The sequence below is a fragment of the Thermogutta hypogea genome (assembly GCF_055386265.1).
Window position 1 is genome coordinate 1,326,445 of record NZ_AP042425.1, and the last position, 115,343, is coordinate 1,441,787.

The window sequence follows — 115,343 nt, forward strand, 5'->3', positions numbered from 1 at the left end:
CGGGCCGCGCTCCTCCAGCAGGTGATAGGTGGGCGTGGTACCCAAATTCTTTTGTGCGAACTGCTGAAGAAGCGATTTGTAGTTGTCCTCGATGGCGTTGAAAACAATCGAGCTGATGACGGGACGCATCAGCGGTTCCACGAGCGTTTTGGCGGCCTCCAACCCTCCGTCGATGTAGACTGCACCGATCACCGCCTCCAGCGCCGCCGCAATCACGGACTGCGGCAACCGACTTTGCGTCATCATTCCCTTTCCCAACACTAAGAATTCGTGCAGTCGCAAACTGCGTGCCGCCGTTGCGCAGGTGTGCCGGCTGACGGCAATGGATTTGAGTCGTGTCAGTTCGCCTTCCAGATAATCGGGATAGCTCGAGTACAAGAGGTCACAAACGACCAACCCCAGGACGGCGTCCCCCAGGAATTCCAGGCGTTCGTTAGAGCTTTGTCGACGATCGACGCCGGACGCGTGCGACAGCGCCGTCATCAGCAGTCGAGGGTCGCGAAAATGGTAGCCGATGGCCCGCTGGCACTCTTCCAGTCTCAATTCCAGCGGCTTGAACGGTTCAAATTCCTTTTCGGGTTCCACGGCGGACATGGCCTTTCCATCTCGAAACGGCATGACGCGATGCGGATCGTCCCCTCGGTTTACCGTCCGCCCGCTTGGAAGGCCGGGCCAAGGGCAACAAACCGTCACGGAGACCGATACCGGTGATCGGGTGGCCGGTCGCCATTGGAACACGTCCCGAAAAGAGTCGCCATCGCAACGATCGCTCTTCTCGGGACGAATTCCCGGGATCCCTGGACGGTTCAGACCTTATTATAAAGAATCGGCACTGATTTTATCATTGCTGCGGAAGCCGCGGCCCCGAGGCGTTTGCGACAACCGCGGCCCCGTACTAGAGGGGGCCTTTGCGGCGTGTCCGCCATGCCTCGGTCTTTCGTTGAGCCTGTCGGGGGCTAAGCTCCACCTCGTGCGACGGACAACGGATGGTGGGTCCTTCGTACCGGCGAACGTTCTCGAGAGGCAGGCACAAGGCAAACGGCTGCCCGACGTAGAACTGGATCCCATTCTGGAGGTGGCAGCCTGGAAGCTTGTGGCCCGACAATCAGAGACGTAGAAGAGGGACATTGTGGGAGACCTGGGTTGATTTTTCCTCAATCTCAATTGATTTGGAAAGGCAATGCGACGTAAACTTCAATGGCGGGCGATGGCCGGCACGCTTTAAACTGGCGGATCTCAGGTCCTGCGGAAGTGAGCGAATCCGATATGCCTCCACGGTTTGGGAGCAGTCGGAAATCGTTATCATTCCTATTGTAAGGGTTACCCTGTTCACTTCCGTCGGCGGAACGCCGTGTGATGAAGCGACGGCGTTAACCCCCTTTTGTGCTGCAAAATAGACGCCCACAAAGATCGATTTCTCAACCTCTCCCAGATTGTGGAGGAAGGGTTCCTATGTTGCGAAACCGGACGGTATCGATTGGCAGCTTGTTCGTTCTTGCGTTCTTTCTGGGTAGTATACACCCATCTATAGTTGTAGGCGAGGCGGATCAGGATGCGATTCAGCAGGCGAAAAGCCTTTCTCGGGCTTTTCGAACGGCATCGCAAAAAGTACTGCCCACGGTGGTCAAGGTGCAGACCGCTTCGTCGCCCCAAAAAGCAGAATCCAAACGGGGGGAAAATCGTAACCCGCTCGACGATTTTTTTGGCGGGCCTAACCCCGGGTTTCGCTTTCAGATTCCGCGGCCTGAGATGGGTCTGGGTTCGGGTGTGATCATTGATGCCCAAGGCATCATTTTGACAAATCGCCATGTGATCGAGGAAGCGGACATCATCACGATTCAGTTGTCGGACGGTCGCGAGTATCCGGTCGTGGACAAAAAGACCGATGATAAGACCGATATCGCCGTGCTCAAGATCGAGCCGACCTCGCCCCTTCCGACGGCGATCCTGGGCGATTCGGATCAGTTGGAAATCGGAGATTGGGTCTTGGCGGTAGGAAATCCGTTTGAGCTTGAAGGGACCGTCAGTGCCGGAATCATTAGCGCAAAAGGCCGAACGCTCAACACCATCGGTAGAACACGGCTGATTCAAACCGACGCGGCGATTAACCCTGGCAATTCCGGCGGCGCCCTGGCCAACCTGGACGGCGAAGTGGTCGGGATCAACACGGCCATCTTTTCCCGCAGCGGCCGCAACGAGGGTATCGGTTTTGCCATTCCGATCAACTTGGCCAAATGGATTGCGGACGAATTGCTGAATCACGGCCGAGTGCGACGCGCGTACCTCGGCGTGGCTTTAGAGCAAGTTCTCACACCGTCGGCTGCATACGAGCAGAACGGTAGGCCCAAGGGTGTGGTGGTCCGCCAAATATTCAAGGACACGCCGGCACACCGAGCGGGCCTAAAGCGAAACGACCTCATTACGGCGTTTGACGGCGTTCCGGTCTCCGAAATGTCGGCATTGCAGGAATTGGTGGAGCGTGCCACGATCGATCAGGCTCATCGCATTGCCATTATTCGAGACGGCAAGGCTTTGGATATCGAAGTGAAATTAGAAGAGATGCCGGATGAAGCGACGCTCCAAACGCACCAACCGGTCGAAGAAGAGGACGTTACCGCTCCTCAGCGGCGAAAGGTTTATGACAAATCGCTGGGCCTAATGCTGATGGATTTTGACGCGGAATTGGCGTCCGGGCTGGGAGTTCGCGTCAGCGAAGGTGTGGTGATCGTTCATGCGGACCGCAATAAGCCGGGAGCGGAAGGCGGCCTCCAATCGGGGATGGTGATCGTACGAGCGGGCGGGCAGTCCGTGAGAGATCTCGACGACTTTCAACGAATCTTGGACCAAAACCGGGATGCCGCGGAGTTGTCTCTTGAGGTGGTCAGTCGAGTCGGCCGACAAATTCTGGTTTTAAAGAACCCGAAATAAGCTTGTCGTCGAGCTTTCCTCTATAACGGCAGGGACCGTTCCGCCGTTGACTATCGAAGGCGAGCTGCGAACAATGCCCTTGAGCGGAGTTCGGCTCACAAAGATAGCCGGCTGCGGGAACGGACTTGTCGATCAGCGATCGGATGGCCTTAGGAGCGTTCGGCTGCATGACTTCAGTAGCTCGTCTGGCGATCGGTACGGCGACTGCGGAGGTGGATATCCGCCCGCTTCTCCGTGCTCTCCTCCGCGAACTGACGGCCAGGGACATGCACGTCCAATGTTTCCTGGCGCATGCGGCCTTCACGGGATTTCAAGAGCTTCGATCGTGGTCGGGGGCGGTTCCCAGGCACCTGGATAGTTGGCTCATGTCGCCCCAGCATTGCCGAGATTCCTTCGCCAAGGGAATCCGTGGGGTAGACGTGGCGATGGTTGTGGGTCGCTATCTCTGCTTGTCTCCGCCTTGGAGCAACGCTCGCCGCGGTGACGTTTCCGAAATGGAACAGCGATATACCGATCCTGCTTCCGCAATCGCCGATCCTCCGTTCTGCGGACCGGGCGAGACTCGGCATCGCGGCTGCATCTGCGCGACCCTCGGCGGCGGAACGTTGGAGCCGCTCAGTGAATGGCTGGATCTGACACGGCTGGCGGTCATGGATGCGTCCCAGCTTCAGTCAGGAACGTTCGTTCGTCTCCCGAGGAATGTGGGTGGAGTGTTCCTCGTCAACTTGCCGTATAAACCCAGCGGGCGGGCCGCCGTAGAGGTGGAAGCCCTGTGGGGTGTCCCATTGCTGGGCGCCATGGGCTCACCGGTCGGCCGCTCAACATCGTCTCGCCGCGGAGGGCCTTCCGGGGCGGCCATGACTTTTTGGGATGAACGCCGGTTTTTCGCGATGTTGGATCAAAGCAAGTCCCGCCCGCTCCCCGTGAGCGAGGGAACGATCGAAGACTTTAGAGGCCGCATCACGGTGGCCGTCGCCCGCGATGAGGCTTTCCGTTGCTACTTCGCCGAGACGCTGGATGCATTGGAGCGACGCGGAGCGCGATTGGTCGAGTTTTCTCCGCTGCACGACGAGTCCCTTCCGCGCGGCGTCGATTGCGTCTATCTGGGATGCGGGAATTGCACACCCTACGCGGCGGCTTTGGCGCAAAACCACTGCATCAAGGAGTCGCTGCGGACTCATGTTCGCCGCGGCGGTCGTGTGTATGCCGAGGGAACCGGTGCCGCGTATCTTTGCCGCTGGATGGAAATCAAGCCCGGTTGCATGATCCCGGGCGTGGGGCTGTTACCGGCATCCGGAAGGCGAATGCCGCGGTTCGGCGATCCCTCCGCCCTCGCCTTGCACTTGCGGAGAGCAACGTGGCTGGGGCCGCCCGGCACCGAGGTCCGCGGCTATCGCAATTGGGAGTGGTGGTTCGAACCGGAATCGCTTTCCGCGGGTCTGGTTTCGGAACCCGGTTTTGAATACGACGTGATCGGAGATTCTGCGGTGCTAGGCAGCCTCCTTCACCTGGACTTTGCGGCTCAAGAACATCTCCTTGCCGCTTTCTTCCATTCGCCTCGAAGTTGCACGCATTCTTTCATTGGCCGCTGATCCGGCAAGTCTCGCCGATAGCCTTTCTGTTCAAAAGCGTGCTCGGGGATCGCGGCTCCCAAGAACCGGCGGCCGATATCGGCCTTCTCTGCCCGAGTTTTAGGCCAAGCTCTTGTTTCTCCCCCAAAGAGATCGGAAACTGGATCGCGTCGCCTGTGCGTTTCCGCTCCGGGACCTCGACGAACGGGCGTACATGGGCGCGGGCCGGGCGTCATAGGGCAAGCTTCGGGAATGCCGCATTCTTCCGGCGGAGGACTCCAACCGTGGACGACAACCGGCAAACTCGTCGTGATTTTCTGCGTACCGGCGCCGCAAGCCTAGGAGCCGCGTACGTCGGCGGGGCGATCTCGATTGCGTCGGCCCAAGATGCCGGCGAGAGGCCGCAGCGCGAACCCCGCCTGCGTGTGCTCAACCCCAGAAACCGGCCCGTCGTCTCCTTCATCATCGACGACTCGACGTGCCTGGTGAATCTTGCTCATTTCGCCATGCCGCAATTCGCCGAGGTTTGGCCGAACCGCGCGGACTACCAAAAACCTTGGCGCGAGATGCCCCGGGAAATCCCCGACGCCTTTGTCGCACGATTCATCGACTGGTGCGAGCAGCATGATGTGAAAGGCAAGTACAGCTTGGTGCCGTACCCGGCTTGTGTGGGATGGCTGGACCGCGATCTTCCGGGCTGGGATCGGAAGGAGTTGACGGCGAGTCTCGAGCTGGTGCGAGAGCGTATTACTCCCCGATTCGACATCCATCCCGAGATGGTAACTCATACCTGGGTCATCGATACCAAGACGGGGCGTCCCTACCCCGAGCGGTCCGTGCGTTTCATGGAGAACTGGAACTGGACCGACGGCAAGTCGGCGGACGAGCTGGCCGATTACATGGCGTACGCCTTGCGAATCCTGAAAAACGTCGATTTGGCGTGCGAAGGCATCACTACGCCCGGAGGTTTCGGTAATCGTGTGCTGCCGCAGTTGGCACAGGCCGCGATGGAGGCTTGTCGCGATGTCTTCTCCGCCCAAATCCCACATTATTTTCGTCACGTTTTTACCGATGATCGCAGTGTAGCTCCACGAGTGGAGTATGCCTCGGGAATCGACGGCGATGATCCGCGATGCGTCGTGTCGATCATCGGCTGCACGGATGATCGTTTTGGAGGGTGGGACGGAATGACCCCCGGTGACGCCGACTATTTTATCGCCCCCTCGCTCGACCGCGGCCGGATGATCGAGGTCTTGGAGCGCGGGGAGCCGGCAGTCATGGTTTGCCACTGGCCGGGGATTTACTTCAACGGCCAAGAGTTGGGCTTTCAGGTGCTGCAAGAGGTCGTACGGCGTCTGGAGAGACGTTTCGACACGCTGTTCTGGATGAAACTGAGCGAGTTGGCACGCTATTGGGCTGCAAAGGAACTCACGCGGATCACCTGGGATCAAAAAACCTTGGTATTTCGCGCCCCATTTGCGGCTCCGGACTTCACGATAAGCCTGCCGGACGAAGGCTGCGGGGAGTTGCCGGGCGGATTCCGGAGTATCGCGTTGCAGAGCGACGCCGGGTCCGCTGCGTTTGCGGAAGTATTCCATGCCAACGAACTCCGCGCCGGCACTTTTCTTCGGGAGCGACGAGAGACCTTAGTCTGTTTCGATCTGCCGAAGGGGAATTCACGCCTGGTTTTTGCTGAATCATCGGCCGGTGAATAATGCCACGTGCGTCGTGTTTACCGACGGCGGCAACGAGCAATCACTTTGCATCCATGGGGCTCGTTGCGTCAGTGGGGTTCAGTGGAGATCCCTGACGTGTTTCGCTACTTCCTCTTGACATGCGCAGCGGTGATGTGGATGCCGTGTCTCCCTGCGGCCGATCGCATCAATATCGTCTTCATCCTGATCGACGACATGGGTTTCGGGGATCTCTCCTGCTTTCGTGACCTCGGCGTTGCGAGGCAAGATACGGGCCCCATCGATCACTATCCCGTCACGCCGAATATCGACCGCTTGGCGGTCCAAGGGATCCGGCTCACCCAGTTCTATACGGCCTCTCCAATCTGCTCTCCTTCTCGCGTGGCTGTGACGACGGGAAGCTATCCCGCCAAGAGTCTCATCAATTCCTATCTCGATGACCGTGCGAGCAATCGACGTCACGGCATGCGGGATTGGTTGGATCCCACGGGAAACTGCATTGCCCGCATCTTTCAAGAGTCCGGCTACGCCACCGCCCATTTCGGAAAATGGCATCAAGGAGGCGGACGCGACGTGGGCGACGCTCCGTTACCGACCGCGTATGGATTCGACGAATCCCTGGTTTCCTTCGAGGGGTTGGGAGATCGAATTCTACCGCCCGGCAAACTGTCCGACCTCAGCGAGCGACTCGGCCGAGGGCGTATCATGCGGGTGAACAAGTACGAACAGACGCGCATCTACGTCGACCGTTGCATCGACTTCATGGAACGAAACCGCGATCGAAACTTCTATGTTCACCTGTGGCTGAACGATGTGCACGATCCCCATGAGCCCGAACCCGGCGCGGCTGAAAGATTCGAGGCGATCAGCGATAATCCCTTTGAACGCAAATTCCTTGCCGTGCTGACGGAGATGGATCGCCAAATCGGTCGCCTCGTGGAGCGGATCGATTCCCTGGGGCTGGCCGAGAAAACCTTGATTGTTTTGACCAGCGATAACGGTCCGACGGCTTGGCCTTGGTACTATAAAGCGGGCTGGAATCCGCCGGGAAGTACGGCGGGCTTTCGAGGCCGGAAGTGGAGCCTGTACGAGGGCGGCATCCGCATGCCGCTGATCGCTCGTCAGCCCGGTACCGTGCCCCAAGGATGCGTCAACCGAGAGAGCGTCGTCAGCACCGTGGATTTGTTGCCCACGTTTGCGTCGGCCGCGGGTATTGACCTGAATGGCAAAGTCCAAGAATTGGACGGCGAGAACATGTTGCCGGCGCTGCTGGGCGAAAATACGAGGCGGTCGAAACCGCTGTATTGGGAGTACGGTCGTAGCGAGTTCTATTTGAAGCCGGCGCTGGAACGCGACGCAAGCCCCAACTTGGCCGTGCGTGCCGGGGAATGGAAGTTCCTAGTCAATGCGGACGGCAGTCGTCCCGAACTCTACCGCATCGGTTCGTGTGGCGAGATCGATGAATACGAAAACGTCGCGTCGGAGTTTCCGCAAGTCGCAGAAAGACTGAAGGCGCAATTGCTGGCGTGGCGAAGATCATTGCCGGAGCTTTCCTCCGCTCCCGCCGCGAACACCCCTTCTGGAATGGCAACACCTTGAGCGATGGAGTGGAAGGCCCGGCTTGCTTTCACTCAGTCGGAGCGGCTGCCGCAAGCCACCAAGCGAACCGATCTCACGGCAACCCTGCGGCTGCGGTATAATACACGCGGAATTGGTCCTTAAGGGGGGAAATGTCATGCCGCGGCTATCAGCGAGCTTGGTAACGTTTGCCGTAGTATTCCTTTATACCCTCATTTCCGCCGCGAACTGCCGCACGGCCGTGGGTGACGCCTTCAGTCTGCAAACCAAGGTTCGGCCGACGGCTGAGACGCAGGCTCCGGAGTCTTCGGCGGCAAGATCGCTGTTCACCGGCGATTTGTTGCTCGTGGGCCAACCCGCAACAGGGCAGCCGCGAGAGCGTTTGCGGGACCGCATTCGCGAGCGACTTGAGGAGCGTCGCAAGGCGGCGTCGGAATCAAGCTCCGACTTTGCCCCGGGTTTGCAGGCGTTGCCGAACCCCGGTGGGGGTGCGGTCTATCCGGGGCTCCAACCGCCGGGTGAGCCTCGCCCTCTCCTGGAGAGATTCCGCAGGATGTTGGGAGACATGGGATTGTCACTCGGTTCCGAGGGTCCTCGCGGGCCATCACCCGATTGGGCCTACGGGACGCCGCATGAATTGCACCCGGCTCAACCGGGGCCGATGGTACATCCGAACTTCCCCGCTATGCCGGCGCCGCAACCGGTACAGCCTGCCCCTCCCGGACCCTGGTTGAGATCACCGGACAACGGCAGAGCGGTTTCGACACCGCAAGGCGTCCCTGCCGCTGAAGAGTCTCCACCGGTCCCGCAAGAGTCGCCGACGGCCCCGACGGCGCCGGCTTTACCGCTGCTTGTACCGCCGGACATGCCGGTGCCTTCCGCGCCGTCGACGGAGGCCGGCCCAACGCCCTCTCAGGTACCGATTGACATGCCTGCCGAGGAAAAGCACACCGATGCCTCCGGAGACGATCGAGAATCGGCTCGCTCGAAGGGAGACGCCGCCGAAAATTCGGCCGCGACTTCCGCGGGCACGGGCACCTTCGGTCAATTGCTTGGAGGGGTTTCGCGATTCTTTGGAGGAAATGCCCCCAGCCGCGGTACCGGCCAAGCCGCCCCAGGGGCCGAGTCGGGCCGCTTGGATGCTACCGGGAACCGCTCGTCGCCGAACTCGCCTTCATCAAGCGCTGAGAATGTGCCTTCCGACGCAGCGTCGACTTCCTCCGGCGGTGCTTCCAAGCCAAACTTGGAAGACATTAGAAAGAAGGTTTTGCGGCGTTCCGCCAAGTCCGACTGAAAACGGCCGGTGCTTCCTCTTCTCATCATGGCCGCGCGATGGGAGGAGGAGGGACAAGTTGCGGAGGAGAACCATAACGGCTCAACCGGTGCGCTAGTTTTCTAATCGGAGGCCGCTTCCGTGTTCTGTTGATCCGGTTGCTTAGCGATGGAATACATGAGGCATCATGATCATCGAATGCGTGGACATCTTTTTGATCGATCTCCCCTTGCGTAAGCCTCGCACACTGGAGACGGTCCCGTTTTCCGAAGGTTGGCCCCAATGGACCGGGGTTCGCACGGTGGTGGTCCGATTGCGAACGAACCGCGGGATCGGCTGGGGAGAGGCTGCACCAGGAAATGGACCGCTGATGTCGCCCGAGTGGAGCGACGCGACTTTTTTCTGCCTTCGCGACTGGATGGCTCCCAGGGTCGTGGGGCGCGATATCGCCGATGCTCAGCAATTGCAGGGGCTTTTGGCGCCGATCAAGGGGCATCGTTACGCCCGGGCCGCTCTGGACATCGCCTGGTGGGATTTGCAAGCTCGGCTCAAAGGCCAACCGTTGCATCAACTGCTCCAAGCAAAACAGACCCGTATTCCTTTGGGTATCTGGTTGGATCGTACGGAGTCGCACGAGGGGTTTTTGGAAGAGATTGCCGCGGCCTTCGAAGCGGGGTATTCTCGTGTTGGGTTGAAGTTGCGTCCCGGCTGGGATTTGGCCATGTTGAACGCCGTTCGCCAGGAATTTCCGACGGAAAACATCATGGGCGATTTGGAAGGAGCCTTGGGACTGCACCACATGGACACCCTCTGCCGCCTCGACGATTTCGGGTTGAGGATGGTGGAGCAGCCTTTGCCGCCCGAGGACTTAGTCGGCCACGCGATGCTGCAAGAGACGTTGCGAACACCCATTTGCTTGGATGAATCGATCACCACGCCGGAACTGGCCGACATGGCCTTGGAGCTTCGTAGCGGAAAATACGTCAATATCAACGTGGCACGGGTAGGCGGTTTGACCCCTGCGACGGCCATCTACGATGCCTGCCACGCCGAATGCGTCCCTAATTACCTCGGTATGAATCCTCAAAGCAGCCTAGGGATTCGGGCATCGCTGGCCCTGGCGGGGCGTGCCAATTTTTCGTATCCGGCGGATTATTGGAACCCGTCCGACTTGTTGAGCCAAGATTTGGCGGATCCGGTGCCCCTCGAAAAGGATGAGGCCGGCGGTTCGCTTGTCGCGCACTTGCCGGAAACGGTCGGCCTGGGCGTCGATCCCGATCCTCGGGATTGGGACGGCTTGATTCGAGATTCGGCTCAAGTCGTGCGGCAGTGAGCAGAAGCCTTCTCCGTTCCGCAAGAGAACTGGTCTTAGGCCGATCCTCGACGAAGTGAAAATGGAATCGTGTCAGCGTTTTCAGCGAAAGGGTGGAATCCATGATTCATGTCGTCGCCGAAATTACGACGAAAGCCGGCTGTCGCGATAAGGTCTTGGATCTGTTTCGAGCGGCGGCCGAAAAGGTTCGTCAGGAGCCGGGGTGCATCGAATACGTCGCGGTCGTGGACGTCGAGTCCGGACTGCCGGTTCAACCTCCCATTCGCCCCAACGTCATCACCGTGATTGAAAAATGGGATTCGCTGGAGGCCTTGAACACGCATGCATCGGCCGACGCCTTGCACGAGTTTTTGGAACAGGCCGGGACGCTGATGGAGAGTTTGACCGCACGGGTCATGGAGCCGGCATGAGATCGATTTGCCGCCGCGGGATCGGATCGCAAGAGGGCAGCCGCCTGCCGGATGCGTTTCCAGCCCGGCTCCTTTGTGAAATCACCGGCCGACGGAAATCGAGATGCCGACTAAACATTGCGTCGCTGGGAAAACCTTTGCGACCGCAGAATTCCCTCGACGAGATGATCGATGTCCTCCGACGTATTGTAGAAGTAGAAGCTCGCCCGGGCGCTGGCCGAGACGCCGAAGCGGCGATGCAACGGCATGGCGCAGTGATGACCGGCACGAACCGCGACGCCGAAACGATCCAACAGATGGGCCAAGTCTTGCGCGTGCAAGTCCTTCAGCACGAAGCTGACGATACCGGCCTTGTGGGCAGGCTCGGGCCCCAGGATGCGAACGCCGTCCACGTCCGCCAACGCGGCATGGAGCTTTTCCGTAAGTCGCCGTTCGTGTGAGGCGACGCGACTCAAACCGACCGTCTGCAAGTAATCGACGGCGGCTCGCAAACCGATGGCTCCCACGATCGGCGGCGTACCGGCTTCAAAGCGGGCCGGAATATCCCCGGGAACGAATCCATCCAGCGTTACTTCGTGAATCATGCTTCCGCCGCCGAGAAAGGGAGGCATGGACTCGAGGATGTCTCGCTTGGCATACAGCACGCCCACACCGGTCGGTCCCAACATCTTGTGCCCGCTGAAAACCAGGAAGTCCGCATCCAGACGTTGAACATCCGTCGGATGATGCGGGACGCTTTGGGCTCCGTCCACCAGCACCCTCGCGCCTACGGCATGCGCGGCCGGAATCAACTCATCCAGCGGATTGACGGTTCCCAAGACGTTGGAAACCGCGGTCACCGCCAAGAGCTTGGTCTTCTCGGTGAGCAGATGCGGAAGCGACCGCAAATCCAGCATTCCGTCGTCCGTGAGGGGTATGTGGTGGATGACGGCCCCCGTCCGTTGAGCCAATTGGTACCAGGGGACCATATTCGAATGGTGCTCCATCTCCGTGAGGAGAATCTCGTCGCCTTCCCGGACGTTGGCGTCCCCCCAAGCGCGTGCGACCAGATTGACACCCGCCGTGGCACCGGAGGTGAACACAATTTCCTCGCGTTCGGCGGCGTTCAAGAAATCCTTCAAGCAGTCCCGGGCACCCTCGTACAGCTCCGTCGTTTCATCGGCCAAGGTGTGGATGCCCCGATGGACGTTCGAGTAGTGGTGCTCATAGGTATCCACGATTGCGGCAATCACCTGTCGCGGACGTTGCGTGGTCGCCGCGTTATCCAAATACACGAGCGGAATGCCGTCGCGGAGAACCTTGCGCAGGATCGGGAAGTCGGGCCGAAACAGAGAGGGATCCAATTCTTCGGGGCAAGTGGTGGTTTTCATGACGAAATCGGGCGTAGCGTCCTTTCTCCATGCAGTCGATGAAATTGCGATCTTTGAAGTCACCAGCGCCTTCCGCCGCCGAATGCCGTTTCGGCATCTGCCCCCGCGTCGTCTCAGACATTCGCCTTGCGGATCCGTCAGCCGAGCCGCCTCGGCATTCAAGGCTCTCCCATGGGTCAGGATGCCTTTCGCACTGTCGGGGTTCGCTGCGGTGGGCGGCCCGGCCTGGGACCTCGTCGCCGCCGATAACCTATTGTATCGCCGTTATCGAAAGGCGTCGGCCGGATTTGCCGCGGCGGGGTTTCAAGATTCCCTCGCATCACCGCCGGAAAACGCCGGTTCGGCCGAAACGGCTCTCGCATCAGCACTTGAGGAGAGACGGCTTGACCAGGCGAACGAGGAGGCCGCGCCCCGGTTCGACACTTCTCTCGAACACGATCGTGGTCACTCCACCTTTCGGGCAGTCGAGGTTGCCCCCGCCGATGAGCCAAGCGGCGATTTGAGCCGTGTCGGGTGCGTGGCCGACCAACGCCACCTCTTCAAGTCGCCCGTTCCATTTGCGGATCCACGCCAACACTGCTTCGAAATCGGAATCCGGGCGCAGCGCCTTCAGGATATCGAGCCGCTTTTCGCCCCCGCACGCGTCGCTCAGGATTTCCGCCGTCTGCACGCAACGGACAAGGGGGCTGGTCGCGATACGTTCGCAACGGATCGAGCGGGCGGCCAATTTTGCGGCGAACTTGCGAAATCGTGATTTGCCCTCGGCCGTGAGGGGGCGTAAACCGTCGTCCGGCCAACGATTCGCATCGACCTCTTCCGCCCAAGCATGACGAAAAATGTGAACGGTCAGCATGGTCGAAACCTTTGACTTCAATCCAGGGCTCGCGGCGAACCACCGTCACCGTATTGTTGTAGTTTGCGTCGCAGCGTGACGCGGTGCATGCCTAAAACCTTCGCAGCCGCCAAATACCGACCTCCGCAACGTTGAAGAACAGTTTGCAAGAGCGGGGGCTCCACGGCTTGCAAGAATCGGTCGTACAAGTCACCCTCCGCGGCCTTCTCCTTGAGCATCACCTCTGCCCAACGCCGGATCAACTCTTGCAGCGACCCTGCCGGCGATGCGACATCGGTGGGCTGGGCCAAAAGCGGCGGCGGCAGCATTTCTCGGCGCAAAGCTCCGCCCCTGGCTAGGATCATGGCGTATTCCAAGGCATTGCGAAGCTCTCGTACATTGCCGCGCCACGGGCGCGATTGGAGCTCCTCTAAGAACCCCGGATCCCATGTAGGAGGATCGAGGCCCATCCGTTGCGACAACTGGCGGACGAAATACCGGACCAGCGGCTCAAGATCTTCGCGTCGCTCGCGAAGCGGCGGGATACGAATCTCAAACGTTACCAATCGAAAGTAGAAATCATGGCGGAATTTGCTCTCCGCCGCCAATCGGGCGAGGTCCCGATGAGAGGCCGAAATCAGACGGAAGTCGGATCGCACCGGCCGCGTCCCGCCCACGGGCAGAAACTCCCGGTATTCTAGCGCACGCAGTAATTTGACTTGGAGGAGCAGAGGGATATCAGCCGCCTCGTCGATGAACAGCGTTCCGCCGTGGGCACGCTCCAGCAGTCCGGCGCGGCTTTCTTCGGCTCCGGTGAACGCTCCGCGGACATGCCCGAATAGTTCGCTCTCAGCCAAGGACGGGCTGAGGGATGCCAGGTGCGCGATGATGAACGGACCTTCGCGGCGTCGGCTGAAGCGATGGATGGCCCGGGCCACCAGCTCTTTTCCGGTGCCGCTCTCTCCTTGGAGAAGCACGGCGGCGTCGGTCGGCGCGACCAGCGCGATCTGCCGGAATACCTCTTGCATAGGCGACGAACTGCCGATGATCGGGAACTCGCCTTCCGCTTCCGGCGAATCCGTCGCGACGCGGTCGGCGTTTTCGGCCGGTGGCTGCAATGCCCTTTCGATGACGCGACGCACCACCGCCAAGTCGAAGGGTTTGACGAGGTACTCGAAGGCCCCTTGCCGCATCGCCTGCACGGCGATTTCCAAGTCGCCGTACGCGGTCATGATGGCGATGGGGACTTTGGCGTGGAGCGATCGGATTTCGCGCATGATTTCCAGGCCGTCTCGCCCCGGCAGACGCACATCCAGCAAGATCAAATCAGGAGGCCGTGCGGCGACCGATTTCAAGGCCGCCTCCCCATCCGCGGCGACTTCGGCGGAGTGGCCGAGACGCTCCGTCAGCCGCTGTAGACCCCAGCAGATGTCCGGCTCGTCATCCACGATCAGCAGGTGCGCCATCGCCGCCGGTCCCTTCCATTTCCATCGTCCACTTCAACGGAAATTCGAACGCGAATACCGTTTGATTGTGCCGCCGCTCCCAAAGCAATCTGCCGGCCAATCTTTCAGCGATACGGGCGGCGACCAACAAACCGAGCCCGCATCCGTCGACCTTCGTGGTCACTGCCGTGTGGAAAAGCTTGTCCCTTACGCTTTCCGGAGGACCGGGACCGGAATCGACGACTTCGAGTCGCCCGGACGCCGTGGCATCATCGAGAAGCAGGGTGACGAAAACAACCTTTTCGCCGGGGGCTTCTCGCGAGGCCTCCAGGGCATTCATGAGCAAGTTGGACACGAGCTGGCCCAGCGCGCTGTCGCTTGCCTTCAGTAGCAGTTGCCGCTTCGGGAGATTCAATCGCAAGCTCACCCCGGCGTGGCGAAATGCCGGCCCGCTCAATTCCACCGCTTCCTCGACCGTCCGCACCAGATCCGCGCCGCCGGGGGTATCCGCCGGAAAAGCTTCGAGGGACAGGAATTGTCTTAGCAGGTTCTCCATCAAACGAATCTGACGGAGGACGACCGCCAATTCTTCGGGAATCGAATCGGCCTGGCATTCCGCGATATGCAGTTCCAGAGCCATCCGTGCCGCGGTGGCGTAGTTTCGCAGTTGATGCGCCAGTCCGGAAGCCAATTGCTGAAGGGATCGCCGACGCTCCTCTTCGCGAAGTCGAAGCTCGTAGTTGCGGCGTTCGCGTAGCAATCCGTCCAGGGCCAGGGCCAAGTCGCGCAATTCATCGTGCGTGCGAGGCAAATCGACGCCCAGGGCCGGATCACGAGCCGCCGCGGCGGTTTGGATAGCCAGTCTCTGTAGCGGAAGACTAATCCGACGTGAGAGCCAGATCGCCGCCGAAGCCGATACCAAGGTAGCCGCTACCGCAGCCAGGGAAGCCGGCGGCAGGGCCTGTTGAAACTCCCGCCGCCACGGTACCTCGCGGATCAACACCATCAGCTTGACGGCTCTGTCGGCACTCACGTTAGCCGGCGTCTTGAGGGGCACAACGTTGAACCGGTATCGTCCGTCGGAGAGGACGATTTCAGAGTTCCAAGGCGACGACTGCGGTGTGTTGGTCAAATCCGAAAGGACCTCGCTTTCGGACGGAGAAAACACTCGGGTGGCATCTAGGAGGGCGCCTGCACGGTTTACGGTCACGAACTCGGCATCTGTCAGCGACCGCATTTGCATCAGTACCGGACGGGACAAGGGGAAGGAAGTCGTTTGAATGATCTCCGAAATTCGCTCCAGGGTCGCCGCGCGTTGCAGCCGGACACGATTAGTCCATGCCAGCGTCATCCAAAGTGACGCCGTAAATGAGGCGAGAAACCCAATCGCGGTGAACGCCGCCAGAAAGCGACGGTGAAGAGGACGACGGCGAGACGCATCGGGGGACGAGAGCATTCTGCCGGCCCTAGGACAAATATGGAGCACCGTACAGACGGCAAGGTCGTGCCAGGACTTGATTCTCCATCTCAATTCAACCCTCCAGCCGCCGAAGGAAAAGGGGCGACCGGTGCATACCATTGGGAACTGTGATGTTAATCGAATCGCCGCAATTGTCAATCAGCGCGACATGAGCAACCACTTTTGGGTGGCTCGCAGTCATGATTCGTTCCGGGCTCGACCGATTTCGATGTCGCAAGAGTGACACGTGCCGGTCTTGAGCCAATTCCGGCATGAGGCTAAACTCCCGCTGTGAACTGGGAAAAACGGGAGAAAATGTCGGGTGTACTCCGCCGTTCTGCCGTCTTCCACCTATTGCCACAGGTCAAACGGTTCGGTTTCGTGGGATATTTTGGGGGCTTAGGGGCATCCCCGAAACCTGGCCGCAAATTCACCCGCTGATTCGAGCCTTCTACACAAAATGGAGGGCTTCGGGAAGGTTTTTGGTTGAAGTCGTGCGAGGGCTGTTTACAATGAAAAAGGAGGCTTTCGCCGTCTTGTCCGGAGTCACAAGGAGGTGACGCATGAGGTTGCCGTTGATTTCCGCGGTCGTGTGTGTGGCGGCGTTGGCAGTTGGTGCGGTTTTGGGGGCGGGCACTTATCAGCCGCCTCCCGTGATGGGCCCGACGCGTGGCCCCGTCATGCCCGAGCGTCCAAATCAGGGAATGATCGCTCTGGCATGCCAAGCGGATAAGTACCAACAAATTGTGGTGCTGGACTCGGCAGCGGGAGTGCTTGCCGTTTACCACGTCGATCTGATCTCCGGACGCATCGGGTTGAAGAGCGTACGGAACATTCAGTTCGACATGGGCATGTTGGAATACAACGTCGATCGGCCGTCACCAGGAGAACTGGAATCACTCTTAAAGTCGCCGTGATCGTTCCGGTCTTGGGTCTTCCCGAAGCCGGGGCCTGAAGCGGCGACACGGTTCGGGAGAAGTCGGGAATGGTCCAGAAGTATTACACTACCAAAGAAGCCGCGGACGTCTTGGGCGTTACTCCTGCCGAAGTCAATTCGATGCGAGAGAGGAACGAGCTGCGCGGCTATCGTGACGGCACGGACTGGAAATTCAAGGCCGAAGACATCGAGGAAATGGTGCGGCAGCGGCGTTCCGGAGTGGGCACGCCGCCTTCTTTTTCCGACGATGAGATCGTGCTGGGCATCGACGATCTTTCCCCGGCGGTCGGGAGCAGCGCCTCGGGCACGGTGATCGGCGGCGAAAAAAAGCCCGAATCTCCCGCTGACGAAATTCAACTCGGTGGTAGCGATTTGGATTTGCTAAGTTCCCAAACCTCAACGGAGGGAGGGCCGAGCGGCGGGTCGAGCGTTGTTTCCGCGGGAGCCGGTTTGGACGAGGAACTGTTGCCCTTGGAAGAGGAAGGCACGCCGTCCGCGACGGCGCCGGCAGCCGGTTCCTCGGGCGACTCAGCCGTCAATCTGGCCGGCGGTTTGGACGATGATGAGATCGTCATCGGCGGCAGCGGGAGCGGGAGTGACATCACGCTGGGCGGCGATAGCGGCATTTCTCTCGTGGATGCGAACGACAGCGGCATCTCGCTGGAGGAACCTCTCGAGCTGGCGACTGGTGACGAGTCGCTGGAGTTGAGCGAAGACGATATGTTGATGCTGGACGAGGCGGCGGACACGGAGGCTCCCACCCAGCTCAAGACCGATGAAGATTTCATGCTCACCCCTTTCGAGGAGGTCGAGGAAGGGGAAGAAACGGAGAGCGGTTCCCAGGTCATCGCGCTGGATACCGAGCCGGGGACTGGGTCCTCGCCGGGTATGGCGGGGCTTCTGGGTGAGGCACCGCTGGCGCCTTCCATGACCCCAGCGACGGCGATTCCCGGCGGTCCGTTCGGCGCCCCCACGCCGGGTATCGGTGCCGGACCCGTGGCTCCGGGGCCCGTCTATGCCCCTGCCGCTGCGATGATGGGCGTCGAGGCACCGTGGGGCACGCTGTGGAACGTCCTCATCATCCTGACTGCCGTGCTCCTGCTCCTGTGCGGGATGATGACATTCGACCTGGTCCGAAACATGTGGAGCTGGAACGGCCCATATTCCCTGAACAGTTCCATCATGGATACCATTCTGAGTTTCTTGCCTAAATAGCTCCGAGCATCCCCCGATCGTCACGGCGGGCAGCCGCGTCTCAGCCGTCATGGAAGCCGGCGAGTGCAGGAATGGGTGCGCCCTGCCGCGCTTGCTCCGATGCCAGAAGCCGCAACTTGCTCGCGCGGCCGTGTCCCAACACGGTACAACGGCGTCGTCGGCGTTTTGGTGTCTGGCGTCTTGGTATCCGCGGTCTGCCGGGCACGAGCTAGCCGGTAGGGCTGGCGGTTGTCGCCGGGCGGCTGTTTTCCTCTGGGGCGTGCCGTATAATTCCCAAAATGAAGGCCGTCGCCTGACCGGTGGCTTCTGAAACCGTATCATGCGCCAGACCGGGTGTGAGCGGTCGGATGCTACCCCGGGTGACGTTTCGGAAACTGTCGAACGATCGATTCCGGCGGCTTGCCCACTCGCGGCGCCTGCCGCGACGTACGGACCTTCGAATGCACCATTCCCGCCTTGTATCTCCAAAGTCGGTTCCCTATCGTGTGCTCTCCACCGTCATTCGGTTTCTAGCGTCGTTGCGGTTGGCGGTGGTCACCTTGGTCGCCTTGGTGGTGATTCTGGCCTGGGCGACGTTCATCGAGCAGGCCTACGGTTCCGCGGCGTCGCGTTTCGGGGTGTACCGCACCGGTTGGTTCGCGGGCTTGGCCGTTCTTCTCGGCTTGAACGTCTTTTTCGCGGCCGCCGTCCGCTTTCCCTGGAAACGGTATCAGACGGGATTCGTGATCACCCACGCGGGAATCCTGGTCCTGCTGACGGGTTCCATGCTATCGGCGCTTTACGGCATCGACGCTCAAATGCGGATCTATGAAACCGATCGGCCGCGTGCGGACCTCCTTGGCGGATTGGCCTTCGAGGATTCATTGCACTTCGAGCTTACGCTCCCCGTCCCTGCCTCCGCGAATACGCAAGAGACCGCGGATCGGGTAGCGCGGCTCGTCCGCGTCCCATTCCATAGCGGGCCTTTCAATTGGCGAGATTATCACGCTTTCAGTCTGCGACACCTCTTTTCCGCCGATCCGGGGCGCCTTCCCTGGTTTCCCTGGGGACTTCGGTCCATGGCCAAGGGAATCCTCTATGATCGAGATGGCGTCCGCCTGGAAGTCCTGGACTACTACAGCGATTCCCGGGAGGTGTCCGGGGGTTACTTGTGTATTTACGCGGAGACCAATCGCAGTCCGGAAGGGGGGGCGGCACGGGCGTGGGAACCGGTCGAGCTTGAGATCACGCCGGGCAGACAGCCTGGGGGACAGGCCGTCGTTCCGGTGGGTTCCCGGGCGACGCTGGCGGACGGCACAAGTCTCACGTTTACGGTGGCCGCGACCAACTCCTCCGATGAAGCTCGGGCGTTTCTGGAGTCTCGCCCGCGGGCCGAAGAGTCGTTTCAGGATCAGGTGGTCCTCTTTTGCCGCGGGGTGCGTTATGTCATTCCAACCGCAGATTGGAAAGACGGTTCCAAAATATCCCTAGGAAGCACGGGTTTGACCGTGACCCTGGCACAGCGCGAGGATCGTCTGTTGGCTCTGGAGTTGACGGTCGAAGACGGCGAGGGCAACGCGGAAGAAATGCTGCTGTTCGCCGACCGTCCGGAGTTCAATCGGCAAGCCGGAAGGCTCGGTGTGTTCGGATCCTATTGGGTGGACACGGCCGCCGTCAACCAAGACATCCGTCGTTTGACCGACATCCATCCGCAGGCATTAGCCGGCGGGACGCAAGGCAGGGTAGACCTGTTGCAGTCCGCCGATGGAAAGCTGTACTTCCGCTATTGGAAGGCACCACGCTTCATTACCGCCGGATCGGTTCCTCTGCTCGGTTCGCCGATCAAGTTGGGGGAGGGACGGGACGGATTGAGGCTTGCCGTGCGGACGCTGCTGCCTTACGACCTCGACCGGCCCGAACGCAAGACCGTGGTCCCGCGACCGTTCCGAAAGCGGCGGACCGGCATGGAACAGCCCCGCGCGCTCGTGCGGTTGACCGTCGGATCGCAGACCAAGGATTCGTGGTTGGCGGTGCTACCGCAGGGGGCGACGGAGGCCTTTTCGGCGGATGAGCTGATACGCCTCGCGGAGGGCGACCGATCGGCGAGCTTGATTCTTCGTTACGATGCCGTGGACGTCGGCTTTCGTCTGCGGTTGGCCGAGTTCCAGCGAAAGATGGATCCCGGCACGACGCAGCCGTCCCATTACGCCAGCTTGGTGGATCTCTACGTTCCCACCGACTCGGCCGAACGCTTCGGTAGATACCCGGCGGAGGATCCCAACTCCGAGGAGTTGCGCGATGCAGGGCTGACGTTGGTTCAACGGGGCATCCTGATCACTTTAAACCACCCCGTAAACCTGTCGGACCCCCGCAGCGGTCGCACGTATCGGTTATATCAAGAGGCTTTCAACGGCCCATTCCAGCCGGGTGACCCCATTTATGAGAGGGTGCTGGGCCCGGGATCGGCAAAATCCGAGCTGTATGCCTCGATCCTCACCGTCAACTACGATCCGGGAAGAGGGCTGAAGTACTTCGGTTCGCTTCTGATCGTGGGGGGAATCGTGACCATGTATCGCATGCGGGCGTATTTCTTCAGGCGGCGATCCCGGGAAGAAATGACGTCGGATTCAAAGCCTGAACCTACCGTCGAGAGAGGTGCTCCGCGTGGAGACACGATCCATGTAACGACGGAGACCGGGGGCAAACAGGAGGAGGAGAGATCCGTTGCCGCTCCCCGAGGGTGATTCGACCGTAAGTCGCGTGCGTGTCAGCCTGCATTCGTCCGACGTGCGAAGGTTCCCATGGCGGTCGATACGAATCTCAGGTGGTGGATACCTCCTGGTACGTTTATGAGGATTCGTGTTGCGGATTAGTGATAGCAGGGCTTGGGCAAGAAGGAATATTTCGGATGACTCAGAGGGTAACGCTGTTCGGCAAGGTTCGGATCGCCGCCGTGCTCTTTGCATGCGGGGCATTTTGGGCGTCAGGATTGTCTGTAGTCCGTGCGTCGGAAAGCGCCAAGCTCGATCTTTCCGCGTGGAAGACGATCCCGCTTTGGGAAGATGGACGCATCAAGCCGTTGGACACGTTCGCTCGGCAAATCGTGACCGAGTTGTGCGGACGAGAGTCCCCCACGTTGCCTTCTCCACGAGACGCCGCCGGGCACCCTCGCAAGGATCACCCCTTGTTTCCCGGTGGAGAGCCGCGGCGCTGGACGCCCGAGGAGCTGTTGTTCAGTTGGCTGGTGGAACCGGAGCTTTGGGAGGATGTGGCCTTCCTGGAAGCCTCGCACGAAAAGCTCCGCTCCGATATCCTTGGCGTCGCGATCGTGGACGCGGAAGGACGCCGTTTGAAATTCGTCTCGCCGCGTGAATTGGAGCGGGCGGAACGTTTCCAGCAATACCTCCGCGACTTGAGCAGGCGGCGGCGCGAGTTGCAATCGCGCGGCGAACAATTCCGGCCGCTGGGATTGGATCGCAAAGTCTCGTCGCTCTGGAATGCGTATTCCCGCTTTCGACTCTTGGCTTACCAGCCGCGGCCGGACGCCGTGCCGGAATTCCCGCCGACCGTGCCTTTGCAACATCCGGTAACGGTGCGATTGAATCAATTGATCGAGGATTGGTCGGCCGTCGAGCCGCAGTTGCGTCAATTGGCGGAGGCCGGTGCTTTGGAAGCTGCGGCTCAGGCCGTCCATTCGCATCCCACGCCGAATTTAGTAGCGGCGGTTCGTGAACGGTTTGAGGCATTGGAGTCCGAGTTACGGAATCGGGCGACGTTTTCGACGCTGGATCGGCGACTCGGTGCTTTGAAGAAGCCGCTCCGCGAGTTGGCCTTGACCATGGAGAGTCTCCGCAATCGGGCGTTGAGCACCGAGGCGCCGCCGGGCATGGACTCGTCCCAGTTTGACGGTCTTCGGGGTAATATCCGTTTGTTGTCCGCCCGTCTGCAAACCCTGGCACAAAACGTGGAAGCTTCGCAAGTGATGCTCTACGATGTGGGCGGTGGTCCGCATGTGCTTCCCGCCCCTTTTGTTGCCGCCATTGTTTCTCAGAGTGATTCGGGTGAACCGATCTCTCCTTGGATCAGCTTGCAGGCGGTGCTGTTCGGGGATTGGCGTGAGGCCGACAGCGTTTTGGCGCCGTTCGCGCACTGCTCGAGCGAGTACGGTGCGCTATTGCAAAAAACGCGAGACGCTTTCGAGGACGCCGCTGCGGTGTATCGAGATCGTGACGCACCGCAACGTGAGACGCAGTTGGCTCAGGCCTTGGAGAAGTTGCGTGAAGGATTGCGAGAGCTGGGAACCGCGATCGAGCCGATCCGCCGTACTTTGCCGTTGGATTCCAGTCACCGGGACATCTTGGCGGCGACGGCCTACCCTTCGCGCAATGCGGTTGCCACGGAACTCTTCTATAATCGCTTCAACCCCTTTTTCTGGTCGTGGGTGGTGAATCTCGCGGCCTTTTCGGCGATTTTACTCAGCCTGGGACGGATCCGGGGACCTTTATTTTGGACCGGCGTAGCACTTCTGGTCGTAGCACAGGCGATCACGATTTCCGGTTTCGGCCTGCGAGTCGCGATCACAGGGTGGGCACCCGTCACGAACATGTTCGAGTCGGTGGTTTTCGTCTCCTTAGTGACGGGCGTCCTGGCGATTTGGTTCGTGACGCAACCCATTGTCGGCGACGGATTGCACGAGGCTTGGAGGTGGACTGCATTTCCGGTTCGATTGCCAATGGGCGGGAACGGTTCCGAGAGTCGAGGCACACGGGCTGCTCCGAATTCGGGCCGGCGCATCGTTTCCTGGGTCGTCATTACCCCGCTTCGGGCCGTTTTGTCCGTCGTCCTATTTCTGTTGCTGGCCGTCGTTCCGTATGACGTCGCCAAGAGCCGCGCCGTCTTCGACCTCGTGCCGGAATTCGCGCGGGGTGTGACGTCGCCCTCCCCGGGAGACGTCATCATGATTCTCTTGGGATGGCTGGTCGGCATCTGCATTTTGGCGGCGATCGTCTGGGGCGTGCCGCGGCTGCTTTTGAGCGCCGTGCTCAGTCTCTTCACGATCCCCGCCGGTCTGAACCGAGAGAAGCTCCGATCCGCCATTCGGCACGCCTATGCCCGAAAACCATACGCTCTGGCCGGCGCGGCCTTGGCCTTTTCCGTCGCCATGATCGGTTATTTTACCCCGGTGTGGGATCGCGGCATCAACGCTTTGCAACCGGTCTTGCGCGATCGCATGTGGTTGTTTGCCCACGTATTAACGGTGACGGCGGGGTATGGAGCGGGATTGCTCGCCTGGGGATTGGGTAACTTGGCCCTGGGCTATTACTTGTTCGGCCGATACCGGCAGGTGTCCGACGCTCCCGTGACCGGCAGCGACGGCGTGCATCGTCCAGCCGCCGGGACCGCGGCCGGCATCGCGTCTGTGCAGTCGCCGGAGCCGTGCGTCCATCTGGCCAGCTATATGTACCGAGCGATCCAGGTCGCCGTGGTGTTGTTAACGGCGGGAACGATTCTGGGCGGAGTCTGGGCGGACCGTGCCTGGGGACGATTTTGGGGGTGGGATCCCAAAGAAGTTTGGGCCTTGGTTTCCATCTTGGTTTACTTGGCTTTGCTCCACGGTCGGTATGCCGGCTGGATCGGCAACTTCGGTATGGCGGCCGGATCGGTGATCGGTATGATTTCCGTGGTCTGGGCCTGGTACGGCACGAATTATCTCATGCCCATCGGGTTGCATTCGTACGCAGGCGAGGGCGGCGGCGGCGGACTCTACGTAGCGGCCTTCTTTACGGCCAATCTGCTGGTCGTAGGGGCGGCGCGACTGCGATACATGAAAGAGATCCGCGCCGCCCGGGCGTTGAGCCGGGACATCGAGCCCCAATCCCTTCGCTCGACCAAGCCCCGGCGAGATCGGGAGCCCGTGGCCACGAACGCTTGATGCGCTATTCAGCCCGCGGAAAAAACGCTGCCTTGGGAGCGAAAACGGCCATATAGTGCTGCGTTCCCGGAAGGAACCACACTTCCACGGCGATCCATCCGCCCTGTTCGGCCTCGGTGATGAGCTTGCTGAGTTGCGTCCCGTGATCCTGCCCTCTTACGGCGATCTCGGGATAGGTCTCAATTACGCACACCCGGCCGGTCCGTTTGCACTGTTCGGCCAAAGCCCGCCAATACGCAACACGGCCGTCGGCGGGCAGATGATGGTAGGTCTGCGAGATGAATGCCAGGTCGAGGGAACCTTCCGGTCGGCCCGGGTGATCCGTGGGGCACTGATAAGGCTCGATTTCCGGGCGTCCCTGGAATCTTTGTTTCATTCCATTTACGAGCCCAAGCTGGACCTCAGCGGCAAAAACACGGCCGCTTGGCGCCACCCGTTGCGCTAGCTTGTCGGACCACCAGCCGTCTCCCGCCCCGATATCCACCACGGTGTCTCCCGGCCGCAGGTCCAAACGATCGAGAATCCATTCCGCTTGATTGCGATAACTGTAACCGCCGCCGTCTCGAGAGGCAAAAGCGGCGGCGTCGAGGATTCGAGAGCTAGGGCACTCGGCGGCGATCGCGGCTTCCATCAAAACGCACACGAACACGAACACCGCTGCCGTCTGAATCCGGAATTTCATAGGAGATCCTCCTTCGCCAAAGTGGAATTCGTCCAAGGATGAAGCCGCGAGTCGCATCGCGTGACATCCTTCGATGGAAGTGACAAGCCCAAGGATAACGCCTTCGGGAGCAGGCAAGCAATTCTTTTCAGTCTGTTTCTACCCGAGCTTTCCTGCCGGAATCTGTCGCGACGGGGCATGCCATGACCTATAGTTCTGTGAGGCGGTCCATTCACCGCGCAATCGTGCGCTACAACTTCGTTCCGCTTTTTCAAAGGTAGCAGGGCCATGAAATGCGTTTGGGGGTTCAGGTACGTTCGATCGGTTTCGCAATTTCTCGGCCCCTATCAGGCGGGACGAGCGTTGCGGGGGATCTCGCTTCGGCCGAACACGCTCCCGTCCCTGGTAGCCTTAGCGGCGGTAATGGGGATGGCGGCGATCACGACGGCTGAGCCGGCTAGGGATACACGCGAGGGTCGTCGCTACACAGTAGAAGCCCGCGTGGAGTACGCCAAAAACTCCGGCACGAATATCCAAGCACAACTTTCGCCCGGCGACTTCACCATACCCGAGGGCTTTTACGCATCGGATTTCCGGTACTCCTTCGGAGACGTCAAAACCGGAAAAGAATCAAACCGGATCGGTCCGAGAACAATCTATTCCGTGACGGAAAAGCGGTTTGTTTCGGAAGCCCGCAGCACGCCTGATTTCACACTTAAACCGGGAAAGTATCGCTTTTCGGTGGGCGGGATGCCGGGTGCCGTCGGCACGCTTAGCTATACCTTGCGACGCGGCTTCCCCTCCGGACACGAGGACGATCAACTTGCAGAAAAGGCCGACCGGATCATCGAGGTCACGACCTGGTCTACAACTAAGCCGGAAGAAAAGTACACGGAAGTATACTACATCAAAGGAAAGAAGGTGGTTGGACGTATCAACCAGGAACTCAAGGGCACCCCGGACAATCCTCATTATCACTCAGAGCCGATACAGCTCCGCGGCGAGTTCGTCGGCGTGATTGAAGAAAATGTGATTCGCGGACATTGGAAAGTGACCGGTGGACCGTACCGAGTAACGATTACACATGTAGACGGCCGTTCCTACGGTCGCACGGATTCCTTTCAAAGCAACTACGATGCAGAACTAACGCTCCAGCCCGGCGGCAGCATAAAACTTGTGGTCAACGGCAACGGTGAAACTGTGTGGGAATATGACGATGTAGCTTTGCAAGTCAAAGAATTTAACGTGACGGAAAAGACCTTCCGTCATAGTTGGAGCATTCCTCCGGAAGGTGTGGAATGGGGCATGGAAGGCACATGGAAAGAAACAAGCTCGGCAGGAAAGCAGCCGTGACCCAGCGACCGCGCCGTCCGTCCGACCTGATGCAGCTACCGTCATATTCCGAGGTTTCCGAGGAAACTCGGATGTGTTGAAGGCTCGCCTTCCGATTCGGATGCTTTCGAGCGAGGAGCCTCTTTCTCCAGGAATTCCGCGGCGCTGTCGCGGCAGATGGCCCTTACGGAATCATGGCTCAATTGCGACTCCGTCAATTTGAGCAGCGCCGACTCGAAGTAGAACATCGGGGCGAACGACCCGAAACAAATACGCCGCTCTGGGAGGATCGCGGCCAGTCGTTCCAGCGCGGCCATTCCCTCCAACATTCCCAGGTCTGCATAGACTCGTCCGGCCGAAAATAGCTTTGCCAAATCCGGTGCGGTGGCCGCCCGGTGGCAGTTCAACAACATGATCCGCAGCCCCGAAAAGGCATTCAGCCAACGTGACAAGGGGGCCGCATCGACGGGCTTCACGGTGAGAAGGGGATGCTGCGCGCGAATATCCTCCATCTCCAGCACGATTTGAACTCCGATGTCCGATCGTTCGGCCAGATGTAACAATTGCCCGAATTCCGGCGCATCGAGTCCGTAGCCGTGATAGGCCGGAAAAAGACGGATGATCCGCATACGGAAGTCTTTGAGGCACTTGCGAAAGTCTTCTTGCCAATCCGGCATCGTCGGGTCGACGGTGCCGCACGGTGTGAAGAAATCCCGTCCGTGTCTCTCGCACTCCTCCCATAGTCGGCCGTTGGCCGATGCCATATCCCGGCGGAAAACCGCTTCGAAGCTTCCGGCCCAGGCGGCGGTCACGCCGCGGTTTTTCAAATGGGACGCTAATGCGGCCGGCTCGTCATTCGGTAAGCGGCGAAAGGGCCATTGGAACAGATAAACGTGGGTGTCGATGAGAGGGCAAGGCGATTGCACCGGGAATGCGGAAAAAGCGGCGCCTGCGACGTCGGCTCGCTCCAGCATACCGGTCGCGGCGACACAAGCCAGGAAGTCACGGCGGCGGATATCATGGTCGTTCTTCATCCGTCCAGTCCTTTGGCCTTCAAGATCGGCGCCAGTAAGGCTTGAAGATTCCGCCCCAGGATCAGTCGCCGAGCATCTTCGTCGATCGCCGCGCCGAGCACCTTGCCAACTTGAGTCGCGAAGCTTCGCCCGGGCGCATCGCTGCCGAAAATCACGTGGTCCGCGCCGAGAAGTCGCACCGCTGCCTCCGTGAAGCCCGCCGTGGGATCGCTCCCGCTCAATTCCGCGTAGATGTTCGGCACCGCGCGAAAGGCCCGCAGTCCCAGCTCCCAATTGCCGCCGCCGCTGTGGGCGGCGATGAATGCCGCCTCGGGATGACGCCGCGCCAGGCAGGCCAAGTCTTGGGGCGTCGATTCGCCGGGAAGGTTTCCGGTCGACTTGATATACGTGTGCTGAAGAATCACCGCACGCTGCGCCCGGGCGAACTCCACGATCGGATCGAGAGCCGCATCGCAACAGCGGCGGGCCACCCACAGCTTGACTCCGACCATCGGCCCGTCTTGAAGATGCCGCCGCATTTCATCGAGAGCGACTTGCAGATGATTGGGATTCACATACACGAACCCAAAGACTTGTTTGGGATAACGTTCCACGGCTTGTCGCACTTCGCGATTCGCCTCTCTCAGTTCTTCCGGAGTAGGATCGTATTGCCAGCGAGTTCCCATGAAGATGCAAACATGCGTAATGTTAAGGCGGGCAGCGCACTCCAGCAGCCGCTCGACCCGTTCCTCGGGAGTATTTCCTGGCAATCCGGCCAGATGCGTATGTGCGTCCCAGATGTCCGTGCCGACGGAGCAGACGCTTTGGTTGATACCAAGACCGGCAGGGAAATCGCTCATGCAGCACCGCGTGAACTTTCTACTGAACGAACCGCAAGGGCAAAAAAAGGGGTCATCGCGCCGATGCCCGTCAACGGCTTCGCCTGTAAGAAATTCGGTGATCGGGGCGCAACAGTGGCATTTTGTCGCCAGTATACATTCGCGAATCGACCCAGACATCGGTCATCCCGCTCAACGGACGGCAATTCGCAGACTATGGAATAACCGGCGATCCGGGCGGGACCGCACCCGCGGAAGTGCCTCATGCCTTGTTAGAATCAGTACCACATTCGGCGACTGTCGTCAGTCCGGACAGCGACCGGAACAGCCCATGCCAGCGGCCGTTTTGCGCGACGTCCGTGAAATTGCACTTGCGGGAATTGGGCGGCTTGGATAAATAGTCGTCGGCAAAGGGCTTTTCAGGAGCGGCAACCAATCCGTGCACAGCTCGAACCCGTCCTTGGCCGTGACGGACGACAGAGGGGTGACTCTCATGCGATTTTGCGCTGCGCTCTTTATACCGGCCGCCCTGTTTGCGGCAGGGCTGTCCGGATGCGCGCAAAACCAGTTCGCAGCCTCGCAAAACGCGGCCATGCAACAGCAGCAAGCAGCGTTAAGCCGCCAATTAGAGGAAGCTCAGGCGCGAGCCGTGGCCTTGGATCGCGATAATCAGCAACTGCAAACGATGCTGGCTCAGGCTAACCAGCGGGCCAAGATTTTGGAAAATCAAGTGGCGGTCGTCCAGCGGCAGTTGAGCGACACAACCGCTCAGGTCGCACAATTGCAGAAGGAGAAAGAGGAGGCGGAGCGGCAAGTCAAGACGTTGAATGCTTCGTTGCAGCGATCGGGGAGCGTGAGCATTCAGCCCAACAACAGCTTGAGCCAAGCCCTTCCCGCGGTCAACATTCCGGGAGTTCAGGTTCGTCGAGACGGCGACGTCGTTCGGGTTGAATTGCCGGCGGACCAGCTTTTCGAGCCGGGTGTATTGCAATTCCGGCCGGATGCCATCCCGTTGCTAACCGCGGTAGGAGCGGAGATTGCGCGGACCTATCCCAATCAACTGATCGGGGTGGAAGGCTTCACGGATTCCGGTCCCCTCCGTTCCACCACTTGGAAGAATCATCTTCAAATGTCCGTTTCGTGGGCCGCAGCCGTCCAGGACGCCTTGGTCATGCAGGGCATTTTCCCGGCGGACCAGCTCTTCGTGGTCGGCCACGGTGCGTCCCACCCGGTCATGTCCAACGCGACCGAGGCCGGACGTCAGAAAAATCGGCGTGTGGAATTGGTCATCTACCCCGAGAAGCGGTCGTCTTAAGGCCGATCCGGCAACGGCACTCGCCTTGTGGGAGGTGATTGCTTATCGTGCGCCGCATTGGTTGGAAGGAACGCGGAACCGGAATCGCAAGACGCTCATTGCGTGACCGGCCGCGGACCGTCCGGCCCGGCGCCGTGCATACGGCTTCAGCGGCCCGCTGCGATGGCTAATCCGGAGTGACCGTGCGATTGATCGGTTCTGTTTGGTTCTCGTTCGCAACCAGTCGCAAAACCACCGGACCGTCCGCGTTTGCCACAGCCTGAAAGAACTCTTTGGGGTTACCTACCGGCACGCCTCCCACGTGACTCACCAGGTCTCCTGCCCGCAGACCCGCCTTCCAGGCAGGACTGCCTTCGTCCACTTCCTTGACGGCGACGGCGTTCAATGTAGGCGGGAAAAACCACATGCCGCCATCGCGCTCAGGCCCCATGGCTGAGACATATTCCACGGCCATGCCCCGCCACTTGCGCAGGGGCGCCGTAACCACCTTCTTTCCGCGAACGGGATATTTCGTCAGGGTCACTTCCATCTGTAGGCTTCGCTCGCCGCGAATTACGTCGAGTCGAACTCGCCCATCCGCAGGTTGGCTGCCTACCGCCAGGACCAAGCCGTCTTCGTCGTAGATCGGATTGCCGTCGACCGCCGTGATGACGTCCAGCGGCCGAAGTCCGGCCCGATCGGCCGGCGTTCCCGGGACTACGCGATCAACGCGAGTCCCTTGGGCCCCATTCAATCGCTCCGCCAAGGGCAGCGCATCCGGCTGAAGTCCGAGGAACCCGTATTCCACTTCCTCGCCGCGCTTCAGCCTTTCCAACGCACGGCGGAACGTGGCATCGACGGGATAGGCGTAACCGGCGGCCTTCTCAAAACCGGGAGCAACGGGCAGATCGGTCAATAGGCCAACCATTTCGCCTGAGAGATTGACGAGAGCCCCGCCGCTGGTGTTGAAGCTGAGTTTGGCATCCGTCTGAATCAGCGTGCCGAAGTGGTGGATCGTGGGCTTGCCGGTCGGCTCGGATTCACTGGGAGTGAGCGGCGCCTTGCGATGCAAGTTGGAAACGATTCCCCAACTTGCGCTGACCTGTCCGTCCTTGGCCACGGCATAGGGATTCCCCAGCGCGATAACAAATTGACCTTTGCGGAGGCGTTCGGCGGCACCGAGCCGAATCGGCACCAGATCCGACGCCTCGACTGCCAGCACGGCCAAATCGCTGCGAGGATCGGCCGCCTTGACCACGGCCTTGAAAATGCGGTGGTCGTTGGTGGTTATGTAATATTCACAGTCCTGACCAAGAAAATGGTAAACCGTCACCACCAACCCGGAAGCGTCGATCACCACCCCCGCAGCGTAATCGCCTATCACCGCGGTATCATCGGAGGCTCTGCCGCCCGGACCCGCGCCGAACAATCCAAAGGGATCGGGTCGCGGCTCCAGATTCATGATCTCCCCCGGTTTTGGTCGCTGGACCCGAGCCACGGCAACGACCGAGCGCTCCGCCTCCGCCACAACCTGCACCAGGCTGTTTTCCATCGCCGCAAGGAACTGAAGCGATCCGGGCTCTTTCGAAGGCTCAACAGTTCCCTCTGCGTGAACAGTTCGACCCCCGGCCGCAAGCCCGACGAGGATGCCAAGCAGGACGCAAGAGGCCAATGCCCGCGATCGAGTCAGCCGACCGGGAAATCCTCCTTGTCGGCCGTTCGAAAAGGCTTTCGACATGGACATTTCGCACCTTCTCCGGATCGGCTAGCGAAGCGGTCTTGCTTTCAAATCCGTTATTTCACAACTGCCGCAAACATTCGAAAAAGGACGGGCTTTTACCGGGAATTGGAAATCGGAGGGCCCATGGGGGGCTGCGGCGGGGACGTTCCCCATCCCCCCATGCCTGGCCGACACCCATCAGAATCCATCTTCATCGATCTCGAGAGAGCACTCAAGAACTTTAGTCACGTGCCTTGGTCGGGCGTCGTCGGCAGGACCAAACGGGGGCGGCACCGATGAGGACGTTTCACCGGCGAAGCTGACCACTAACCGATTCACCGGCGTTAAAAGCCCTTCCACTCGCCAACTCATGCGTTGATTCTCAACATTGGATACCACCGGCGATTCGCCGCGGTTCCCGACATCTACTTCGAGCGGGGTACCGTTCAGCATTACGGCCTTGGGCAATTCCGAAAGTCGCAAGCAAAGCCGCACTTGGGTTTGCGGCCCCAAGCCGGTCGGGGCGTGAAATACGCGTTCCCAGGAATTCAATACCCCCTCAGCGGGTTTCCAGGCCGCAGTCAGACGAATACGATGGACTCCCACTCGTCAGCGTCCTTGTGGCAATGGCAAGCCGGCGGCCCGCGGTGATATCGCATGCACTTCCGTATAGACAAGGAATTTTATCGCAAAACATCAGTGGCACGAAGTGCGAAAGCCATCGGAATCAGGACCAAGGCCGAGCGGCCTTCCCCGGGAGGGAGCGGCGACGTCGGCGGAATGGCATGGGATTCACGGATGTTGGGTCCCGACGCCTGACGCCATTTCGCACACCCGTGCCCTGGCGAATCGTGTTGCAACCGGACTGGGCCTTCCCTAATCTTGCCGCGTCCCTCGGTCCGCGGTGTCAGACGCCGCTCCCGGTTTCAAAAACAAGGTGGGCAAGAGAGACGCTCCCAGAATTCCGGCCACGACAGCCAAGGATACCCACGGATCAATCAAATGGCCGTGATGATTCAGGAACGTGACGGCGACGTACTCGGCCACCATCTTCAAACCAATGAAAGCCAGAACCACGGCTAGGCCGTAGTGGAGATAGCGGAATCGCTCCAACACCCCCGCCAGGAGAAAATATAAGGCCCGCAGTCCCAGGATGGCGCCGACGTTGGACGAGTACACGATGAATGGATCGCGTGAGATGCCGAGCACGGCCGGAATGCTATCGACCGCGAAAAGCACATCGGTACTTTCGACCACCAACAGCACCAAAAGCGCCGGAGTGGCGTAGAGAATGCGATCCCGCCGAACGAAAAAACGGTCGTAGCGAACCTCCGGAGTGATCCGCATGATACGGCGGGCGAATCGGAGGATGATGTTTTTCTCCGGGTGAACCTCTTCTCCGGACGCAAAGGCTAACTTGGCACCCGTGTAGCATAAGAACAAGCCGAAGACCGCAATCAGCCACTCGAACGCTCGAATCAATTCGACGCCGGCCAAGATAAACAGACCGCGGGTGACGATGGCGCCCAGGATTCCCCAAAAAAGGATCCGGTGCTGATATCGGAGGTGGATGCCAAAATACCGAAAAATGACGGCGAAAACGAAGAGGTTATCCACGGAGAGGGATTTTTCCACGACGTAGGCGGTCAGGAATTTCACCCCAGCCTCGGATGTTCCGTGCAGGCGGTGGCCCCACCACCAAACGTAGGCGTTGAAAAGCAAGGCCAGACCGATCCAGAAGATCGACCAATACAATGACTCCCGAATCGAGGGAGCATGCTCCTTGCGGTGGAAGACCACTAGGTCCAAGAACAGCCCGACAAGCACCGCCGCGATGAAAAGGCACCAATGCCACCAATGGATATCGAGCAGGTTTTCTACCACGTGAGTCGTTGCTCCGGGCACCGGGGCAATCTGCGGCGCAAGGGCATTTGCAAATCAAATCTCAGGATAGCGTCTGATTGATCGTTTCGACAAGGGGCCTTACCCGGGGCACGCCGGCATGGGAAAGCCGGCATGGGAAATTGGTCAGTGCCGATGCGCTGCCAAGACCTGCAAGACCTCTTGAACGACCCTTTGAACGACGGCTCGCTCCGATTCGGAACCCGGCGCTCCGGCCGAGGAATTTGCTTGCTTAAGCGGCGCGGAGGATTCGAAGCCGTCCTCGGCCAACATGGTCTCCATGGTACGTGCGAGATTGTGGAGCGCACCTAATTGCCGCTCGGACAACGGCTGACGGCTGCGGCCCATGCGGAATCCCCGCGCTGCGGCCCCGATACGGAAGCCTTCGGGAAAGTCGGCCGCATAGAATAAGGCATCGACGTATTGCAGGAGCCGATACTGCCAGCGACGGGCCTCGTCCAAGCGTCCCCCGCGGGTGGCGTCGAACAAGGCTCGCGTTATCTCGGGCACAACTCCCGCTCCGGCATTCGTCCCCCCGTTGCAGCCCAACAAGAGCATGGGAACCAAGACGGTATCCCACCCGGTCAGAAAAGCGAATTCGGGACGCCTCGGCCGGATGGCGGAGATGAGCCGCATCATCTGGGGAAGGTCGCCCGAAGAATCCTTGATCGCCACGATCCGCGGGAACTCTTCCGCCAATCGAACGATGGTCGGGACGTCGATCGGCGATGTCAACATCGGCATGTTGTAGATGGTGACGTCGACCGGCGTGTGAGCAGCAATTTCCGCAAAGTAGGCGTAGATGTTGTCGGGCGACAAACGATAATAGATGGGCGAAACAATGGCAACTGCTCGCACCCCCAGGTTGTGGTAATACTCGCAAGCTCCGAGCGTCTCCCTGACATTGGCCTCGGCGGCACCGGCCAACACAGGAACTCGGCCGGCCGCTTGATCCACGGTGATCTCGATGATGCGACGCCGCTCCTCCGGAGTGAACCGCACGAATTCGCTGGTCGATCCATTGGGGTACAATCCGTGTACCCCTTTGGCAATGAGCCACTCGAGATATCGGCGGAGCTCCGGCTCGTTGATCCGGCCGCGCTCGTCCAACGGTACCATATTGGGAACGAAGATGCCTTCGATGGGGGCTGCGAAATTCATGGGATTCCCCAAATAACCTGATCGAAAAACCAGCTAGATCACTCGACCTGTCACTGGTCGATCAGATCGGATCAACGTGCGGAAAGAAAGGCGGCAGGTACTTCTCTTTGTTAAGATAGGATGATTTAGGGCCCGGGACAAGCTAATCCGTCTCTTGGTCTTTGTAAGATTCATCCAGCGACTTGGTCCAGACCTTCGAGATTGATCCGTGAATCGCTCGAGAAATTGCTGGCTGCCGTGGCTTGCGACGGCTGCGATGGCAGCGTACTTGATCACTTTTTACGCGTTCCCATTGGGTAGCGTGTCGCAGATCCTGGGGCAACCATTTGCTCGTTTCCAGGTATTTGTGTACGCCCTCATCCCGGATGAAATATTCCGCTCCTGGTTGGGCAATGAGGGTAAATGGGGGCTTGGGGATCGCCTTGTACCGCTCGGAGTAGCGGCTGTCATCATTTTGACTTCCTGGGGTTGTGGGGTCGGGATTCTCCGGTTTCTCGGTGTCGCCGCAAGCTGCCGCCGGGTAGAACGATCCGTGATGGCTCTTGCGGTGGGATTGAATCTCTTTTCCACCGGGGTACTGATTCTCGGTGTGCTCAGGCTCGGCTCCAGCACCCCGCCCGTCGCGGGGCTCCTTCTGGCGATGTGGATGCTTTTCCTGGCCAGTGAAGTGCGCATTCGCAAACGAAGCCATCCAGGTCAGGGGGACGCTGAAAGCGGCCGAGAAGTCTACCTTCCTGGCCTGTTGCGACGCCTTTTGGATTCGACCCGGCTTCGCAATTCGGATTCAGGTTCGCAACGCGCGGCTCGCGAGGAAAAAACGAGTGCGGCAAATGACCCTGCCCGCCATCAGGCAGCTCATGTAGGCGCGCTATCAAAGTGCTCTACAACTCCTGCTCTCTGTTTTAGCTCTGCCTGGCTGATCTGGCCTGGTGTCGTCGGCTGCCTCATTCTTTTGCAAGGCGTGTTGCCTCCCACCGATTTCGACGTGCGTGAGTATCACCTTCAGGCCCCGAAGGAATTCTATTTGACGGGTGCCGTCCGGTTCTTGCCCCACAACGTCTATGCCAACATGCCGTTGGGAGTAGAAATGCATGCCCTCGGGGCTATGGCCCTAGTCGGTGACGTTCGCGCCGGTGCTTTGGCGGGAAAAACGGTGACGGCCTTCTTCGGGTTGATTTTGATGGCCGCAGTTTATGCGGTGACGCGGAACGGGGGCGCGCGATCCCATGCTGTGGCCGCTTGCGTCACGGTGGGTTCCACGCCTTGGCTCATCAACGTTTCGGCTGCGGGACTGAATGACATTGCCCTTGCCGTTTACGTGTTCTTGGCCTTCCATGCCTTCACGCGGGCTTGGCCCTCGGACACCCAACGGGAAGATCCGCAGGGCACGCAAGAACCCCAGAAGGAGGCGTTGAGGACCTCGTGCCGACCCGACGTTGGCTGGATCTCTATTGCCGGCTATTTGGCTGGTGCTGCGGCGGCGTGCAAATACACCGGGTTGGTTTATTCCGTAATACCCCTTGCGGTGTTTTTGGCGTGGAGATGTCGGCGGAAGCTTGACAAGCGAGCTGCGACGTTGATGCTCGCCTTTGCACTGGCAGTCGGCGTTGGCGGGGGAGCGTGGTACGCCAAGAACGCGGTATTGTGTGGGAATCCCACTTACCCATTGCTCTATCGCTGGTTTGACGGACAGACGTGGAATGAACAAAAGAGCGATCGCTGGAACCGGGTTCATGCGCCGCCCGACTATTCCCTAACGAGTCTGGCCCAAGACGCGATCTGTCTCACCGTCACCAATGACTGGCTCGGACCGTTGGTGTGGCCGTTCGCGCTGCTGGGGGGCTTCATGGGCGGCCGTCTCGCCGGGCGACGGAAAAGTCTCTGGCTGATGACTGCCTGGCTTGCGGCCGTTTGGTGGCTGATGACGCATCGCATCGACCGTTTTTGGCTGCCCCTGCTCCCGTTTTTGGCGGTCGCCGCCGCCGACGGCCTGCATGCGTTTCCAGGCTCGCGAATCTGGAGGTGGTTCACGTACGCCACTTCTGCCTCGGCTCTTGCGATGACCCTTCTTTTGGGTAGTGCAGGCATCTGTAGCTATAACCGGATGTTGGCGCCGCTCTCAGAGCTTTGGGACGATCCGAACCGCATCGGCGAAGTACACCTGATGCTGAACCGCATGTGGCAGGAGGTGTTTTCGGGAAAACTCCTGACGGTGGGCGACGCCGCCGTCTTCGATTTCACAATGCCTGTGGTTTACGCGACCTGCTTTGATGACCAACCCTGGGAAGAGCTCACGATGGGAAGGTCCCCGCGTGAGATTCACGAAGCCTTACTCCGTGAAGGAATCGGCTGTGTCTTCGTCAATTGGGCTGAAATCGCGCGTTATCGCTCACCCGGCAATTATGGATTCACCGCGCACGTTGAACCCCAGCAGTTTCATGACCTGGTCCGCGCAGGCGTACTCCAGCCCGTTTTGATGCCCGTCCGTAGCCCGGGCCAAGCCTATCTGGTGAAGCCGCCGATCGAGACGGGACCAAGCTCTGAGAGCCCCTAATACGGTCTGGGTTGCACCGGTCCCGCGCCGATTTGCGACGATGAAATACGCTTTGCGCGGCGAACATATCCCCGCCAGGGCTGAAAACCGCTGAAAAATCCACCATAACGAGTGGTGTTTTCTTACTCTTGCGACTTGATATCCGGGTTCGTGTGCGGAAATCTTTTTCTCTTCTCTCCTTTTGCCCCAACTTTCAGGCAAGTTGTTGGCAAAGTTTGCCGATTATTCCGACAGCAACGGCGGCGACGGGTTTGCCGCCTGCGTTCGGTTTGCGTGCCGAACCTGATGCCTCACTCGGTTGAGGGGTACCCTACGCCATGATCCCCGGTCGCAATCTCGACCTGCTTGGTTCCCTACTCCCGTCCCGCGCCCGCTTCGCAGCGATCTTCTCCCTGATCGCGGCCGTGACGCTTGTTGCCTCGGGCTGTCGGACCATGGACTTCTACGACCCGGGACTGGAACAGACGCCGCCCACCGCCGAATTGGAGCCGCCGCGGGAATTGGCCAAGGTCTCCTTGCCCGCCTACCGCCTGGAGCCGCCCGACGTGGTCCAGATCGAGGTCCCCAAGATGGTCCCCCTCCCGCCGTATCGGTTGGAGGTTTACGACGTGCTGCAAGTGGACGTGATCGGGACGCTGTTGGACCAGCCCATCGCGGGCTACTACATGGTGGAGGCCGAGGGGACGATCAATCTGGGGCCGACCTACGGTTCGGTCCGGGTGGCGGGCATGACCGTGGAAGAGGCCCGCTGGGCCATCGACCAACATCTCCGGCAAATTCTCCGGGCCCCCGAAGTCGCCGTCCAATTGGCCCGCGCCAGCGGCTTGCAACCGATCAACGGCGTCTACCTGGTGAGTCCCGACGGGACGATCAACCTCAAGCAATACGGGGCGGTGTACGTGGCGGGGATGACGCTCCCCGAGGCCCGCGAGGCCGTGCGGCGGCACCTCCGGCAATTCCTCGACTCGCCGGAGGTCTCGCTGGAAGTGCTGGCCTACAACAGCAAGGTGTACTACGTGATCACGGAGGGGCCGGGCGAGGACGACAACGTCATCCGGCTGCCCTGCACCGGCAACGAGACGGTCTTGGACGCGGTCGCCCAGGTGGGCGGCGTCTCGCAGGTCTCCAGCAAGAAAATCTGGATCGCGCGGCCGTCGCCGGCGGGGACCGGCTGCGAGCAGGTCCTGCCCGTGGATTGGAACGCCATCACCCGCGGCGGCAACACCGCCACGAACTACCAGGTCTTGCCGGGCGACCGCATCTTCATCGCCCACGACGAGATGATCGCCATGCACGCCTGGATCGACAAGATGGTGGCCCCGGTGGAACGCCTGTTCGGCTTCACCAGCCTGGGCACCTCGACGGTCCGCAGCTTGCAAACCATGGGCCGCGGATACAACCAAAACCGCAGCGGGTTCTAGCAGGGACAGGCCGAGAAGGAGAGACGGGAACAACATAGGCTTTATGCGTGCCGGCCTCCCCCAAAAAAAGATTGCAACTTCTCAGCGGAATCCAGGTTTGATACGCATGATTCGTATAATTCCGTGGGAAGAGACGGTGATTCCGACAGCGTCGGCTTCAACAGCTTGGGGCCAGGCGTCGCGAAAAGCTCTCGCATGAAAGCCGCTGACTTCGGCATATCCTGGAAAGTTACGGACACCCGTCCGAGTTAGGAGTGCGGAACATGAATCGGATCGCGGATAGAACGTCCCTCTCGGTCATTGTAGTGCTTGCGGCCTTTTGTTTCGGCGATGTCTGTGTCGGGCAGGTCCCCGCAACGGCGCCGGGTATCAACAGCGGAATTGGGTCGCAACCCGCATCGACGCGACAATCTTCCGCCATCCCTCTGCCCCCGACGGCGGCGACGGGGGTGGCTGCCGACCAAAGCGATGTTGGGACCGGTTCCGCCCAGCCGGGCGGTGCAAACATGCCGCTTCCACCGACCGGTTACGCACGGAGCGGCTCAGCGACGGGAACATCGGGAGGTTGGGTTAGCGGCCCGGCGGCACTGCAAGGCGGCCCCTTTCCGGCCTACATGACCGGTTACGGAACATCGGGCGGCGGCTACTTCGGCGGAGGAACCGGGGTCGGCTCCGCGGGCCGTCCTTTCTCCAACTACTCATCACCGCAGGCCGTCAGCCCCTACATGAATCTTTTCCGTAGCAATACGAGCTTGGGAACGGCGGGAAACTACTACACTCTTGTTCGCCCGCAGATCGAGCAGCAACGCGTCAATCAGCAGCTCTCTCGGCAAATCGACGAAGTCCGCATGGGATACGGTGGAGCACCGGCCGGTCGCGGGAGGGGCGTCGGCGGTTATTTCATGAACTATTACGGCTTTTTCTCCACGGGACCGCGCTAATCCCGTGCCTTTTTGTCTTGTTCGCCCCGTTGAGTCCTTCGGGCGATTTGCTCGAATGAGTTGACCTACCGACGGCACCGAGGCCGACGTAACTTGGGAAAGGAGTCTTCCATGGATTCGCAGTCACAGCCGAGCCGTCCTGTCTTTGCAGAGGGTTTCAGCGGCGCGAGCTTCGACTTGGAGTTTTCGACGGGCGGCTGGTCCATCGGCATGGAAACCGGCGAGGATGTATCCAAGCAGGGGATTTCCACGCTCTCCCAGCTCGTGCAGCGAATGCAGGCGGCATTGAAACTGTGGATGGAATGGAATCGTGCTTATCAGGAACTTTGCAGCTTGATGTATGCTCACCGCTACGACGTCGGCCGTTTGGAAAGCTTGGCGGACGAGCTGGACCGGCTACGGCAACGAGCTGCGAACATGACGGCGCAACTCCTTTCCCGCGGGAGAGATGGGGGTAACGCGGCGATGTCCTCAACCGCACGCGACATCCGCGAGTACACTTGAAGATCGTGGGCCGCGTAATGGCGGTCGGCCGACCATAAAAGATTGCCGTTCAAGCGATGCGAAGACCTCGCGGCAGGCTGTCACCGAAGGCATCCCTCCGTTCTTCCTCTCGGAGAACACCGCCGGTGGTGACCAATTCGATGAGGTGAGGAGCAGCCTGCATCGTTTCCAATTTCCGCGCCGCCTTCTCACGGAGAGACGCGGGAAGATCACGAAATCGATCGCCGGTAAAGCGCGCCAATTGCATGATGCAAAAAGCCGTCGTATCTCCATCAAGTTCCAGTTCCAGCAACCGTTGCAGCCACTTTCCGGCCGTCTCTTGCGGTAAAACGCAATTCAGCGGCCCATACAAAGATACTCTGGCTCCCAGCCTGCCCAACGTCCAGATCATGGCTTCCCGCATACTCTCCGTCTTTCGGCGGGGCAGCAAATCGAGGATGATCCCTCCCAGCTCGACTTTGTGAGCGACAGGCAACAGCTCCAAAGAGCCGAGTAAACGCCAGATTTCGGAACCCTCGTGCGAGGCCGCGGGAAAATCGGATCCGGTCTTACCGGTGGCGGCCTGCCGCTGGAGCGACCGCGCGGAGGCCAGCAAGGGATCGGCCAGGCTTTGTTGACGTCCGGCCGGCAATCCCCCCGCGATGCGTCTCCACAAAATCCACCATTCGGCACGGCACATCGGAGAGGGATGCAATAATCGTCCTTGAAGTAGACGCCAGGTTTCACCGACGCGCCAGTCGTCAGCGGCGACGCCGTAGCCCGGTCGAAGGCAAAAACCGAGCAAGTTCAACCACCTGGCCTCGTGCGCCGGGCTTTGCCTGCGCCCTTGCTCGCACTCCATCAATCCCGCCCAAAGCCGCCGCAAAAACGGAGCCGGCCATTCGTTTCGGGACACCCCGGTGACCCGGACGAGCTGTTTCACGATTCCTTCGGGCTGCCGGCCCGTCCCGGGGGAGAAGAAGTCTTTTACTGCGGCCAAAGCTGCCTGAGTCGCATCTTCATCCCAAATCCCTTCGTTTTCCGCTCCGCCGCCGTGAGGATCGATTTCCGTTCGCACTGCCGATCGAACATCGAACTCCAGCCGCCAACTGCCGACGCCGTCCAGCCGCCTGCACCACAACTCCAGCGTTCCGATCTCGGTCAACTTGGCGTGCATCTCCACGTTCGCTTCCTTCTCGGAGACGGAGCCCCGCCTACTTGCTTTTAAGACCGTGCGAATCGGAGGCAGTGCGGTCACCTGCTCGGGATGGGCCAAAATGATTCGGCCCACCGGGTCGGTCAGCCGGGTAGCGGAGTAATAGACCGGAAATTCGACCGGTTCGGCGATCCGCAAACGAAAGGGTCGATCGGTCAGCGAAACCTCCTGATTCGACTCGGTTCCTGCGGCAAGCACGCAAATCGCCGCCTCGCACATTGTGGCGTCCATGCCGGGCTGCGACGGTGTATCATCCGTAGCACCGAGGGAAGACATGGAGGATTCCAGAAGTCTCCTCTCTTCGGTCGGCAGATCGATCCCCAGATAGTACGATCGGGCAAGTGCCGCCGTAATTCGGACTCCCTCACCCCGACGGACCATGCCGTAATAGGCCGCGCCTTGGGCGACCGCCAAATCCAAGCGATCGTTTTGCAACAGATTGGGCAGCCACTTTCCCTGCGGCTTGGCATACCATTGCGCCAGTATATTCACCAGTCGTGCGCGAATGGCCTCGGAGAAGAAGACTCCGCCGTTAAAAAGGATATGATCCGGCGCCGTGGGATCGAGGTCATTGCGGGCGGGTGGTTCCGCTGCTAGAACCTCTCGATGAGACTGCAAAAAGAACGCGATCTGGCGACTGACCGCGGGATCGCGCGCATACGGCAGGCCGAACTCCTGAAAACCCGTGCGCTGCCTTTCGGGACGGGCGTCCTTTTCTACATACGGAAAGAATCCGTCGAGAATGACGCGCTCCGCCTCTTGCCGGGAAAGCTCGACCTGCAATGATCCGCCGACGACGCGAGAGCCGCCGCTCGGAATCGAGATCGTCAGCGATTCCGGCGGATGGGAACCCAACAATTCCTCTTTGGCCTTTTGGCAGCGCCGGACGAGGACGGACCATTGCCGAGGTTCCAACGTGACCCGCGGTGCCAACTTGGCCTCCACATGATGTGCCAGAGCTAGGTCGAAATTGTCGCCTCCAAGGATCAAGTGATCTCCCACAGCAATGCGGTGGAATTGGACCGTACCGTCCGCTCCCGCGCGAACGCGGATCAGCGTCAAGTCCGTGGTTCCCCCGCCAATGTCGCAGACGAGGACCTTTTCGCCGGGCTTCACAAACGTCTGCCAATCTTCGGTGTGGCGGTACAACCACGAATAGAAGGCGGCTTGAGGCTCTTCGATCAGCACCACCCGATCCAAACCGGCGGCCGCGGCAGCCTTGATCGTGAGTTGCCGCGCGACTTCGTCGAACGAGGCCGGAATCGTCAAAACGAAATCCTGTTCCGCCAACGGGTAGCCCGGGAAAGCGGCATCCCACGCCTGCCGCACGTGCAACAGATAACGCGAGGAAACCTCGACGGGGGAAAGCCGGGTCGCGTCCGGTGCTCCGTGCCACGGCAAAAGCGGCGCCGTCCGATCGACCCCCGTATGGCACAACCATGACTTGGCCGAGGCGATTAGGCGGCCCGGGACCAGGGCTCCGTGATCCCTTGCGAACAATCCGACGGCATATGGCCGCGGCTCGCTGACGAACGGCAAGCGAAAGGCATCCCTGGGAAACTCACTTTCTGCTGCCTCGTAATGGAACGACGGCAATACCTCCAAGGATTCAACGTGGCCCGGGGAGACGATCTGAGGGATGCGAAACACATGAATACGCCGCGGACTCTCCTCCGTGTCCACGTAACAAACGGCGGAGTTGGTGGTGCCGAGGTCCATGCCCACCACAAAACGCGACGCAACACGCTCGTCATCCATGGGGCGATTCATCCCGAACTTTGCCTTCAAAACTCAGGTATTTCCCCGCGAGATGGTCGGAAAGCCGGCGGCCCGAAAGCACGCCGAAACTTTTCCCTGCCAACGCTGCTTTGCTTTGTTGCGAGGCCCGACAGCGAAGGGCGTGCAGTGGCGACCGGCGTCTCACCAGGCATATCGAGACGATGCCGTCGTAGTCTGTTGGCGAAGGGAGCTTGGTCCCTGCATGAAAGTATGGGCCGATTTCTAGCCCTCGTCAGCTTCACGAACACTGAATTCAAGCTTCCATTTTTTGTCGTTATGGACGCTATTGCACCATAACTCCAACATTCCCAATTCCGTGACCTTGGCGTGAAACCGTACGGGCACGTATTCCCCCTCGCTCCCTTCGTCCGTCGGCAGACATGCCTCCAGGGAGTCCGTTTCTTCCAACTCCTCGGGGGACCAACGATCGAGCACGTCGCCCGGTCGATCGTGCTTCCGGATCGATGACCCGAAGAAGCGGAATTGCACGGGTTCACCGACGATCAATCCCACCTCTTCGGAGGGAACGTCTACCGCGGTACCTTCTTCCATCCCAATGGGGACGACGCACAGCGCGCGCAAGGGTCGGGGAATGCCCGGGACCGTGGGGCCGGAGGTCTCGACACCGACGTAGTAGGCCCGGGCGGTGCCGCCGCGGATCCGCACGCCGCCGTGTTCCTTAGCCCATGCGTAATAGGCCGCACCTTTTGCCACGGCGTGATCCAGATCCTGTTTGCCTGCCAACATCCGAGGTTGAGGAGCGTCCGGAAACCAGGACTGGAGCACTTCGAGGATGCGTTGGCGCAGTCGCGGAGCGCGGAAGACGCCGCCATTCAGCAGGAGCTGTGTCGGCCGGGCGGGGCGACCCTCGTCCGGACCGTGTGATTGCAAGAATGCCGCCAAATGCCGCGTCACGGCGGTATCGGTTTCGTAGGGCAGGCCGATCTCCCTGAAACCGGAAGCCCGCCTCTTCGCGGGCCGGTCGTTGACTTCGCACAACGGGAAGAAACCCTCCAGAAGAGCCGCAGCGACTTCCTCCCGATCGACTTTCACGCTGATCGTGCCGCCGATCAGCTTACTGCCACGACCCAGAATGGTGATCGGAAACTCGGCGGGGCCGTCGTCGGCCAAGAGTGCTTCCTTGGCTTGGCGACATGCATGCCAAAGCGAAACCGACTGCCAAGCGTCGAGGGAGCTCCCTTTTTCGGCGAACATCCGGGCTGCCATGTGCGCGAGCGCCAAGTCCATGTTATCCCCACCGACGAGCAAGTGATTGCCCACCGCCAAGCGGCGGAGCGTCAACTCGCCCGACTCCTCGGCGACTCCCACCAACGTGAAGTCGGTAGTACCACCACCGACATCGCACACGAGAACCTGATCCTCCACTCTAAGAACCTTGCGCCATTTGGCTCCGGTATCCGCCAGCCAAGCGTAGAGCGCCGCCTGCGGTTCTTCCAAGAGAAGGAAATCCGCGGGAAAACCGCTTTCCAGTGCCGCCTCCCGCGTCAACTCGCGCGCGGCCGCATCGAACGATGCCGGCACGGTGAGCACCACGCGCTGCCGGGCGAACGGTGCGTCCGGGTATGCGTGCTGCCAGGCCGCTATCAGGTGTTCCAGGATGCGTCGCGAAGCCTGGACCGGTGAAATCTTTGCGACATCCGCAGGCGCATTCCAGGGGAGAATGGGCTGCCGGCGGTCGACGCGGCTATGACACAGCCAAGACTTGGCCCCGTTTACCGTCCGCTGCGGTACGTCCGCGGCTTGACGCCGGGCATATTCGCCGACAACGCACTTCGGCGACTTATCCCACGGCAGCGCCAGGGCACCGTCGGCCGCCTCATTATCCGAACTCAAATAGACGTAGGACGCCAGGCTCGCCTTTGCTTCCACCGTTCCCGGCGCAACCAATTGCGGAATGGGCAGCACTTCCGGTTGCGGTTCCTCCGTGTCGATGGGCACATAGGCCAACACGCTGTTGGTCGTCCCCAAATCGACTCCGATCACATATTTCGTTCTCATAGGCACTCGAATTGTTTCACGACGTCGGTCGTCTTCGCGGGTTCAATTATCCGCTGCAAGGCGTCCGCCGAACGGCTTCTATCATCAGGCGGCGGTGCGCCCGAGTCCGGCCTGCCGTCGACGTGCGAGAAGCTCAATCTTTGACCTCGACCTCGGCCGGAGCAATGACCTGAGCGGCTTGCGGAGACCCGGTCCACACGGGGAGATTACATTCCGTCGCTCTCCAGCCGTGATGGCGGACGATGCCGCGATACGGTCCCGATCCGCCGACCTCGCCCACCAAACGGTAGATCCCGGAATCGTATCCGGCCGGGAGTTCGATCGTCTGCCCTTCACCTTGATCGACGGCCGGACGAATCGCGAAGATGCGTTCCAATGCCGCGGCGCAGTCGCGGTGTATATCGCGAACGGCAGCGCCGATTTGGGCATCTCCGTATTCCGAGATCGACTCCTTGAGAAAGTCGATCAGTCGGCCTTCCCTTTGAAGCACCTCGAGAAGGATCAGAGCGTCGCTCTTGGCGGCTTTTTCGGGCGGACGCTTGTCCTTGCGGATTTCGGGTTTGTCCGTTTCAACGCCGGCCCCGGGCAGCACATCGGCCGAAGGACGGATCTGCACGACACCGTCGACGGCCTCGCGCACCCGCTCCGACGCCGCTCGATCAAAAAGCACGGCGAAAAAAGCTCGAAAAGCCAATCCAAGCCGCATGGCTTACTCCCTGTTGAGGCTATTTTGGGGCTCCGTTCGCGCGACGGCGGCGATGGAAAAAGCGAAGGCCGATCGCGAACATCGATTCTCGAAGCAGTATCCGGAGGGCAATCGGTCACGGCGAAGGCCGCCGGTGAGCCTTGATCGGCATGTGACGCCGCATTGGTCGGCCCTTCGGTCGGAGCCGGTCATCCCTTATTGTAACGCCTTCGCCCGGCCGAAGAACCGAGTGCCTTCACGCGTGACGCATAGCCCGGAGAAAACGGCTAGCGGCCGGCCGGGAATCGGTCCCGCAATCTCTCCAGGGATTCCAGTAGCTGCGCAATCCGGCTTTCGTCATGCACGGCGGTCAGGCTGAGTCGTAAACAGGCCTCGCCCTGCGGTACGGTAGGCGGGCGGATCGCCGGTACGAAAATACCGGCATCCCAGAGGGCCGCGGACAAATCCACCGCCCTCCGAGCCTCACCGACGATGATGGGAATGATTTGGCTTTGTGAGCGCCCGACGTTCCAACCCTGCTCGCGAAGTGCATTGCGCAGCAACTCGGCCCTTTGCAGCAAGAGTCGCCTTCCGGCCGGTTCGGCTCGGACGATCTCCAGGGCCGTCAAAGCGGCCGCAGATAGCGCAGCGGGAAAGGCGGTGGAAAAGACATACGACCTGGCACGTTGAAACAACCACGAAGTCAGCAACCGGCCGCCGGCCGTAAATCCGCCCACCCCGCCGAGTGCTTTACTCAATGTACCCACGCGAATCGGAACGCGATTTTCCACGCCGCAGACCTCGCAAAGCCCACGTCCCAATTCGCCGAAGACTCCGGTCGCGTGGGCTTCGTCCACCATCAGCATGGCCCCGAAGCGATCCGCGACGTCGGCTAGCTGCGCGAGCGGCGCGAGGTCCCCGTCCATACTGAACACGGTATCGGTCACGATCAAACGGCGGCGGTGGCGATGGGGTTTGGCCAAGAGGGCGGCCAAATGATCCGCGTCGGCGTGATGATAGACCCGCACATCCGCGCGGCTTAAACGGCAACCGTCCCAGATGCTGGCGTGGTTCTTTTCGTCCGTATAGACGGCGTCGCCCGGGCCGACCAGGGCCGCAATCGTTCCGCTGTTGGCCGCATAGCCCGAGGAGAAGACGATCGCGGATTCCGTGCCTTCAAATCGGGCCAGGGCGGACTCCAGGGCATCGTGCAGGGCGGCTCGACCGCAGATCAGCGGGCTGGCTCCCGCACCGAAACCATCCGCGGCCAGGGCGCGGCATACGGCCTCGCTCAAACGCGAATCACCGGCCAACCCCAGATAGTCGTTAGACCCGAAGTTCACGCACGGACGGCCGTCTAGATTGATGACGGGGCCTTGCCGATCTCGCCGGATTCGCGGGTAGCGGAGAAGATCCGAACGGTGCAATTCGGCCAACGATTCCGCAAGCCACGCGAGCGGGTTGCCAGAGGCGTCAGGGGAATTCGTCATCTGCCGGCAGGAAGGGAGAGGAGAATCTCAGCCGGGCGGCCAACCGAAGGGGCGCCCGGCGAGAAGGTGAAAGTGCAAATGTCGGACCTCCTGACCGGCGTCTCGACCGTTGTTCAAGACCAGACGAAAGCCCTTGCTCAAACCCAGGTTTGAAGCGATCCGCCGCACGGCCATGAGCAGCCTGCCCATCACCGCCTCGTCTTCCTCGCTGAGAGACTCGAAATCCGCAATCGGTTTCTTGGGAATGAGCAGGATGTGGACCGGCGCTTGTGGATTGATATCCTTAAAGGCCAAACAATCGGCATCTTCATAGACGATTTCGGCCGGAATCTCGCGGTCGATAATCCGTTCAAAGACCGTCTTGGAAGTCATGCCTTTACCTCGTCCTACGCACCCGGCATTCCGCGGAAGTCTCCGACCTCGCGACGCTGAGGAGGCGACCGGACGGCGACCTCAAGCAGATCGCTCCGTCAAACCGAAATTGGCCAGCACCACCTCGGGGTCAGGCGCCATGCGACGAATTTTCTCGGCGATGGCTGCCCGCTCCGATGCCGTCGCCTTTTCCAATTTGCGTTTCAGAATGGCGTATTTTTCGTGCCGCTTTCGGCGACGCCGCAGCTCCGTCTTTCTTTCACTGATGGGCATGTTCTCTTCCTTTGACCTCAACGAACTTCGGCCTACCTATGACCCGGCACAACCTGTTTCCTTGCCGGCTACCTGCCGGGACCACTCAACGCACGCGACTTCTTTGAAGCCCGCGGCAAGATACATCGTCAGGGAATCTTATCTCAATCATTACCGCTCCCCCGGCGGAGCGTCAATATCTGCTCCCCGGACGAGTAGGTCTGCCGACCGCCGATTGCGAGGGCACGGTCCACGCACCGAGCGTGCAAAAGGACTACGAAGAAGTCCGCCATCGAGCCGTCAGTCAAGCGACGGCGGAGGCACCGTGTTCGGCTTTCCCGGCGGGAGCTTTCCCGTCACTCGGACTTGCCCAGGCCCTTGAGATACTCGCGGTACTGTTCGCTCCATTGCGGCGGCGGTGCCGTCTGCCGCATCGTCCCCAAGCCACGCTGTGAATCTTTGACTCCGCGCCCGCTGCGCAAATCGGTACTTTGAGGACGAAGGCCCAAGCTCTTAAGTACCTCGCGAAATTGTCGGGCGGACGCGGGATCGGTCGCGGAGTTTTCCGCCCTATCGCGAAGCTCGCGCCAGCGTTGCGCGAAACGTTCCATCTCTTCCCGTGTCCAACCCAGCCGCTGAAGAAGCTCCGGATCAGGCGTGTTCTTCGCCAGCTCGTCCTCCAAATAGCGGAGGGCCAGATCCGTTTGCCGACGGGTGAATTCCACGATCGGCTCATCCGCTGCGTCAGGACGCGGTTCGTTTTGAGGCGGGGCGGCATTCCCTTCCCCGGGCAGTCCGCCGCCGCGAGGATTCCCGCTTCCCGGCGAGGTTGGCCCGGCGCCGCGTTCTGAACCGGGGCGACCGGTTCCCGGGACCGCACCGGTGGGGCCGGCATCGCCTTGCCGAGCACCGTTGTTGTCGGCAGCGGGACCGTTCGCCCCGTTTGGACCGCCGGATTCCGGGCCGGTCGGGTCACGCACAGCTTCGCCGCCGTCGGTTGCCGGTGATTGGCTTCCAGGGGCACCATAACCGGTTTGCGGTGAAGATTGCCCCTGGCCTTCCCGCCCACCGCCGGGCAGCGTACCGCTGTTTTCACTCTGCGTTTGGGAGCTGTCCCGCGACGAGGGAGCGGTGGAGGCTTGCGGCTCCGTTGAACGTTCGGAACCGCCTGGTGTTTCCGGGGATCGCGACGCTTGCGGCGGCGTTTCGGCAGGCTGCCCGTTTGGCGGCGCATCGCCTTGCATCTCTCCGCCCGGGGGCGGCGCGGAACCCAAGGCAGCGTCTCGCGGCGTAGCACCTGGCTGTGGATCTCCAGCCGGGCCGGTTGGGCCGGTCGGGTCTTCCTTTGACCCTCGAGGCGTTTGGGAGCTGGAGCCCGAGTTTTGGTTTTCCGTCGGCCCGTTTGAATCGCCCGCCTCGGGGGGTGAACCGCCGTCGCGGCCCGTTCCCGATGGCTTAATCGAATTTGATTCGGGCTTGCGGCCTGAATCGGCTCCGCCGCTTGATGCGGACGACGGCTCGCCGGTCTCGAAACGGTCGGCGTCGCCCGCCGCGTTGTTCGGAGAGGTATCCGGCGAATCCCGCCGGGAAGCACCGTCGGGCGGAAGACCGTCGCCCTGCGTCCCTCCGCGACTTTTTTCGCGCAGATAATTCAGAATCCGCTCAAAAGCCTCACCCGGGTTATTCACTCCGTCGGCCGGCGTAGTCGCTTCCTTGGTACCCTGACCGGAATCAGCCGGCTGATTTCCGGATGGGCTTGCGTTACCCTCGGATTCGCCGGGACGGCTACCACGGCTTGCCTCTGAGACGTCGGCCGCCGCGTTCTCTTGTTTCTCCGCTTCCGCCACAGGCCCCTCTGAGCCACCGGGGCCTTGCGCGGTCCCCGCTCCGCTTCCTTCAGCGCCTTCCTGCATCCCAGCGGAGCTTCCTTGCCCGGTGCTTCCGGTGCTTCCGGTCTCCGTTGGAGAAGGTGTCTGCCCCTGGCCGTTCGCACTTTGAGATGAGGCATTGCCTGCGGCATTGTCCCCGGTCCCGTTGCGGCCACCGGACGACGGCCGGCCGGCCCCGACGGCTTCGCCATCGCTTCCCCCATCACTTGCCATGCCGCCTTGATCTTGCGATTCTGAGCCGTCACCGGCTGACGCATCAGCAGAGCCATCACGAGATTGCGAGTCGTTTTGCCGGGTCTCCGCGTCTTTCCGTCCCTCGGGGGAACCCGGACTCGTCTCGCTCGGCCTGGGTTCGTTAGGAGTGCCGTTATCACTGCTGGTATCACTCGGACTCGATTGCCCCTCTCCTGCGGCGGAGGCGGTCTTACCTGTGTCTTGATTTGGGGTTCGGTCTTGTGAGGCATCGGATGCGGCCGATTCTTCCGCTTGGTTGGGCGTGGGGGATTGCCCTTTCGGCTCTGATCGGTTGTTCTCGCTCATTTGGGAGGTAGCGTCGCTTTGCGGCGAAGCGGCCTGATCCGACGGGCCCTTCGGGGAATTCCCTGCGGCCGAGTCGGGTTCCTTTGATTCCGTGGTTTCGGACGATGCCGCCTCTCCAATGACAAGTTGCAAGCGCCGGCTTTCGCCGCGATTGGCGGTCGGCTCACGGTTGTCTAGAGCCTCCAACCAACAGGAGATTACGTCCCCCGGTTCGAGCTTCAGATCGGCCGGCCGAAGGTCGAAAGATTTGCTTACCGTTTCGGTGCTTCCCGGCTTGGACGGCGGTAGATCAAACAGTACCGACGAATGAATCGACCGGCCGTCTTTTTCCACATAGAACGTCAACCGACGCAAGCCGAAGTCCGGGTCCTGTGCCTTGGCCCGAATGGTGGCGGCCGCGTTTACCGGGATGACCGAACCGTCCGGTGGAGGGTCCTGGTAATCTGCCCATGGAGGTCGATCAGGGATGGTGGCGATACTGAAGCGAACGGGGTCTCGGTTGGTTCGGCCGTCTTGATCCGTACCTCGCAGTGTGTAGGCGGTGAATTCCCCGACATTCGGCTCCTTGCTACTCATTTTAAGCGTGAATCGACCTTGCCAGACGTCGGCCGACTGTTGCATCGGTACGCGCATCCTCCCGTTGTCCAGGTCGATCTCCGCTTGCGTCAGGGGCACGGAACTTTGAGCGAGGACCGTGACCCGCGTGCCCTCGACCGCGCTAACATCCCCCATAGCGAGCTGCGTCTTTTTCTCGAGTCGCGTGTACGGCGGATACTCCAGTTCGACGCTGCGAAGCTCGAGGCGGATAGCCGGAAGTACCCGAATGCGAAACTCACGGGTTTCGGCGTCTCCCGCCTCGATGCGATATGTCGTCTCGTGCTGCATCGCCGGGGACAATTCAGCGGAAAACCGCGATGCGTCGCCGTCATCCGGTTGCAGCGGGACGACCTGATCCAGAAACTGTCCGTCGGCCGTGGAAAAGCGGAGTCGCGGCTCCTCACCGCTCCGCAGCCCGAACACCGTGACCGTGACCACAACCCGTTCCCCAGCCGTAACTTCTGCGTTGCCGGGAGAGACGGCTTCGATCCGCACGCGGGTGGCAGGCGGAATGTCGGCCCAAGGGATCAGCACACGGGCGGTGGAAACCAGAGCGTTCTTAGGAGACAAAACCACGTAAACGCAGAAAGCGGCAATCACTCCGGCGAGAACGGCGGCCCAACGCACTACCTGACCGCGGTCCACGACCTGATCCAAGGGCACGGTTTCGACGGTAACCGCCGCCTTTTGTTCCAGCCCACGAAAAACGTGCTCGGCGAGGGGATCGTGCTTGAAGTCTTGTCGCCGCTCCCGCAATAGCAAGAACGCCATTGCGGCATGTTTAAGGCCGGGAACCGCCTTTTCCAACACGTAGGCGGCAAACAAGGGGTGTATTCGGCGCAACAAATAAGGGCCGACCGCGAGGCTGAGCCATACGGCGGACAGTCCGGCGAAAACAAGCCAAGCGGTCCAACGCACGCTGTCGGGCATTCCCCGGGAAAACAACCACTGATCGCAGGCCGTTAATGCGAGTACAAAGGCCGTCCCCCCGGCAAGCCAAATGAGCAACCGCCAGGACAGCTCGACCCATCCAATCCGGCGACCCACGAAGCGGATGCGTTCCTCAATCCGCCGTTCCAATTCATGCTCGGAGTGAACGGACGAGGTTGCGGATGGAATTGCCGGAGCGATTTCGGAGCCGGCCATGGGCAGCCTCTAACGAGTTTTGCGGCGGTTAAAACGATGGACGGGAATGCAGGAAGCTCCGCGCGACAACACTCCAAAGCGGAAGATAACGCCCGACCGTCCCGGGATTGCGTCGGCACGTCGCCTATTTGCATTATACCCGATCTCCCGAGGCATCCCCGCGAAAGTCGTGCTGTACGATGGAGAGAAGTCCCTCCCTGTAAGTTGGATAACGGCAAGAGAAACCCAGTTCCCGGCAAATTTTGTCGTTCGATACACGCTTGTGCCCCGTGCCACGAGTCACTACATCCCCCGGCCTATTTTCAGAACCGTTTGACCCACCCCTTTGGGTAGGGCATTCGAAATGAGGTCCTCGAAGGCTCAAGAGTCTTGCCAATTCCGAGTAAAAAGCCGCTCGAGCTACGGGATGGCCGTCCGAGACGTTGAACAAGTTGGGGCGGGCGGCCTTTTCGTCCGCGAGCAGTACGGCTGTTACGGCATCGTCCACGTGAATCAAATTGATGACTGAATCGGCACCGCCGGGCAAAGGCAGCTCCCGGCGAAGGTTCTCCAGAAGCGGAATGCGACCGGGACCGTAAATGCCGGCTAGTCGCAAGACGATGCTCCTGGGGCCGGCCGACGACGATCGCAGGAGGTTCTCCGCCTCGAGTAGGGCCTTGGCCGAGGGACGCGAAGGACGCGTCGGGCTGGATTCGGAGGTCCATACTCCGGCCTGATCCCCGTATACGCCCGTGCTGCTTATGAGAACGATGCAGACCGACTCTCCGGCGGCTGTTTGTAACACGTTCCGCAGGCCCGCGACGTACACGTTGAACGGCGAATCATGACTTTTGCGGTCGTAGGCGACACAATAAACCAGCGTATCGACGGAGGGAAGACGGCTCAGGGTTTCGGGCTGAGTGACATCCGCGACGAGCGAGCTGAATCCTTCCGACGCCAAAACAGCAGCGTGCTCCGGTGACCGCGTAACCGCGAATACCGTGTCGCCCCGCGAAAGCCAGGCCCTAGCGAGGCGTTTACCCAAATATCCGGTGCCGATAATCAACCGTGAGGGCACGATTACCTCTCAAGCCGAATCATAATCTGGTTTATTAATCATCACGCAAGGCCGAGCACGGCGTAAAGCCGAAAAGTGGAGTCCCCTTCAGACTAGGCAACCCCTTTACTCAACGAGCCGGCAGACTGCGGAGCGATGTTTGAAAAACGGTTTCCCCAGCCGAGCAGCTCCGGTGGGTCAGTCCATGGTGCCGCTGCGATTGCCGTCATCCAGCCCGGAGGGTTCCCAGCTAACAGCCAGGGCTGGATTTCGCCGAGCAAAGGTCTCGAGATACGCCTGAAGGATGATTTGGGCGGCCACCTTGTCGAGCCTTTTCTTCCGTTGTTTCTTGGTCATCGCAGCCTCGTTCAACCACGTTGCGGCGGTTCGGGAGCTGAATCGTTCATCCATGAACACGACGGGAACCCCCGTGGCGGATTCGAGCCATTGTCCGAACGATCGCGCCGCTTGAGAAGATTCCGACTCCCAGCCGTCGCAGTGGACCGGAAGGCCGACCACGAACAAGACAACCCCCTCCTCATCCCTGAGACGGCGGAAAAAGGCCGCATCCTGGAATTCATCTTTGGGACAGTACACGTCCCACGGCGTGGCGATGGACCGTCCGGCATCGCAGATGGCCAAACCGATACGTCGTTTGCCATAGTCGATCCCGACGAACCGTCCCGTCGGCGGAATGGGGCGCTCTCTCATACGCTTCCACGCATTCTCATTTTTCTCTTGCGAAAGCCCCGCTTGTTTACGGCGCGAACCGGGCGGATTCCCGGACGCTCGCTCCACGCGTCGTCCTATCAGCACGGCACATTTCTACTTAATTCTAGCGGACAATGCGAACCACTGCCGACGGCGGCCGGCGTGCTCGCCGGACGTACGAGTATCGCTTACGGTCGCCGACCCACTCGCTCTGCCGCAGTATCCCGATTTCGTGTCGGCTTAATCCTGGCGGCGGATGGGTTCGATGGGAATACTCCGTCCGCCGTTCGTCGAGGCCGTTCTCGTGAGGACCCACCCACGGCGGCCGAGGCCGTGTTGCTCGTCCCGCCGAAAGTCAGACTTTTGAGCCGCTGACCGGCGCGGTATCATACAACACGTGTGAAACCATGCCGCTTCGCTTCCCGATGGTTTTGAACCCGGCCGATGTGGATGCCCGATTGCGACCGGGTGTTGGAGAGCGACGGCTTTCAGCAAGGTAGGTCGAATTCGCCGCCCCACGCTGAGCCGATTACCTTCCGCGATAGCTTCCCCCTTTGATTTTGCCTTTGAGACGACGCCGTGAACGGCAACCTGCCATCCATTTCTGATAGCAACGAGGTGCCGAAAACCCGGCGACGATGGCCGGCTTGGGGGCGGCACGCTTTGAGCCTGCTCGTCGTCTTGGTGCTGATCTATTTCCTCCGCAACACCCTGCTGGGGGCCTGGGAGCAGTTTCACAGAGTTGAAAGTGATGCCGGCGTTCGGCTCGATTTTCGTTGGGGTTGGTGCCTGGGAGCGGCCGCGATGTATGTCCTGGGCGTTCTTCCCGCCGGTTGGTTCTGGCATCGAGTGTTGCGAGACCTTGGACAGCAAACGACGTTGGGCCGAGCCCTGCGCGCCTATATCATCGGCCACTTGGGTAAGTATGTCCCAGGGAAACTTTGGGTGGTGTTCTTGCGGGTAGGGTTGGTCGCCGGTCCCGAGGTGCAGCCTTCGATGGCCGCCGCGGCGGTGTTCATCGAAACCTTGACGATGATGGCGGTGGGTTCATTTTTGGCCGCCGTCTATCTCGTTTTCGCTTGGCAGGGGCACGGAGAGCTGCTAACAGCGGCCGTGTGTATCGCAGCCGTGGCGGTGTTTTTTACCTTGCCGCCGGTTTTCAAGCCGATCCTGCGAATCGTCGCCCGAAAAACCGCCCGACAAGACGTGCTGCTTGCCGTCGAACGTTTGGGATTCCGAACCTTGTGGCAAGGCTGGATCGGTATGTTTCTCCTTTGGACTTGTTTCGGAATCAGCCTCTGGATGACGCTTCGGGCCCTGGGGCTGGACGGCGTGCCATTCTGGGGGCCTTTGCCTCGCATGGTTGCCACGGCGGCCATGGCGACCGTCTCCGGGTTTGTGATCATTCTCCTGCCGGGAGGCTTGGGCGTTCGAGAGTTCGTTTTGGTGGCATTGCTGGCGCCGTACCTGGCGGATTCCCTCGCCGCGACCGATTTGGCTGGTCGCGGTGAGTTGACGGCCGTCCTCGCGGCCGGCTTGCTGCGCGTGATTTGGCTGCTGGCGGAAGTGGCGGCGGCAGTGGTTTCTTGGTTTTTGGTCCGGTCGGCAAGTCGCTCCCCGAACAGCTCGCGGTCCGGCCATCGATCGCCTTCTGCGGCGGCGTTCGACGAGGACGCCGTGCACCAAGCCGTGCAGGCCGACCTGCCTTGAACGCGCCGTCCGCAGGACCATCGGCCGTCAGGCGGAAACGGCCGGGAAGGGAATACCCATGACCCAGACCCTATCGATCGTGGTGCCGGTATTCAACGAAGCTCTTAGTCTGCGGCAGCTTCATGCCGAGGTGGCGGAGGTCCTCGCTCAGGGCGATTACACGGCTGAAATCATTTTCGTGGACGATGGATCCCGCGACGAAAGCTGGACGGTGATCCGTGAGTTGGCGGCGCAAGATCGGCGCGTCCGCGCGGTGCGATTCCGCCGCAATTTCGGTAAGGCCGCGGCCCTCAGCGCCGGCTTCTCGCTGGCGAGGCACGCGCGCGTTCTGACCATGGATGCGGATCTGCAGGACGATCCGCGGGAAATACCGAACTTTCTGGCCAAAGTGGAGGAAGGCTTCGACGTGGTGAGCGGCTGGAAGAAGATCCGGCACGATCCGTGGCATAAAGTTCTTCCCTCGCGGGTGTTCAACTGGATGGTCAGCGGGGTGACGGGGGTGCGTTTGCACGACCACAATTGCGGCATGAAGTGCTACCGCCGCGAGGTTTTGGAAGAGGTGGTCTTGTACGGCGAACTGCACCGCTTCGTACCCGTCTTGGCGGCCGCTCGCGGATTCAGCGTCGGCGAGCTGGTGATCCACCATCGGCCCCGCCGATTCGGCAAATCCAAGTACGGATTCTCGCGTTTCGTGAAGGGCTTTCTCGATCTGCTGACGGTGCGGTTTTTGACCGGCTTCGGCCAGCGGCCGCAACATGTCTTGGGTACCGTCGGCCTGGCATCCTTCGGCTTGGGAGCCGTGATCCTGATTTTCTTGGCGGCGCTTTGGGTGTGCTCGCGTACCCTCCCCGGCTGGACTCCCGTCACGCTACACGACCGCCCCTTGGTGGTTTACGCCACCGGCCTCCTGTTGCTGGGCGGACAATTGATGAGCATGGGATTTCTCGCGGAGTTATTCTTGGCTTATCATGTCCGGCCCGATCGCACGTACTCCGTCGCCGAGCGGATCGACTCGCAGCCGCCGGTGTAACGAATTGGAATAGGCAACGCTTCTGCCCTCTCGAAATCTTTCGAGCATAGAGGGAGCGACTATCCGACGGCCCAAGCATCGGGAGACCACGACGCATGACCGCCCCAGCACAACCCGGGACATCGCAGGCATTGGATCCCTCGCTCGTCCGTCGCACTTGCTACGCGATTTTGATCACAGCCGCTGCGGGTGTCATGCTCGGCCGCATTCTGGCAGTGACGTCGGTCGACGTCGAGTTGCTGGAACGCCAGAGGTTGCAGGATATTTCCAAGGAGTTGGAAACGCGCCGCTCCGAGTTGGTCGCCCGCGGTCTGGCCGGCGAACGCCTGGCGGCCGAAATGGCGCGAATCGAGAAGGCTTTGCGGGATCGGGCCGTTCTCAGCCGTCCCTTTCTCAGCGCCAATGATCGAAGTCGCTGGTGTACCGTCCGGGCGCTGGTGGAACCGGACATGCGCGTGCCGGGCGCGCCGTATGCCATCGATCGCGTCATCCAGGAGCCGCGCTGGGACACGATTGACATGGTCAAGCATGACGGCCGGTTGTACTCCAGCAAGCCGCCGCTCTTTCCCACGCTTCTGGCCGGGCTTTATTGGGTGATCTTACATACCACCGGCTGGACGTTGCGGGATCAGCCCTACGAGATCGCGCGGGTCGTGCTGATCCTGGTGCACTGGCTCCCCTTGTTAGCTTGCCTGGCCGGGCTTGCTTCGCTCGTGGAACGGTTCGCGCGGAATGATTGGACTCGCATTTTCGTCGTGGCGGCGGGGTGCTTTGGAACCTTTCTGACCACAATGGTGGTGTCGCTCAATAACCACTTGCCGGGGGCGGTCTGTGCCTTCGGCGCCTTGGTCGTCGCCGTACCGATTTTTTGGGACGGCCGCCGTGAAGCCTGGCGGTTTGTCGCCGCGGGATTCCTGTCGGCGTTCGCCGTGACTTTCGAATTGCCGTCGCTCATCCTCTTCGTTGCTTTGCTTGGTTTCTTGGCTTTGACTTCCCTTCGGAAAACCGTTTTGTGCTTCCTGCCCGCCGCGCTTTTGGTCGGTGCCGCCTACTTTTATACCAATTGGTTGGCCCACGGAACGTTGACCATTCCCTACTCTCACCGCGGCGAGGGAGGCGACAATTGGTATGACTACACGTATGAGCGAAGAGGCCGCGTGATCGAGAGCTATTGGCGCAACCCCGTGGGGATCGACAAAGGCGAACCGTCGCTCGCGGCGTATGTCTTCCATTCGCTCGTCGGACATCACGGAGTCTTTTCCCTGACGCCGATCTGGCTGTTGACACTCGGGGGAATCTGGTTCGCCTGCCGTAGCGAAGATCGGCGCTGGCGCACCCTCGCCGCCGGCGTTGCCGCCGCCTCCCTCGTCTGCTTGATCTTCTATTGGACGCGCGATCTCCGCGCCCGCAACTACGGTGGCCTTTCCTGCGGCTTTCGCTGGATGTTTTGGTGGGCCCCGTTTTGGCTGCTATTCATGGCGCCGGCGCTGGATCGTCTGGCCCCGTCGCGATGGGGCCGGGGGATGGCGCTGCTCTGCCTAGCGGTTTCGGCCATGTCGGCGGCCTATCCCACGTGGTCGCCGTGGGTACATCCCTGGTTATTCCGCTGGTTGGAGTACCAAGGCTGGATTTCGTATTGACCGCCGGCCGGATGCCGCGGACAAAAGGCACTCCGGGGCTTCGATGCTCCGTCGGTCGGGGTAGGCTCAAAAACAGGCCTTTTTTTCGGCCGCGGCGGCTCAATTGAGGTCGAAATCTCAAGAAAACGCCGTATTTCGGCCGATTCCTAGGCCGATAAACTGCTTAACCCCCTTGAAATTCGCAAGAATCACGGTCTAATCATTGCATTCAGGCAGCCGTTCTCGCGGGAAATGGCAACCCCGACTCGGACGGACGTTCGTTAGCAACCCTTTCTCGACGTGGCATGGAGGAATCAGGTTTATGGCCAAAGAAGCAGCTCCCAAAAAGCCGTTGACGAAGACGCAGCTTCGCGACGCGATCGCGGCAGCCACCGGTCTTAAGAAGGCTGACGTGGCGGCCGTAATGGACGCCCTGGCGGCGGAAGTCCAGAAATCGCTCGGTCCTCGCGGTCCCGGCGCCTTCGTCCTGCCCGGTCTCTTGAAGATCGTGAAGAAACGAGTGAAGGCCCGGCCGGCTCAAAAGCGTCCTCGGCCCGGCAAGCCCGACGAGATCATCACCATCCCCGCGAAGCCCGCCCACAATACGGTGCGGGTCCGCGTGCTCAAGCCCTTGAAGGCCATGGTGTGATCGCGATCCGGGTGGCGTCATCGTCACCCGCATGTCTCAAATCGACGTTCATGGCCGAGCTTTCGTCGAAAACTCGTGACTCGTACTCCGCTCCTTGCGGGCATGTATGTCGGGGTGCGAGGATGGCTGCCGCGTGAGAATGACGAGTCGTTCACGAAACTCGGCCATGATTTAGGGTTGCAAACCTCGGTGGAATAGGTCGGCGTTCGGTTGCCGCGCGCACCTTTTTTTGCGGTCGCATCGGGGCGCCCAAGTTTGAATCTCTGGGCATCGAGCAGCAACGCACGGCGGCGGCTTTTCCTTCACGCGTCGGAGCGGTTCAGGATTTCGGCAGCCCGAAATTCGCCGTATCGCCCTTGATTCTGTGATGCCTTTTTGGGACACTCCGCTCCGCCGGAGGCGATTCCGGGGCGAACTCCCTTCAGAAATGCCGTCGCAGGCATTCTCTCGTAAGCCTCGGTCCGCATCCGACCGCGCTCAACGATCGGGTTCTCCAATCACCATCGTTCAGAGTGGGATGACAGGATGGCAAGCATTCACGAAGACGGTCGTCCGCGGACGGATGAAACTTCCCTTTATTCCGTCGAGGGACGTCGAGGGGGATCCGCGAATAGAACCGAAAGGTTCCTCGGGTGCGTTTGCGGAAAGCGCATCGTATCCTTGGCACGGCCGTTTGGGGCGATCGGTTTGGTGCTCGCCCTTTGCACCGGTTGCAGTTCGCTGGACCTGCGGGGGCAGCCCGATCCGCCGTCGGAGCTTTCCGAGCTTGCCCAGCGAGTCAGACCGAAGGATCCCAATCTGGAACCGTTCACGTTTAGCAATCGGGCCAGATCGATCGAATCGGACCTAGGAGTTCGATGAGGGGCTGCGGGACGCCGGTTTTGCTGTTTCCCCACCGTGGACCGGGACTTCCGTCTTCCTTCGGCGTGATGCGATGGACGCGTTGCCGCCATCGTCGAAGGCCGGTAGGCTGCCGGTGAAAATCGCCTGTTGAAACGCCCGCCTCTTGTCATCAAATCACCGCAGCATTTGCCGCTATAATAAAGAATCGGCCGGGGACGAGTAGTTCTCTGTCGGCATTCCAAAGTTCTCGCCGCTCCCTAGCCCTTCGGCGCGTTGGAGCCAATCCGGTCCCCGCGGCGAATGCTCAGGCAATTTTCCTCGAGAAAAAAACATGATGATCGACTGCGGCTATCGTTATCTTACACCTTTTCATCCCAAGCGGATCCCGCACTATTTTACCGACGTCTTGGTGATCGGCGCCGGGGTGGCGGGAATGCGAGCCGCATTGGCGGCGGATCCGCGACTGGCGGTGCTCATCGTCTGCAAAGGTGAATTGCAGGCGTCGAACAGTTGGTATGCGCAAGGCGGGGTCGCCGCCGTCTATGATCCCCAAGACAGGGTCGAGGACCATATTCGCGACACGCTGGAGGCGGGCGGGGGATTGTGCGACGAATCCGTCGTCCGGATGGTCGTGGAAGAGGGACCACAACGGATTCGCGAGCTGATCGACTGGGGCGCGCAATTCGACCGCGTGGAGGGACGCATCTCTCTCGGGCGAGAGGGCGGTCACGGAAGAAATCGCATTCTGCATGCCAACGGCGACGCCACCGGCCGCGAGTTGGTACGGACCTTGCACGAACGTATCCGCTGCCGCAGCAATATCGATATTTGGGAAGACACGTTCACAATCGATCTGCTGACCCACGACGGCGAATGTCGGGGGGCCATACTGTGGAACCATCGTCACGGTCGAACCCTGGTCTGGGCGAAGCAGACGATTCTGGCGTCCGGCGGGTGCGGGCAGATCTATCGCGAGACCACCAATCCCGAAGTCGCCACCGGTGACGGCATGGCCATCGCCTGCCGAGCGGGAGCCGAACTGCGCGATATGGAATTCATGCAATTCCACCCCACGGTGCTCTACATTGCCGGCGGTGCTCGACACTTGATTACCGAGGCCATGCGCGGCGAGGGCGCGCGGCTGATCGATCGACACGGCTACCGATTCATGACGGACTACGATCCGCGCGGGGAATTGGCTCCGCGGGATGTGGTGGCGGCCGCCATTGTGGAACAAATGGCGAAGACTCGGCATCCCTGCGTGTACCTTGACTTGAGCCATCTCGACGCACGGCACATTCGAAAGCGATTTCCCGGCATCGCCGCCATCTGCGAAGAGTTCCGCCTGGATATCACCCGGGACCGCATTCCGGTCCGCCCCGGAGCACACTATATGATGGGCGGATTGACCGTGGACTCCGACGGCCGGACCGGAGTTCCGGGTTTGTGGGCCGCGGGCGAAGTGACGGCGTCCGGGCTTCACGGAGCCAACCGACTGGCTTCCAACAGCCTGCTGGAGGCATTGGTTTTCGGTGCCCGCGCCGGGGCCGGGGCTTCCGCGGAGGCCATGGCCCGCGAAGATCGGTTCGACGTTCCTCCCGTGGAAAGCCCGCCGGTCCCCCCCGCTCACGAGCCGTTGGACCTTGTGGACATCCGCAATTCGCTGAAAAGCTTGATGTGGCGTTCGATGGGCGTGCGGCGTGATCCGGAGCAGATGCGCGAGGCTTTGGAGGACATTTCTCGTTGGTGCGGGTATGTCTTGCCGCGCCAGTTCAACCATCCCCAGGGCTGGGAACTGCAAAATATGCTGATTGTCTCGCGGATCATGCTTGTGGCAGCGTTGGCCCGCGAAGAATCACGCGGATGCCATTTCCGCAAGGATTACCCCGAACCGCGAGAAGATTGGCGAAAACATCTCACGTTCCGCTGCCGGACCGGCCTGGAAACGCCCCCCGCGGAGTCTGCGACCGCGGATGCTTGACCGATGGTAGGGGCTGGCAGGGGCCGCAAACCGTTGGAGTGCGATCGCGTGGGCCGGCAGGCTCTCAGCCCCAAGGCCGAGCGCGGACCGGCGCTGGGGCCAAACGGCCGGGGCTAATGGCCGGATGGAATCAACGGCAGGCGGCGCTATTTGCCTCGGACGATTCCCAAGGCCGAAGCCGGTTCGATAATACCCGGCGGCGTCATCGTGCTCCTTTCACGAACTCTTCGATGGCGTCCATGGCCGCGGCCAGATTCTCCATGGAGGTTGCGAACGAGAATCTCACATAGCCGGGGGCGCCGAATGCCGATCCCATGACGGCGGCCACGCCTTTTTGCCCCAAAAGTTCCAAGCACCACCGCGTGTCGTCGTCCACGCGAATGCCGCCGTACGTTTTGCCCAGGTTTTGCGAAATATCGACGAACGCATAAAACGCACCTTCCATTTGGGTGCAGGACAGACCGGGTATTGCCGCAAGACGCGACGCGACGTAGCGCCTTCGCCGGTCGAACTCCTGCCGCATCTTTTCCACGCAATCCTGCGGGCCTTGGATGGCGGCCAGGGCGGCGTACTGGCTGATGCTGCACGGATTCGACGTCTCTTGGCTCTGCAAGTCTCCCATGGCCTTCGCAAAGGCCTTATTGGGAGCGATCGCCCAGCCGATCCGCCATCCGGTCATGGCATACGTCTTGCTAACTCCGTTGACGACCACCGTACGCTCCTGCAAGCCCGGCCGGACCGTGGGAAAGCCGGCATAGGGCTCACCCGTGTACACCAGGCGATCGTAAATTTCGTCTGCGACCACGACCAGGTCCGTGTCCAGAACGACGTCGGCCAGGGCCTGAAGCTCTTCCCGCGAATAGAGCGTCCCTGTCGGATTGGACGGGCTGCAAAGGAGCAAGGCCTTGGACTTGGGCGTGATGGCGGCACGCAAGGCGTCGGCCGTCAGCTTGAACCCGTTGGATTGGGGCGTATTGACGATGACGGGCACTGCCCCGGTAAGCTTGACCAATTCGGCGTAACTCACCCAATAGGGCGCCGGAATGATCATCTCGTCGCCCGGATCCAGCAGGCAGGCAAAGACGTTGTGAATGGAGTGTTTGGCACCGTTGGAGATCACGACGTTTTCCGGAGGGTACTCCAGGCCGTACCGCTCGTGATACTGCTTGACTACAGCCCTTTTCAGCTCCGGAATGCCGCTTGCCACCGTGTAATGCGTGTACCCTTTTCGCATGGCATCGACGGCCGCCTCGCAGATGTGCTCCGGCGTCGCGAAATCAGGCTCTCCCAGACTGAGGTCGTAGATCGTCCGGCCGGCGGCCTTCAATTCCCTGGCCTTCGCCGCCATCGCCAGGGTTGCCGAGGGTTCGAGCGCCTGGATAAGTTGCGAAACGGTGACTGTCATGCGGAAATCCTTGTAGCTCCGGTACGGGCACATCCATGGGGAATGCCTGGAGTGCAATGGTGCGGTATGCGATCGGTCCTCCCCGTCGTTGAACCGCCGCTCCGCGCGACGGATAATTGTTAGATTAAACTGCCGCTTCGTTTGATGGTAGCACCCGCCGCGCTATCATCTGATTTCATCGATGTCTTAGGTTTGATGAGGACGGGATGACACTTTCCAAGAGTCCGGATCGACCGTCGGCGCCGGTCGGATTGTGGTTGGTCGGCGCGCGAGGCGGTGTTGCTGCCTGTTCCATTTTCGGAATGCACCTGTTGCGGCGCAACGTCGTTCCGCCCACCGGTTTGGTGACCGCGCAAACCGAATTCGAAAGGGCGGGACTGATCCCCTTCGATCGCGTGCTCATCGCCGGCCACGAAATCCGCACCGCCCGGCTGGTGGATGAGATTCGCGCCTTTCATCGCACCAATCGCGTCTTCCTACCGGAATGGATCGACTTATTGGAAAACGAACTGGACGAATGCGATGCACGAATTCGTTGGGGAACGCTGAGTGGGGCTTCCACGACAATCGCTGATTTGGCGGCCCCCGACGTACCGCGCGACGCCTCGCCTTGGCAGGCCGTGCAGCGATTGCGACTAGACTTGGCCGCTTTCCGGCAAGAACACGGACTGCGGCACGTCATCGTGATAAACGTGGCTTCCACGGAACCGCCCGTCGATTCAACAGCCTATCCGGCAAGCTGGGAGGAACTGGAAAAGGCCTTGGCCGGCGGTGAACTCTCGCCTCCGCCCAGCACGTTGTATGCCGTCGCGGCATTGGCGGAGGGTTGTTCGTACATCAATTTCACACCGTCGCTCGGGGCTTCGTTGCCCGCCCTTACCGAGCTTGCTGTAATCCGAGGTACGCGACACATGGGCTGCGACGGCAAGACGGGCGAGACACTCATGAAAAGCGTGCTGGCCCCGATGTATCGCGCCCGCAATCTTCAGGTCTTGAGTTGGGTCGGCCACAACATTTTCGGCAACCTCGACGGGCGAGTCTTGGACGATCCCCACCACAAGGCGACCAAGGTGCGTAGCAAAGACCACCTCGTCGGGGACATCCTCGGCTATGCCCCGAAGACGCTGGTTTCCATTGAGTATGTGGAAGACATGGGCGATTGGAAAACGGCCTGGGACCACATCCATTTTTCCGGCTTTCTCGGAACGCCCATGGTGCTGCAATTCATCTGGCAGGGGTGTGACTCTTTGCTCGCCGCGCCTTTGGTGCTGGACCTTTTTCGCCTGACGGAGCGGGCGGGTCGTGCCGGAATATGCGGGACCATGCCTTTTTTGGCCCCCTTCTTCAAAAGCCCCTACGGAGTCTCCGATAACGATTTCTTTCGGCAGCACGGCGCCTTGTTGGATTGGGTCGCATCGCTGCCCGAAGACGCCTGAGTTGCGGGCGGTGCGACGCTTGGCGTCGGGACCGACCGCAGGGACGAGGCAACAAAAAAACGACCGCGTCGGACGCGGTCGTTCCCCCCTCATAGTCTTGCTGAACTGATCGGTTTCGGCTCCAACCCTTACCGACGGCGCACCGATTGTCGCACGGCGAAGACGGCCGGCAGGCCGCTTGACCGTGCCCCATCCCGCGACCCGTGTGGATGAATGCGACGGACCGCGAAGGGGGCGAGGGAATGATTTCGGAACCCGGCCCGTCAAATGATTCCGCCGTGGGTGCGATAGGGCGTCATGTGATCCGGGGCATCGAGCATCCAGGTCCGTTCCCATTCATCGAGAAACAGACGCAATCCCTCCGACGTGAAAATCATTTGCTGGACTCGCCGATTCGGATCGGCGGAGTAGATGGGAATGACGCATCCCACGGCACTGCTCACCAAGAGCGCGAGAACGACGCCGAGCAGCAGCTTTCGCATGACATCCTCCATGACCCTGACTTGGGACCGCCGCTTCTCCGCGACGCCCCGGAACGGCCTTGCTGTCTTCTTTCATGGCGCGTCTTTCGAGGACGCGACCGGTACCCGGCGACCCGGGTGAGCACACTCCCTCCGGGCGCGGCACTTGGGAACTGTATGTGACGATCCACCGATGCGAAAAGAAAAACGATTGCGTCGGCACCGTTTTCATCGCGGGGGAAAGAAGCCTGGAGAGCTTCGCACGTTCGACCGTAGCTTGCTGCGCCGCCTTTGCCGTGCCGGGGCGTTCGGATGGACGTTGCGCCGCTCGCGCGCCCCAAATGAATGGACGCGGAACAGGGCTGTTCTAGCGCCGGCACGACGCGTCATTTGCAGACGCCTCGGGTTCACTCCGCGGCTTTGCGTCGGGGAGGCGACCCGGATTCACTCCGTTGGCTTGCGGCCGCGCGGTAAGCCTGTCGCAATCGCCGAGCCATTTCTTTTCCCGGCTTGAATCGCACCGCGACTTTTTCGGGCACCTGAACCGGAACCCCGGTCACGGGATTCCGGGCTTTTCGGGGTTTTCGGAAATGTACCCGAAACACGCCGAAATTCCGTAATTGAACTTCACGGTCCTCGACCAAGATGTCGATGATCGCGTCCAGCGTCATCTGCACCACCCTCTTTGTGGTGGTCTGCTTCAAATCCAATTTCTTGGAAATTTCCCGCACGATGTCTTTCTTGGTCACGAGTCCGTACTCCGCCGGCAAGAGAAGGTTTGCTGTTGACTTGATCCTGAGCGAACGTTGCAAGTTTATGCGCCACAACACTTAGTGTCAAGGACGCCTTGGTTTCAACATTCGCCGCCGGACAGCCGGCACTTGCCGAGGCGGACCGTCACATACAGCTCCCAGTTGCCAAAGAGCGTGCCTTGTCAAAGTCGATCCGCCCGAATTTACGCTGGCATCCGGACGAATCGCGTTAACAGGCATTTCGCTTAGAACCTGTATCGGCCGAATAACCGGAAAAATTCAACCCGTTTCCGCCCATTCGCCCCCGATTATCAATCAGGTGCAACGTGCCGCAGACTCCCCCCCGATATGGGAAAGGCCGGCCAGGGAAACCGGAGCTGTTCAGATGTCGATTCGGCCGCGCAGCTCTTCGATGGTTTCGTAAGAGAAGACCGGTCCCTTGCCGCAGCCTGGGCAAGTCCGGCAGACATCGTCCCAGTCCTTCGGTCGGCGAAGATTGGAGTTCCAAAAGGGAAACGACTTGCACTGTCGAGGGCGAATCGGGTAGATGCGGCATGACCGGAGCACGGGGTCCAGGAAGATGCAATCGCCGTTGGGGCGTTCAACGAGACTCCTCTCACGGTGCGTTTCCCGGGTGAACCGAGATAGGAACTCCGATGCGTCCATACCGAGGTATTGCGAGATTTGAGCGATTTCATCGTCGTTTACGTAGACGTACCCCGGCTGCCCCGAACAGCAGTAGCCGCATCCGGTGCAGGAGAATCGCAAGCCTTCGGAATACCATTTTTTCCGCGCAGCCATGGTTCACGGCCTCAGACAATTGCAGTCCATGCTGGTGGCTGTGGAAACCGAACATCCGCGTTCCGGAGACCGGTCCGCCCGCACGTCCTCCGTGATCCTGAGACGGCTTCACAAGATGAAGCGACTCACGTCCTCGTCCTTGATGATTTCCCCGAGCCTTGCTTGCACGAAGGCACGGTCGATGGTCACCTTGCCCGTCAGTTTATCGGGAACGTCGTAGCTGATTTCCTCGAGCAGGCGTTCCATGACCGTGTACAGCCGCCTGGCCCCGATGTTTTGCGTGGTCTGGTTGACGTAGAACGCCGACTCCGCCACGGCCTCGATCGCGCCCTCCGCGAAAGTCAGCTCAACTCCCTCCGTCGCAAGCAAGGCCTGGTACTGCTTGATGAGGGAGTTTTTCGGCTCCGTCAAGATGCGGAGGAAGTCCTCCTTGGTCAAGTCGTCCAATTCCACGCGAATCGGGAACCGTCCTTGCAACTCCGGCATCAAGTCGCTGGGTTTGGAGCGATGAAACGCGCCCGCCGCGATGAAGAGGATGTGATCGGTGCGGACTTGGCCGTAGCGGGTTTGGACGGTGGTACCCTCCACGACGGGCAGCAGGTCGCGCTGCACGCCCTCGCGCGAAACATCCGGGCCTTCCGCGCCGTGCGCCGCCGTAATCTTATCGATCTCATCGAGGAACACGATCCCGGCATTCTCGGCCAATTCCACGGCCAAGGAATGCACTTTGTCCTGATCGATCAGCGCCTCGGCCTCTTGGGAGGCGAGGATTTCCTTGGCCTGCGCCACGGTAACTTCGCGCCGTTGGGTGCTGCGCGATGAAAGCAGTTTTCCGAACATGGACTGCAAGTCCAAATCGAATTGCTCTCCCCCCGGTCCGCCGAAGAAGAACGGTGAATGCTTCTTTTCCACTTCGATTTCGACCACGCGGTCATCGAGAACTCCGTCGCGAAGCAGCTTCAGCATTCCGGCGCGAGCCTTCTCCCGACGTTGGCGGGGCGACGCGACATCGCCGTTTTCCGCGTCAGACTCGTCCGAATCGTCCGTTTGTTGCAACAGAATTTGCACCAGCCGCTTTTCCGCCCTGCGTTCGGCCTCCTCGCGGACCTTCTCCAGCTCCTGCGAACGGACCAAGAAAACGGCGTTTTCCACCAACTCGCGAATCATGGATTCCACGTCGCGCCCGACGTAGCCCACCTCGGTGAACTTCGTCGCCTCGACCTTGACGAAGGGGGCTCCGGTCAGTCGGGCCAGGCGACGAGCGATTTCGGTCTTGCCCACGCCGGTTGGCCCGACCATCAGAATGTTTTTGGGTGCCACTTCGCTCCTCATGTCGGGAGGAAGTTGCTGTCGCCGGTAACGATTGCGGATGGCAACCGCCACCGCCCGCTTGGCCGCGGACTGGCCCACGATGTATTTATCCAGCTCCGCAACGATTTGATGCGGCGTCAAGGGCGGCACGGAAGCTCCTCCACCTGAATCTGAGTATTGGTGTAGACGTCGATTTCGGCGGCGATCGTCAACGATTGCCGCACGATCTCCTTGGCGGACAGGGACGTATGGCGAAGCAGCGCCTTGGCTGCCGCCAACGCGTACGGTCCGCCGGAACCGATCCCCAGCACTCCGTCCGAGGGCTGCAACACGTCGCCCGTTCCCGAAATCAAGAGCGTGTGTTCGGCATCCACGGCGATCAACATCGCCTCCAATCGGCGCAACACGCGATCAGTTCGCCATTCCTTGGCCAATTGCACGGCTGCGCGCGGCAAGTTATTGGGATGTTCTTTCAGCTTCGCCTCGAAACGCTCCAAAAGTGAAAAGGCGTCGGCGGTCGCCCCGGCAAAGCCGGTGATGACCTTGCCATCGGCCAAACGACGAACTTTTGCGGCATCGGGCTTCACAATCGTATTGCCGAAGGTGACCTGTCCATCGGCGCCCAGCGCCACGGCGTCCTCAAGGCGAACGGTAAGAACCGTGGTTCTTCTCCATTCCATGGGATGATGCTCCTCGCGTAACCGATGCGTAAGGGCCAATGCACCGGCCTCGCCGGCGTTCGTTTTCGAAAGGGCCTGACCGCTTGTGCGCGCGTTTTTCGGCGGAAAACCCGGCAACGGCGTCACTGTTGCAAGTCGCGCTTGGCATCGGCCTGAATGCGGTCCCAGACTTCTTCCCATAAAGACTGTAGCCGGTCCGCCCGATCGGGGAGCTTTTCGATCAGGTTGTGCGATTCACCGCGATCCTCGCGAAGGTCGTACAGTTCCCACGGTTCATCCCGCGCTGCGACCAGCTTCCAGTCTCCCACGCGGATCGCACGGTTGCCCTCGTGCAACCACCAGAGGTATTCGTGGCTGACCGTACCGTCCCTTTCAAACAAGGGGACCAGGCTCTTGCCGGGCATGGGCGGACGGGCCGCCCCTTCCCATTCGTTCGGCGGTTCGATGCCGGCCAATTCCAGAACCGTGGGGACGACGTCGATGAAGTGGACGGGAGCACGCCGCAATTCACCCGCGGCCGAGATTCCGCGCGGCCAATGCGCGATCAAGGGCGTCGCAATACCACCCTCGTGAACCCAGGTCTTGTGTCGTCGGAAAGGCGTGTTCGATGCGCTCGACCATCCCGGCCCTAAACAAAGAAAGGTCTTGCCGCTACCCGGCGGTGCGTTGGGATCATGGCCGTCGCCACGTACCATGATCTCAGCGCTGGCCCCGTTGTCGGACGCAAAGAGGATCAGCGTATCCTCCCAAGCCCCCATGTCCTGCAATTGTGCCAAGACTCGGCCGATGTTCTGATCCATGCGGTCGACCATGGCCGCGTGAACGGCCATTTTGGCCGCCTGGAATGCCTGCTGCTCCAACGTCAACTCATCCCAGGGAAGGGGCTTGGCGATCTCTCCCGGTCCCAACTTCTCGAAAGCGTCGGGGAAGAAATACGGCGGTCCCACTTGCAATTCCATGGCGGGCGGAGGGTTCGCGACCAGCCCCAATGCCAACAACCGCTGTCCCCGCGCGTCTTGAATGCGATTCCAACCCTGTTTATAGGCATCACGGTACCGGGCGATGACGTCCTCCGGCGCCTGGAGCGGGAAATGGGGTGAGGTGAAACACAAATAGAGGAAAAACGGCCGTTCGGCGTAGTCCCGACGGTGCTCTTGCAGCATTTCCACCGCATGCCGCGCAATCGCATCGGTCACGTAAAAGCCGTCGGTCTCACCCGGCTGCGGCAGCGGTTTCCCGTCCAGGTCGTGCCGCTTGGGCGCAAAAAAACGATCGTGATCGTCCAGTTTGTAGCTATGATCGAAACCGCAAAGCAGAGGCTGCCTGTCGATATGCCATTTGCCGGAATGATAGTTGCGGTAATCCTTGCTTCGCAGCAGCTCCGGCAACAACGCCGCCCACGCCGGGCGAACGCCTTGGCCGCCCGATTTGGGCACCCCGGGAACCGTATCCCGCCGAACCTGCTGAGCATAATATCCCGTCATGATGGCCGCTCGGGACGGCCAACATCGTCCCGAGTTGTAGCACTGCGTGAATCTCAGGCCGTGCTCGGCCAAGCGGTCCAAGTTGGGCGTTTGGATTTCCCCGCCATAGCAGCCCAGATCCGAGTAGCCCATGTCATCGGCGAGAATGACGACCACGTTGGGCGGTCGACTGCTCGCCGCGGCAAACGCCGGCCCGATCGCCAAGACAACCATCATCGCTAGCCCCAACCCGACGACGATGCCGGGCGTCAGGCAAACGCGACGTTGAGGCTTTGGAAGCCGTTGCTCGGTCTTCATGAAGAAAACCTCCTTTTTTGAGACCGGCCGGGAACGCGCCGATTTGTTCAACAAAAAACCGACGGCACTCGCGGCGAAGCTCTCGAACACGGATCATTCCCAGCCGTTTTCATGCGCCGGCGGTCGAAATCGCCTCCAGCGGTCCGGCGGCCACGGACGCGTGACATGACAGCGGGTAGCGTTGAATCAGACGATTCACGTCTTCCAGCGTTACCGCCTCCAGTAATCTAAGCTTTTCCTGCACGCTTTGGTAGGACTGAAAGAGCAGCCACCTCAACCCCAAGCTGAACAAACGATTCCGCGGGCGCTCGCCGGCCAACACCGTTCGCGTGAAGATCTTCCGTTTGGCGCGTTGCAGTTCTTCCTCGGTAATGCCGTCACTCTCCAACCGGCAGATCAAATTCCGCAAGCGCGTCAGATTGTCGGAAAACAATTCCTCGGCGCAGCTCAGTACCAGCGTGAACACGCCGGCATCCTCGTGCTCGGAAAAAACCAGCGAAGCCGATTCGGCCAGCCCGGAATCCACGAACTCCCAAAACAACCGGCTCCCCGAGTCATCTCCGACGACCGCCGCCAGTAGGTGAGCCGCGAACCGGTCCTCACTGTATCCGGACGGTCCTTCCGACAATTGGATCAAGTACTCATGCGTCGCCGACGGCTTGGGAGCAAGATGAAAACCGTAGGCCGGTTCCAGCGGATGCAGCATGCGATCCACATCCCAAGGCTCCCATGCGCCGCAAAAGGCCTCCGCTTGCCGCACCAGGGCGTCGAAGTCGACGCGCCCGGCGGCCGCCAGCACCATGTTGTTGGGCGCGTAGCGCCCCTGGTGGTACGCCCGCATTCGCTCAACACCGATCGCCCCTACGCTCGCTGGGGAACCGAGCACGCTGCGGCCCAGCGGATGGCCGGCGAAGAATTTCGCGCGGCACAAGTCGTCGGCACCGAAAGGCGGCTCATCGAGATACATGTGGATTTCTTCCAAAATGACCTGCTTTTCGCGGTCGAATTCACCCGGCGGAAACACGGGGCGCATCAATTCCGCGAGCAGACGGCAGGCAGCCTCCTGAAACTCCGGCAAGACCGCGGCGAAATACACCGTGGCGTCTTCGCCGGTGAAGGCGTTGTAAGCCGCCCCGATGCGATCAAACGCCAGGTTGACCTCTTCCGCCGTCATCGTCGGGGTGCCCTTAAACGCCATGTGCTCCAAAAAATGGCTGACGCCCGCAAGCTCGGGCGGTTCGTCGCGCGAACCCGCGCGGACGAAAAAGCCGATGCCGAGCGTGTAGGCGTCCGGATAGCACTCGGCGATCAGTTGCAAACCGTTAGGCAGCGTGTGCTTCAAGCACGTCACGCGGCACCTCCAAAGGCTGCGGTCCGACCGTTACGATCGTAAAGGACCGGGGGGGATTCTCTTGCAGGAACCGATTGAGGGCGTCCGTCGTCAAACCGCGAATGCGCCGGTCGATCTCCGTCAAGGAGCGCGTTCGACCCAGCAAATGCCAATCCGTTACCACGGCGGCACTCCGCGCTGCGGTCGATTCCTGATGCATTACCAAGCCGGTTCGATACTGCGACTTGAGGCGATCCAACTCCTCCTCCAGCACGCCGTCCTTCAGGCGAATCAACTCACGGATCAGGACGTTCAGCGTTTCCTGAGCCCGTTCCGCCGTCGTTCCGGAGTAACACAGAACGGCTCCCATTCGGGGACGTACGCGGTGTGACGCATGGATGCTGTAGCAAAGGCCTCTTTTGTCGCGGATTTCCGTGAACAATCGCGCGCTCATTCCACCGCTCAAGATTCCGACCGCGCCGACGGCCTCGAAATACTGCGGGTGATCATAAGCGACGCTGGGGTAAGCCAACGCGATGTGTGTTTGCTGAGAGGGATAATGGATGTGCGCGACCATGGCCGTTTGCGGCTTCTCGGCCACGGGGGGAGCCTCTCGGCTCGGCCAATCGGTGAGTAAATCGCCCACCTGACCGCGAAGCCGGTCCCAATCGAATTTCCCCGCGACTCCCAGGATCGTACCGTTGGGCCGAAAGTGCCGCTCGTAATGGTCGCGCACTTCCGCCCAAGTTATGGCGCGAACATGGTCCGCCTCACCCTCGTTCGGGCGGTTGAAGGGAATGGGGAAAAAACGCCTGCGCAGCTCCCGCCGCGCCAAATCCGCCGGGTCGTCCTCGACGGAAAGAATGTCCTGCAACAGGCCCTGGCGGGCATTCTCCAACTCGTCTTGGGGTAGTCGCGCGCGGCAAAGAACGTCGGCAAAGATTGCCAATGCCTGCGGAAGAACGTCGGCCGCGCAAGCACCGCTGAAGCGGATATGGAACGCGCTGATGGATTCACTCCACTCTACTCCCAGCGATTCCAGTTCGCTGATGAAGCGGCGATTGTCCCGGTCCCCGGCTCCCCGCAGGCACATTTCGCATGTGACCGAGGCCAAGCCGGAACGGTCGTCGGGATCCCAACCGCTGCCGGCGGGCACGGCGATCGTAAACGCCGCCGACTCCACCCAGGGCATCGGCTCACCCAGCAGGATCAATCCGTTCGGATAGCGTTGAACCAAAGTGTTGTGATTAGCGGAAGAAATCACCGAACTCCTTCTCCGGAATGATTCCGAAATGACGGCTTAAGTTGATGCACGGTGACGGATCGCCGCTTTGACGTACCATGGGGCCCGAGGGACCGAACTTTCAGAATACGCCCCGCTTGCGGGTCTGTAAACGGGCGGCAAACCTCGCAACGGGGGCGACGCGCCGATGCTTTCGCGAGACTCGCGATGTGGTCGTCTCGAGACCTTGTTCGTTGTTGCAGGGAGGCTCGCGAAGTCTTAGAATCCTCTTGTTCGATAGCGATCTCAGCGATCTCCTTCACGGACCGCGACCCGGCCGATGCGGGCTTGCGGCTCGCGATTCCACGAATACGATGCGGCCGATGAGTGCCTCTTGCCTTGTTCCCTAATTTGTGAGTGCAAAGAGCAAGCCCCGTTCGGGGTGCGGAGCTGAAGCGATGAGAGCCTCGTTCTTAGCGGTATGCGGACTTCTTCTATCCCTCCCAGTCTTCGCTGCTCTTTTTGGCGGGGCGATCGTGGCGGACCACCCCACCCCCACATCTCCGACGAGAACGGGGGCTTATCCAAGGGTCGACAGACCGGCGGAATCCGTGGACCCGACTCGCGCGGCAATCTTCGCACCCTCGGAGCCCGCGGAGGAAGAAGATCTGCGTCAGGCGGTAGAGGAAGACTGGACCCGTCAAGAGAAATGGCGTGGACGATCCGCCGACAGTCGCGAGGCCTTAGAGGCGGCCATCAAACGGGGGCAAGATTTGATCAACGTGATGCATCATCAGGCTCTTTTGCGGGGGTCCGATTACCGCGCCGTGTTGGAGCAATGGCAGTCCATCTTGGAGACGGTCGATAGGGACGCAAGTCCGGAAAAGCGGCTGGACGAGTATTTCAAGATCCGCTGGTTCCTCCGCCGGGTCGCGTTGGCCAATCCGCTGATTCAGGGCCGCCCTGTGGTGTTCATCAAGACGCGGCGATTCCTCTGCCAAATGCTCCACGAGTACGTCGGCTATTTCTATAATGCCGCGGATCTGACGGGAGAAGGGGTCTTTCTATTGCCCCGTCCCGGCCGATCGCTGGAAACAGTCTTTCTAACGAAAGACAAACTCCCTCGCGGCACCTACCAGACGCTGGCCTTGTCCTACGACGGGAATACAGCCTATTTTGCCTTTGCCCCCATCGCCGAAGGCGACCGAAAACGCCGCCTCGCTCCCGATTGGAGCGTACTGACGGCGGGGCCGATGCCCCCGGAATTCGACTTTTTCGGTCCTGGGCGGACCGTCTTCAAACTCTACGCTTTGGATTTGACTACCGGTTCTTTACGGCAACTTACGGAAGGCGGAGAAGATGATACCAATCCTTGTCCTCTCCCCAACGGCGACCTGATTTTCGTTTCCTCCCGGCGCGGAGGTTTCTGCCGCTGCAACAACCCCTGGGAGCCGATACCCACCTATACTTTGCATCGTTTGTCCGGGAACTCCGGCGAGGTGAGGACCGTCTCTTTCCACGAAACCAACGAATGGCATCCTTCCGTTCTCTGGGATGGGCGGGTCATCTATTCCCGGTGGGACTACGTGGATCGCTCGGCCGCCCATTTTCACGGCCTGTGGACAACCAATCCCGACGGGACCAATCCACGGTCTTTGTTCGGGAATTACACCATGAATATCAGTGCCTGCTATCAACCCCGAGCCGTGCCCGGATCGCACAAGATCGCCTTCATCGCCGGGGCGCACCACGCGGTGGTGGGCGGATCCTTGGTACTTCTCGATCCGAACAAAGTCGAACTCGATCCCGCGACGGGCGAAGACCGTTTCGGCTGCTTGGAGGTACTGACGCCCGAAATCGCCTTTCCCGAGGCCCCGGATCAATGGTCGCCGGGGCATGTCGTCGGTCCCTGGCCGTTGTCGGAGGATTATTACTTGATCGGCTTCGGCTACGAACCGGTCCCCGGCATGGGATCCGGCGTCCGGCGCGAATCGGGCCCCGGCATTTATTACTTCGACCGGTTCGGAAACCTGGAGCTTTTGTATCGCGAGCCGGGTGTGGCTTGCCTCGATCCAATCCCGGTTGCTCCCCGCGCCGTACCCGCCCCACTGGAGGACTCCAAGCAGGAGGAGCTGGGAGATGAGTCCGAATTGATTGTTTACGACGTACGACGCAGTCTCTATCCGCTGCCGCCGGATCGACCGATCAGGGAGCTGAGAGTCTTTCAGCTATTGCCGAAGGCCACCCATCCGGTCAATGATCCACGGATCGGCCACGCCAGCGCGGAGAACGTGCGAGCATATCTCGGGTCCGTGCCGGTCGAGGCGGACGGTTCCGCTTATTTTCGGGTGCCTGCCGAACGCCCCCTCTATTTTCAAATTGTGGACGAACGCGGACACGCCGTGCAGGGGATGCGATCGGCAACGTATCTCCATAAAGGCGAACGGCGCGCGTGCATTGGATGCCATGAGCCTCCCGGCAGTTCCGTGCCGCTTCGGGAATCGCTTGCCGTAAGAAGACCGCCCTCCCGATTGGAACCCGGTCCGGACGGCACCAACCCCTTCAGTTTTGTGCGATTAGTTCAGCCCATCTTGGAACGGCACTGCGCGTCGTGCCACGGCGAGCAGGCGGATCGCAGTTCCATGCCGCCGCTGTTGACGTCCCAAGTTGCCGCCCCGTTTACCGTTGCCTACCAGAACCTTCGTCCCTATCTCCGTTGGTACGAATGGGGCGGATCCAGTATCAGCCAGATCGTCACTCAGCCGGGTCGGATGGGCGCCGACGAGAGCCTCTTGTGGAGCGTCTTCGCCGACGAAAACCACCGCCAAGCAGTTCGCCTCTCGGATTCCGACCGACGCCGCCTCGCCCTCTGGATGGACGCCAATGTACCCTTTTACGGGACCTACGATCGTGAGGGTCAGCAGCGCCAACTGGCGGGTGAGAGCGTACCTCCGCCGTCGCTGCACTAGGCTTGGCTATCAGGCAGGCCAAGCGACCGGACCGGCGAACTCTTAAGCCCAGGCTCCGAGCCCCGCTCAAGCTCCATGTGGAGCGGAGGGCTTTCGAATTCTGAGGCACCGGTACGCGGCCGAAGACCGGCCTTCGCGAGAATGCTAAGAACGAGACCTGCCGCACCCTTGAAAAGCTACTCGAGCCAAGATCTTGTTCGTCGCCGCGATACTCCGAGCCTGATCCGGAAGTGAGTTGACGTTCGCGGATGGGCCGGATTCATCCCGTGGACGACGTTTGCCCAAAGGCCCAAAGGCGGCAAATCCCTCTCTTGAACGCTCATTGCAGAGCAGGTAAGATGAGGTTTTATGCCCGGCATGTGGATTTCGGCCTGGACCGGCGGCCGTCCCACGCGGCGGCATCGCTGTGGTAAACGCCGGAGAGGCTTCCGTCGGCTTAGGGATTTGCGAACGGCAAGGGAATCGCCGCCGTCCATTTGCCCATTGGCCGTCATTGTTGATTTTCCCCGGTAGCTCAGTAGGTAGAGCGAGCGGCTGTTAACCGCTAGGTCCCAGGTTCGAGCCCTGGCCGGGGAGCCTCTTGATTTTCCGCGAAACTGCCCGACCCGCAAGTTGACGCCCGCGCCCCGGATGGAGGGTTCGCGGGCGTTTCGCTTTAATCGCCATTTCTGCAAGGATTTGCGTCGCTTCGCACGCCGGCCGTGGACTCTCGGTTTCGAGAGAGACTATTCGGGGGTCGATGTCAACCCTACAGGGTTGCCATCGCAGCCCGAACCTTCGGCCTCGAACTCTCGGACTCTCTGGTCAACAGGCTGGTCGGGTTAACAGCCCAGCTCGCCCAATGGGGCCGGCCGTTAGTCGTCAGCATCAGGCGATAACCACTTGCGGGCCGTCATTTGCTCCTCGGCGAGGCACCAGTCCCGCAAATCATCCCACAGGGGTCTTCCCCGCTCCTCCCAGAGCCGATAGGCCAATCTCTGCGTGCGATGGAACAGCTCTTACTTGGGAAGCGCCGTAAGCACAACGTACCGGAATGTCCACTCCCCAACCTGAAGCTCTTTCGTCGTCGGTGTGAGCCCTTTTGGGTCAGGTACGTCTGGACGGTTGTACGCCCAAGCCATCACGTCGCGGATCGATGTAAAGCACCCCTGCTGGAGGTACTCCCTCAGCGAAGGCCAATCCACCGCGCAGATCGGGTCTGGCGCACATGTGGGGTCGGGAAAGTCGACGGGTATCGGCAGCGGCCATCGTAGGAGAATCAGGCCAAAGACGGCCGGCCTTCTCTGGAACCGCCATTGAAACCTCCGAGCCAACACGCTCGGATTACTTCGAAAGCTGCTGACGTATTCAAGGACTCGTTTCTTCCATTTCTCCATCTCCTCCATGTCGTGGCTAACATCGGCGGGACCAAACGGAGGCGTCGCGTGCTTGACATCGACGACGAGGACAGTCTGGTCGGCTTCGGAGAACAGGACCAAATCGGGGGTAATCTTCCGACCGTCCGGCAGACGAAAAGAGGACTTAGTCGCCATCTGGAGGGTGTTGGAAACCGCGGCACGGATTTCCCTGGCGATTGATTTCACTTCGGCAGCCTCGACCTCGTTGATCAACTTAGCATAGGCTGCCCTGCCTTGCATGTCCTTGTTGAGCGCTCCAATGTAAATGCGCGGCAGGTCGAGAAGGAGAAGCATTCTGGGCAGATAGAAGAGCTGTCCATCCGGCGAGCTCACGAACGGCTGCTGGGCCAACGTGACATGAGGATGCGTGGGATCGAACGTGAGCACTGCAAGGATCGCTTCAACACTGTCCTCGCGAACTCCCGACAGAATTGCTAGCCAGTGGATCATCTCATTTCGCTGTCGAGCCACAACATGCGGGTCCAACACGAAGCCGCACACGGGCTCATCGTCGCTGGCATCCTCGAGCTTGGTCACAAAAACCGAGTGGACATACAGGGTGGCCAGCACGCGGCGCAGCTCTTCTACCGTGCATCCCTTGAGACTGGTTGCAGCATTGACTTCCGGTAGGCACGTGTTTTCCATCCAAGATACGGCTAGGTCAATCGCCCCGCTCGCACGGATGGTTGCGTCGTCGAAGCGTAAGGGTTGACCGGAGAACCTCGCAGACTCACACCACGTTTCCGCAAGCTTAGCGAGCTGCGCGTCTGGACGAGCGGCGGCGCACCGTTCGTCGTCTGCCTTCTTGGCCTCAATCTGTGTGACAAAGAACCGAGGATTCACATCCCGCTGGGGTAGGAACGTGATCACCTTCTTCCGTTCGTCAACCTCGGCTTTTACTTGACCACGCGAGTAGGCGGAGTAATGGTTCCAAATCGAGTCGTACCGCACCCCCCACCCCAGGAGTTCGTGGGCGTCGCGGGCAAGCACATTCGGGGCAGCCCTAGGAACGACAATACGCGAAGGGCCGCATTCCCTGATCCAGCGCAGACAGTGCGCCAACCCCCGGAGTCCTTCGTTTGCCGTTTGTAGCTTCACATCGTCACTCGGTGCTCGAATCCTGCCCGTCCGAAGATCGCGAAGAATCTGGCCATAGCAACGGAAGAGGGCCTCGATGGCATCATTCTTATTTCGGTAAAGGAGCGCGCATTGCCGATGCTGCTGATCGAGAAGCTCTCGCTCAATTCGGCGAACGATCTCGTCGTCTCTGTCTGCACCCATGCGGATGCTCCTACTTCCCGCCAACGATAATGTTTCACCGACCCAAACACGCGCTCACTCAACGGCAACGAAGTCCATGAGGCGCCGGTACGAAAGTAGTCCTCCTCAGCACATTCTACCGACACCTCAAGCCGCCGTCCGGTAGGTTAACAGCATAGGGCCGCGCGACCGGCCTTTCCGCGAATATTGCCACTCTGGGGCCGTCACCCCCTGGTAACGGCCCCTTCCGGCGTCATCTTCTTCGGGACTGCCACCATGTTCGACTGCGCCCACCGTGCGCGCCTCTCGCCCGAGCGACGACTGAGCGAGATCGCGACCATCCTCGCCGCCGGGCTGCTGCGGCTCGACCAGCGGGCTGCCCGGCCCGCCGGCACACCGCTGCAAGGCCTGAATGTCGCCCTTACGAACGTCGTCGCATGGGACATTCCTGCCGCCGAAAATCCACCGAGAGAGCCGTCCGAGGGACTTGAGCTTTCCGACGAAACCGTGCTCAGTGTGCGTGTCGGTGAGGCAATCCGAGACTCGTACAAGGAGCCGAGAACATGCATCTGAACGTCGAGAAGGAGTTGGCCGCGTTGCGGCGCATGTCGGTGGGCGAGCTGCGCTTGCGCTACGCCGAGGTGTTCGGCGAGGCCACGCGTTGCCGCAACCGCCGGTACCTGGTGCGCAAGATTGCCTGGAAGCTCCAGGCCCTGGCCGAAGGCGACCTGAGCGAGCGCGCTCGCCGCCGGGCGGAGGAATTGGCTCAGGGCACGGAACTTCGGGTCATGCCGCCCAAGGCCCGTCCATCGCCCCAGGTGGGCGAGGTTGCGCCGGCCGGCCCGCCATCCGTCGATCACCGGCTGCCGCCGCCCGGCACCGCCATCCTGCGTCGATACAAAGGCCGGGTGCTTCAGGTCGTGGTCCTGGCGGACGGCTTCGAGTTCGAGGGTCGGCGTTACCCGTCGCTCTCGGCCGTGGCCAAGGCGGTCACCGGCAGCCACATCAACGGCTATCGGTTCTTTCGTTTGGAGGGCAAGGGGTGAGCCGCAGAAAACCCGCAGCCCAGCCGGCAAAGCCGAAAATTCGCTGCGCCGTCTATACCCGCAAGTCCACCGAGGAGGGCCTAGACCAGGAGTTCAACTCGCTGGATGCCCAGCGGGAGGCGGCCGAGGCGTTCGTCCGCAGCCAGGCTGGGGAAGGTTGGACCTTGGTGCCCGACCGCTACGACGACGGCGGCTACTCGGGCGGCAGCATCGACCGGCCGGCCCTGCGGCGTCTCTTGGCCGACATCGAGGCGGGGAGGGTCGATTGCGTGGTCGTGTACAAAGTGGACCGGCTGAGCCGGAGCCTGTTGGACTTCGCCCGCCTGATGGAAACCTTCGAGCGGAAGGGGGTGTCGTTCGTCTCCGTCACGCAGCAGTTCAACACCGGGACGTCGATGGGCCGGCTGATCCTGAACGTGCTTCTGTCGTTCGCCCAGTTCGAGCGGGAGATCATCGGCGAGCGCATCCGCGACAAGATCGCCGCCACGCGGCGGAAGGGGAGATGGACCGGCGGGCGGCCCATCCTCGGCTACGATGTGGACCGCTCCCAGGGTCGTGTCCGCCTGGTGGTCAACGCCCAGGAGGCGGCCCGAGTCCGGGAAATCTTCCGGCTCTACTTGTCGCTCGGCTCCCTCTTGCCGGTGGTGGAAGAACTGGACCGCCGCGGCTGGCGGAACAAGGCGTGGAAGATCCGCCGGGGCGAGGTGAAAGGCGGCCGGCCGTTCGACAAGGGCTCGCTGTACGCGCTGCTCACCAATCCGCTGTACGTCGGCAAGATCAAGTACAAGGCGGAATTGCACCGGGGTGAACATGAGCCGATCGTCGATGTCGAGCTTTTCCGGCAGGTCCAGACCACGCTGCGGCACAACGGCCACTCAGGCGGCGTGGCGGTGCGGAACCGACACGGGGCCTTGCTCCGGGGCTTGCTCTACTGCAAGGCCTGTGGCCGGGCGATGACCCATACATTCACCTGCAAAGGGCAGCGGCGATATCGCTACTACGCCTGCACGCGGGCCATCCAGAACGGCCGCAAGGCGTGCCCTTCCCCGTCATTGCCCGCCGGGGAAATCGAGCGGATCGTGATCGACGAGATTCGGGCCATCGCCAGCGATCGCACTATGCGCGCCGAGGTGCTCCGGCAGGCCCAAGAGCAGTGCGAGGCCGAGCGGGCGGAACTCGTCACCGAAGAGCGCGGGCTACGGCGCGAACTGGGCCGGCACCATGCGGAGCTCCGACGGCTGGCCGGGGATGGAGCGGCGCCGGCTACCAACCGGATGGCGGAACTTCACGACCGCATTGCCCAATGTGAAACACGGCACCGGGAGGTCCAGCGTCAGCTCCAAGAGCACGAGCAAAACCGGCCGACTGCCGCCGACATCGACCCCGCGCTGGCCGACTTCGACGGCGTTTGGAACGCCCTGAGCCCGCGCGAGCAGGGGCAACTGGTGGCCTTGCTGGTAGCCCGAGTCGAGTTCGACGCCGCCCAAAGCACGGTAGCAGTCTCGTTTCATCCGACGGCGATCAAGGCCTTGGCCCGCACGGCCCGCCAATGGGACATGCTGCCGCACGACCTGCAATCCAAGAGCACCGTCTACGGCTAGTTCGCCCAGTGGCGGAAGGACGGCACGTGGCAGCGGATGATGGAGGTGCTTGCGGCGCAGGTGCACGTGAGCGAGGGTCCGGAGTCGCGGCCGAGCGCCGGCTCGATCGACAGCCAGACCGTCCAAACGATGAAGCGGAGCGGCCCGCGCGGCTACGACGGCAGGAAGAAGTTCAACGGGCGGAAACGTCACGTTTTCGTGAATGTGCAGGGGCCGTTGCTAGCGGTGCTCGTCAGCAGCGCCACAGCTTCTTCGCCTTCCTGACCACTGCTGTCGAAGCACATCTCGCCCCCCAACCCGCCCCCTCATTACTCCCCAAGGTGTGAACGGTTGCGGCCCTGGTATGGGAGGGCATGCAAAGGACGCTGCGCCGTTTGCCGCAAGCTACCTTCATCCTGGAGCTCCACCTCCAGCGCGACCCGCCGCAGTCTGTCAACCTGCTTCACCAGATCGAACGCACCGGCTATTTTCTCCGCGCCATCAACTACGAGGGAGAGGTTGTGCCGGCCGAAGCGGCGACGATCTTTGGCCAGCCGCAAGAGCACTGGACTCTGTGGCTGCAGCGGTAGAAACTCACGACGAGTTACCGTCGAGCGACGAAGACCTGCACCTCACCAAACGATGACCGCGCAGTGCGTAGCCGCTATCACGAAGTCGCTTCTCCCACCCCAGTCGAGTTCCGATGCTGGCTCCATCAGCGAGTAATCCATGTTGCTCTTCTTGCTGCGACAGGCGGGCGAACTTCGCGTAGAGCGGATGTTCCGGGTGAAGGAAGGTTTCTTTCCGATGAAGGATTGGTGGATTGGTGCCTTGGGCGTAGTCGTAGCACTCGATCTGCCTTGTTCTAAGATTCAGCTTCACGCAACGCAACAACGCCGGGTGCGGGTCATCCTCAAAGTCGGGATACACGAGGTACGAGAGCTTGCCCGTCCGGCGGTGAATCTTGATGATGTTTGCCCCCTCGACCTCACCGAGGTACGCACGGCCGCACCCCTCGTAGATGCGGAGGAGCGGTTGCAGACGGTTCAGCGTATCGCGATGCACGTAGAGATCGTCCGGCAGCAGCTTGCCCACCGCGGACTGCTTGCAGGCCCCGTCGATGGCCGTTGGGTCCCCGGCCTGAAACAGCAGCGCGTCGGCCTCGGCGCAGGCTTTGGCATAGGTGCCGAAGAACGCCTTCATGTCGCGCTGAAGGGTCAGTGGCAGCATGGAAAGGGCTAGCCGCTTGTGGAACCGACTCAGGGCAAGATAGACCAGAAGATCCTCGCGCCGCCGTTTAGCGATGGCCTCCCACGTCTTTGCACCCGTGATACGCTGGATCGCGGCAAAGGCTCGTTTCAGGGAGCCGAAGCGTTCGGTAATGGTGGGAGTGTGAGGAAACTCGATCGGGTCTGGCAGGCGGCCTAGCGCGGCGATGACCTCCATCAACGGTTCGAGAGCCTGTCGAGTTTCCTCCAGGCCCGACTCGGCGATACGCCGGCGAGGCAAAATCTCTCGACGTCGGAAGCGGCTGGCGAGAAACTGCTGCTTTCGGGCCTCGTCCTTGAACAAGTAAAAGGTGCCGATCCCGGCGGGGATGGCCTCGACTTGTAGCTGCGCTTCCAGATAGGATTTCAGCTCGGTCTGGTCGTAGAATTTCTGGAACGTTCCACGGCCGGTCAGCACGCCGTCCCCGAACGCGATCGGCTCCTTGCCTCGACCCGTAATCAACACCTGCGCCGACACGGCCAGCAGCTGACGACACAGCTCCCACGCACGCCGCAGGGTCGCCGCTCGCTCCTCAGGATTCTCGATGACGTTGATAACGTAGCCGAGGTTGACGATGTCCGCTTCCTGCCGCCGGGCGTCCGGTTGGTAAGCCGGGTCCCAACCGCCGCACGTAATTCCTTCCGCTGTCAAAAGTTCGATGTCCTCCCCGCGCCCACAGCCGTAGTCGAAGAAGGTCACGCCCTTGTCGATCAAGCCGTCGCGCAGGAGGCACTTGACCGGGCGGGAGAAATCCCCCCGCCGGATCGCCGTTTTGTGGCGGTGAATGGCGGTGCTTTCCATACCCTCGTCTCCCCGCCGCCTGGCCGCCAGATCCTTCTTTTAGAATAAGATACAGCAGGACAGTGCTGGTTGCCACACGCGCTTCGACAGATCGACGTGACGCGACCGGAAGGTGCTTTAAAAGTCAAGAGTAATCGGGTAGACTTGAGCGCCGACAGTGTTGTCCCGACTGACTATGCCGCCACTAACAGACAGGAGTGTGGATGGGCGCGACCGCCGTGCAGTATTCCTTCTCCGGGCACGAGACGTTCCCGTTTCGGTACCCGTGGCTGAAGAAGGGCTTTGATGCAGTCCGAGATGATCCCGGCGTCTTTCTGCGCGACGACGCAATCACCACCCTCGGCGTCGGCAAGAACATGGTCCGGTCCATTCGCCATTGGTGCTTGACGGCAGGGGTGCTTGCGGAAAGCCGGGATGGCAGTAGCGCCCTGCGGCAAACGGACCTCGGTAAGCTTCTGCTGGCCGACGACGGGCTGGACCCCTACCTCGAAGACCCGGCAACTCTCTGGTTGCTGCACTGGCAGATCGCGTCGAACCGGGCGCGGGCGACAACCTGGTTTTGGACCTTCAGCCACTTCCACGAGCCCGAGTTCACCCGCGAGACGCTCAGCTCGGCGCTTTACAGGTGGACGCAGACGCTCCCCGGAAAGCAGGTCGCGGAGAGCTCCGTGAAGCGGGACGTGGAAGTATTCCTCCGCACCTACGTCCCGTCTCGCCAGAGCCGCCGCAACATGCTCGAGGATTCGCTCGACTGCCCACTTGTCGAACTCGGACTCATCATCCAGCCCGGTGGCGGGCAGGCGTACCAGTTCCGCCGCGGCGCCCAGCGTGAGCTGCCGGACGGCATCCTCCTCTACGCCGTGCTCTGCTTTTGGGAGGCATTCGCCCCGACCACGGAGACGCTTGCCCTGCATGACCTCGCGCGCCAGCCGGGTAGTCCCGGTCGCCTGTTCAAAATTGACGAGTCGTCGCTTGTCGAGCGGATGGAGGGCGTCGAGAAGCCGACCGAGGGATGGCTATCCTACGCTGAGACGGCAGGACTCCGGCAACTGTACCGCCGGAAGAAGCTCGACCCGAAAGAGGTCCTGGTCGGGGCCTACGCCGTAGGAGGGCGACGGCGATGAGCGACTCCCCCACCCTCGACAAGCTGGTTGTCGTCCGCCCCCGCTTCGCCCGGTCGGTTTCCCTCGTCCGCGACGCCCACCGCCACGACGCCATCGACGGCTACATCCTTACCCCGACGGGCCGCGACGTGCTTCGCCGCCTGGCCGATGCACTCTGCGGGGATTCCTCCACGCGAGCATGGTCGCTGACCGGCCCCTACGGGTCAGGTAAATCGGCCTTTGCCTTGTTCGCCGCGCAGCTCCTGACCGGTGAGGAGCCGATCCGGCAGAGGGCGCGGAAGTTCCTGGCATCCGCGGACGTGGAGCTATCGGAACGCCTTTTCGGGCCGGGCGGACCGCTGCCTAGGAACGCGGGGCGCCTCTGCCCGGTGCTCGTGACCGGCTCACGCCAGCCGCTCGAAAAGGCTCTGGCGGCGAGCTTGGCCGCCTCCCTGCGTGCCGTGGCCAAGCGCGGCAGGCCTCATCAGATTGTCGAGCGCCTGGAGTGGCTGGCCAGGCTGGATGCTCCTTCCGGCACCGCCGTGGTCGGCCTCTTCGAGGAGGCGAACAATTACCTTGAGCGGTTCGGCAACGACGCCTCGGGCATCCTGTTGATCGTGGATGAGTTGGGGAAGTTCCTTGAGTACGGGGCCAGCAACCCGCAGCAGGGCGATGTGTTCGTCCTACAGGAGCTGGCCGAGTTTGCCACGCGCTGTAAGCGGCCGTTTCTGTTCCTGACCATCCTGCATCAGGCCCTTGACCGCTACGCCGATCATATGAGCCCGGGGCGGCGAGCGGAGTGGGCGAAAGTGCAAGGACGCTTCGAGGACGTGGCCTTCGAGGAGCGCACCGAGCAGATGTTGCGGCTGCTGGCCCACGCCATCCGGCAGGAGGGCGAGGATACCGACCTGAAGCCGCTCCGGCGGCAGGCGAAGGCCCTCGCCCAGGAAGTTGTTGCCCTCGGGGTGCGGTCCGGCTCGATACCGCCCACTGAACTGCAGGATTGCCTGACCGCCTGCTACCCGCTTCATCCGCAGACCGCGATCATCCTCGGGCCGCTGTTCCGGCACCTCGCCCAGAACGAGCGGTCCCTGTTCGCGTTCCTGGCATCGTCGGAGCCGTTCGGGTTTCAGGAGTTTCTCCGCGAAACCACGCTGAAAGGTGGCGCGTACCGGCTCGATCACCTGTACGACTACGTCATGGCCTCGCTCGGTCCTAGCCTCTTCGCACAGCACCGGGGGAAGCTGTGGGCCGAGGTGCTGTCGGCGCTCGACCGTCTGCACGATGCGTCCGAGTTGGAGGTTCGACTCGCCAAGACCATCGGCCTACTGCAGGCGCTCGGTGCCGCTTCCGGCATCCCCGCCTCCGGCGGCGCACTAAAGGCAGCTTTGAGGGGCACTGCGACCGACGCAGAGATCGACGAGGCCATTCAATCCCTGTCCCGCCGATCCGTCGTCGTGTTCCGCCGCCACACCGCGAGCTACGCCCTGTGGGAAGGCAGCGACGTAGACATCGACGACCGGCTGCAAGCCGCCCGGGGGGCCGTCGAGCGCGATCAGAACCTCGCCGCATTCTTGACTCGGCAGGCCCCGCCCCAGCCGCTGATCGCCCGCCGCCATTACTTCCAAACGGGGACGCTCCGGTACTTCGAGACGTGCTACGCCGACCGCGGCGGTTTGCAGGCCGACTTGTTCCACGGCGCCCTCTCCGCCGACCTAGGCGATGCCGATGGCCGGGTTGTGTACTGCCTGCCGCGCGACGCCGCCGACCGGGAGACCATGCGGGGCATCATCGAGTCCCCCGGCGAGCTGCCCGTCATCGTCGCCCTGCCCCAGGACGTCTTCGACCTGCGGGAACTGTGCCACGAGCTGTTGTGCCTGCGCTGGGTGATGGACCATACGCCGGAATTGGAGTCCGACCGGACGGCCCGCCGTGAGTTGCACGCCCGGCTGGCCATTGCGGAACAGAATCTGCGCTCCCATCTGGAGTGGGTGTTCTCACCAGCGAACAGGTGCTGTTCGTGGTACTATCGCGGCCAAGTCGTCACCCTGTCGTCGCAGCGGCAGCTCAACGACCTGCTTTCGCGCGTCTGCGACGAGGTGTACAGTGCCACGCCCCATTGGCGGAACGAGCTTATCAACCGCCGTTCCCTCTCGTCGTCGGCAGCAGCGGCCCGGCGCAACTTGATCGATGCCATGTTCGAGCGCGCCGATCAGGACGGACTCGGCTTCGAGGGCAACCCGCCCGAGCGAAGCATGTACGAGACGTTGCTAGAAGCGTCCCGACTCCACCGCAAACAGGGCGGCGTGTTCGGCTTTTATCCGCCCGACTCCAAAGCCGAGCCTGCCGTGCGGGAGCTTTGGAAAGCGATTGACGGATTCCTGCACGAGACCGAGGGCGGTCGGAGATCTGTCGAGGGAATGTTTGAGTTGCTGCGGCGACCGCCGTTCGGATTGAAGGACGGCGTATTGCCCGTGCTGCTCGGGGTGGTGCTCGTCCACGGCCATTCACAGGTGGCCCTTTACGAGGAGGGCTCGTTCGTTCCTCGGCCGAACGCGGCGGTGTTCGAGCGCCTGTTCCGCTCACCCGAAAAGTTCGAGCTGCAGCGTTTCCGCATCGCAGGCCCCCGAGCCAAGGTGTTCCAGCAGTACGCGGCCATGCTCACCCGCACGGATGGGGGAGATCCTGATCTCCTCGGCATCGTCCGCCCTCTTGTGCGAGTTGTTAAAGAAATGCCCGATTACGTCGGCAAGACTCGGCAGATCAGCGAGGCAGCGCAACGTGTTCTCCGGGCCGTCAGAGAAGCCCGTCAACCTGACCGGCTACTCTTTAATGACTTGCCGACGGCATGTGGCTTCCCGCCGTTCGAGGCGTCTGGCGAGATTGATTCCGGGCTGGTGAGCGCCTACTTCGGGCAGCTACGATCCGCATTTGCCGAGTTGCAGAGGGCTTATCCCCACCTGCTCGCGGAAATCGGGCGCCTCATCTTGGAGGTATTCGGGCAGGAAGGTCAGTTCCCGAAGGCACGGCGGCAGATCGAGCATGATGCCCGGCTGGTGCTCAACGTGGCGGTGGACGCCAAGCTGAAAGCGTTCTTGGTGCGGGTTGCGGACAGCTCGACCGAGGACACGACCTGGCTGGAGTCAATCGCCACGCTGCTTGCGGGCAAGCCGCCGACCCACTGGGACGATCAGGACCGAGCGCGGTTCGAGGTACAGCTGGCGGGGATGGCGCGGACCTTCAACCATTACCGTGTGCTCGCCTTCGAGATGGGCAGGGCCGGGGCGGCATTACTTGACGGTGATCCCCGCATGCTGCGTGTCAGCGTCACCGTCCCGGACGCTGGGGAGTTGGAGCGCGTGGTGCAAGTTCCCGCCCCACTTCAGGAGCGGGCGGACAGGGCTAAGGAGCAGCTGCTACAGGTGCTGAGGCAAGAAGAACTACTGGACAAGAAAGACGTGGGCGTGGCGATTCTGGCCGAACTCGTGCGGCAGCTGCTCGCCGAGGAGCGGCTGAGCGCCTGAAATCCACTAGCTAAGCTAGCAAACGCCGCAGCGGCGTGGGAGAATCTACATTATGTCCAAGAAGACACGCCATATCCTGATGCTCTCGGGCGGGAAGGACAGTACCGCGCTTGCCATCTACATGCGTGACCGGGTGCCGGAAATGGAGTACGTCTTCTGCGACACGGACAAGGAACTGCCGGAAACTTACGAATACCTGTCGAAGATCGAGTACTTCCTAGGAAAGAAGATTGTCCGGCTGCGTGACGACCGAGGGTTCGATCACTGGCTGCAGGTGTACGGAGGCTATCTGCCCTCGTCGAACATGCGCTGGTGTACGCGGATGCTCAAGATCAAGCCGTTCGAGAAGTACGTGGGCGAAGACCAGGTTATGATGTACGTCGGCATCCGGGCCGACGAGGACCGCACAGCCTACGTCTCGACCAAGCCGAACATCAAGACTGTAATGCCGTTCAAGGAAGACGGCATAACTCTGGACGATGTCCATCGTATTCTGGAGGAGAGCGGCATAGGCCTGCCGACCTACTATGATTGGCGGACCCGTTCGGGCTGCTATTTTTGTTTCTTCCAGCGGCGGGTCGAATGGGTCGGTCTTCTCGAGCGGCACCCCGACCTGTTCGAGTTGGCTAAGCAGTACGAGAAGATCGATCCGGAGAGCGGCGAAAGGTACACTTGGAACCAAAAAGAGTCCCTTGCTGAGCTCTCCGATCCCGCCCGTGTGCAGGAGATCAAGGAACGACACCAAAAGGCTCTGGAAGCCAAGAAGAAGCGGCGCGTCAATCTGCCGTTGGTCGAGGTGTTTGACGAGGTGCTTGAAGAGGAGGACGACGACCAGCCTTGCTTCTTCTGTCACACCTGATCCAATTCGAAAGACCTGACACGAGCTAACACCGTTACATGCGGGGTGATTCAGGCAATGACCAAGGCCTGTGGGGGGTCTCGTGAGCAAGTTACAAGAAACGCTGGTTCGTCTCGGCGCCGAGCACCTCGCGCGAATGCTCGGTTCATCGACTGTCCAGCTACTTGAACTGCTCAACGAACGGAATCTTACAGCGTCACGGCTTGCCGAACTCATCATCCGGCAGATTGGACCTGAAGGTCTTCTCCTTGATGCCAGTAGACGGAACGACATCCTCCTTGCCCTCGCACGCCCCGATGCCGAGCGGTTGAGTCGCCTAATTCAGGTCGATGGCTCAGGCGACCCCTACGCTGCGATCACAGGGCTTCAGTTTCGTCGCGGGACCGCCCTCACGAACATCCTCTTCGGGTTCTTCGGATGTCAGCCCCCGAAGCCTGAGGCTGACGAAAAACTCCACCCGCCAGAAAAAGTGGTGGCGGGGCACTACCCCTTGTTTGACCACCAAAGGCGAGCGCGCCGGGAGGTCTACGAACTTCTTTGCGGGCAGCCCCCTCGCGTGCTTCTACACATGCCGACTGGTGCGGGCAAGACTCGGACCGCGATGAACGTCATCGCTTCCTTTTTCCGCGAGCGGCTCGAAGATGACGACGTAATCGTCTGGCTCGCCCATACGGAGGAACTCTGCGAGCAAGCGGGCGAGGAGTTCGAGCGCGCCTGGAAAGCCATTGGCGATAGGAGTGTCTCCCTGTTCCGCCACTTCGGTCCATACCGAGTCGATTTGGAGAGAGCGCGTGGCGGGCTGCTAATCGGCGGTCTTAGGCTCCTCTACCGCGACAGCCTCGCCCGCCAAACTCACTTCTTCGGTCTTTCACGACGCACCAGGCTCGTGGTCATGGATGAGGCTCACCAGGCGGTCGCGCCGACTTATCAGCACCTACTGAACATGCTGGCCCCGACGGATCGGAGCGCCATCCTTGGGCTGTCCGCCACGCCGGGACGCACTTGGCTTGACCCCGAGGAGGATCGAAAGCTCGCTGACTTCTTCGCGCGGCGGAAAGTGACGCTGCGAGTGGACGGGTACAGCAACCCGGTCGAATACCTTCAACAGGAAGGCTACCTCGCAAAGGTTGAGTACGTGCATTTACCATACGTCCCGGGCGACGACTTTCGCCTCTCGGCAGCCGAGTTGCGCGAACTCCAGGACGGCCTCGACCTCCCGGACTCGGTTCTGCACCGCCTCGCCGCAGATCACCAACGGAACTTCCTCATCCTCACTCGCGTCATGCAAGAGGCAGATCGTGGCTCGAAGATTCTCCTCTTCGCCTGCTCTGTCGAGCACGCCCACACGCTCGCTAATCTCCTGCTTACTAAGGGATATCGGGCGGCGGCTGTGACCGGGGCAACTCCACCGGACCGCCGACGTCAGTTGATCGCTCAGTACCGCGATGGCGAGGAAATTCAAATCCTGACGAACTACGGTGTGCTCACGATGGGGTTCGACGCCCCCCGGACGAACGTGGCAGTTATAGCCCGCCCGACTCGCTCCGTAGTTCTCTACAGCCAGATGGTCGGCCGTGCTGCGCGAGGGCCGAGAGCTGGCGGTAATCCTGTGTGCCGAGTCATCACTGTCATTGATCAGATTCCGGGGTTTCGGAGTATTGCGGAGGCGTTCAATTTCTGGGAAGACATCTGGAACGCATGAACAGCTATCGGAGGACACATGGCTCACGACATCATTCCTCAGCACCTGGCAATTAAGTCGATGCGTGCGTCGGGCTACCGCGACACAGCCCACGCGATTGCCGAGCTGATCGATAACAGCATCCAAGCGGGAGAGGGGCTGGAAATCCCGACCGTCGTGGAGGTTCTCTGCGTGGACCGGGTCGAACTCGTCCGGCAGCGGCAGCGGCGGCGCATTGACCGGATCGCGGTCTACGACAACGCGTCGGGTATGGACGCCGAGACGCTGCGCATGGCCCTGCAGTTCGGCAATGGCACGCACCTCGACCCCGCCATGCAAAACGGAATCGGCAAGTTCGGCATGGGGCTTCCCAACGCCTCGATCTCGCAGTGCCGCAAGGTCGAGGTCTGGACGTGGCAGGGCAAATCGTGCCTTTATAGCTTCCTCGATGTCGATCAGATCGAGAAGGGGAAGCTACGCGAGGTGCCGGAGCCGCGAGAAGAACCGATTCCGGAGTTCTGGATCGACCTCATCCAAGACAAGATCGGTCCGCACGGTACGCTCGTCGTCTGGTCCGAGCTCGACCGGGTGTCTTGGAAGAGCAGCAAGGCGCTCTTGGACAATGCCGAGTTCCTCGTCGGGCGGATGTACCGCTACTTCATCCACGACGGCAAAGCCACCATTCGACTCGCCGCGTTCGAGGAGAACGGCGGCGACCTGCAGATCTACGTCAATCGGCACGTACGCGCCAACGATCCCCTCTACCTCATGAAAGGCACAAGCGCTCCCGAGCCTTTCGACCAAGAACCCGCGTTCGACCTCGTGGGAGAAGACGCCATCGCCGTCAACTACCAAGGCAAAGACCACAAGGTGACCCTGCGCTTCTCGGTGGCGAAGCCGGTCGTGCGCCAGCCGCCGCACGGCGGCAGTTCCGCCATCGGCCGCCACGCTGTCAAGAATCAAGGCGTCTCCGTGGTCCGCGCCCTGCGTGAACTGGAGCTCAATACATCCTTCGACAACCGCTACGACCCCCGAGAACGCTGGTGGGGCGTGGAAGTCCTATTCGACCCGGAACTCGACGACGTGTTCGGCGTCACAAACAACAAGCAGGCGGCGACCGCGTTCATGCAGATGGACCTTGACGAGGACGCCAAGCACGAAAGTCTCACTCCAGGAGATTATCGGGAGCGGCTCGAGGAGGCGAACGACCCGCGGCTGGTGATGTACGAGATCTCGACAAAGATCCGCAGTATGCTTAACCGGGTCCTGCGCCCCCAAATCCAGCTCATGCGGGAAGGTGCCCGCAGGGGCGGCGAACGAACGCCGCCGCCTGGCTCTGCAGAGGAGATCGCGACGCGTGCGACCCTGCGGCGGCGCCAGGTCTACGGCGACAAGGGCCAGAGCGACCAGGCCGAGAAATTGCCCCAAGACCAGCGCGAGCAGGAACTCGAGAATGAACTCATCGCCGAAGGCGTGCCCGAGCAGCAGGCGAAAGAGATTGCTGTCGCCTACGTGCGGTCCAACATCAAGTTCCTGTTCCAGGAGGCAGAAATCCCGGGTCCGGCGATCTTCGACGTGAAGTCGAAAGCGGGGACGATCATCATCAATATCAACACGCGGCACCCGGCCAGCGAGCACCTGTTCGAGCTTCTGAAGCAGGAGAACGCCGAAGCCGAAACGCCGGCGCTGAAGGCCCTGAAGCTGCTTCTGAGCGCGTGGGCACGCCTCGAGGACGAAGCCGGCGACCAGCGGCGTCAGCAACTTGAGGACACCCGGCAGGACTGGGGCAGGCTGGCCCGCGATTTCCTGCAGGAAACGAATGAGTAACACGAGCGTCGAGCTGATAACCAACGACATCGGCTCCTCGCTGAGCCGACTGGTAGCGCAGGCAAGGGGCCACGTCACGCTCATCGCACCCTTCATTACTCAAGGTGCCTTGGAGCGTCTGGTCGCGGAGGCCGATCCGTCCATTCCGCTTTCCGTCTTCACCCGCTGGCGTCTTGACGAGATTGTGGCGGGCGTATCCGACCTCCGCGTCCTGGATACGGTGCGGGCGCGAGCTGGCTCCCGCCTTCTTTTGCACCCGCGTTTGCACGCGAAGGTTATCTTGATCGATGACTCCGTGGCAGTCTTGGGCTCGTCCAACATCACGGACAGTGCCTTGGCTTTCTGTGATCCTCGCAACGTCGAGATCATGGCAGCACTGCGACCGGTCCCGAACCAACTTTTCCTGTTCGCCCGCCGTCTCGAACGAACATCTGTTCCTGCCACGGATGAGTTACGCTGTCAGCTTGAAGACGCCGTCCGGACGGCCCCACTAATGTCGGCCTCCCCTGAGGTCGAGGTCGCCATCCCGAAACCAGTTGACGTTTCTCCGCTTTTCCCTTCTTTCCGTAGTCCCGACCGTCTTTATGAAGGATACCTGTCGGTGCGGACCTTCCACGACTTGGAGACGCGCGCAGCGATCCTCGATGACTTGGATGTTCTTTCCCTACCAGAAGGGCTCACCGAGAAGGAATTTGGAGAGAAAGTTGCAGCGGCCCTCTTGGCTCTGCCAGTCATCGCGGCGTTCGACAAGTTTGTTGCACGGCCCCGGTTCTTTGGCGAAATGGCCGAATGGCTTCGAAACAGGGAGGAGTTTGCCGGACAGGACGGTGAGCAGCGCCAGCGCTATCTGCAAGCGCTGATTCGCTGGTTAAGGCACTTCGTACCCACCAGATACCGATTGGAAGAGCCGGGGTATTCCGAGCTTTTCGGACGTGTCGATGGTTGGGAATGGTAGACTCTTTGTTTCGGGGTTGTTAGCTCGGCCAGTAACCGTTCACACCCTGGGGAGCAATGGGGGGGCCGGTTGGTGGGCGAGATGCTATTCGACAGCAGTGGTCAGGAAGGCGAAGGCGTTGCAGTGCTGCAGGCGGTAAGTGTCGATAACCGTCAGCATGGTCTCGACGAAGCGGCTGCCGCTGGCCCTTTGCGTCCCGAAGGAGAGCTTCCGCCAGATCACCGCATGACGCAACGACCGTTCGGCGGCCGTCACCTCGTCTTGGATCTTCACCGTCAGGGAGGCGGAGCACGGCTGCCTAAAGAGCGTGCCGAGGAACTCGGCCGTGCGGCGCTTGCTCTGGCGACAGTAGGCCATTCAGCAAGGCCACAAAGGCCATCCACCGCGGCCCCGATTGCCCTTGCGGCACGCCCGGAGGCAGTTCCGCACACGTCGTTTCGACACAGGCACGGCACGTCAGCCGATGCCGCCGATACTCGGTCACGATCGGCTCGGGCACCGCCGCGCAGCGGTGGTCGCGGGCAATTCCCACACCTGATGCCGCAGCAGCTTTGGATCGCTGCCCGAGAGCGGTGCGCCACAACGCCGACATTCGCTAGGCTTCAGTGGCTCCACGTGCTGCCAGTATTCCGTGGGAATCAGCGGCCTCTAGTGTTTTTCGTGGCTGGGCTACCCGCCACGTTTCTTCTTCCACTTGCGCCTGGGCGGATTAGGCTTGGCGTGGGGATGCCGCGTGCTGGGCAGCAGCGAGGAGTTTTGCCGCGTCTTGCCCTGCGCTTGCCCTTCCAACTCCTCGATCCGCGCGTCCAACTCGGCGATCCTCGCCAGCAACAGGCGAATGATGGCCTAGGCTTCTGGCGGCTGGCGGGCAATCACTTCTTCCGTGATAACCGGTTCTATGCTCAATGTTGTGGCAGAAAACCGGCCCTCAAGTCCAGATCACTTCTCTCGAAAAACGCCGCCGGGCCGTGAACAGTTACGAATGTTTCATGCGATTCTTGCGCTTGCCGCACCCACCGGCCCCCCCAGCAGGTAAGCAATTGTCAGCGGATGGAGAAGGGAGAACCGTTTGGGATTTCGGACGGGAGGATGGAGCTTGTCAATCTCCCCCACCTCTGGAGTTCACCGGAGTGTGGATCTTGACATTGGTGGGGAAAATAAAGCCTTCTATCCCTTGCACTATACTCTCTGAAAAAAGCAGTAACTTATTCCGCCATAAGAGGTCACGGCTACACTAGTCTAACGGGCAGAATAAACCCTAACCGGTTACGCACAATAAGTTACGCAACGACAACCACGCGGTTTTAAGAAAGTGCAGCCTTGAAGGTAAGAGGAATTCAGAAAGGGAGGCCCCACAATAGCTAGCGTTGGATTGCGGAAGGAAGTGCGTCGAATGGTATCTGCGTTCGCAGACCGGGTGGAACGATCGTTTTCCGCAAGTCACTCTTGACAATTCATTCGGAAGATGCTCACCGGGCTGGTCATCGGCGGTGCTAGGCATCTTACGAAGATGACTCGCTCTGCCGGGTCTGGCAGAATGAACTCGTGGCCAAATCATATGGGTCGAGTCTGAGAAGCCAAGATTACTCAGGCTGCCGGTTCGAGCAGACCGAACGTCCATGCGGGGGAGAATCGGCTCCGTAGCTATAGGGTAGCTATGCGAGCACCGACGGAGCGGTTAAAGGATGGCACCTATAAAGCACTCTCCGCGGCAGCGACCAGGCAATCAGCGAATACCCCCGTCCGCTACGGACCGGCTGGGGGACCTTGCCCGTGGCGTCCCACGCCCGCCAAGTCCGCGAAGAGACGCCACACAGCCGAGCAGCGTCGGCAGCGCGATGACTTGGCATTTCTCGCCACCAGGTGCGCAAAGCCGTGGAAGACGCCCGGCCGTATCTTGAACAGACCGGTTTGGAATTGGCCTAAAAAAGTCCAACAGATCGGCCGCACACGGCATACATAAGGAATGGAGCCAGCGGCTGAGCTCACGTGCGTGTTCGCCGGATCGATGGAAGTCGGCCTCCGCGAAGACGCCTTCTGGCTCGGCCGTGGTTTCCGCCTGCATCCGGGCAAGCGGAACTGCCTCATCCTGGATTTCGGCGGCAACGCCTTGCGGCACGGGCCGGTCGATCAGCTCAGGATACCCGACGCGCCCGGGCGCGGCTCCGGCCAAGCCCCGGCCAAGGAGTGTCCCGAGTGCCACGCAGTCATCGCCGCCGGCTACGCCACGTGCCCCGAGTGCGGCTACAAGTTTCCGCAGCCGGAACGCCACAAGCACGACGCCCGGGCCAGCAACGCCGGGGTGCTCTCAGGGCAGTTCACCGACACCGAATACGAGGTATTGGACATTCGCTACAGCGTCCACACCAAGCGAGACGCCCCGCCGGAGGCCCCCAAGACCATGCGGGTGGATTACCAGATCGGCATGTTCACCTGGCAAAGCGAGTTCATCTGCTTCGAGCACACCGGCTATGCCCGTCAGAAGGCCGAACAGTGGTGGCGCAAGCGTTCGCCAGACCCGATTCCGGACACGGCCGAGCGGGCCGTGGAGATCGCCGAGGCGGGCGGCGTGGCGTGGACACAGAAGATCGTGGTGCGCTCCATCGCCGGCGAGAAGTACAACCGCATCGTGGGCTACACCCTAGGCCCGATGCCGGAGCCCATAGCGGCAGGCATCCCCACCATCGAGTGTGACGATGTTCCCTTCTAACGTTTCGGAGTTGCCGAATGACCACCAAGGCACGATTGACCGGCTTGATCAGTGATTACTGCCTGAACTGTTCCGCTTTTGACCGGTGGGAGGTCGTGAACTGCAAGATCGCCGCCTGTCCGCTCCATCCCCTGCGACTCCACACTTCTGTGGCCCGCATCCAAAAAGCCAGCGTCCTGAAACGCATCAAGGCCAAGTGCCTCGACTGCGGCGGCGCGAGCCCCACCGAGGTCCAACTCTGCCCCGTCACGGACTGTGAGCTGTACCCCTTCCGGTTTGGCCGCGACCCGGCGCCGAACGAAAACCGCGCTGCGCAATGTCGCCGAGCAGCGCAGGCCCGACGCACACGCCAGGACCAGCAGAGCGAAACTGCCCCTGTGGCGCATGCTTCAGCCCCCGTGACCGCTCTCTGGCGCACGAAATCACGACCGATCGCGGCCGGGCCGGTATCTGATACCCCCCAGGCCGCAATCTCGCCCCAATGACGTTTTTTGCCTTGCCGTGCCTGTCTCTCTGGAAGGGTGAAGTCTGCCAGTACGGGAGGAAACGCCATGACTGTCGCCCTGGAATGCTTACCCTTGGAACGGGTGGATGACCACCCCGACAACCCGCGGCTGGCGTTTCGCCAGGACGTGATTGACGCCATCGCCGCGAATCTCAATGGCCAGTATCCACAGAAGCACGCCATCCACGTCCGGCCTGCGGGGGAGCGGTTTCAGATTGTTTCCGGCCACCATCGTATCCGTGCCGCAAGGCAAGCTGGGCTGAAAGAAGTCTGGGCCTGGGTGGAACCGCTGGATGACGAGCAAGCCCTGATGGAGCTGGTATTGTCCAACAACCAAGGGGAACTGTCGCCCCTGGAAATTGGGTTGCATGTGTTGAAGGCGGTGCCTCCGGGAATGGGGGGGCGAGGAGTTACTGGTGGGCTAAGCCAGTACGCCAGGAGAATCGGGAAGACGCATGGCTACATCGTACAACTCCGCGCTGCGGCAGAAGTGCTTCTTTCTATCGAAAAACCTGTTAGTCAACTAACAGGTTTTATGGACAAGGCCCAGCATCTAGCCGCCATCCACAGGCTGCCCCAAGACAGGTGGGCGGAATTCGTCGATTGGGTCGCCCAGGCCAACCCTACGGTGGCCGAGGTGGAAGAGCGTGTGGCCAAGGCTCTCCGTCCTGCCACAAGCCCACAACCCTTCCAAGACCTTGAACCAGAGGAACCATCCATAGTGCCGCACCGGGACACCCTCTGGGAGCCCAGTCTTCCGGAGCCCGAGGAGCCACGCCCTCTGCCCCACGTCGCCTACAACAGCGGCGACAGCGAGTGGTACACGCCGCGGGAGTTCATCGAGCGGGCGGTGGCCGTCATGGGCGGCATCGACCTGGACCCGGCTTCCACCCCTGTAGCCAACCAGGTCGTCCAGGCAGCAAAGTATTTCACTGCCGAAGAGGACGGGCTTGCGCACCCTTGGCAGGGCCGCGTGTTCCTCAACCCGCCCTACGCGCATCCGCTGGTGCAGCAGTTCGCCGACAAACTCGTCCAACACGTCCAACGGGGCGACGTGACACAGGCGGTGGTGCTGGTCAATAACGCCACGGAGACTCGCTGGTTCCAGGCGCTCTTGGCCGCCGCCCAAGCGGTCTGCTTCCCCGCCGGCCGGGTGCAGTTCTGGCGGCCTGATAGGGATTCGGCCAGCCCGCTACAAGGCCAAGCGGTGATCTACTGCGGCCCCCAGGTGGACCGGTTCCAGCAAGCCTTCGCGGACTTGGGGATGGTGTGCCATGTCGCCCAATGATCTGCCCCATGTACTGCACTGGGATTGCCAGAAGCAGGGATGCTTCAACCAGAAGAAGCGAGTCAAGTTTCGGCTCCTTTCCGATTGCCTCCCCGGCCGGATCGCCTTCACGGACATCGATGCCATTACGGAAATCAAAGGCAACCTGCTCCTGCTGGAATGGAAAGATCACACGGAACTCCCCAAGGGGCAGAGGATTCTATTCGAGCGTCTGACGCTGGGGTGTCCGGCCACTGTGCTGGTGATCGAAGGGGATGCCGAGCAAATGTCCGTCGTCAGCATTCGCACGGTGTGGCGAGGCGTGATTTGGCCACCAGAACCCGCGGACCTGAATCGCCTACGGCAAGAAATCCGAGCCTGGGTCCAGTGGGCCCTGGCCAATCCGGTGTTTCCGAGGATGCGCAGTCCAGCGCGAGGCAAGTAACACAGCCAGATGCGTAGATCTGTCTGCGGTTTTATCCACCGTGGACATGTTCCCTGATTTCATCGTGGCCAGGAGCCCGCATGAGCACTAAGCAGCATGAAGAACCCTACGTCAGCGTCGGCAGCCTGCCAGTAACCCGTTTCGCCACCGGGGCGGTGCGCGGCACCGACGCCGATGGCGAGCGGTGGGACTTGATCACGCCGATCGGCCTGCGGCGTCTGGCCCAGACCTGCGCCGAAGGTGCGGCCAAGTACGGCGAGCACAACTGGACCCGCGGCATCCCGGCCAGCGTGATGCTCAACCACGCCATCCGGCACATCTACCTGTACCTGGCCGGCGATGCGAGTGAAGACCACCTAGCCCACGCCGCCTGGAACATCCTGGGGGTGTGCCACTTCGAGGAGGCGCTGCCCGAGATGATCGACATTCCGGCGAGGAAACAGGGGGAGTAGTGCGATGTTCAGCACCTCTTGGAACGCACCGTCCCGCAACCTCACTTGTGGCCATTGGCAGACGGAAGCCGAGGCGGAGGAATACTTGGCGCAATTCCTAGAGCTATCCAAGCTCTTTGTTGTCTATCGCCAAGTCGTCGGTGAACCGTTGTGGAAACACCACTTCCAACCGTTCCACGGAGTCCGCGCCGACCTGCTGCTGCTACCTGATAGCAAGTTACTGGGGTGCGGTTGGCAGTATGGTGCCATCGTGCTCGAGGTCAAACGCTCTGGTGAAAAAATCGGCCCGGGGCTAAATCAGGCGATCGACTACACGAACACGGCTTTCTATATCGACGGCGGCGTGGCCGTCGTGCCGACCTTCGCTTTTCTCTTCCCTGTGCCCAAACAGGCGGAAGCCCTCGCCAGCATCATGGCGCACCAGCACCTCGGCAGTGCCTTCTTCGCCCATGGCGGCCTGCACCTGTACTGCGGCGAAAGTCGCATCCTGAGCCTCTTGGATGATGGCGAGATCCGTTTGGGCCGCGTGCACATGGGACGGCGATTGGGAGCCCGCTAGATGCTGCAGTTGCTGGAAAACCTGTTCAGCGAGGCGCTCGCACCCGAGCGGCGGATCGCCGTATTCACCACGCCGGGGCGGCAGACGCGGCTCTTCGCCGACTACCAGCAGTTGGCCGAATACGCTAGCCAGCAAAGCCGCACGCAGAACGTGTATTTCGGCCTTGGGCTGGTTGCCGGCTGCCCACAGGGGCGTGGGAAGCTAGCCGACATCGCCGGTATCGGTGGCTTGTGGTGCGACATCGACGTAGCAAGCGACGCTCACCCGAAGGCCAATCTGCCGACAAGCATCGACGAAGCCCGCGGCCTCCTGACCGAGATGCCACTGTCGCCCTCGGCCATCGTCCACAGCGGCCACGGCCTGCATGCCTATTGGCTGTTGCACGAGCCCTGGCTATTCGCCGATGACGCGCAGCGCCAGCAGGCCGCCACGCTGGCCAAGGGTTGGCACGGGCTGGTCTGCCGCAAGGCCGCCGCGCGAGGCTGGGCGTTGGAGAACCTCGGCGACTTGACCCGCGTGCTGCGGCTGCCGGGGACGCTCAACCACAACGGCACACACACGCCGGTCGAAGTGCGTATCCTGGAGTTCGAACCCAGCCGCCGTTACGCCCCCGACGATTTTGAAACCTACCTCCTCAGCGAGCCGGAACCTGCCACAGCGAGCGTGGGCGAACTGGTGATCAACCCGGGGGCCGAGCCGCCACAGGACAAGTTCGCGGAAGCCGCCCGCTTGAGCCCCCTGTTCAGGCAGACATGGAACCGGCAGCGGACGGATTTAGCCGACTCGTCCGCTAGCGGCTACGACCTGAGCCTGGCCACGCTGGCTGTGCTTCAGGGCTGGAGCGAGCAGGAGGTGGCCAATCTGTTGATCGCCTTCCGGCGCGAGCACGGCGAGAAGCCCGAAAAGGCGCTTCGGCCCGACTACCTGCGGCGCACCATCGCCAAGGCCAGACATGCCGGACCGAACGGCGAACCGGTAGACCTGTCAGGCATCATTGGCTCAAGCAACGCACTGCCCCCAGCCGAGCCCACGGCGCCCGACCCTGGCCCCATGCCGGAAGACCTCTTAGACGTGCCCGGCTTCATTCGGCAGGTGGTGGACTACACGCTGGCCGTCTCGCCCTATCCCCAGCCGGCCCTGGCGTTCGCCGCAGCGCTCGTGCTCCAGGCCTTCCTGGCCGGCCGCAAGGTACGCGACGCGGCCGACAACCGCACCAACCTCTATGTCCTAGCCCTGGCCAATAGCGGCGCAGGCAAGAACGAGCCCCGCAAAGTCAACCAGAGGATCTGCGTCGAGGCCGGGCTGCAGGACTGCCTGGGCGACGCCTTCGCCTCCGGGGAAGGCATCGAGGACCGCCTGTTCCTCACGCCCTCGGTCCTGTTCCAGACCGACGAGATCGACGGCCTGATGAATGCCATCAATCGGGCCATTGACGCCAGGTACGAGGGCATCATGAACGTGCTGCTGAAGATGTACACCTCCAGCAGCACCATCTATCCTTTGCGAGTCAAGGCCGGGGGACGCTCGCCAGGGGTAATCGACCAGCCGTCGCTGTGCATGCTCGGCACAGCCGTGCCCAAGTACTACTACGAGGCCCTAAGTGTTCGCATGCTCAACAACGGCTTCTTCGCCCGGCTGATCGTGCTGGAGGCGGGCAAGCGCGGCCGGGGCCAGACGCCGGTATCGCGCCCGATTCCCGAGACCATCCTCCGGACGGCGCGGTGGTGGTCCGACTTCCGTCCTGGTCAAGGCAATCTTGACGACTGGCACCCAATTCCGGTGTGCGTGGAGGCCACACCAGAAGCCGAGGCGGCGCTCGAAGAATTCCGCGCGCTGGCCGACGACCGCTACGCCGAGGCCGAGGACCGGGACGACCCGGCGGGCATGGCCATCTGGGCGAGGGCCTACGAGAAGGCCCGCAAGCTGGCGCTGGTCTACGCCGCCAGCGAGAACCACCTACACATGCGAATTAGTGAGCCTGGAGTGCGTTGGGCCTGCCGGTTCGTGGACTACCAGACACAGCGGATGCTCTTCATGGCCGGCCAGCACGTGGCCGAAGGCGAGTTCGACGCCCGCTGCAAGCGGATGCTGGAGGTGCTCACGATGTGGAAGCAGCGACGCGGAGACGCATGGATGCCACACTGGGAGATGTCTCGCAGGTTGAAGTGGAGCGATCGGGACATCGAGGAGGTCCGCAACGCGCTAGTGTAGTGTCTCACTCAGATGGGGCCTTATCCAGTGCGGCGCGGGCGCGACGGACTTTGGCGAGGATCGCCTCGGCCTTGGCCGTCCACGTGAAGCCCTTGGGATTGGCATTGTGATCGGCAATGTATTCATAGATCGCCCGTTCCAACTGCCGAACGCTCTTGAAGACGCCGCGGCGAATGCGGCGATCCGTGATGTCGCGAAACCAGCGTTCGACCAGATTCAGCCAGGAACTACTCGTCGGCGTGAAGTGGATGTGAAAGCGTTGGTGCCGTGCCAGCCACCGCTGCACCTTCGGATGCTTGTGCGTGGCGTAGTTGTCCACGATCAAATGCAAGTCGAGTTCGGGCGGCGTCTCCGCATCGATCTTCTTGAGAAACTTCAACCATTCCTGATGGCGATGTCGCGGCATGCACTCGGCGATGACCTTGCCTTCAGCCACCTCGATGGCCGCAAACAGCGTCGTCGTCCCGTGGCGTTTGTAGTCGTGCGTCAGCGTACCCAACCGGCCGGGATACAGCGGCAAACTTTTCTGCGTGCGATCGAGCGCCTGAATCTGGCTCTTCTCGTCGCAGGAGAGCACCAAGGCGTGTTCGGGCGGGTTGAGGTACAGGCCTACGAGGTCCACGACCTTTTCGACAAACCGCGGATCGTTGGAGACCTTGAAGGTCTTCACCAAGTGCGGCTTCAAGCCGTGGTCACGCCAAATGCGATGCACAGTCGCCTTGCTTACCCCCACGGCCTTCGCCATCGAGCGGGTCGACCAGTGCGTGGCGTTGGCGGGCTTCTCCTGCGTCGTCTTGCGGAGGATCTCCGCCTCCTTGGCGGCGCGGACCTTCGGTCTGCGACCGCCGCGCGGCTTGTCCTTGTCGAGGCCCGCCAGACCCGCCTCCAGGAAGCGGGTCCGCCACGTTCCCACCGTGCGACGCGTGCAGCCGAGTTCGGCGGCAATCTCGTCGTTACGCTTGCCCGCCGCCGCGGCCAGGACGATCTTGGCACGCAACACCACGCGTGCCGGCGTGCTCCGACCCCGCGACCATTTCGTCAGCGTCGTTCGTTCCGCGTCACTCAACTCGATGGCTTTCGCAACTCGCATGGCGTCATCCTCCTCGGTCTGAGAGTGAGACGCCGGCGGCCATGGATAAGTTCCCTCAATTACAAGACACTACACTAGCACCAATCAAGTGCAGCCTGATGATCTTGCGAAGACGCAGGTCGCAGCGGCTGACAACCATGCCGGGCCCGAGCCCGAAGTTCCAGACGCCAAGCCCCGAGCGGCTGACGACCAGGCCGCCGAGGCCGCCCGTGTGCTGGCCATCCGCCAGGTCTGTGCCGGCCGGCACCCGGAGATCGAGGCCCAGGCGATCCAGGAGAAGTGGGACATCAGTCGCACAGCGCTGGCGGTCCTGCGGGAAGAGCGGCCCAAGGCCCCGGCCGTGCAGGTCCGCAGCCCGGAGGTGGTCACCGGCCGGCTGCTGGAGGCCGCCTGCATGCTCACGGCCAAGGCCGTGGGCGTGGAAGAGCTCTTCGACGAGCCCACCCTGGAAGCAGCCGGCCGCCGGTTCCGCGGCGGCATCGGCCTCCAGGAGCTGCTGTTGGAAGCCGCCTGGGCCAACGGCTACACGGGCCGCAGCTTCCGCGACAGTCGCGCCGTGCTGCGCTTCGCCTTTCGGCCGGAGCTGGAGGCCGGGTTCTCGACCATCGACATCGGCGGCATCCTCTCCAACGTGGCCAACAAGTTCCTCTTGGACGGCTTCTTCTCCGTCGAGCGGACCTGGCGGAACATCTGCGCGGTGCGGAACGTCTCGGACTTCAAGACGGTGACCAGCTACCGGCTCATCGGCACGGAGCAGTACGAGCAGGTCGCCCCGGGCGGGGCGTGGAGAGCACTGAGGAACTTCTCATGGCTCAGCAGGCTGCTCGCCCGGATTTGCTTCAGGCGCGCATTCAACTGAACGAAGTCCAGATTCTTGCGCAAAACGCCAGATATGAGTACGAGGCGGCGTGGAAGCAGTTGGCGAATGTCCTTGGACAGCCCCATCTCCCACCGACGACCCTCGCTGGCAAGCTCGACGAGGAGGTATCCTTCCACGATCCTGAGGCGATGCTCGCAGACCTATTGGCAGCTAGTCCCGAGATCCAGGCTGCCCGTGCGAGAGTGGCCCGCGCTCGCGCTCAAATCCGCCGGCAGGAAGTGCAGCCTATTCCGAATGTCCTGGCACAGGTTGGAGTGGCCCACGACAACGCGAGTGGCGACGAAATTGCCAGTGTCCAATTGGGCGTCCCGCTTCCCGTTTTTAACCGGAACCAGGGCAACATCCAGCTTGCGGCTGCCGAGTACCGTCGCGCTATGAACGATGTGCAACGGCTCGAACTGGCGCTACGGTCGCGTTTGGCTGCCGCGCTCCGCGATTTCCAGAAGGCGAGGAACCAAGTCGTGCGCTACCGTGACGAGATTTTGCCCACAGCCGAGGAGAACCTCAGCCTGACCGAGGAAGGATATCGACAAGGGGAATTCGATTTGCTCCGCGTCTTGACCGCCCGCCGGAGTTACTTCGAGACGAACCTCGCCTATGTGAACTCACTGGTTTCGCTTCGGCAGGCCGATGTTGCGATTACTGGACTGTTGCTCACAGGCGGTTTGGATGATGTCCCGGATGCCGGGGGCGGAAACCTGCAAGGGGTGGGGCTTCGCGACGAGGCTCTCTCTGGACAGTAGCGCGACGCGCGGAATTCGTCTGGACGATTTGCTCCCGGCCTGCCGATAGCCAGGCTTCAGGCGAAAATTTCGGGTTCTTCGGCAGATACGACTCAAGACGCCTCGCTCAACCTGCCGATGCGGAAATGGAATAGGCCGGTGCGTTCGCCGCAGACGGATCGGCTGTCGGCGAGACCGACAGGCTGGCTGAGAACGACTGCTGCCCTTGCCCCGACACGCTGATTTCGCTATTATCAAAATGGTCGAGAGTATCCGGTGAGGAGATCGTCTCCCGAGCAAGGATTTCATGTTTCGCAACGCCATCTGCTCCTTCATCGCCCTTCGCGTGCTGCTTTGCCCGCTCTTCTGCATGGGCGATGCAGACGTTGCGCATGCACTTCCCCAGATGACGGGATGTTCGTGTGGGGCATCGGAGCCGGCGTGTCCCCCATGCGGGCAGCGGCCATCTGAGGATCGTGAGCGGCGGGAACCGGCCGACGAACCATGCGCAAATGGTTGCGTCTGTCAGATCCTCGTCGAAAAGCCGGGCAAGGCATTCTCGATTGATTCGCACCTCTGGCAGGCTCTGCCGCTGCCGTCAATCGAGGTCGGGGCGTCCCTCGCCCCAATCGCTGTGGCGCAACTGACGAAGTATCACCTTCGTCCGGATCTTCTGTCCGGCATGGCGATCCGTCTCGCGTTCGCCTCTTTGCTGCTTTAAGCCTTCCTGCTGCGCCATTGGTCAGGCGAGCTCCTGCGGCCATTTGTGCCGTGGTAGAGCCGACGCTTCGGCGACCTCATGACCAGTTGGCTCCACTTCGTCTGCGTCCCTCGTGGCCTGACGTTTTGCTACGCCTCACCTGGCGTAGCGGCAGATTCAAGGTTTCCCGCTTAAAGGAAGGAATTGTCATGAGTCAAACCGTTATTGGCAGAGCGCCGCACGGCCCTGCGGTGACCGCCCGTGATCGCGAACAACGAGCGCCAGCCGACAAGCGATTTCTCCGTCCATTGGCTTGGTTGCTCTCAAGTCTTCCGGCGCTGTTGGTTTTCGCAGCGTTCGGAGGGCTGTTCTATTACGGCCATCACTTCGACTGGAAACTGCCGAAGTTCTCAGCGCTGACGGGCGCCGCACCCTCGGAACGGGCGGACTGGTGTGAAGAGCACGGCGTTCCCGAATCGCAGTGCGTCGAGTGCAACCCCGACCTCCTGCCGAAGGGGCCGGATTACGGCTGGTGCCCGGAGCACGGCGTACACAACTGCGTGCTGCATCACCCCGACGTGGCGCAGCTCAAGGAAACACCGGTCGTTTCGGAGGCGGACCTGGAGCGGGCGGCACGCGCCTTGGCCCTGCGGAGCCGGCCGGAGAACAACGCCGTCTGCAAAGTCTACCAACGCCGAATCCAGTTTGCGTCGATCGAGTCCGTCAAACAAGCCGGAGTCGATGTCGAACTGGTCGAGCGGCAGCCCCTTAGTGAATGGGTCGCGGGCAACGGCGAGATCACCTACGACGCAACGCGGCTTGCCAGCCTGTCTTCCCGTGTGCCGGGCACGACTTTCCGCGTGCTGAAGAGCATCGGCGACTCCGTTCGTGAAGGAGACGTTCTGGCCATTGTGGACGCGATGGAAGTGGGTCGCGCAAAGAGCGACCTGGTGAAAGCATTGGTGGCGGAAGACCTCGCACGTCAGACGCTTGATCGGCTCAAGGGGTTGACCAGCGGAGTCGTTCCCGGACGGCAGATTCTCGAAGCGGAGACCGCATTTGCACAGGCGGAAGCCGAGGTGCTCAGCGCCCAGCAGTCCCTTGCTAACTTGGGTCTGCCCATCAATGTCTCAGAGTTGAGGGGTCGTGCCAATGACGCGATCGTGGATCGCTTGCGGTTTCTCGGCCTGCCGGAGGATCTGGTCTCTCAATTCGCCCCCCAAACGACGACCGCCAACCTGATCCCGATTCGGAGTCCGCTCGACGGTGTGATTGTGGACCGACAGGTGGTCGCGGGGGAGGTTGTTGATCCGACGCGAACCCTCTTCCAGGTCGCTGACCCCAGCCAGATGTGGCTGACGCTCAACATTCCCCTTGAAGAAGCACGCTTCCTCTCGGTCGGGCAGCCCGTTCGGTTCCGGCCTGACGGCAGTCCGAATGAAGTGACCGGCAAGTTGACTTGGATCAGCACGGCGGCGGACAAGCAGACGCGGATGGTGAAGGTTCGCGCCGAACTGCCAAACCCGGACGGACAACTCCGCGACGAAACCTTCGGGACCGGCCGGGTCGTCTTGCGGGAGGAACAGGAGGCGATTGTCGTCCCCAAGGAGGCTATCCACTGGGAAGGCTGTTGCCATGTGGTGTTCGTCCGCGACAAGGGTTACTTCGACAGCCCGGAGAGTCCCAAGGTGTTCCACGTGCGCTCCGTTCGTATGGGGGCGAAGAACGGTAAGTCCACCGAAATCATCGCCGGTGTTTTGCCCGGAGAGGTGGTGGTGACGAAAGGGAGCGATGTGCTGCGAGCGCAGCTTCTCAAGAACAATCTCGGCGAAGGCTGCGCCTGCGTGGCGGAATAGGAGGCACGGATGCTTAACTGGCTGATCGATTTTTCCCTGCGCCACCGGGCGCTGGTCATCCTGGGAGCGCTGCTGCTGGGCGGCGTCGGTGTTGTCTCCCTGCGACAACTGGACATCGACGCCTTCCCGGACACCACGCCGGTCCAAATTCAGATCAACACCGTCGCCCCGGCCCTTTCGCCCGAGGAGGTCGAGCGGCAGATCACCTTTCCGGTTGAGCAGGCGATCAGCGGCCTGCCCGGCCTGGAAGACTTGCGCTCGATCTCCAAGTTCGGTCTCTCCCAGGTGGTGGTGATCTTCGAGGACGGGGTGGACATCTATTTCGCCCGGCAGCTTATCAACGAGCGACTCAGCACGGTCGAACTGCCCGAAGGCATCCAGCGCCCGCAGATGGGACCGGTCTCGACGGGCCTGGGCGAGGTCTTTCATTATGTTTTGGTGTACGAAGGCGTCGATTTCACCAGGGTCTCAGACGAAGAGCGTGTCCGGCGGCTCACCGAACTGCGAACTCTTCACGATTGGGTCGTCAAGCCGCAGCTTCGCTCCGTCCGTGGCGTGGCCGAGGTCAACAGTTGGGGGGGCTACGAAAAGCAATATCAAGTCCGCCTTGACCCCGACCGGCTGATTAAGCACGGCCTGACGTTCGATCAGGTCGCCGAGGCCATCAAACAAAACAATCAGAACGTCGGCGGCGGCACGATTACCGACGGCAGCCAGATGCTGCTCGTCCACGGCGTGGGCCGCACGGTCAACATGGAGCAGATCGAGAACATCGTGATTAGCTCCCAGGACGGTGTGCCGATCCGGGTTCACGATGTGGCGGACGTGCAAATCGGACACGAAATCCGCCGTGGCGCGGTGACGGCCAACGGTCAGGGTGAGGCAGTGCTTGGTCTCGGCTTCATGCTCATGGGCGAGAACAGCCACGAAGTCACCTGGGCGCTCAAGAATAAACTGGAGGAGATCAAGGAAACTCTGCCGCCTGGCGTCGCGATCCAGACCGTCTACGACCGGACCGAACTGGTGGACCACGTCATCCACACAGTTCAGAAGAACCTGTTCGAGGGGGGACTGCTGGTCATCGCGGTCCTGTTCATCTTCCTTGGGAACTTACGGGCCGGGCTGATCGTCGCCTTGGCGATTCCGCTATCAATGCTATTCGCCTTTTCCGGGATGTGGCGGTTCGGCATCGCCGCAAGCCTGCTAAGCCTGGGAGCCATCGACTTCGGCCTCGTCGTCGATAGTTCCGTCGTGATGATCGAGAACTGCGTGCGGCACCTGGCCCACGGACAGAATGGACGCAGCCGGCTCCAGATCATCCGGGATGCGGCCGTCGAGGTTCGCAAGCCGACGATGTTCGGCGAATTGATCATCATGATCGTGTACTTGCCGATCCTCACGCTCGAAGGGGTTGAAGGAAAGCTGTTCCGGCCGATGGCGCTGACTGTGATCATGGCCCTGGCGGGATCGATGGTCCTCTCGCTGACCCTGATGCCCGTTCTCGCGAGTCTGGTTCTTCCAAAACGGCTGGAAGAGAAAGAGCCGCTGCTCATCCGAATTCTGAAGCGGCTCTACGCCCCGGTCTTGCGGTTCACCATGCATCACAAGCTCGCGGTGATCGGCTTCGCTCTGTGTCTGCTGATCGTGTCCTTGGGGATGATCGCCCCGAACTTGGGAACCGAGTTCGTGCCGCGGCTCTCGGAAGGGGCAATTGTCGTCAATGTCGTGCGGCTGGCGGGAACCGACTTGGAAGAGTCGATGCGCTACAACACGCAGATGGAAAAGGTGCTGCTGGAAAAGTTCCCTGATGAGATCGCGCAGGTCTGGAGCCGGATCGGCACGGCGGAGGTGGCAACCGACCCGATGGGGACCGAATTGACCGATCTGTTCATCACGCTCCGGCCCCGCGAGGAATGGAAACAGGCCGAGACGCAGGAAGAACTCACGGTCCTGATTCAGGAGGAACTCCGCGACCTGCCCGGCCCCCGGCTGGCCATGACGCAGCCGATCGAGATGCGGATGAACGAGATGATTTCCGGCGTCCGTTCGGACGTGGCCGCGATTCTCTACGGCGATGATCTCGACCTGATGGTCGCCAAGGCGGCCGAGATCGAACGGGTACTGAAGTCGATCGACGGGGCCGCCGACGTGAAGGTCGAGCAGGTCACAGGACAGCCGGTGCTGCAAATCCACATTAAGCAGGACGAGATCGCCCGCTACGGCATCCCTGCCAAGACCGTGCTCGACCTGGTGCAGTCGCTCGGCAGTAAACATGTCGGTGAGGTCTATGAGGGCCAGTTGCGGTTCCCGCTCATCATCCGCCTTCCCGAACAGGCGCGGGCCGACCCGGAGGCGATCAAGTCGATCCTGGTTGCCACGCCGTCGGGAGAACGTATCCCGCTCTCGCGGTTGGCGACCGTGGAGACGGTGGAAGGACCTAATACTATCAAGCGGGAATGGTATCAGCGGCGGATCACGATTGAAGCAAACGTCCGCGGGCGGGATATGGGCAGCTTCGTCGCCGAGGCCCAGCGGAAGGTTGATGAGCAGGTGCAACTGCCTCCGGGCCGCTACCGCGTCGAGTGGGGCGGACAGTTTGAGAACCTTCAGCGGGCGCAGACCCGGCTAATGATTGTCGTGCCGGTCGCCCTGCTGATGATCTTCGTGTTGCTGTACATGACCTATCGGAACATGATCGACTCGCTACGCGTCTTCACGGGCGTGCCGTTCGCCTGGATCGGCGGGATCGTGGCACTCTGGATGCGGGACATGCCGTTCTCGATTTCAGCGGCGGTCGGCTTCATTGCGCTTTCCGGAGTGGCCGTGCTGGACGACATGCTCCTGGTTTCCACAATCCGGCAACTCCGGCGACGAGGGCGGTCGCTCGACGAAGCGGTCGAGGAGGCGGCGATGACGCGGCTTCGCCCCATCCTGATGACGACGCTCGTGGCCAGTCTGGGGTTTGTGCCAATGGCCTTCAGCACAGGCATGGGGGCGGAGGTGCAGCGGCCCCTGGCGACAGTGGTCATCGGCGGCGTGTGCAGCGCGATGATCATGAGCCTGCTCGTGCTCCGCGTGCTGTATGTGATTTTCAATCTTCCCACCAAAGGAAGGGATGACCATGACCACGAGGAGGATACCGAGCCTGTTGAACCTGCCGAACCCGGCGCGCGGCGCGTGCCTGAGCCGGTTTCGGTGTGACCTTGAGAAGGGCATCACGCCCGAAGGAGAAGAAGAATGAGAATGGGATCATGGATGCGGCGCCTGCCGCTCCCGGCTCTCGCGATCGCGGCCCTGGTGGTCAGCGGCTGCGGACAGAGCGGAACGGAGCCTGCCCAAACGGAGAGTCAGGCAACCGAGGCCGCAGATGTGCAGACCGTCGCCGCAGTGGATCACGGCGGCTGGTGGTGTACCGAACATGGCGTGCCGGAGGGAGTGTGTGCGCGTTGCAACAGCAAAGTTGCCGCGGAGTTCCAGCAAAAGGGGGACTGGTGCGAGGAGCACGGCCGGCCGGAATCGCACTGCTTCATCTGCCATCCCGAACTGGAGGAGAAGTTCGCGGCACAATTTCAGGCCAAGTTCGGCCAGAAGCCGCCGAAGCCGGAGGAATGAGTTGCGCATGACCGATGAATCCGATTCGGTCACATCCCGCTGGTGGGGACGGAGGCTGCCAAGACTCGGCGTGGGCGTGCTGCTGCTGCTGATGCAGTCCGGCTGCATGTGCGGTTGTCCGGCGCGGCACTCGCCCACGGTATTGGAAGCGAGTGCGTTCAACTCCCTGGACGAGTTTCCCAGTGCTCGGCGCGTCCGAGGGCCGAGCACGCAGAGGCCGAGTGAAATCGGCGCAAGGAGGTGACCGGCACGCGGAATACCGAACGACACGAGAAATATGTTTCCAGTTCACTACTTCAATGCTATCAGAAAGGAGTCTGATGATGACGAGCAAGAAGTTCGCTTGGCTGCTCGCGATCCCGTGGTCGCCTTGATGCTGGTGGGCGTCGCACAGGCGGCCGAACCGACCCTGACGACACTCACTGTCCCCAAGATCGACTGCCCGAGCTGCGCCAAAAAGGTGGCCGACGCTCTGGAGAAGGTCTCAGGAGTTGCCTCGGTCAAGACCGACAACAAGGCCGGAACTGCCGTCGTGACGCCCAAGCGAGGCGCCGACCTGTCGCCCCGCGCATTGTGGGAGGCGGTGGAGGAAGTCGGCAAGCAGCCCACGAAACTCGTCGGGCCAAAAGGGACGTTTACCTCGAAACCATCGGCCTGACGGAGACTGGTGTTGAGGGAAACGCCGGGAGAGCAGGCTGTCGCTCGCTCCCCCGGCAATTTTGATAATGCCGGTTCCGTCGGATGCCCCGCAGGTGCTGATGATGGATAGGCCGATTTGTTAGAGACTACCTGGGATACCCCAAGCCACGGGTTACGGTCGAAGCCTTCCGTGGCTTGGTCCGGAACGAGAGGAGGCCAGGGATGGCTAACGGCAGAGCAAAGCGCGGACGGCCCCCGACTTTCGAGTCGGAAACCAGAAAGACGCTGGCGGATGTGATCCGCCAACATGGCGCAAGAGGGGCGCGAGAATTCGCTTTAGTCCCCGTTTCGATCGCAACGCTCCTGAAGATTGCCCGCGAACATGGGATCATACTCAAGAGCGGACGCCGACCGAAACGAGCGGCGTGAGCGCCGTCTGATGGGAATAGGAACTATTGGGAGGATAGTCATGTGAGGCAACTTGACCTGCGTATCGCCAATCTGGATTGCGAGCACGATGCGTCGCGGCTCCGTCGCTCACTTCAGGATGTGCCCGGCGTGGAAGTGCTGCAAGTCTCTCCTGCGGCATGCCGGGTGCGGCTCGCGCTGGATGAGGCCCGAACCTCGGCTGCGGACTTGGAATCGCGGCTGAGCGCCCTCGGCTTTCCCGTGGCGCGGGAAGCGGAGCGGATCGGACCGGCTCCCTTGTGGAAAAACCCCAAGGTGCTGGCGTCGGCCGCCTCCGGCCTCCTGCTGCTGATTGGATGGTCGCTCTCGTGGCTGGAGATTCCTGCAGCGGTGCCGTTTGCGATCTATCTGCTCTCGGTCTTCATCGGCGGTTACTACTTCGGGCGAGAGGCGGTTGAGGAACTTCTCTTTGAGCGCCGGGTCGGCATCGAGCTGTTGATGAGCGTGGCCGCCATCGCAGCGTTCGCGCTGGGTGAGACGGCGGAGGCCGCCATGCTCGTGTTCTTGTACTCGATCAGCGAAGCGCTGGAGGGCTACACGGAGGCGAAAACCCGCTCAGCCATTCGGGCGCTGATGGACCTGACGCCAAAGATGGCCCTTGTACGCCGCGAGGGACGCGAGGTAGAGATTCCCGTTGAGGAGCTGCGGGTCGGCGACGTGTTCCTCGTCAGGCCGGGGCAGTCCCTGCCGACTGACGGCGAGGTGATTGCCGGACGGTCCAGCGTCAATCAGGCCCCGGTCACCGGCGAGAGCGTGCCGGTCGAAAAGGACATCGGAGACTCGGCCTACGCTGGCAGCATTAATGGTGAGGGATCACTGGAAGTGCGGGCGACCAAGGCGTTCGCCGAGAACACAATTTCCCGCATCATCCAAATGGTCGAGGAGGCCCAGGAACGTAAAGGGCAAAGTCAGCGGTTCATTGAACGCTTCGGTTCCTGGTACAGCCCCGCCGTGCTGCTGACAGGTATCCTGCTGGCGGTGGTGCCCGCATTGGCCTTTGCCGCCTCCTGGACGGAATGGTTGATCCGCGCCACGGTGTTCATCGTCGCGGCGGCTCCCTGCGCCCTGGTCATCTCGATCCCGGTGACGCTCGTCGCCTCACTGGGCACGGGGGCACGCAAAGGAGTGCTCATCAAGGGAGGCGTATACGTCGAACAGTTATCGCGGATCAGAGTCGTGGCCCTGGATAAAACCGGCACGATCACCCGCGGCGAGCCGGAGGTGACGGAGGTCGTCCTCTCCGAGCAGGATGGTCAAGTGCCGTCCCGGCAGCACATTCTGGCAGCCGCGGCGGGGATCGAGCGACTGAGCCAGCATCCCCTGGCGCGCGCCATCCAAAACTATGTTGAGGCAGAGAAGATTGCCCCCGCCGAGATCGGCGAGTTCCGGTCTCTGACTGGCGCGGGGGCTTCGGCGACCGTCAACGGAACGCTGCTGTACATCGGCAAGCCGGGCCTGTTCGAGGATCAACTCGGAATCGACCTTGAACCGCTTCGGGAGCCAATCACCCGTCTCCAGGCCGACGGCCAGACCGTCGTGCTCATCGGAGACGATCGCGCCGTGTGGGGGCTGTTCGCCATCCGCGACAACATCCGCCCGAACGCCCGCCAAGCGATTGAGAATCTGCACCGGGCCGGCGTCGAGAAGGTGGTAATGCTTACCGGTGATAACGAGCGCACGGCCCAGGCGATCGCCCGCGAGGCCGGCATAGACGACTACTATGCCAACCTGAAGCCGGAGGACAAGGTCGCGAAGGTGCGGGAACTTGCCCAGAGCCTCGGCCATGTCGCAATGGTCGGAGACGGCGTCAATGATGCTCCGGCACTGGCCGAAGCCACCGTCGGCGTGGCGATGGGGGCCGCCGGGACAGATGTCGCCCTGGAAACGGCGGACGTAGCCCTGATGGCCGACGATTTGGAGAAGCTGGTCTATGCGCTCGGGCTGGCCCGCCGCAACCAACGCATCGTTCGGCAGAACCTCGCGCTGTCCGCACTGGTGATCGGCGTGCTGGTCGTCGGGGCCGTGGCCGGGTGGTTTTCGCTGCCGATCGCCGTGCTCGGACATGAGATCAGCGAGTTTCTGGTGATCGGGAATGGCCTGCGGATGCTGAGGGCCTGAGAAAGGGAACACAACATGTCTCGCAGAGCGCAAAGCCCAAAGTGCAAGCGACGCATCCGGTTCAACTGGAAAACGGCTCTGGTCTATGGACCGATCAATGCTCTCCTGCTCGCATTCCTGGTCGGCTTCCTGGCGGTTCTGGCGATTCGGCAACCGAGCGCGTGGCATTGGATCGTCGCTCTCGTCATCACCGGTATGGCAATTGAAATCGCCCGCGCAAAACTCTGGGCCAGGTGACGTATGGACCGGGTGAAACTGAAAATGTTCGGCTGGCTTTCCTTTCTGATCGCCATCGCGTCGCTCCTGACGGGCTGCAATGGTGATCCCGAGCCGGACGCGCCGCGCGTCGGTGGCAAGCAGAACCGGCGAGTTCTCATGCTGACCGATGAAAACTTCGGTCGCGAAGTGCTCGACAGCCCTCAGCCGGTGCTGGTCGATTTCTGGGCGGCCTGGTGCCAGCCGTGCCTGGAGATGAAGCCGGTCATCCGCGAACTGGCGGAGCAGTACGCCGGACGGCTCACGATCGGCCAGTTGAACATCGAGGACAACCCGTTCACGACCGCGAAATACGAAGTCGAAGTAGTCCCGGCTCTGCTGCTCTTTCGAGACGGGGAACTCGTCGAGCGAATTAACGGGCACCGAACAAAAGGTGAATTGGTGCGTCTGCTGGAGCGGGCACTTTCACAAGAGGAGCAGTCCGCAAAGGGGAGATAGCGGCCCGCCCCAGCGGCTCACGATCACAAACCTTGCAATCTGATGAATCAATCGAAGTTCCACAGCAGGAGGCGGTCAGCCGTCTTAAGCAAGTTCTCAAGCAACAGGGCTTTGACCAAACGGGAGTATTTACTATGGCATGGCTCTGGTTCGGCGTTCTGCTCTTGGCGGTTTGGGCGGCGCATTGGGGGGCCGAACACCTCGGCGATCCGCTCAAGAAACTCCGCCGACAGTGGGGCATTTCGGTGACGGCCGGCGGGGCGCTGATCGGACTCGCCACGGCCAGTCCCGAGGTCGGCATCAATATCACCAGCGCGATCCGGGGCGTTTCGGACATCGGCCTGGGAGCGATGATCGGCGCGAACATCATCGCGCTCCCGCTGCTTGTGGCCGTCGCCTATGTGGCGACACGCAAACAACAGCTTGGCGGTGAACACGCCGACCACGACCGGCATCTCCGGGAGCATCTGCTCCAGGTCGAGCCGCAGGCGGCGACCGTGCAAGCCTTTCCTTATCTGGGCATTCTGGCCGTCTTCGCCCTGCTGACCCTTCCCGCTGCATGGCGTGGACTGCAACCGATCGACGGCTGGATCATGCTGGCCGTTTACCTTGTGTATCTCGGCCAGGCATTGCTGCGGGGACGGCAATCCGGGGAGTCGGTGGACTGGTCGAAGCGCGAGATCGGACTGGCCTTGGCCGGTCTCGCTGCACTGGCGATCGGTGCCTACTTCACTGTCTTTTCGACGGAGAAGATCGTCTCGGCAATGGGAATCTCCAAGATCGTGGGCGGGCTGTTCATCACTGCTCCCGTTGCTGCACTTCCGGAAATCTTCGCCGCTTGGAGTATTAGCCGGAGCGGTCAGGTAACCTCCGCCGTGACGGGCGTCATCGGTGACTACGCCGTGACCATGACCATCGCCGTCCTGCCGTTGGCCTTGACGACGCTAAAGATCGAGAATTTCCGGCTGTACTGGATCAATCTGATCTTCCTGGCCCTTCTGCCGGCGCTCTACGGAGCGTTCATTTACCGTGGGAAAACGGAGCCGGGTCTCAAACGCTGGCAGGTGATCTGCCTCCTGGTCGTGTATGTGCTCTACATCCCTGTCGCAGTGTTGTTTGGAGTGATGTGAGTTGCCCCGATGAAGGCCATCGCGAAGAATTGCATTCACCGGACGTGAAGCTTTGCCGTGACAGAGATTCCGACCTGTACGATGGTTTGCCGCGTGCGATAGCGATTATTCGGCTGTACTTCGCTTCGACGCTCTGAAGGTTCCACCAGTCGGCGCTTGTTGCTGAATGTTGCTCTCCAGCAAGAAACAGAAGTGGCGTAGTGAGCCGACGAACTGCTCGCCGTCGCTCAGGATTTTCTTGGCTGCTGCCAGGAGTTCACTGTAATCCGCTTCCCGGCCGCCGCTTTCAGCGGCTCTCGGCAGCTCCAAGCCGGGAACTTGAACCCCGGCTGAACTCGATAGGCCCTGCATCGCTCGTCGTACCGCCAAGGAACTCCCGCCATGGAAAGTGTCTGAAGGTCGCGATGGATTGTGCGACGAGAGCACTCCAGTTCGCGAGCCAAGGCGTCTGAATCCCAGCGCCCGGGCCCCATAATCAGCCGGAGCACCCGGAGCAGACGGCTAAGGCGTTCAGCTTGGCGAGCTCTTCGCTCGGCGTCGGTTCTCTTCCTCTTCGCCATTCCATCGCACGTAGATGAAGCCCTGTCGGTGTTGATTCACCGGAACTGTAACAGAGCGCAACGACACCAGTGGGTCATTCGAGTGCCCAACTGCTGGCACCTGCATCCGAGACAGCCATCCGCGAGTCATGAAGCGAAGTGATGATGGTTGTCGGACTTTGGCGCGCCCGGTTACAGCGTGCGGAGAGCGCAAGAACGTCCGACAGAGAATTTCGGTCACGTACTGAGCAGCAACCGACCCACTGTTGGCACGCGCCGTCTGTATGGTGGCCCAAGTAGGACGTCACCACTCCAACACTGCTGTCCAGGGGCCGATCCGTGCTGAGTCGACGCCTATCCAGTGAAACGGTCGCTGCGCTGAATGCGAGCCGGCTATGGCAGAACATCATTGCGGATCGGGAACTGCTGCCCGAA

At 61.2% G+C, this 115,343-nt stretch carries 91 protein-coding genes and 1 tRNA gene (2 of these 92 only partly in view); 54 read left to right on the forward strand and 38 right to left on the reverse strand.

What is annotated here, in order from left to right; translation table 11 throughout:
* On the reverse strand, window positions 1–594 hold the 5' portion of the coding sequence (gene rnc / locus ACZ5B4_RS04675; RefSeq protein WP_464913271.1) for a ribonuclease III. Its footprint begins 231 nt before the window's first position; 594 of the gene's 825 nt are visible here — the first part of the coding sequence; its start codon is at window positions 592–594; its stop codon lies beyond the left edge, outside the window.
* 1,155 nt (window positions 595–1,749) lie between these two features.
* On the opposite strand from rnc, the gene ACZ5B4_RS04680 reads away from it, so the two are divergent.
* The 6 genes from ACZ5B4_RS04680 (at window position 1,750) to ACZ5B4_RS04705 (ending at window position 10,787) form a co-directional block, all read left to right on the forward strand.
* Window positions 1,750–2,928 carry a trypsin-like peptidase domain-containing protein gene (locus ACZ5B4_RS04680; protein WP_464913272.1) on the forward strand — a complete coding sequence of 393 codons (1,179 nt, stop codon included), beginning with the start codon at window positions 1,750–1,752 and terminating at the stop codon, window positions 2,926–2,928.
* Window positions 2,929–3,095: 167 nt separating this feature from the next.
* Window positions 3,096–4,520: a hypothetical protein gene (locus tag ACZ5B4_RS04685; RefSeq protein WP_464913273.1), complete on the forward strand. Its 1,425-nt coding sequence runs from the start codon at window positions 3,096–3,098 to the stop codon at window positions 4,518–4,520.
* A gap of 263 nt (window positions 4,521–4,783) precedes the next feature.
* Window positions 4,784–6,214 (forward strand): hypothetical protein, encoded by a 1,431-nt coding sequence (locus ACZ5B4_RS04690; RefSeq protein ID WP_464913274.1) that lies wholly within the window; start codon window positions 4,784–4,786, stop codon window positions 6,212–6,214.
* 96 nt (window positions 6,215–6,310) lie between these two features.
* Entirely contained in the window at window positions 6,311–7,792 is a 1,482-nt protein-coding gene (locus ACZ5B4_RS04695; protein WP_464913275.1) for a sulfatase-like hydrolase/transferase, read from the forward strand.
* Window positions 7,793–9,231: 1,439 nt separating this feature from the next.
* Window positions 9,232–10,377: an enolase C-terminal domain-like protein gene (locus ACZ5B4_RS04700; RefSeq protein ID WP_464913276.1), complete on the forward strand. Its 1,146-nt coding sequence runs from the start codon at window positions 9,232–9,234 to the stop codon at window positions 10,375–10,377.
* A gap of 101 nt (window positions 10,378–10,478) precedes the next feature.
* Window positions 10,479–10,787: a putative quinol monooxygenase gene (locus ACZ5B4_RS04705; RefSeq protein WP_464913277.1), complete on the forward strand. Its 309-nt coding sequence runs from the start codon at window positions 10,479–10,481 to the stop codon at window positions 10,785–10,787.
* Window positions 10,788–10,897: 110 nt separating this feature from the next.
* Here the strand turns inward: ACZ5B4_RS04705 and ACZ5B4_RS04710 are convergent, their stop codons facing one another.
* The 4 genes from ACZ5B4_RS04710 to ACZ5B4_RS04725 form a co-directional block, all read right to left on the reverse strand.
* Window positions 10,898–12,157 carry an aminotransferase class V-fold PLP-dependent enzyme gene (locus tag ACZ5B4_RS04710; RefSeq protein WP_464913278.1) on the reverse strand — a complete coding sequence of 420 codons (1,260 nt, stop codon included), beginning with the start codon at window positions 12,155–12,157 and terminating at the stop codon, window positions 10,898–10,900.
* A 361-nt stretch (window positions 12,158–12,518) separates the two neighbouring features.
* On the reverse strand, window positions 12,519–13,031 hold the full coding sequence (sixA, locus tag ACZ5B4_RS04715; protein WP_464913279.1) for a phosphohistidine phosphatase SixA: 513 nt from the start codon (window positions 13,029–13,031) through the stop codon (window positions 12,519–12,521).
* Window positions 13,028–14,455: a sigma-54-dependent transcriptional regulator gene (locus ACZ5B4_RS04720; protein ID WP_464913280.1), complete on the reverse strand. Its 1,428-nt coding sequence runs from the start codon at window positions 14,453–14,455 to the stop codon at window positions 13,028–13,030. The genes sixA and ACZ5B4_RS04720 overlap by 4 nt, the downstream gene beginning before the upstream one ends.
* The gene (locus ACZ5B4_RS04725) at window positions 14,430–15,467 is read right to left on the reverse strand and encodes an ATP-binding protein (protein ID WP_464913281.1); all 1,038 of its coding nucleotides are present in this window, start codon (window positions 15,465–15,467) and stop codon (window positions 14,430–14,432) included. Before ACZ5B4_RS04725 ends, ACZ5B4_RS04720 begins: the two co-directional genes overlap by 26 nt.
* 989 nt (window positions 15,468–16,456) lie before the next feature.
* On the opposite strand from ACZ5B4_RS04725, the gene ACZ5B4_RS04730 reads away from it, so the two are divergent.
* From ACZ5B4_RS04730 to ACZ5B4_RS04745, 4 genes are all read left to right on the forward strand, one after another.
* Window positions 16,457–16,810: a hypothetical protein gene (locus ACZ5B4_RS04730; protein WP_464913282.1), complete on the forward strand. Its 354-nt coding sequence runs from the start codon at window positions 16,457–16,459 to the stop codon at window positions 16,808–16,810.
* Window positions 16,811–16,878: 68 nt separating this feature from the next.
* Window positions 16,879–18,045: a helix-turn-helix domain-containing protein gene (locus tag ACZ5B4_RS04735; RefSeq protein WP_464913283.1), complete on the forward strand. Its 1,167-nt coding sequence runs from the start codon at window positions 16,879–16,881 to the stop codon at window positions 18,043–18,045.
* Window positions 18,046–18,485: 440 nt separating this feature from the next.
* A complete protein-coding gene (locus ACZ5B4_RS04740; protein ID WP_464913284.1) occupies window positions 18,486–20,768 on the forward strand; it encodes a hypothetical protein in 2,283 nt (760 codons plus the stop codon).
* A 164-nt stretch (window positions 20,769–20,932) separates the two neighbouring features.
* A complete protein-coding gene (locus ACZ5B4_RS04745) occupies window positions 20,933–23,956 on the forward strand; it encodes a cytochrome c biogenesis protein (RefSeq protein WP_464913285.1) in 3,024 nt (1,007 codons plus the stop codon).
* Window positions 23,957–23,960: 4 nt separating this feature from the next.
* Here the strand turns inward: ACZ5B4_RS04745 and ACZ5B4_RS04750 are convergent, their stop codons facing one another.
* Window positions 23,961–24,638 carry a class I SAM-dependent methyltransferase gene (locus ACZ5B4_RS04750; protein WP_464913286.1) on the reverse strand — a complete coding sequence of 226 codons (678 nt, stop codon included), beginning with the start codon at window positions 24,636–24,638 and terminating at the stop codon, window positions 23,961–23,963.
* A gap of 408 nt (window positions 24,639–25,046) precedes the next feature.
* On the opposite strand from ACZ5B4_RS04750, the gene ACZ5B4_RS04755 reads away from it, so the two are divergent.
* The gene (locus ACZ5B4_RS04755) at window positions 25,047–25,970 is read left to right on the forward strand and encodes a hypothetical protein (protein WP_464913287.1); all 924 of its coding nucleotides are present in this window, start codon (window positions 25,047–25,049) and stop codon (window positions 25,968–25,970) included.
* Window positions 25,971–26,011: 41 nt separating this feature from the next.
* On the opposite strand, the gene ACZ5B4_RS04760 is transcribed toward ACZ5B4_RS04755, so the two are convergent.
* Window positions 26,012–26,983, reverse strand: a complete 972-nt coding sequence (locus ACZ5B4_RS04760; RefSeq protein WP_464913288.1) for an amidohydrolase family protein — start codon at window positions 26,981–26,983, stop codon at window positions 26,012–26,014.
* Window positions 26,980–27,822 (reverse strand): amidohydrolase family protein, encoded by an 843-nt coding sequence (locus tag ACZ5B4_RS04765; RefSeq protein ID WP_464913289.1) that lies wholly within the window; start codon window positions 27,820–27,822, stop codon window positions 26,980–26,982. The genes ACZ5B4_RS04760 and ACZ5B4_RS04765 overlap by 4 nt, the downstream gene beginning before the upstream one ends.
* A gap of 571 nt (window positions 27,823–28,393) precedes the next feature.
* On the opposite strand from ACZ5B4_RS04765, the gene ACZ5B4_RS04770 reads away from it, so the two are divergent.
* Window positions 28,394–29,116: an OmpA/MotB family protein gene (locus ACZ5B4_RS04770; protein WP_464913290.1), complete on the forward strand. Its 723-nt coding sequence runs from the start codon at window positions 28,394–28,396 to the stop codon at window positions 29,114–29,116.
* Between the two features lie 166 nt (window positions 29,117–29,282).
* Here the strand turns inward: ACZ5B4_RS04770 and ACZ5B4_RS04775 are convergent, their stop codons facing one another.
* From ACZ5B4_RS04775 to ACZ5B4_RS04785, 3 genes are all read right to left on the reverse strand, one after another.
* Entirely contained in the window at window positions 29,283–30,839 is a 1,557-nt protein-coding gene (locus ACZ5B4_RS04775; protein WP_464913291.1) for a PDZ domain-containing protein, read from the reverse strand.
* Window positions 30,840–31,691: 852 nt separating this feature from the next.
* Window positions 31,692–32,699 carry a TerC family protein gene (locus ACZ5B4_RS04780; protein WP_464913292.1) on the reverse strand — a complete coding sequence of 336 codons (1,008 nt, stop codon included), beginning with the start codon at window positions 32,697–32,699 and terminating at the stop codon, window positions 31,692–31,694.
* 144 nt (window positions 32,700–32,843) lie between these two features.
* Window positions 32,844–33,878 (reverse strand): dihydrodipicolinate synthase family protein, encoded by a 1,035-nt coding sequence (locus ACZ5B4_RS04785; protein ID WP_464913293.1) that lies wholly within the window; start codon window positions 33,876–33,878, stop codon window positions 32,844–32,846.
* 961 nt (window positions 33,879–34,839) lie between these two features.
* On the opposite strand from ACZ5B4_RS04785, the gene ACZ5B4_RS04790 reads away from it, so the two are divergent.
* The 4 genes from ACZ5B4_RS04790 to ACZ5B4_RS04805 all read left to right on the forward strand — a co-directional run bounded on the left by ACZ5B4_RS04790 (window position 34,840) and on the right by ACZ5B4_RS04805 (window position 39,298).
* Window positions 34,840–36,432: a hypothetical protein gene (locus ACZ5B4_RS04790; RefSeq protein WP_464913294.1), complete on the forward strand. Its 1,593-nt coding sequence runs from the start codon at window positions 34,840–34,842 to the stop codon at window positions 36,430–36,432.
* A 317-nt stretch (window positions 36,433–36,749) separates the two neighbouring features.
* Window positions 36,750–37,853, forward strand: a complete 1,104-nt coding sequence (locus ACZ5B4_RS04795) for a polysaccharide biosynthesis/export family protein (RefSeq protein WP_464913295.1) — start codon at window positions 36,750–36,752, stop codon at window positions 37,851–37,853.
* Between the two features lie 263 nt (window positions 37,854–38,116).
* Window positions 38,117–38,794, forward strand: a complete 678-nt coding sequence (locus ACZ5B4_RS04800; RefSeq protein WP_464913296.1) for a hypothetical protein — start codon at window positions 38,117–38,119, stop codon at window positions 38,792–38,794.
* 111 nt (window positions 38,795–38,905) lie between these two features.
* Window positions 38,906–39,298, forward strand: coding sequence for a hypothetical protein (locus tag ACZ5B4_RS04805; protein WP_464913297.1), 393 nt, complete (start codon window positions 38,906–38,908; stop codon window positions 39,296–39,298).
* A 49-nt stretch (window positions 39,299–39,347) separates the two neighbouring features.
* Here ACZ5B4_RS04805 and ACZ5B4_RS04810 read toward each other — a convergent pair whose 3' ends face one another.
* From ACZ5B4_RS04810 to ruvX, 9 genes are all read right to left on the reverse strand, one after another.
* Complete coding sequence (locus tag ACZ5B4_RS04810) at window positions 39,348–42,251, reverse strand: Hsp70 family protein (RefSeq protein WP_464913298.1); 2,904 nt, start codon at window positions 42,249–42,251, stop codon at window positions 39,348–39,350.
* 243 nt (window positions 42,252–42,494) lie between these two features.
* Complete coding sequence (locus ACZ5B4_RS04815; protein WP_464913299.1) at window positions 42,495–44,291, reverse strand: Hsp70 family protein; 1,797 nt, start codon at window positions 44,289–44,291, stop codon at window positions 42,495–42,497.
* A 133-nt stretch (window positions 44,292–44,424) separates the two neighbouring features.
* Complete coding sequence (locus ACZ5B4_RS04820; RefSeq protein ID WP_464913300.1) at window positions 44,425–44,997, reverse strand: DUF2760 domain-containing protein; 573 nt, start codon at window positions 44,995–44,997, stop codon at window positions 44,425–44,427.
* A 266-nt stretch (window positions 44,998–45,263) separates the two neighbouring features.
* On the reverse strand, window positions 45,264–46,466 hold the full coding sequence (bioF, locus tag ACZ5B4_RS04825; RefSeq protein ID WP_464913301.1) for an 8-amino-7-oxononanoate synthase: 1,203 nt from the start codon (window positions 46,464–46,466) through the stop codon (window positions 45,264–45,266).
* Between the two features lie 27 nt (window positions 46,467–46,493).
* A complete protein-coding gene (locus ACZ5B4_RS04830) occupies window positions 46,494–46,838 on the reverse strand; it encodes a histidine triad nucleotide-binding protein (protein WP_464913302.1) in 345 nt (114 codons plus the stop codon).
* An 81-nt stretch (window positions 46,839–46,919) separates the two neighbouring features.
* The gene (locus tag ACZ5B4_RS04835) at window positions 46,920–47,111 is read right to left on the reverse strand and encodes a DUF6800 family protein (protein ID WP_464913303.1); all 192 of its coding nucleotides are present in this window, start codon (window positions 47,109–47,111) and stop codon (window positions 46,920–46,922) included.
* A 335-nt stretch (window positions 47,112–47,446) separates the two neighbouring features.
* Window positions 47,447–51,262, reverse strand: coding sequence for a DNA polymerase III subunit gamma/tau domain-containing protein (locus tag ACZ5B4_RS04840; protein WP_464913304.1), 3,816 nt, complete (start codon window positions 51,260–51,262; stop codon window positions 47,447–47,449).
* Window positions 51,263–51,395: 133 nt separating this feature from the next.
* A complete protein-coding gene (locus ACZ5B4_RS04845) occupies window positions 51,396–52,319 on the reverse strand; it encodes an SDR family oxidoreductase (RefSeq protein WP_464913305.1) in 924 nt (307 codons plus the stop codon).
* A gap of 177 nt (window positions 52,320–52,496) precedes the next feature.
* On the reverse strand, window positions 52,497–53,009 hold the full coding sequence (ruvX, locus tag ACZ5B4_RS04850) for a Holliday junction resolvase RuvX (RefSeq protein ID WP_464913306.1): 513 nt from the start codon (window positions 53,007–53,009) through the stop codon (window positions 52,497–52,499).
* A gap of 663 nt (window positions 53,010–53,672) precedes the next feature.
* Between ruvX and ACZ5B4_RS04855 the strand changes: the two genes are divergently transcribed.
* The 5 genes from ACZ5B4_RS04855 to nadB all read left to right on the forward strand — a co-directional run bounded on the left by ACZ5B4_RS04855 (window position 53,673) and on the right by nadB (window position 60,841).
* A complete protein-coding gene (locus tag ACZ5B4_RS04855) occupies window positions 53,673–54,719 on the forward strand; it encodes a lysylphosphatidylglycerol synthase domain-containing protein (protein ID WP_464913307.1) in 1,047 nt (348 codons plus the stop codon).
* Between the two features lie 58 nt (window positions 54,720–54,777).
* Window positions 54,778–55,749, forward strand: a complete 972-nt coding sequence (locus ACZ5B4_RS04860; RefSeq protein ID WP_464913308.1) for a glycosyltransferase family 2 protein — start codon at window positions 54,778–54,780, stop codon at window positions 55,747–55,749.
* Between the two features lie 95 nt (window positions 55,750–55,844).
* A complete protein-coding gene (locus ACZ5B4_RS04865) occupies window positions 55,845–57,389 on the forward strand; it encodes a hypothetical protein (RefSeq protein WP_464913309.1) in 1,545 nt (514 codons plus the stop codon).
* Between the two features lie 301 nt (window positions 57,390–57,690).
* Entirely contained in the window at window positions 57,691–58,017 is a 327-nt protein-coding gene (locus tag ACZ5B4_RS04870) for an HU family DNA-binding protein (RefSeq protein ID WP_464913310.1), read from the forward strand.
* A gap of 1,174 nt (window positions 58,018–59,191) precedes the next feature.
* Window positions 59,192–60,841, forward strand: a complete 1,650-nt coding sequence (nadB, locus tag ACZ5B4_RS04875; protein WP_464913311.1) for an L-aspartate oxidase — start codon at window positions 59,192–59,194, stop codon at window positions 60,839–60,841.
* Between the two features lie 202 nt (window positions 60,842–61,043).
* Here the strand turns inward: nadB and ACZ5B4_RS04880 are convergent, their stop codons facing one another.
* Window positions 61,044–62,246 (reverse strand): pyridoxal phosphate-dependent aminotransferase, encoded by a 1,203-nt coding sequence (locus ACZ5B4_RS04880; RefSeq protein ID WP_464913312.1) that lies wholly within the window; start codon window positions 62,244–62,246, stop codon window positions 61,044–61,046.
* A gap of 206 nt (window positions 62,247–62,452) precedes the next feature.
* Between ACZ5B4_RS04880 and ACZ5B4_RS04885 the strand changes: the two genes are divergently transcribed.
* Window positions 62,453–63,682 carry an inositol-3-phosphate synthase gene (locus ACZ5B4_RS04885; protein ID WP_464913313.1) on the forward strand — a complete coding sequence of 410 codons (1,230 nt, stop codon included), beginning with the start codon at window positions 62,453–62,455 and terminating at the stop codon, window positions 63,680–63,682.
* Window positions 63,683–63,945: 263 nt separating this feature from the next.
* Here ACZ5B4_RS04885 and ACZ5B4_RS04890 read toward each other — a convergent pair whose 3' ends face one another.
* The 8 genes from ACZ5B4_RS04890 to ACZ5B4_RS04925 all read right to left on the reverse strand — a co-directional run bounded on the left by ACZ5B4_RS04890 (window position 63,946) and on the right by ACZ5B4_RS04925 (window position 72,062).
* Window positions 63,946–64,164, reverse strand: coding sequence for a hypothetical protein (locus ACZ5B4_RS04890; protein WP_464913314.1), 219 nt, complete (start codon window positions 64,162–64,164; stop codon window positions 63,946–63,948).
* Between the two features lie 386 nt (window positions 64,165–64,550).
* The gene (locus ACZ5B4_RS04895; RefSeq protein ID WP_464913315.1) at window positions 64,551–64,892 is read right to left on the reverse strand and encodes an HU family DNA-binding protein; all 342 of its coding nucleotides are present in this window, start codon (window positions 64,890–64,892) and stop codon (window positions 64,551–64,553) included.
* A gap of 384 nt (window positions 64,893–65,276) precedes the next feature.
* Complete coding sequence (locus tag ACZ5B4_RS04900; protein ID WP_464913316.1) at window positions 65,277–65,696, reverse strand: YkgJ family cysteine cluster protein; 420 nt, start codon at window positions 65,694–65,696, stop codon at window positions 65,277–65,279.
* Between the two features lie 108 nt (window positions 65,697–65,804).
* Window positions 65,805–67,157: an ATP-dependent protease ATPase subunit HslU gene (gene hslU / locus ACZ5B4_RS04905; protein ID WP_464913317.1), complete on the reverse strand. Its 1,353-nt coding sequence runs from the start codon at window positions 67,155–67,157 to the stop codon at window positions 65,805–65,807.
* Window positions 67,145–67,687 (reverse strand): ATP-dependent protease subunit HslV, encoded by a 543-nt coding sequence (gene hslV / locus ACZ5B4_RS04910; protein ID WP_464913318.1) that lies wholly within the window; start codon window positions 67,685–67,687, stop codon window positions 67,145–67,147. The genes hslU and hslV overlap by 13 nt, the downstream gene beginning before the upstream one ends.
* A gap of 122 nt (window positions 67,688–67,809) precedes the next feature.
* A complete protein-coding gene (locus tag ACZ5B4_RS04915; protein WP_464913319.1) occupies window positions 67,810–69,468 on the reverse strand; it encodes an arylsulfatase in 1,659 nt (552 codons plus the stop codon).
* 109 nt (window positions 69,469–69,577) lie between these two features.
* Window positions 69,578–70,819, reverse strand: coding sequence for a M16 family metallopeptidase (locus ACZ5B4_RS04920; protein ID WP_464913320.1), 1,242 nt, complete (start codon window positions 70,817–70,819; stop codon window positions 69,578–69,580).
* Entirely contained in the window at window positions 70,791–72,062 is a 1,272-nt protein-coding gene (locus ACZ5B4_RS04925) for a M16 family metallopeptidase (RefSeq protein ID WP_464913321.1), read from the reverse strand. Before ACZ5B4_RS04925 ends, ACZ5B4_RS04920 begins: the two co-directional genes overlap by 29 nt.
* Before the next feature lie 569 nt (window positions 72,063–72,631).
* Here ACZ5B4_RS04925 and ACZ5B4_RS04930 point away from each other — a divergent pair.
* Window positions 72,632–74,989 (forward strand): HzsA-related protein, encoded by a 2,358-nt coding sequence (locus ACZ5B4_RS04930; protein WP_464913322.1) that lies wholly within the window; start codon window positions 72,632–72,634, stop codon window positions 74,987–74,989.
* Between the two features lie 503 nt (window positions 74,990–75,492).
* A tRNA-Asn gene (locus ACZ5B4_RS04935) sits at window positions 75,493–75,565 on the forward strand.
* A gap of 278 nt (window positions 75,566–75,843) precedes the next feature.
* Here ACZ5B4_RS04935 and ACZ5B4_RS04940 read toward each other — a convergent pair.
* On the reverse strand, window positions 75,844–75,963 hold the full coding sequence (locus tag ACZ5B4_RS04940; protein ID WP_464913323.1) for a DUF2934 domain-containing protein: 120 nt from the start codon (window positions 75,961–75,963) through the stop codon (window positions 75,844–75,846).
* Window positions 75,964–75,987: 24 nt separating this feature from the next.
* Entirely contained in the window at window positions 75,988–77,667 is a 1,680-nt protein-coding gene (locus ACZ5B4_RS04945; RefSeq protein ID WP_464913324.1) for a hypothetical protein, read from the reverse strand.
* Between the two features lie 255 nt (window positions 77,668–77,922).
* Between ACZ5B4_RS04945 and ACZ5B4_RS04950 the strand changes: the two genes are divergently transcribed.
* The 5 genes from ACZ5B4_RS04950 to ACZ5B4_RS04970 all read left to right on the forward strand — a co-directional run bounded on the left by ACZ5B4_RS04950 (window position 77,923) and on the right by ACZ5B4_RS04970 (window position 80,862).
* The gene (locus ACZ5B4_RS04950; protein WP_464913325.1) at window positions 77,923–78,219 is read left to right on the forward strand and encodes a hypothetical protein; all 297 of its coding nucleotides are present in this window, start codon (window positions 77,923–77,925) and stop codon (window positions 78,217–78,219) included.
* The gene (locus ACZ5B4_RS04955; protein WP_464913326.1) at window positions 78,210–78,692 is read left to right on the forward strand and encodes a DUF2924 domain-containing protein; all 483 of its coding nucleotides are present in this window, start codon (window positions 78,210–78,212) and stop codon (window positions 78,690–78,692) included. Before ACZ5B4_RS04950 ends, ACZ5B4_RS04955 begins: the two co-directional genes overlap by 10 nt.
* Complete coding sequence (locus ACZ5B4_RS04960; RefSeq protein WP_464913327.1) at window positions 78,689–80,293, forward strand: recombinase family protein; 1,605 nt, start codon at window positions 78,689–78,691, stop codon at window positions 80,291–80,293. The genes ACZ5B4_RS04955 and ACZ5B4_RS04960 overlap by 4 nt, the downstream gene beginning before the upstream one ends.
* A 36-nt stretch (window positions 80,294–80,329) precedes the next feature.
* Complete coding sequence (locus ACZ5B4_RS04965) at window positions 80,330–80,557, forward strand: transposase (RefSeq protein WP_464913328.1); 228 nt, start codon at window positions 80,330–80,332, stop codon at window positions 80,555–80,557.
* A gap of 89 nt (window positions 80,558–80,646) precedes the next feature.
* The gene (locus ACZ5B4_RS04970) at window positions 80,647–80,862 is read left to right on the forward strand and encodes a hypothetical protein (protein ID WP_464913329.1); all 216 of its coding nucleotides are present in this window, start codon (window positions 80,647–80,649) and stop codon (window positions 80,860–80,862) included.
* A gap of 4 nt (window positions 80,863–80,866) precedes the next feature.
* Here the strand turns inward: ACZ5B4_RS04970 and ACZ5B4_RS04975 are convergent, their stop codons facing one another.
* Window positions 80,867–82,342, reverse strand: coding sequence for a DNA phosphorothioation-associated putative methyltransferase (locus tag ACZ5B4_RS04975; RefSeq protein ID WP_464913330.1), 1,476 nt, complete (start codon window positions 82,340–82,342; stop codon window positions 80,867–80,869).
* A gap of 203 nt (window positions 82,343–82,545) precedes the next feature.
* Here ACZ5B4_RS04975 and ACZ5B4_RS04980 point away from each other — a divergent pair, with 203 nt between their 5' ends.
* The 6 genes from ACZ5B4_RS04980 (at window position 82,546) to ACZ5B4_RS05005 (ending at window position 92,291) form a co-directional block, all read left to right on the forward strand.
* Window positions 82,546–83,466, forward strand: coding sequence for a DUF4007 family protein (locus ACZ5B4_RS04980; RefSeq protein WP_464913331.1), 921 nt, complete (start codon window positions 82,546–82,548; stop codon window positions 83,464–83,466).
* A complete protein-coding gene (locus ACZ5B4_RS04985) occupies window positions 83,463–86,969 on the forward strand; it encodes a hypothetical protein (RefSeq protein WP_464913332.1) in 3,507 nt (1,168 codons plus the stop codon). Before ACZ5B4_RS04980 ends, ACZ5B4_RS04985 begins: the two co-directional genes overlap by 4 nt.
* 52 nt (window positions 86,970–87,021) lie before the next feature.
* Window positions 87,022–87,828, forward strand: coding sequence for a phosphoadenosine phosphosulfate reductase family protein (locus ACZ5B4_RS04990; protein WP_464913333.1), 807 nt, complete (start codon window positions 87,022–87,024; stop codon window positions 87,826–87,828).
* Between the two features lie 82 nt (window positions 87,829–87,910).
* Window positions 87,911–89,530 carry a DEAD/DEAH box helicase gene (locus ACZ5B4_RS04995; protein ID WP_464913334.1) on the forward strand — a complete coding sequence of 540 codons (1,620 nt, stop codon included), beginning with the start codon at window positions 87,911–87,913 and terminating at the stop codon, window positions 89,528–89,530.
* 18 nt (window positions 89,531–89,548) lie between these two features.
* Window positions 89,549–91,336 (forward strand): ATP-binding protein, encoded by a 1,788-nt coding sequence (locus ACZ5B4_RS05000; RefSeq protein ID WP_464913335.1) that lies wholly within the window; start codon window positions 89,549–89,551, stop codon window positions 91,334–91,336.
* Window positions 91,329–92,291 (forward strand): phospholipase D family protein, encoded by a 963-nt coding sequence (locus ACZ5B4_RS05005; RefSeq protein WP_464913336.1) that lies wholly within the window; start codon window positions 91,329–91,331, stop codon window positions 92,289–92,291. The genes ACZ5B4_RS05000 and ACZ5B4_RS05005 overlap by 8 nt, the downstream gene beginning before the upstream one ends.
* A gap of 84 nt (window positions 92,292–92,375) precedes the next feature.
* Here the strand turns inward: ACZ5B4_RS05005 and ACZ5B4_RS05010 are convergent, their stop codons facing one another.
* On the reverse strand, window positions 92,376–92,648 hold the full coding sequence (locus ACZ5B4_RS05010; RefSeq protein WP_464914048.1) for a hypothetical protein: 273 nt from the start codon (window positions 92,646–92,648) through the stop codon (window positions 92,376–92,378).
* A 1,298-nt stretch (window positions 92,649–93,946) separates the two neighbouring features.
* Window positions 93,947–94,141 carry a MerR family transcriptional regulator gene (locus ACZ5B4_RS05015; protein WP_464913337.1) on the reverse strand — a complete coding sequence of 65 codons (195 nt, stop codon included), beginning with the start codon at window positions 94,139–94,141 and terminating at the stop codon, window positions 93,947–93,949.
* Between the two features lie 143 nt (window positions 94,142–94,284).
* Between ACZ5B4_RS05015 and ACZ5B4_RS05020 the strand changes: the two genes are divergently transcribed.
* From ACZ5B4_RS05020 to ACZ5B4_RS05050, 7 genes are all read left to right on the forward strand, one after another.
* Entirely contained in the window at window positions 94,285–95,001 is a 717-nt protein-coding gene (locus ACZ5B4_RS05020; protein WP_464913338.1) for a hypothetical protein, read from the forward strand.
* Window positions 95,002–95,018: 17 nt separating this feature from the next.
* Window positions 95,019–95,486, forward strand: a complete 468-nt coding sequence (locus ACZ5B4_RS05025; protein ID WP_464913339.1) for a hypothetical protein — start codon at window positions 95,019–95,021, stop codon at window positions 95,484–95,486.
* Between the two features lie 36 nt (window positions 95,487–95,522).
* A complete protein-coding gene (locus ACZ5B4_RS05030) occupies window positions 95,523–96,794 on the forward strand; it encodes a DNA N-6-adenine-methyltransferase (RefSeq protein WP_464913340.1) in 1,272 nt (423 codons plus the stop codon).
* Window positions 96,781–97,218 (forward strand): hypothetical protein, encoded by a 438-nt coding sequence (locus ACZ5B4_RS05035; RefSeq protein WP_464913341.1) that lies wholly within the window; start codon window positions 96,781–96,783, stop codon window positions 97,216–97,218. The genes ACZ5B4_RS05030 and ACZ5B4_RS05035 overlap by 14 nt, the downstream gene beginning before the upstream one ends.
* A gap of 80 nt (window positions 97,219–97,298) precedes the next feature.
* Complete coding sequence (locus tag ACZ5B4_RS05040) at window positions 97,299–97,670, forward strand: dATP/dGTP diphosphohydrolase domain-containing protein (protein WP_464913342.1); 372 nt, start codon at window positions 97,299–97,301, stop codon at window positions 97,668–97,670.
* A gap of 4 nt (window positions 97,671–97,674) precedes the next feature.
* Complete coding sequence (locus ACZ5B4_RS05045) at window positions 97,675–98,229, forward strand: hypothetical protein (RefSeq protein ID WP_464913343.1); 555 nt, start codon at window positions 97,675–97,677, stop codon at window positions 98,227–98,229.
* Window positions 98,230–100,440 (forward strand): YfjI family protein, encoded by a 2,211-nt coding sequence (locus ACZ5B4_RS05050; protein WP_464913344.1) that lies wholly within the window; start codon window positions 98,230–98,232, stop codon window positions 100,438–100,440.
* Between the two features lie 4 nt (window positions 100,441–100,444).
* Here the strand turns inward: ACZ5B4_RS05050 and ACZ5B4_RS05055 are convergent, their stop codons facing one another.
* The gene (locus ACZ5B4_RS05055) at window positions 100,445–101,530 is read right to left on the reverse strand and encodes an IS630 family transposase (RefSeq protein ID WP_464911496.1); all 1,086 of its coding nucleotides are present in this window, start codon (window positions 101,528–101,530) and stop codon (window positions 100,445–100,447) included.
* Between the two features lie 211 nt (window positions 101,531–101,741).
* On the opposite strand from ACZ5B4_RS05055, the gene ACZ5B4_RS05060 reads away from it, so the two are divergent.
* Window positions 101,742–102,389, forward strand: coding sequence for a hypothetical protein (locus tag ACZ5B4_RS05060; RefSeq protein WP_464913345.1), 648 nt, complete (start codon window positions 101,742–101,744; stop codon window positions 102,387–102,389).
* On the forward strand, window positions 102,338–103,153 hold the full coding sequence (locus ACZ5B4_RS05065; RefSeq protein ID WP_464913346.1) for a TolC family protein: 816 nt from the start codon (window positions 102,338–102,340) through the stop codon (window positions 103,151–103,153). The genes ACZ5B4_RS05060 and ACZ5B4_RS05065 overlap by 52 nt, the downstream gene beginning before the upstream one ends.
* Before the next feature lie 106 nt (window positions 103,154–103,259).
* On the opposite strand, the gene ACZ5B4_RS05070 is transcribed toward ACZ5B4_RS05065, so the two are convergent.
* Window positions 103,260–103,526 (reverse strand): hypothetical protein, encoded by a 267-nt coding sequence (locus ACZ5B4_RS05070; RefSeq protein WP_464913347.1) that lies wholly within the window; start codon window positions 103,524–103,526, stop codon window positions 103,260–103,262.
* 204 nt (window positions 103,527–103,730) lie between these two features.
* Window positions 103,731–103,871, reverse strand: coding sequence for a hypothetical protein (locus ACZ5B4_RS05075; protein WP_464913348.1), 141 nt, complete (start codon window positions 103,869–103,871; stop codon window positions 103,731–103,733).
* 170 nt (window positions 103,872–104,041) lie between these two features.
* Between ACZ5B4_RS05075 and ACZ5B4_RS05080 the strand changes: the two genes are divergently transcribed.
* The 9 genes from ACZ5B4_RS05080 (at window position 104,042) to ACZ5B4_RS05120 (ending at window position 114,369) form a co-directional block, all read left to right on the forward strand.
* Window positions 104,042–105,688, forward strand: a complete 1,647-nt coding sequence (locus ACZ5B4_RS05080; protein ID WP_464913349.1) for an efflux RND transporter periplasmic adaptor subunit — start codon at window positions 104,042–104,044, stop codon at window positions 105,686–105,688.
* A 9-nt stretch (window positions 105,689–105,697) separates the two neighbouring features.
* Window positions 105,698–108,889, forward strand: a complete 3,192-nt coding sequence (locus ACZ5B4_RS05085; protein WP_464913350.1) for an efflux RND transporter permease subunit — start codon at window positions 105,698–105,700, stop codon at window positions 108,887–108,889.
* Between the two features lie 36 nt (window positions 108,890–108,925).
* A complete protein-coding gene (locus ACZ5B4_RS05090) occupies window positions 108,926–109,300 on the forward strand; it encodes an RND transporter (RefSeq protein WP_464913351.1) in 375 nt (124 codons plus the stop codon).
* Between the two features lie 7 nt (window positions 109,301–109,307).
* Complete coding sequence (locus tag ACZ5B4_RS05095; protein ID WP_464913352.1) at window positions 109,308–109,544, forward strand: hypothetical protein; 237 nt, start codon at window positions 109,308–109,310, stop codon at window positions 109,542–109,544.
* A 33-nt stretch (window positions 109,545–109,577) separates the two neighbouring features.
* Window positions 109,578–109,958 carry a heavy-metal-associated domain-containing protein gene (locus tag ACZ5B4_RS05100; protein WP_464913353.1) on the forward strand — a complete coding sequence of 127 codons (381 nt, stop codon included), beginning with the start codon at window positions 109,578–109,580 and terminating at the stop codon, window positions 109,956–109,958.
* A 452-nt stretch (window positions 109,959–110,410) separates the two neighbouring features.
* Window positions 110,411–112,525, forward strand: coding sequence for a heavy metal translocating P-type ATPase (locus tag ACZ5B4_RS05105; RefSeq protein ID WP_464913354.1), 2,115 nt, complete (start codon window positions 110,411–110,413; stop codon window positions 112,523–112,525).
* A 15-nt stretch (window positions 112,526–112,540) separates the two neighbouring features.
* Window positions 112,541–112,762, forward strand: coding sequence for a hypothetical protein (locus tag ACZ5B4_RS05110; protein WP_464913355.1), 222 nt, complete (start codon window positions 112,541–112,543; stop codon window positions 112,760–112,762).
* Between the two features lie 3 nt (window positions 112,763–112,765).
* Window positions 112,766–113,239, forward strand: a complete 474-nt coding sequence (locus ACZ5B4_RS05115) for a thioredoxin family protein (protein ID WP_464913356.1) — start codon at window positions 112,766–112,768, stop codon at window positions 113,237–113,239.
* A gap of 134 nt (window positions 113,240–113,373) precedes the next feature.
* Window positions 113,374–114,369 carry a sodium:calcium antiporter gene (locus ACZ5B4_RS05120; protein ID WP_464913357.1) on the forward strand — a complete coding sequence of 332 codons (996 nt, stop codon included), beginning with the start codon at window positions 113,374–113,376 and terminating at the stop codon, window positions 114,367–114,369.
* A gap of 227 nt (window positions 114,370–114,596) precedes the next feature.
* On the opposite strand, the gene ACZ5B4_RS05125 is transcribed toward ACZ5B4_RS05120, so the two are convergent.
* Window positions 114,597–114,929, reverse strand: coding sequence for an HTH domain-containing protein (locus tag ACZ5B4_RS05125; protein WP_464913358.1), 333 nt, complete (start codon window positions 114,927–114,929; stop codon window positions 114,597–114,599).
* Window positions 114,930–115,247: 318 nt separating this feature from the next.
* Here ACZ5B4_RS05125 and ACZ5B4_RS05130 point away from each other — a divergent pair, with 318 nt between their 5' ends.
* Window positions 115,248–115,343, forward strand: partial view of a hypothetical protein gene (locus ACZ5B4_RS05130; RefSeq protein WP_464913359.1) — the start only. The gene runs 804 nt beyond the window's last position; the window shows 96 of its 900 coding nt (coding positions 1–96); it begins with the start codon at window positions 115,248–115,250; its stop codon lies off the right edge, out of view.

Bases quoted from the DNA above. Each gene is read 5' to 3' on its own strand.
- bioF (WP_464913301.1), bottom strand. From the start codon at position 46,466: ATGACGAATTCCCCTGACGCCTCTGGCAACCCGCTCGCGTGGCTTGCG.
- ACZ5B4_RS04705 (WP_464913277.1), top strand. From the start codon at position 10,479: ATGATTCATGTCGTCGCCGAAATTACGACGAAAGCCGGCTGTCGCGAT.
- ACZ5B4_RS04700 (WP_464913276.1), top strand. From the start codon at position 9,232: ATGATCATCGAATGCGTGGACATCTTTTTGATCGATCTCCCCTTGCGT.
- ACZ5B4_RS05120 (WP_464913357.1), top strand. From the start codon at position 113,374: ATGGCATGGCTCTGGTTCGGCGTTCTGCTCTTGGCGGTTTGGGCGGCG.
- ACZ5B4_RS04980 (WP_464913331.1), top strand. From the start codon at position 82,546: ATGGGCGCGACCGCCGTGCAGTATTCCTTCTCCGGGCACGAGACGTTC.
- ACZ5B4_RS05055 (WP_464911496.1), bottom strand. From the start codon at position 101,530: ATGCGAGTTGCGAAAGCCATCGAGTTGAGTGACGCGGAACGAACGACG.
- ACZ5B4_RS04865 (WP_464913309.1), top strand. From the start codon at position 55,845: ATGACCGCCCCAGCACAACCCGGGACATCGCAGGCATTGGATCCCTCG.
- ACZ5B4_RS05000 (WP_464913335.1), top strand. From the start codon at position 89,549: ATGGCTCACGACATCATTCCTCAGCACCTGGCAATTAAGTCGATGCGT.
- ACZ5B4_RS05040 (WP_464913342.1), top strand. From the start codon at position 97,299: ATGAGCACTAAGCAGCATGAAGAACCCTACGTCAGCGTCGGCAGCCTG.
- ACZ5B4_RS04770 (WP_464913290.1), top strand. From the start codon at position 28,394: ATGCAACAGCAGCAAGCAGCGTTAAGCCGCCAATTAGAGGAAGCTCAG.
- ACZ5B4_RS05005 (WP_464913336.1), top strand. From the start codon at position 91,329: ATGAGTAACACGAGCGTCGAGCTGATAACCAACGACATCGGCTCCTCG.
- ACZ5B4_RS04985 (WP_464913332.1), top strand. From the start codon at position 83,463: ATGAGCGACTCCCCCACCCTCGACAAGCTGGTTGTCGTCCGCCCCCGC.
- ACZ5B4_RS04950 (WP_464913325.1), top strand. From the start codon at position 77,923: ATGTTCGACTGCGCCCACCGTGCGCGCCTCTCGCCCGAGCGACGACTG.
- ACZ5B4_RS05080 (WP_464913349.1), top strand. From the start codon at position 104,042: ATGAGTCAAACCGTTATTGGCAGAGCGCCGCACGGCCCTGCGGTGACC.
- ACZ5B4_RS04945 (WP_464913324.1), bottom strand. From the start codon at position 77,667: ATGGGTGCAGACAGAGACGACGAGATCGTTCGCCGAATTGAGCGAGAG.
- ACZ5B4_RS04955 (WP_464913326.1), top strand. From the start codon at position 78,210: ATGCATCTGAACGTCGAGAAGGAGTTGGCCGCGTTGCGGCGCATGTCG.
- ACZ5B4_RS05090 (WP_464913351.1), top strand. From the start codon at position 108,926: ATGAGAATGGGATCATGGATGCGGCGCCTGCCGCTCCCGGCTCTCGCG.
- ACZ5B4_RS04720 (WP_464913280.1), bottom strand. From the start codon at position 14,455: ATGGCGCACCTGCTGATCGTGGATGACGAGCCGGACATCTGCTGGGGT.
- ACZ5B4_RS04795 (WP_464913295.1), top strand. From the start codon at position 36,750: ATGATCCCCGGTCGCAATCTCGACCTGCTTGGTTCCCTACTCCCGTCC.
- ACZ5B4_RS04820 (WP_464913300.1), bottom strand. From the start codon at position 44,997: ATGCGGCTTGGATTGGCTTTTCGAGCTTTTTTCGCCGTGCTTTTTGAT.
- ACZ5B4_RS04830 (WP_464913302.1), bottom strand. From the start codon at position 46,838: ATGACTTCCAAGACGGTCTTTGAACGGATTATCGACCGCGAGATTCCG.
- ACZ5B4_RS04975 (WP_464913330.1), bottom strand. From the start codon at position 82,342: ATGGAAAGCACCGCCATTCACCGCCACAAAACGGCGATCCGGCGGGGG.
- ACZ5B4_RS04760 (WP_464913288.1), bottom strand. From the start codon at position 26,983: ATGAAGAACGACCATGATATCCGCCGCCGTGACTTCCTGGCTTGTGTC.
- ACZ5B4_RS04765 (WP_464913289.1), bottom strand. From the start codon at position 27,822: ATGAGCGATTTCCCTGCCGGTCTTGGTATCAACCAAAGCGTCTGCTCC.
- ACZ5B4_RS04680 (WP_464913272.1), top strand. From the start codon at position 1,750: ATGGGTCTGGGTTCGGGTGTGATCATTGATGCCCAAGGCATCATTTTG.
- ACZ5B4_RS04860 (WP_464913308.1), top strand. From the start codon at position 54,778: ATGACCCAGACCCTATCGATCGTGGTGCCGGTATTCAACGAAGCTCTT.
- ACZ5B4_RS05095 (WP_464913352.1), top strand. From the start codon at position 109,308: ATGACCGATGAATCCGATTCGGTCACATCCCGCTGGTGGGGACGGAGG.
- ACZ5B4_RS04815 (WP_464913299.1), bottom strand. From the start codon at position 44,291: ATGAGAACGAAATATGTGATCGGAGTCGATTTGGGGACGACCAACAGC.
- ACZ5B4_RS04735 (WP_464913283.1), top strand. From the start codon at position 16,879: ATGGTCCAGAAGTATTACACTACCAAAGAAGCCGCGGACGTCTTGGGC.
- ACZ5B4_RS05070 (WP_464913347.1), bottom strand. From the start codon at position 103,526: ATGCGCAACGTCTGCATCGCCCATGCAGAAGAGCGGGCAAAGCAGCAC.
- ACZ5B4_RS05035 (WP_464913341.1), top strand. From the start codon at position 96,781: ATGTCGCCCAATGATCTGCCCCATGTACTGCACTGGGATTGCCAGAAG.
- ACZ5B4_RS04970 (WP_464913329.1), top strand. From the start codon at position 80,647: ATGCAAAGGACGCTGCGCCGTTTGCCGCAAGCTACCTTCATCCTGGAG.
- ACZ5B4_RS04880 (WP_464913312.1), bottom strand. From the start codon at position 62,246: ATGACAGTCACCGTTTCGCAACTTATCCAGGCGCTCGAACCCTCGGCA.
- ACZ5B4_RS04710 (WP_464913278.1), bottom strand. From the start codon at position 12,157: ATGAAAACCACCACTTGCCCCGAAGAATTGGATCCCTCTCTGTTTCGG.
- ACZ5B4_RS04685 (WP_464913273.1), top strand. From the start codon at position 3,096: ATGACTTCAGTAGCTCGTCTGGCGATCGGTACGGCGACTGCGGAGGTG.
- ACZ5B4_RS05110 (WP_464913355.1), top strand. From the start codon at position 112,541: ATGTCTCGCAGAGCGCAAAGCCCAAAGTGCAAGCGACGCATCCGGTTC.
- ACZ5B4_RS05100 (WP_464913353.1), top strand. From the start codon at position 109,578: ATGTTTCCAGTTCACTACTTCAATGCTATCAGAAAGGAGTCTGATGAT.
- ACZ5B4_RS05025 (WP_464913339.1), top strand. From the start codon at position 95,019: ATGACCACCAAGGCACGATTGACCGGCTTGATCAGTGATTACTGCCTG.
- ACZ5B4_RS05050 (WP_464913344.1), top strand. From the start codon at position 98,230: ATGCTGCAGTTGCTGGAAAACCTGTTCAGCGAGGCGCTCGCACCCGAG.
- ACZ5B4_RS05125 (WP_464913358.1), bottom strand. From the start codon at position 114,929: ATGGCGAAGAGGAAGAGAACCGACGCCGAGCGAAGAGCTCGCCAAGCT.
- ACZ5B4_RS04740 (WP_464913284.1), top strand. From the start codon at position 18,486: ATGCACCATTCCCGCCTTGTATCTCCAAAGTCGGTTCCCTATCGTGTG.
- ACZ5B4_RS05010 (WP_464914048.1), bottom strand. From the start codon at position 92,648: ATGGCCTACTGTCGCCAGAGCAAGCGCCGCACGGCCGAGTTCCTCGGC.
- ACZ5B4_RS04755 (WP_464913287.1), top strand. From the start codon at position 25,047: ATGGCGGCGATCACGACGGCTGAGCCGGCTAGGGATACACGCGAGGGT.
- ACZ5B4_RS05065 (WP_464913346.1), top strand. From the start codon at position 102,338: ATGGCTCAGCAGGCTGCTCGCCCGGATTTGCTTCAGGCGCGCATTCAA.
- ACZ5B4_RS04870 (WP_464913310.1), top strand. From the start codon at position 57,691: ATGGCCAAAGAAGCAGCTCCCAAAAAGCCGTTGACGAAGACGCAGCTT.
- ACZ5B4_RS05085 (WP_464913350.1), top strand. From the start codon at position 105,698: ATGCTTAACTGGCTGATCGATTTTTCCCTGCGCCACCGGGCGCTGGTC.
- ACZ5B4_RS04785 (WP_464913293.1), bottom strand. From the start codon at position 33,878: ATGAATTTCGCAGCCCCCATCGAAGGCATCTTCGTTCCCAATATGGTA.
- ACZ5B4_RS05015 (WP_464913337.1), bottom strand. From the start codon at position 94,141: ATGCCAAGTCATCGCGCTGCCGACGCTGCTCGGCTGTGTGGCGTCTCT.
- hslV (WP_464913318.1), bottom strand. From the start codon at position 67,687: ATGGAATGGAGAAGAACCACGGTTCTTACCGTTCGCCTTGAGGACGCC.
- ACZ5B4_RS04885 (WP_464913313.1), top strand. From the start codon at position 62,453: ATGACACTTTCCAAGAGTCCGGATCGACCGTCGGCGCCGGTCGGATTG.
- ACZ5B4_RS04730 (WP_464913282.1), top strand. From the start codon at position 16,457: ATGAGGTTGCCGTTGATTTCCGCGGTCGTGTGTGTGGCGGCGTTGGCA.
- ruvX (WP_464913306.1), bottom strand. From the start codon at position 53,009: ATGAGAGAGCGCCCCATTCCGCCGACGGGACGGTTCGTCGGGATCGAC.
- ACZ5B4_RS05115 (WP_464913356.1), top strand. From the start codon at position 112,766: ATGGACCGGGTGAAACTGAAAATGTTCGGCTGGCTTTCCTTTCTGATC.
- ACZ5B4_RS04840 (WP_464913304.1), bottom strand. From the start codon at position 51,262: ATGGCCGGCTCCGAAATCGCTCCGGCAATTCCATCCGCAACCTCGTCC.
- ACZ5B4_RS05045 (WP_464913343.1), top strand. From the start codon at position 97,675: ATGTTCAGCACCTCTTGGAACGCACCGTCCCGCAACCTCACTTGTGGC.
- ACZ5B4_RS04890 (WP_464913314.1), bottom strand. From the start codon at position 64,164: ATGCGAAAGCTGCTGCTCGGCGTCGTTCTCGCGCTCTTGGTGAGCAGT.
- ACZ5B4_RS05075 (WP_464913348.1), bottom strand. From the start codon at position 103,871: ATGGCGCAGCAGGAAGGCTTAAAGCAGCAAAGAGGCGAACGCGAGACG.
- ACZ5B4_RS04750 (WP_464913286.1), bottom strand. From the start codon at position 24,638: ATGAAATTCCGGATTCAGACGGCAGCGGTGTTCGTGTTCGTGTGCGTT.
- ACZ5B4_RS04800 (WP_464913296.1), top strand. From the start codon at position 38,117: ATGAATCGGATCGCGGATAGAACGTCCCTCTCGGTCATTGTAGTGCTT.
- ACZ5B4_RS04835 (WP_464913303.1), bottom strand. From the start codon at position 47,111: ATGCCCATCAGTGAAAGAAAGACGGAGCTGCGGCGTCGCCGAAAGCGG.
- ACZ5B4_RS04900 (WP_464913316.1), bottom strand. From the start codon at position 65,696: ATGGCTGCGCGGAAAAAATGGTATTCCGAAGGCTTGCGATTCTCCTGC.
- ACZ5B4_RS04965 (WP_464913328.1), top strand. From the start codon at position 80,330: ATGATGGAGGTGCTTGCGGCGCAGGTGCACGTGAGCGAGGGTCCGGAG.
- ACZ5B4_RS04745 (WP_464913285.1), top strand. From the start codon at position 20,933: ATGACTCAGAGGGTAACGCTGTTCGGCAAGGTTCGGATCGCCGCCGTG.
- ACZ5B4_RS04775 (WP_464913291.1), bottom strand. From the start codon at position 30,839: ATGTCCATGTCGAAAGCCTTTTCGAACGGCCGACAAGGAGGATTTCCC.
- ACZ5B4_RS04915 (WP_464913319.1), bottom strand. From the start codon at position 69,468: ATGAAGACCGAGCAACGGCTTCCAAAGCCTCAACGTCGCGTTTGCCTG.
- nadB (WP_464913311.1), top strand. From the start codon at position 59,192: ATGATGATCGACTGCGGCTATCGTTATCTTACACCTTTTCATCCCAAG.
- ACZ5B4_RS04990 (WP_464913333.1), top strand. From the start codon at position 87,022: ATGTCCAAGAAGACACGCCATATCCTGATGCTCTCGGGCGGGAAGGAC.
- ACZ5B4_RS04810 (WP_464913298.1), bottom strand. From the start codon at position 42,251: ATGGATGACGAGCGTGTTGCGTCGCGTTTTGTGGTGGGCATGGACCTC.
- ACZ5B4_RS04805 (WP_464913297.1), top strand. From the start codon at position 38,906: ATGGATTCGCAGTCACAGCCGAGCCGTCCTGTCTTTGCAGAGGGTTTC.